This is a genomic window from Salinispora goodfellowii (assembly GCF_059570675.1).
Window position 1 is genome coordinate 115,344 of sequence record NZ_JCANTD010000007.1, and the last position, 111,351, is coordinate 226,694.

Sequence of the window (111,351 nt, forward strand, 5' to 3'; positions counted from 1 at the left end):
CAGAGGTCCAGCACGCCGCGGAGGGAACCGTCCTCGCCGGTGGCGCCGTGCAGCGCGATGACCACCGCGTCCGGCGGGTCAGCGACGAGCGCCGGCAGCAGGGCGACGTCCGCGTCGCGTAGCTCCGCCTCCACGCCCACCGCGCGTAGCGCGTCGAGGACCCGGCGGCCGGATCGTAGCGAGACGTCCCGTTCATAGGAGAGCCCGCCGCCGAGTACCAGCACGCGCAGGTCGGTCAGGACAGCGGGATCGGCAGCGGTCTTACCCATGCCAGAATCATGCCAAGTGTGGTCCGGGGGTGTCGGAACCGGCCCGCCCCCGACGAGAGCCGGGCGGGCCGACGGCGCCGAAGACCCGGCGCATGGCGATGTCCTGCTCCATCACCCCGGAGAGCCGCCGTACGCCCTCCCGGATCCGCTCGGGCGGCGGGAAGGAGAAGTTGAGGCGCATCGCGTCGTTGCCGGTGCCGTCGGCGTAGAAGCCGGTGCCGGGCACGTACGCCACCCGGGCGGCGATAGCGCGGGGCATCATCGCCTTCGAGTCCAGCCCGTCCGGCAAGGTGGCCCAGACGAAGAGGCCGCCTCCGGGCCGAGTCCACGCCGTGCCGGCCGGCATCAGGTCCGCCATGGCGGCGAGGAGCGCGTCCCGTCGTTCCCGGTAGACCTCCCGGTAGACCTTGAGCTGCTCCCGCCACGGCATGGTGCCGAGGTAGGTGGCCACGGCCGCCTGTGCGAAGCCGCTGGGGCAGAGGATCTGTGCCTCACTGGCGATGACGAGCTTGTCCCGCACCGCGTGCGGGGCGAGGATCCAGCCGACCCGCAACCCCGGCGCGAAGGTCTTCGAGAACGTGCTGAGGTAGAAGACGCCATCGCGGCGACGAGCGCGCAGTGGGGCCGGCGCGTCGCCCTCGAAGCCAAGCTGCCCGTACGGGTCGTCCTCGATCACCAGCAGGCCGGCGCGCTCGCAGATGTCGAGGATCCGTTCCCGCCGCTGCTCGGTCAGCGTCACGCCGGTCGGATTCTGGTATGTGGGGATGGTGTAGAGGAACTTGATCCGGCGGCCGGCGCGTGCCTGATCGGCGATGGCGGTCTCCAGCGCCTCCGGGATCAGCCCGTCGTTGTCCATCGGCACGTGCACGACCTGTGCCTGGGCGGCTTGGAAGACCCCGAGCGCCCCGACGTAGGTCGGGCCTTCGGCGAGTACGACATCGCCGGGGTCGAGGAAGAGGCGGGCGACCAGGTCCAGTGCCTGCTGGCCACCGACGGTGACGACGACATCGTCGGGAGAGGCGCCGCAGGCGGCGTCGATGCCGGAGAGCGACATCACCTCGCAGATCCGCTCCCGTAGCTCTGGGGTGCCCTGGCCGATGCCGTACTGGAGGGTGGTGGTGCCGTGGTCAGCGCCGAGCCGGCCCAGCATCTCGCCGACCGCGTCCAGGGGGAGAGCAGCGATGTACGGCGCACCTCCGGCGAGCGAGACCACCTCCGGCCGGTTGGCCACCGCGAATAGCGCCCGGATCTCCGAGGCGGTCATGCCTCGGACTCGTCGGGCGTAGCGGTCGGTGTAGTCGTCTAGCGTCGTGCCGGTCATGTTCCGCTCTCACCTGCTCGGTGGTCGTTTCGCGTAACCCTTCCCGTGGTGTCCGGATCCGGCGTACGATCGGTGGTCGGGGACACCGAAGGGCGGTCTACCTCCGAGCCTACTGTGGGGATGCGCCAATGTCGCGACGTCTGGTCAGTCTGACCTTGGACACCCTGGAGGATCTGCCCCGTTCGTGCCGGAAGTGTGTCTACTGGGAGCTGGATCCGGTCTCCGCCGACCGAGCCCGCGGGGCTGGGGATCCCGGTGTGGAGAAGGAAGCATGGGTCTCGCAAACCCTGCTGGAGTGGGGTGCCTGCGGCAAGCTGATCTATGTGGATGACATGCCCGCCGGGTTCGTGCTGTTTGCCCCGCCGGCATACGTGCCGCGATCAATGGCCTTTCCGACCTCACCGGTTTCCCCCGACGCGGCGCTGTTGATGACGGCGAAGGTGGTGCCGGCCTTTGCCGGTGGCGGGCTTGGCCGGATGCTCGTGCAGGGGGTCGCCCGGGACCTGACGAAGCGCGGCGTCAAAGCGATCGAGGCGTTCGGCGACGCGAAGTTCGGCGACGCCGGCGACTCGGCGGGGGCCTGTGTGGCCCCGGCCGAGTACTTCCTTTCCGTGGGTTTCAAGACGGTCCGCCCGCATCCGCGCTTCCCCCGCCTGCGCCTGGAGTTGCGCACCGCACTGAGCTGGAAGTCCGATGTCGAGTACGCGTTGGAGAAGCTGCTCGGCTCGATGAGCCCGGAGAGCCTGCTCCGGCCGGTCCGGCCCACTCCGGCAACCAGGTCTGGCGCCAACTGACCGCCGGACCTGGTCCAGCGCCGGGCTGACCGCCGGGGACCTGGTCCAGCGCCGGGCTGACCGCCGCGGGTGCTGCCTCGGTCAGTCGACCACTGTCCCGGCGGCCACGCTCTCCGCCGCCACCATCGCCCGCAGCTTGCTCACGTCGATCGACCCGGTGGGTACATCTTGATCGATCGGGTAGTACATCCGCTGGATGGCGGCGACGATCGCCTCCACCACGCGGTCCCGGAACCGTGGGTCGATCAGCCGGGATCGGTCCGCTGGCGAGGTCAGGTAGCCCACCTCGACCCGGACGGCGGGCATTCGGGTCAGCCGTAGCAGGTCCCATGCCTTGGCGTGGGACCGACAGTCGCGCAGCCCGGTTCGCGCCACGATCTCCCGCTGGACGAGGCCGGCGAGGCGCTCGCCGGTGGCGGAGGTGACGCCGTTGTCGGTGCCGTAGTGGTAGGTGGCCACTCCGTCGGCGGCTGGGTTGACATGACCGTCGAGGTGCAGGGAGATGAACACGTCCGCGCTGAGCGAGTTGGCCAGGGCGGCCCGGTCCGCGTCGGGCAGCTGGTCTCGCTGTGCCGGACCGCGGGTCAGCTGCACTCGTACCCCGGCCGCGGCGAGCCGCCCCTCGAGGCGACTGGCGAGGTCGTGCACCAGGTCGGCCTCGGTCCAGTGCCGCTGCCCCTCGGGCACGGTCAAGCCCGGATCGCTGCCGCCGTGCCCCGGGTCGATGACCACTGTCCGCCCGACCAGGGTGGGCCCGGACTGTCGAATGGCGTCAGATTCACGGAGCCACTGTGGGCGCCCGCCGACCACCTTACGGCCGAGGCGTCGGAGCGAGTTCACAGTGTGGGGGCCGCAGGTGCCGTCCGGTACCAGCCCCACTTCGCGTTGGAACTGGGCGAGCGCCCGGGCTGTCCGGACCCCGTAGATGGCATCTGCCCGGCCGACGTCGTAGCCCATCTCGAGGAGCCGTTCCTGCAGCGACCGGATGTCCTCACCGATGAGGGGCTCCGGTACGGAGTGGTAGAGGCTACGGGCACCCAGCCGCCAGCGGGCCGCGTCCAGGGCCTGCCACGTCTCGGTGCCGACTCGGCCGTCTACGCTGAGCCCACGGGACTGTTGGAAGGCTCGGACGGCACGTTCGGTGCGGGCGTCGAACTCGTCGCTGTCTGGTGCCGGGACGAGCAGGTCGAGGCCGGCCAGCACCTTACGGATCTCGGTGACCGCCGGTCCACGGTCGCCGGGTCGGATCGGACGCACGCTCGACCCCCTCTGCACGGACGCTGGCTGGCCGGATGGCCTTCGAGGCCGCCGATGGCCCTGTTTCAGTGGCCCCCGTAGACGACCTGCGGTGTTGTCTCTGGGGTTGAGGTTAGGCGCTCGCCGGGCCTGAGGTGTGGCGGCCGGAAAAAGACCTGCCCCCGCACCCGGTGGAGCGGATGCGGGGGCAGGTCTGCGTCGAGTGCTGGTCAGAGCGCGGACTGGATGAGCTTGACCAGCTCCCCCTTGGGCTTGGCGCCGGCGATCGACTGCACTGGCTTGCCGTCTTTGAACACGGTGAGCGTCGGCACCGACATGACCCGGTAGTTGCGGGCGGTCTCCGGGTTGTCGTCGATGTTGAGCTTGACGATGCTGACCTGATCGCCCATCTCACCGGCGATCTCTTCGAGCAGTGGCGACACCTTCCGGCACGGCCCGCACCACTCCGCCCAGAAGTCCACCAGAACCGGCTTGTCGGACTGCAGTACCTCGGTGGTGAAGCTGGCGTCAGTGACCGATTTGGTTGCTCCCACTACGTTCCCTCCTCGGGGGATGTGTTTCGGAATTTCAGCCCTGGATCGTGGCGATGAAGCGCTCGGCGTCCAGGGCGGCGGCGCAGCCTGTACCGGCGGCGGTGATGGCCTGCCGGTAGGTGTGGTCCACCAGATCACCGGCGGCGAATACCCCCGGGATGCTGGTCTTGGTGTTGGGCGCGTCCACCTTCACATACCCCTCGTCGTCCAGGTCCACCTGGCCGCGGAGGAGCTCGCTGCGGGGGTCGTGGCCGATCGCCACGAACACGCCGGTCACGTCAAGCACCCGGGAATCACCGGTGTGCACGTTGCGGAGTCGGACGCCGGAAACCTTGCCGTCGGCGCCGAGGATCTCCTCCACCACGGCGTTCCACTCGACCTTGATCTTGTCGTTGCTCAGCGCGCGATCGGCCATGATCTTGCTGGCCCGGAACGTGTCCCGGCGGTGGACGATCGTGACCGACTCGGCGAAGCGGGTCAGGAAGTTGGCCTCCTCCATCGCCGAGTCACCACCGCCCACCACGATGATGTGCTGGTTCCGGAAGAAGAAGCCGTCACAGGTGGCGCAGGACGACACGCCGTGACCGAGGTACTCCTGCTCGCCCGGTACGCCCAGCGGGCGCCAGGCGGAGCCGGTGGCGAGGATGACAGCCTTTGCCCGATAGCTGGTCTCCCCCACCCAGACGGTGCTGACCGCGTCTGAGCCGACCTCGCCGGTGTTGTTGAGCTCAACCCGGGTGACATCGTCGGTGAGGAACTCGGCACCGAAGCGCTCGGCCTGCTTGCGCATGCTGTCCATCAGCTCGGGACCGAGAATGCCGTCGGCGAACCCCGGGAAGTTCTCCACCTCGGTCGTCGTCATCAACGCACCGCCGGACTGCGCCCCCTCGATGACCAGCGGCGCGAGGTTCGCGCGCGCGGCGTAGACCGCCGCCGTGTAGCCGGCTGGCCCGGAGCCGATGATGATCAGGTTGCGGACGTCGTCCACTGCCGTCTCCCGATTCGTCTGTGTGTTCGCCGACGGCGCGCACCGACGGCGATTCGTTGCCGACACCCCTGAATCAGGTGTCGGCAGCTGATGTAGAGAACGCCATCGTACGAACCGGGAATTCCCGAGCCGGTCATCCGGTGGGTCAGCTCACGTCACGCAGTACACCCCGCGACGGTCGTGGGGTTCTACCCTACCCGCGTACGGTACCGAGTGTCCGCGCCAGACCCGGGCACACCGCACTCGGGCCCGCTGACCCAGGCCCAGCGGGCACCAGTCCCATCGGCGAACCGGACGACCAACGCCGGTTGGCCCTCGAAGCGGGCATAGTCCACCACCTCGACTGCCAGCCGGCCAGCATCGTGCTCGACGCCGATCTCGGCCAGGCAGGTTTCGAGGGCACCCGGATCGGTCAGCCGATCGAGCCCGATCGACCCAGCTGTCCGGTCGCCCTGGACCCCCGCGCCGGATGGCTCGGGATCGGCGGTGCCCTGGTCGGATGGCTCCGACTCGGCGGTGCCCTGGCCCGAGTACTGCTGCGGCGAGGAGGCCGGCGCCGCCAAGTTCTCCCGCTGGTAGTCCGTACCGGTCCGCATCGGCGGCGCGGTGGTGCGCACCGTCCCGGCGATGGCCTGCTCGGGGGCGCTGGTGCTCGACCCCGGAGCCTCCGTCCCCCGGCCGAGTCGGTCCAGGCCGAGCAGCCCGACCGCGGCCACCGCCACCGCGGCGAGCGCGACGGGAGCACCGACTCGCTGCCACCGCCGGCGCTGTCGGCCGGGGCCGGCCCCGGCCGGTTGCGGAACGCCACCGGGGCGCCGTGACCCAGCGTGCGGCTGAGCCGGCACGACCGAACGGCGCGCTGCCCTGCCGGCCGTCCCGCCCTCGGCTGGCGTGCCCTCGGCTGGCGTGCCCTCGGTCGTCGGCGCAGCGTCGGTCGCGGCCAGCGCGGCGCGAATCTGATCCGCCACGGTCGCGGGCATCTCCTCCGCCGTCCCGTAGGCGAGCAGGGCGGCGTGGACCTCCGCGACCGCCGGCGCGAGCCGGGCGTAGGCGTCCGCCCAGGCCTCGTCTCGCTCGACCAGGCGGGCGACGGTCATCTCGTCGGGAGTGCCCGCGAGTGCCCCACCGACGTAGTCAGCGAGTAGCTCGTGGTCGACCTCCCGGAACCCCCCAGTCGTCACAGCTCCTCCTGGTTGGCTTCGCGCCGGGGTCGCCCCGACACCGATCGGACGCCACCGCGCGGCTGCTGGTTCCGTCCCGTGACGGCTGGCATACCTCCGTCCAGGAGTGGCTGCTCCGGTGTCGTCCGGAGATAGCCGAGCGCCGCTGCCAGCCGGGCCCGGCCCCGCGCACACCGGCTCTTCACCGTCCCCTCAGCTACCTCAAGGATGCGGGCAACCTCGGCTATCGGGTAGCCCTGCACGTCAACCAGGATCAGCGCGGCACGCTGCTCAACCGGTAGCGCGGCCAGCGCCTCCCGGACCACCAGAGCAGTGTCGTGGTCGGGCATGGGAGCGGCCGGCTCCGTGCCACCGGTGGCATCAGCCACGTCGCGTACGCCGTCGGGCAGGGGCACCGTCGGATGCGCCTGGCGGCGGCGGATCCGGTCCAGGCAAGCGTTGACCACGATCCGGTGCAGCCAGGTGGTCACCGCCGAATCACCCCGGAACCGTCCGGCGGCCCGATGGGCAGAGAGCAGCGCGTCCTGCAGTGCGTCGGCCGCCTCCTCCCGGTCGCCGAGGGTGCGCACCGCCACCGCCCAGAGCCGGTCCCGGTGCCGACGCAGCAGCTCGGCAAAGGCGTCCCGATCGCCAGCGACGTGCGCGCGCAGCAGCTCGAGATCGGAGGAGGCAGCGGTTTCCGGCGGGCCGTCGTGACCCACCGGCCGCTCGGTTGACCCGTTCGGCCCCATCACCACGTCCGGCGGAGACAGTGCCGAGGACGCGGTGAGCGGATCACGAGACCTTGATCTCCTGAATGCCGACCTTGTAGCCGCCGTCACTCGGCGGCAGCTCGGTCAGCCAGACGAGCAGGTACTGGTATTCCGTGTCCGCATCGAACGCGTCGAAGGTCATCGTCGTGCCGGCGTCTTCCTTGGCCGGCCCGATCGGGTTCTGCTCGTACTCCTCGAAGAGCGCGTTGTCGCCCGCGCTTGAGGAGGGGTGCTCGTTGGTGCCCGTGTACAACCGGGCCGAGGCGCCCCGGGCCGAGAGTTGGACCTGCAGGGACTTGACGTTGCGGGGTTCACCGAGGTCGAGCCAGATGCCCATACCGCGCTTGATCTTGCCGAAATCCGGGTGCCCCCGGTAGGTCTGGGTCTCCCAGCCTTCATCCAGGCTCCCGTCGAACACCTTCTCGGCGTCGCGGACCTCGACGCGGTCCCCACTGTCCGGGTCAATGACCTTCGCAGCGCTGATTTTCGGCGGTTCGGCCGCTACGGAGTCGGGTGGATCCTCACCAGCCGTCGTGGTGGGAGAAGGGCTGGCAGCTGTCGTCGGGTTCCGGTCGCCGTCCCCGTCTCGGCTGAGCGCGTTGATGCCGATCAGGAGGCCGACGAGCGCGACGGCGAGGAGGCTGGCGATCCCGACGGCGAACTTGCGCCCGCCCGCCGCGGCCAGCGGTGACGGCTCGTCCCCGGTCTCGGCGGTGAACTGCAGTGGGCCGCTGTTTTCCAGCAGGTGCTCATCGACCGGGACGTCCAGCCGGGCCAACTCTGCGGCGAGGACATCCGACGGTGGGGGCGGGAGCGAGCCGTCCAGCAGATCCATGGTGAGGTCGTCCAGGTATGCCGGAACCCCGGCCCGGACCTGGCGCGGCGCGGCGAGCGCACCCGCCGGACCCCGGACCGCGTCCGGGGTCGCCGCCCGTCCGTGTCCGGCGGTGGCGCCGTGTAGCGGGACCTCGGCGTGTGGCCAGTGGCCGGTCAGTGCGAAGTAGAGGACGCCGCCGACCGCCCGAAGGTCGCTGGCCTGGCTGTCGGCCCCGTCGGTGCGCGCGTCCGCCAACACCACCCGGCCATCATCACTGATCATGATCGTGCCGGGGTGGACGTTGCCGTGCACCATTCCGGTGGCGTGCACGGCGGCCAGGGCGCTTGCGACGGCGTTGCCGACGGCGGTCGCCCGAGCTGGGTCCAGTACCCCCGCGGCCACGAGTTCCCGCAGTGACTGTCCGTCGACCCACTCGCGGACCACGTATGCCCGCTCACCCTCGTCGATCGCGTCGTAGACACCGACCAGGTTGGGGTGGATGACCCGGCTGGCGGCGACGGCGGCCTGGAGCATTTCGGTGGCGGAGTCGCCGCCCGGGTAGCGCAGCACCACTGCGACGGGACGGCGCAACACGACATCGACCCCACGCCAGAGCAGCCGGCCAGCGCTGTCGTTGTTGACGTGCTCGACGAGCTCGTACCGCTCGGCGAGCACGTCACCGGCGATCGGAGCACCGAAGGTCATGACCGGCGGAGCGTTCTCGTCCGCCTCCTGACCCCCGCCGACCTGGGTCACCCGTCCTCCCTCGGTGATCGTGTCGATCGATGGACCCGTGTTGCTGGGCATTGTGGCTTCCGCTCTGCCTTCCGCGAACCGGGCGGCTGTTGTCGGCGCCTGCGCCGAAACCGGCCGCACCCGTCGAGAGCGACCTTACCTGGCTTCCCCACCTTCCCCAGCATGTCATCTTCCCACCGCACCGCTAGCGGCTGTCGAGCTCGGGTGTCTTGTCCGGTTTTGGCGGTTGTTGGCGGTGCTACTGGCGCATGTATTAGCCAATCTAGAGGTTGACCGCTAGTAGTTGCCGTAGGGGCTGGGGTCCGGTGGCGGGGCACCCGGGCCAGATTCCCGGGCCAGCACCGGACATGCCTCCCCGCCCGGCTGGTTATCCACAGGATGACTCGGCGATGGCGCGGCAGGGCGGAAGTTATCCACAGCCGTGTCCCCAGATTGGTGATCCTCGTTCACGCAGAGTGCACTCCCGCCGGAGGGGCAGATCCGATCGTCCACGCCCCCGATAAACGGTCAGAACGGGACGCTCAGTGACCGAGCCGGCGGCGGACCATGGCGACCACCTCGGTGACCTCCCCGATCCGGAGCAGCATCGCGAGCCCGAGGTAGCTGAGACCGATCGCCGCCCCACCGATCAGCAGCTGGACCGCCGCCGCGAACCACCCGAGCTCCTCCGGCCGGCCCGGCAGCAGGCGGACCACCAGGAGACCGACCAGCGCGGCTCCGAGCGCGGCGACCAGCACCTTGCCCACCGTACGCATGATCCCGCCCAGCCCGATCCGGCCGATCCGGGGCCGCAGCAGCAGCGCGGACAGCACCACCGCTGCCAGGTACGAGATCGCGTTGCCGAGCATCATGCCGGCCGCCGCGAAGGTGGCGGGAAGGACGACGTAGAGCCCGACTTGGAGCAGCACCCGCAGCACCACCACCGGGATGTTGGCCAGCGCGGGCGTGCGGGTGTCCGGCAGTGCGTAGAACGCGAACGTGAGGAGCTGGCTGACCGCGAAGGGCACCAGGCCGATCGCGGCGACCAGCAGCACGGTGGCGGTGGCGGTGGCGTTCTCCCCGGTGAACGCGCCGTACCGGAACACCACCACGGAGATCGGCGCGGCCAGCACGGCGTAGCAGACCGCCACCGGGGCGAGTACGGCCGTGACCATCCGGGTGCCCCGGGACAGGTCGGCGGTGAGGTCGGTGAATCGGCCGTCCGCCGCGGCGGCGCTCATCCGGGGCATCAGCGCGGTGATGATCGAGACCGCGATGACGCCGTGCGCCATCATCAGCAGCAGGAAGACGTTGTTGTAGATCAGCAGGCCGGCGTCGTCCTCGCCGGCGACCCGGGTGAGCAGGTTGACCACCACGAAGAGCCCGAGCTGGTTGACCGCGACGTAGCAGAACATCCAGGCGCCGAGCCGGGCCAACTCCCGCAGCCCCAACGCGCGGAAGTCGAAGCGCAGCTTCCACCGGAAGTCGACCTTGCGCAGGGCGGGCAGCAGCCCCGCGGCCTGCACCGCCACCCCGAGCAGGGTGCCGCCGCCGACCAACAGGATCCGGTCCGCCCCGACCTGGCCCGGCTGGAGCGGCTGCGCGCCGTAGACCCAGATGTAGAGGCCGAAGGTGCCGATGGCCACCAGGTTGTTCAGGATCGGCGCCCACATCGGGGCGGCGAAGTGCCCGCGCGTGTTCAGCACGGCGGCGATCAGCGCACTGATGCCGGTGAAGAACAACATCGGCAGCATCAGGTACGACAGGTTGGTGACCAGGCCCCGGTAGTCCTCGTCCTTGCCGCCGGCGTAGATGCCGGTCAGCACCGGAGCCAGGAGCACCGCGATCAGGGCGGCGGCGGCGAGCGCCACCACCGCCAGGGTGAGCAGCCGCTGGGCGTACGCCTCGCCCCGGTCCGGGTCGGCCTTGCGCCGCCGGACCAGCACCGGCACCAGCACGCTGGTGAGCACCCCGCCGAGCAGGAACTCGTACACCTGGTTCGGAAGGAAGATCGCCGTGGTGTACGCGTTACCGACCAGGTTGCCCAGGGCCGCACCGATCATCAGGTTCCGGATGAAACCCGTACCCCGACTGACCAGGCTGCCCGCGGCCATCACCAGGCTGTTCGCCGCGGCGCTCCCCTCGGCCACCGCCTCGTCCGGTGGCGCGACCGCCTCGGCGGCCGGCTGGTTCAGCGGCTCAGCCGAGATGAAGATCGCGTCGTCACCCGTCGGTCGGCCACCGTCGCCCAGCGCGTTCGCGCTGCGGTAGAGCCGGCCGCTCATCGTTGTCGCCTCCAGGGTCTGGTCGGTGCCCGGTACCGACCATGGGTCCGCGGCGAGGGCCTGGACACAGACTAGTCGTCGGCCCGGCGTCATCCGCGCCCGGCGGACGCTGGGCCCGGTCGGACCGATAGGCTGGCCCTCCCATGTCCGACTCCGCACCGCACGCCGCTGACCGCCGCGAACTCACCGCCGCGCAGCGCACCGCCGTAGCCGAACTGCTCCGGGTGTCCCCGGTCGCCGACGAGTTGGGCCGCCGCTTCGCGAGCGCCGGTCACGAACTGCACCTGGTCGGCGGGTCGGTCCGCGACGCACTGCTCGGCCGCCTCGGCGACGACCTGGACTTCTGCACCGACGCGCAGCCGGACGAGACGCTGCGGATCGTGCGTGGTTGGGCCGAGGCGATCTGGGAGACCGGGCGGGAGTTCGGCACCATCGGGGTACAGCGCGACGGCCTGCGGCTGGAGATCACGACCTTCCGGGCGGAGGCGTACGACCAGGTCAGCCGCAACCCGGTGGTGCAGTACGGCACGAGCCTGGCCGAGGACCTGAAGCGGCGGGACTTCACCGTCAACGCGATGGCGGTCAGCCTCCCCGAGCATCGCTTCACCGACCCGCACGGCGGGTTGGCGGACCTCGCGGCCAAGGTGGTCCGTACTCCGGCCTCGCCGGAGGAGTCGTTCCGCGACGACCCGCTGCGGATGTTGCGGGCGGCCCGGTTCGCCGCCCAGCTGCGGTTCGCCGTACACCCGGACGTCCGGGCGGCGATGGTACGGATGGCCGCCGACCTGGATCGGATCACGGCGGAGCGGATCCGGGATGAGTTCACCAAGCTGCTCTGCGGCGCGGACCCGGTTGCCGGCCTGCGGCTGCTGGTAGACACCGGGCTGGCCGAGCGGTTCCTGCCCGAGCTGACCGGGCTCAAGCTGGAGATCGACGAGCACGCCCAGCACAAGGACGTCTACGAGCACACGCTGACCGTGGTGCGCAACGCCGTCTCGTACGAGGAGGACGGCTGCGACTTCATCCTCCGGATGGCCGCGCTCATGCACGATGTCGGCAAGCCGGCGACGAAGGCGGTCGGGTCGGACGGTCGGGTCAGCTTCCACCACCACGAGGTGGTCGGCGCCCGGCTGACCAAGGCCCGGATGAAGGCGCTGCGCTTCCCCAAGGAGACCACGACCAAGGTCACCGCCTTGGTCGCGCTGCACCTGCGCTTCTACGGGTACGGCCGGGGCGAGTGGACCGACTCGGCGGTGCGCCGGTACGTCACCGACGCCGGTGACCTGCTGGCGCGGCTGCACAAGCTGACCCGCTCCGACTGCACCACCCGCAACCGGCGCAAGGCCGCCGGACTCGCCGCCGACTACGACGCGCTGGAGGAGCGGATCGCCCGGCTCGCGGCCGAGGAGGACCTGGCCCGGGTCCGCCCCGACCTGGACGGCAACGCGATCATGGAGCTGCTCGGCGTACCGCCGGGTCCGGTCGTCGGGCAGGCCTGGAAGCACCTCAAGGAGGTACGGCTGGAGCGGGGCCCGCTGGGGCGGGACGAGGCCGAGGCCGAGCTGCTGCGCTGGTCCCGCGAGCAGGGAATCGTCGAGTAGGGATCGCCGAGCAGGGCGGAGCGCGACCGGTCCGGCGCCTCGGGGACCGGGGTGCCGGGAGTGTCTGCCGGCCGGTCAACGGGGTGCCACCAGAACAGTCAGGTCCTGCCCGACCTCTTCCGGAAGGGCCTGCCGGACGAGTTCCCGACCGTCCAGGTCGATCAGCACCATCTCCCCGGTCAGTCGGTCCTGGTACAGCAACTGGTTGTCGGGGCCCCACACCGCCTCCGCGCTCGCCGTCGGCCCGAGCACGCGTCCGGTGGCAACCTCGACGATCTCCGGCCCCTGCGGGCCCTTGACCACCACCCGCTGGCCGTCCGGCGACCAGGACCACGGTCCGGTGGGGTCCCCCTTGATCGGGAGGAACCGGGTCGGACGGCCGTCGTCGGGGGAGAAGAGCTGCACCCCCCGCCGGATGTGCGGCGCCGCCTCGGAGTTGGGCGCGGTGGGGTCGGTCTGCTGCAACACCACCTCCCGGCCGTCCCGGGTCCAGGTGAAGTAGCAGTAGTCGCTGCAGAGGTACCTCTCGGTGTCCACCGGGAACAGCTGCCATTCGCCGGTGGCACTCAGCACACCGAGGGCCGTGTGTCGTCCGGTGGTCAGGGCGATTCGGCTGCCGTCGGGTGACCACTGTGGCGTCATGGTGTGCTGACCGGTACGCACCCAGCGGACCGCGCCGCTGCCCAGGTCGAGTAACCCGAACTCGCCCGGCCGGTCGTAGTCCACCACCCCCGCGACCGTACCGCTGGGCGAGGTCCAGATCTCGTCGTACTCGTCGGTGCTGACGTACTGGTCCTGGGTACGGTCCAACGCGTACCCCTGCTGGATGATGCGCTCGCCGTCCGGCGTGTAGGACATGCCGGTTGGGGTGGCGCCGACCAGTAGCCACCCGCCGGGCAGCGGCAGGGGGCGCTGGGTCCAGTCTCCGGTGGGTGCCGGTATCCGGGATGGGCTCGGTGCCGCTGGGTTCGACGGCGGAACCCAGGCGGCCGGGCCCGGCTCGGGGGCGGTTGGCCGGAGCCAGACGAAGGGAGCGGCCAGGGCGACCAACGCCGCCAGCGCGCCACCGGTCACAGCCAGTCGCCGTCGGCGCCGCAGCCGTCGGCCCCGGATTCGCGCGGCGTCGGCGAGGTTGGTCGTCGCGCGGGCCTCGTCGGCCAGCTCCCGCAGTGCGATCCGTAGGTCCTGCTCGGTTGGTCCGTTCATCTCCACTCCTCGGTGCGGTGCCCGTCGAGTGCGGGAACCAGTTGCCGCAGTCGGGCCAGCGCCCGGGAGGTCTGACTGGCGACCGTGCCGGCCCGGCAGCCGAGCAACTCGGCGGTCTGTTCGACACTCAGGTCTTCCAGGTAGCGCAGGGTCAGTACCGCGCGTTGCCGCGGTGGCAGCGCCAGCAGCGCCTCGCGCAGCAGCAGCCGCAGGTCAACCTCGTGCCCGCGGTCGGGTCCGCCGACGCTGTCGGGCGGCACGGCGACCGGGAACTCCGGCCGGCGGGAACGGCGCCGCCAGCCGGACACCTGGTCCCGGTAGAGGATCTGGCGTACGTACGGCTCGGGCTCTCCCCGGATCCGTGACCAGCGGGCGTACGCCTTGGCCAGCGCGGTCTGTAGCAGGTCCTCGGCGCCGTGCTGGCTGCCGGCCAGGGCGTACGCGGCCCGCAGTAGAACACCACCCCGTTCGTTGACGAACGCGGTGAACTCCCCGTCGATGCGTTCGGACACCGGTCACCTCCGCTACTTCCGACGCCGGCGACCGCTGAGAGTTTGCCCGCCCAGGAAATCTAGATATTGACAAGATCCGGGCAGGGGGTTCATCTTTACAGTGACTAGTTGGAGGTGTCCGCATGTCCCCCTCGACCCTGAACACCGCCGGAATCCTGCTGATCACCGTGGCGACCATCGCGTTCGGCGGACTGGCCCTGCTCCGGCACCTCGCCGGCCGCCACACCGGCTACCTGGACAACCCGGTCCGCCGGGGCCTCTGGACCGCCGGGCACGCGCACGCCGGGGTGCTGGTCCTCTTCGCCCTCGTGGCCCTGCCCTACATCGAACAGGCCGATGTGGCGGACGGCACCCGTACGCTGATCCGGCTGCTCTTCGTCGCCGCCCCGATCCTGATGCCGCTCGGCTTCTTCCTCTCGGTGGTCCGGCCCCGGGACACCAAGCCCAACAAACTCATCTGGCTCACCGTCGCCGGCGGCGCCAGCCTCACCGCCGGCACCCTGCTGCTCGGGGTGAACCTCCTCTGAACCCGGTCAGGTGGTAACCGGGGGGTCTACCCCGTCGTTGTGGTGGCTTGTGGCCAGCCGGTTCGTGGCCAGTGCGGTGTCGATGAGGGTGGTGGCGGCGGCGCGGGCGTGGTGGGCGGCGTCGTTGGTGCCGGCGATGGCGGCGGTGGTCTGGGCTCCTTCGGCGAGGATGGCGAGTTGGTGGGCGAGTGCGGCGGGGGCGCCGGTTTGGGTGACCAGTTCGGCCAGGCGTGCCTGGAAGCTTGCCTTGTGGTCGCGGATGAGGGTGGCGATGTGGGGTGTGGTGCCGCCGAGCTCGCCGAAGGTGTTGATGAAGACGCAGCCGCGGAAGTCGTCTTCGTCGAACCAGTGGGCCAGCATGTCGTAGACGGCGAGTAGTCGATCTCGGGGTATGTCACTGCCGGTGGCGATGGCGGTTTCGACGAGGCTGTTCCAGATGCCGCGGCGGCGATGCAGGACGGCTTCGACAAGGTTCTCCTTGGAGGGGAACAGCTGGTAGAGGCGTTTGAGAGAGACGCCGGCCTCGTTGCGTAGGGCGTCCATGCCCACGGCGGTTATGCCGCGGCTGTAGTAGAGCCGGTCGGCGGTGATCAGGATGTGTTCGCGGATCTGCTCGGTCTGGGATGTGGTCCGGTTTCGGGTGGTGGGGGGCATGGCTTCCTCTTGTCCCGGTCAAGTGTGGTGACGGTCACGCTGCCCCGACTGGCACAGGGGAACGTTCGTTCTCTAACGTACTACCCAACGCAGATGAGAACGATCGTTCTCGCTTTTGGTTTGGGAGGCCTGTCATGCCGTACATCACTGTGGGAACCGAGAACAGCACCAACATCGACGTGTACTACGAGGACCACGGTCAGGGGCAGCCGGTGGTACTCATCCACGGCTACCCGCTGGACGGGCACTCGTGGGAGAAGCAGTCCGCGGCCCTGCTCAAGGCCGGCTACCGGGTGATCACCTACGACCGGCGGGGGTTCGGGCAGTCCAGCCAGCCCACCGTCGGCTACGACTACGACACCTTCGCCGCCGATTTGAACACCGTCCTGGAGACCCTGGACCTCACCGACGTGGTGCTGGTCGGCTTCAGCATGGGCAGCGGTGAGGTCGCCCGCTACCTCGGCCGCTACGGCTCCGCCCGCGTCGCCAAGGCCGGGTTCCTGGCCTCACTGCAGCCGTTCCTGCTGCAGACCGACGACAACCCCACCGGGGTGCCGCAGGAGGTCTTCGACGGCATCCTCGCCGCGGTCACCGCGGACCGCTACGCCTACTTCACCGACTTCTACCGCAACTTCTACAACACCGACGACACCCTCGGCACCCGCCTGTCCGAAGAAGCCCTGCGCAACAGCTGGAACATCGCCACCGGCGCGTCCTGGTACGCCTCCAGCGCCGCCGTGCCCACCTGGATCACCGACTTCCGCGCCGACATCCCCAAGATCGACGTACCCAGCCTGATCCTGCACGGCACCGCCGACAACATCCTGCCCATCGACGCCACCGCCCGCGAACTCCGCAAGCAGCTACCCAACGCCGACTACGTCGAGATCGACGGCGCACCCCACGGCCTGCTCTGGACCCACGCCGACGACGTCAACCAGGCCCTCCTGACCTTCCTCGCCAAGTAACGCCAACCCAGCACCCCTGCCCAGGACACATTCAGACAAGGAAACTCGACATGGACACCTTCGACACTTCTACCCGCGTGACCAGTCACCGCCGTCGTCCCGTGTGGGCCGCGCTGCTGGCCGGTGTGGCCGTGCTCAGTATCGCCGCCGGCGGCACCGCCATCGCCACCAACAGCAACAGCAACAGCCAGGCCCAAGCCGACCCCGCCGCCGCGGCCGGCAAGCACGCCGACCGCAACGAGGGTTTCGTCACCACCCGCGACGGCGTGGACATCTTCTACAAGGACTGGGGCCCCCGCGACGGACGACCCGTCGTCTTCAGCCACGGCTGGCCACTGAACTCCGACAGCTGGGAATCCCAGATGATGCACCTGGCCGACAACGGCTACCGCGTCATCGCCCACGACCGCCGAGGCCACGGCCGCTCCTCCCAGACCTGGGAGGGCAACGACATGAACCACTACGCCGATGACCTCGCCACCGTCATCAAAAGTTGAAGCTGCGGGACGCGACCCTGGTCGGATTCTCCACCGGCGGCGGAGAAGTCGCCCGCTATGTCGGCCGGCACGGCACCGACCGCATCGCCCAGGTCGCCCTCGTCGGCGCGGTCACCCCACTGATGCTCAAAACACCCGACAACCCCAACGGCGTACCCATCGACGTCTTCGACGGCCTCCGGGAAGGTTCCCGCGCCGACCGCTCCCAGCTCTACCGCGACCTCGCCAACGGACCCTTCTTCGGCGCCAACCGCCCCGACGCCCAGGTGTCGCAGGGCATGAAGGACACCTTCTGGCCGCAGAGCATGCAGGCCGGCCACAAGGCCGCCTACGACTCGATCAAAGCCTTCGCCGAAACCGACCTCACCGAGGCCTCAAGCGCTTCGACGTACCCACCCTCATCATCCACGGCGGCGACGACCAGGTCGTCCCGATCGAAAGCTCCGCCTAGGAAGCCCACGAAATCGTCGCCGACTCCACCCTCAAGGTCTACCCCGACGGCCCCCACGGCATAACCGACACCCACAAACAGCAGCTCAACAACGAGCTACTCACCTTCGTCAACAGCCTCTAACCCACCACACCACCCCAACCCGGGGGTGGGCCGACCACACCAGGCCGGGCCACCCCCGGGTTGTCGTACCGGCGAAGGAGAATAGGCGGATGCGTTGGACTGTGCTCGACTCGCCGATCGGTGAGTTCTCCCTGGCCACCGACGGCGAGGCCGTGTGCGGAGCGCAGTTCGCGCGGGTCGCCGACGCCGCCGACGAACCGGTCGACAGCCTCTCGGCCCGCGCCGTGGACGAGTTGCGGGCCTACTTCGCCGGCGAGCTGACCGCGTTCACCGTGCCGGTGCGGATCCCCCGAGGCTCGGAGTTCGAGCGGGCGGTGTGGCGGGAGATGACCGCCATTGACTACGGGGAGACGCTCACCTACGGCGAGGTGGCCCGGCGGCTCGGCGACGCCTCGGCGGCGCGGGCGGTCGGCGTGGCGTGCAACCGGAACCCGGTGCCGGTGATCGTGCCCTGCCACCGGATCGTCGGCTCCGGCGGCAAACTGGTCGGCTTCGGTGGCGGGCTCGACCGCAAGGTGAAGCTGTTGGAGCTGGAGGCCGGCGTGGCCCTTCGGCGCAGGTGGTCGGCGGCGGGCTAGTCGGTCAGAGTGCCGGACCGTAGGCCGGTGAGGAAGTCGATCCAGCTGGTGGCGGAGAAGCCGAGGACCGGGCCGGAGCGGTCCTTGCTGTCGCGTACGGCGACCCGCCTGCTTCCGTCGAGCACCGGCCCCGCCTCGACACAGTCACCGCCGCCACTGCCGCTGTGCGTGCTGACGTGCCAGGCGATCCTGCTTGGCTCGGTAGCGTCGGCCCAGGTCTTCGCCGTCATTGCTCACTCCAGACGTGCTTCCAGATCAAAGAGGATCCGCTGCGCGGCGCCATTGTGCAGGGCCGCGCAGCGTAGTCGATCGTAGCGCTGGAAAAGTGAGTGCGCCTTGTCTCCCTCGACCACGATGCTCCCGGCGGCAGTAGCGATGCAGCCGGTGGGCGGGTACGGCCGGCGCATCCGGAAGGCGTCAAAGGAACCGTTGGGGCTGGCATGCGCGCCTGCCTGACCAGACAAGATCGTGATCTCAACGTTTGGCCAGGTAGCCATAGACCGCAGGTGAGCGAGTTGCGCACGCATGATTTCCGGACTACCGACCAGTCGGCGAAGTGCACCCTCGTCTATGACGGTGGAGAACTGGACGGGTTCGGCATCAGTCAGTCTGCGTTGGCGGGCCATCCTGACCTCTACATAGCGGTCGATGTCGGCGGTGGAGGCGCTGTGGTCCCAGGCTCGGATCACAGCTTCGGCGTACTCGCGGGTCTGTAACAGGCCAGGCAGAACAGCGACCTCGAACGAGTAGATGTGTGTGGCCCTGCTCTCCAGCCAGACCCAGTCGATCAGCGCGCCAGCGAGGTTGGCGGTGAACCCGTCCCACCAGCCTTTCTGCCAGACATCTTGCGCCATCGTCTTGAGATCTTCCCGGCGCTTGGGGTCGTCGATGCCGCAGACATCGAGGTACGCCAGCACCTCGGGTAAGCGGGCGGCGACGAATCCAGACTCCATCCGGCTCAATGTGCCGGGGTTTCGGTTTACGTAGTCACCGACCTCTTTCAAGGTCAGCCCAGCCTTCTCCCGCATCACACGGAGCTGCTGGCCGATCCATTGCGCTCGCAGCGTCGCTGACTGCCCACCCGCCATCGGTGCTCCTCTCGACGTAGCCAGCATCCAGTAAATATACGGCCAGCACAATATTGTGGATTCCACGATGATGGTCCATGCTGGCGGTGCCGTACTGACTACCGAAAGTTGAAGTGCGGGTCGGGGTGGGTTCTGGTTTGGCGGCCGTCCCACCCCGACCCGGAAACGAGCCGTGGGAGCCATCGCGATAGATCGCGTCCCGAAGACGGACTCGGTGACTGTCTACCACGCCGTACCCCGTGCTGGCAGCCCGCCGGTCCCCGGGCCGACGCTTGCCTCCCCGGCTTCCGACCATCCGGTGTCCTGCGACGCCGGATCAGGCCGGGCGTGCATGCGGTCCTGTGCCGCCGCCTTCTCGCGGCTGCGACATCCGATGCGACCGTGCGCCCGCCCCGACGGAAGGGTGCCAATGGCATGGCTGTCCACCAGAGCAGGGCGCGAGCGGAAGCCCTGGCCGCGCACGAGATGCTAGCCGCGCACGTCCCCGACCCGGAGAGCCAACTCTGCCGGGTCTGTCTGGCTGTCGCACCGTGCTCGCCGGCCAACGCGGCGGCGAACCGTTTGGTTGAGCTGGGTCTCCCGGTGCTGGAACCAGTGCTGCCGCCGCAGCGCCGCGACGCGCTGCGGCGCTGGATCGCTCCACATCGGCGTGGTCGACCTCGTTCGGCACCGCTGCTCACCTGGGCCTGGCGTAGGCGGTTCGGGTTGGTGGTGGGCTGATGCGGCTCAGTTTCGATCCGGAGGACCCGCCGGAGGACCCGCCGGCCGAGTGCGTGTCACCGACCGTCTGGCGGCTGAGCTACTGGCTGCATCGCAGTGAATGCGTTGGTCGGTGGCGGACCATGCGAGGGCTAACCGGACAAAACGCGTTATTAGCGACCAGAATCGCTAACGGGGGTGAGAAACGCCCGGTGTTGGTCGAGTCGGAAGACGCCCCGCCTGACTGGGCCGAGACGGGCACGTGGGGGAGGCCGGATGTCTGGTTAAGGCGTGATTGGGGTGTGGTCGGGGTCATGGTGGGGGCGGAATCTCGGCGGGTGCCGGGGCGTTACACCAGGCGTACGACCGAGGAAGTGCCCCGCCGTAAGCGGGGACGGCCGCCGGGAATGGTGGTGGCCGGCCGGTCGTTACATCTGGACCCGGCCCCGTGCGTGTCCCGACGAGACCCGCGGACGCCGACCCTATCCCTCGGTTCTTTGAGCGCCGGACGGTGCTTGCACCCCGCTCCCGACCCCCCTTCGGGTGCGTGTGGGTGTCGACCCCCGAATGGAGCAACACTCATGAACACGATCATGTTGCGTAGTGCACTCGGTATCGCTGGTCTGGCCTTCGGTGCCGGTGTGGTCGCTGGCCCCCAGACCTTCGAGACCACCACCGCTTCCACCCCCACCCCGAGCACGTCGGCGGCCTCGACCACCTCGGCGGACTCGGAAACCGTGGCGGCTGCGGTGCCGGCGGAGAAGCCGGACCTGGGCAAGCCGGACATGGGCACGCTGATCCCGCACGGTACGCAGGGTGAGCAGTCGCGGATCGACCTGGGTGGCGAGCAGACCGGCAATGTAAAGGCCATCATCGAGGCCACGAAGAAGGCCGAGATGGATGAGCGGGCCGCTGTGGTGGCGATCGCTACCAGTTTGCAGGAGTCGAAGCTGGAGAACCTGGGTCACCTGGGTGCGCGTAACGACCACGACTCGCAGGGCCTGTTCCAGCAGCGTCCGTCCAGCGGTTGGGGCACGGTGGAGCAGATCACCGATCCCGAGTACTCCACCACCGCCTTCCTTGACGGTTTGAAGCAGGTCGAGGGCTGGCAGGAGTTGCCGTTGACCGAGGCCGCGCAGAAGGTGCAGGTGTCGGCGTACCCGTTCCACTACGCCCAGTGGGAGACCCAGGCCGCTGACCTGGTGGCCGAGCACTGGACCAGCTGACCCAAAAACCCATAGACCTAACCCACAAGGGGAACAAACTGTTGGCCGGCACCCGGTTCGGGTGTCGGCCAACAGTTGTCTCCGGGGCGCTCTGCCGGTTTCAGGAGGAGGTGACCAACACCCGATGACGATTCGTGACTTCCAGGAAGCCTTCGCGCTGGACTGGGCTCAACAGCGCGGGTACGCCGGCATGCAGTTCAACGCCGTTGCCGCGTCGAACCGGACCGCGGTGTCGGTGTACGAGCGGCTCGGCTTCCGTATCGTCGGTACGGTACCGGGTGCGTTCGCTCACCCCACCTTCGGTCGGGTCGGTCTGCATGTGACGTACCAGGAGCTCTGATCTGGGCGAAGCTCGCTGGTGGGCGTCAGTGGGAACTGTTGGTGGCGGTCTTCTCGCGGCGTCCGGCGCGAGTCAGGCCGACGGTCAGCAGCACGTACGCGGTCAATTCGATGGCGGCGGCCAGCGCGGGCAGCGGGGCCATAGTCAGTGACGGTGGCCCGATGGCGAACGAGATGACCGGGGCGGAGGGCGGACCGACGTATACCGGCAGGTCCACCTGGGCCAGCGCCAGGTCGAACTGTGGCAGGGCGGCGACGGCGAGAAACGCGGCACCCAAAGCGGCGATCACCCGACTCCGCCGGAACAGTACGGCGGTGAGGCAGATCGCGGCCAGCCCGAGTACGAGTGGCGCCAGCATCACCGAGCCGGCGCGGACCACGGCCGCCGAGACCGGATCGGTTGAAGCGGAAGTCGACCGCTCCCCTGCGGACAGGTCGAGCGCGATTTCACTGAGTCGGACGGCCGGATAGGCGGTGAGCAGCAGAACGGCGAGTACGGTGCCCGTGACGACCGGCCCGCGTGGCGGGACCGGCTGGTGGTACGGCGCCGGCCAGCGGCGTCCGGCCCAGAGCAGCAGTAGGGAAACGGCCAGGGCCGCCCAGGTCAGGTCGAGGCCGTCAGCGAGCATGACCGCCGGTGCGGAGTAGCCATCGGGTGCGACGGCCAAGAACTGGTAGCTGCCGTCGTCGATCTCGGCCGTAGCGGTGCGGTACGCCTCCATGACGAGCACGAGGAGCGCGGCCGGAACGACCCAGCGGGGCTTCGGCAGCTCACCGAGCAGTGCGTAGCCCCCGAGCGCCAGCAGGGTCAGGACCTCGGCGTGGCGCAGCGGAGGGTCGCCAAACAGGACGCCGAGGGCGTGGGTGGCGGCCAGTACGGCCGCCGTGCCGAGAAGCAGCGGTCGTAGGCGCACCGCAGTCATGCTGCCACGAGGGGTGGTGGTGCGCTGCCCGGCGCCGGTGGGACTCCGTTAACGGCGGCGAGGGGGTGGGCCAACCGGCCCCACCCCCTCGCCGTGTGTCAGAACGTCAGCGCGCGATCTCGCCGGCGATGAACTCCTCGACGGCGGCGTGCGCGTCGGAGTCGGCGTACTGCACCGGCGGGGACTTCATGAAGTACGACGACGCCGACAGGATCGGGCCACCGATCTTCCGGTCCAGGGCGATCTTCGCGGCCCGGACCGCGTCGATGATGACGCCGGCGGAGTTCGGCGAGTCCCACACCTCGAGCTTCAGCTCCGCGTTGAGCGGGGTGTCACCGAAGGAGCGGCCCTCCAGGCGGATGTAGGCCCACTTGCGGTCGTCCAGCCACGGCACGTGGTCCGAGGGGCCGATGTGCACGTCGCTCTTGGCCATCTCGTGCGGCACCTGGGAGGTGACCGACTGGGTCTTCGAGATCTTCTTGGAGACCAGGCGGTTGCGCTCCAGCATGTTCATGAAGTCCATGTTGCCGCCAAAGTTGAGCTGGTACGTGCGCAGCAGCTCGACGCCGCGGTCCTCGAACAGCTTCGCCAGGGCGCGGTGCACGATGGTGGCGCCGACCTGGCTCTTGATGTCGTCGCCGACGATCGGCAGGCCCGCGTCCTCGAACTTCTTCGCCCAGACGGGGTCGGAGGCGATGAAGACCGGGAGGGCGTTGACGAAGGCGCAGCCGGCCTCGATCGCGGCCTGGGCGTAGAACTTGCCGGCCTCCTCGGAGCCCACCGGCAGGTAGGCCACGACCACGTCGACCTTGGCCGCGCGCAGCGTCTCGGCCACGTCCACGGGCTGGGTGTCCGACTCCTCGATGATCTCGCGGTAGTACTGGCCGAGGCCGTCGAACGTCGGGCCGCGCTGCACGGTCACCCCGCTCGGCGGTACGTCGCACAGCTTGATGGTGTTGTTCTCGCTGGCGACGATCGCCTCGGCGAGGTCCATGCCCACCTTCTTGGCGTCCACATCGAACGCCGCGACGAACTCCACGTCCGAGACGTGGTAGTCGCCGAAGGTGACGTGCATGAGACCCGGGACGCGGTCGTTCGGGTCGGCGTTCCGGTAGTACTCCACGCCCTGTACGAGGGACGACGCGCAGTTACCCACACCGACGATGGCGACGCGGACGGAGCCCATAGCGTCTGCCTCCTTCTCCTTCATCACGGCCGCTCTTCCCTGGACTCTCCAGGTGGAGGCGGGCTGTTGTCTTCTGGTCGACCGCCGGCGGCCTCGGTGATCGGGGCTGTCGGGGCACGGCCGGAGCGCTCGTTGGCGATGAGCTCCTCCAACCAGCGAACCTCACGCTCACAGGCGTCCAGGCCGTGGCGTTGCAGTTCCAGGGTGTACGCGTCGAGCCGTTCTGCGGCGCGACCCAGCACGTCGCGGAGCCCCTCGCGGCGCTCCTCGATCTTGCGGCGGCGACCCTCCAGGATGCGAAGTCGGGTTGCCTGGTCGGTGCGGGCGAAGAACGCGAAGTGCACGCCGAAACCGGTGTCGTCATACGTCTCGGGCCCGGCTTGGGCGATGAGTTGGGCGAACCGTTCCTTGCCCTCCGCGGTGATCTCGTAGACCACGCGGCTTCGTCGGCTGGTCAGCGCGGGAACGTCCGAGGCGGTGGGTGTCTCGTTGGCCTCGGTGATCCACCCGGCCGCTTGCAGGCGGCGCAGGGTTGGGTAGAGGGTTCCGTAGCTGATGGCCGCCCGGATGGCGCCGAGTTTCGCGGTCAGCTCCTTACGCAGCTCGTAACCGTGCATCGGAGCCTCCTGTAGGAGGCCGAGGATGGCGAATTCGAGCACTGCCCTCCTCCTTACCCCTGGTCACCGAGCATTAACCACGACGATGTATCGGTCCGATACATCGCCACGCTAGCGGATCGCCGCAGGTGGGGCAAACCCGCACCGCCGTGTTTCGATTACCGGTAGTCACTCAGTCGCCGGGTGGAGTGGCACCGCGTACTCTCGTGCTCATGCGTACCCAGCGCCAGGTGGTCGACTACTCGCTCCGAAAGCGGGCGGCGCTGCGGGACCTCCTGGCCAACCGGGTCGGCCCGGATGACCTCTGTGATGCCTCGCCCTACCTGAAGAACGCGGCTCGGTTCCACGGCGAGCCGACCGACGAGCGGTGCCCGATCTGTCGGAGTGAGAACCTGACACGCGTGCACTACATTTACGGCGACGAACTTCGGCAGTCCGCGGGTCAGGCCCGGAGGCTGGTGGAGTTGCCCGCGCTGGCGATGACGCTGCGTGAGTTTCAGGTCTTCGTGGTAGAAGTGTGCCTCGGCTGCGACTGGAACCACCTCATCGAGCAGTATCTGCTCGGACGGGACGGGCTGGCGGAGAACGGGCCGGAGCGGGGCGCAGTGGGCAGGGTGCCCACCACGGACGCCCCGGGTGGGCAACGGAGGCGAGAGGCGCAACGGTGACGTCAGCACGATTGGTAGCTTCGGCCCGATGGGCCACCGCCCAACTCGATCGACGTTTTGATAGTCCGATTAGCCCGCTTGATTGGCATATAGGCACCTTTGCGCGATGGGATCGCGTCGTATCACTGGGTGCCGCAACTCACGGCAAACCGGTGGTGGCGCGGCAGCGCTCCACCGCGACCGGCAGGGTGTGAAGAATGAACTCGTACGGCGACCCCAGCTCCTCGCGTGGGCGGGCCCAGATACCGGGCCAGCACGGCGTCCCCGGGCGGGCCGACGACGCGTACCGTGCCCCTGATGGTGCGGCGCGCGGCCAGTCGGCCGCACCGGAAGGAACAGCGGGCCGCGCCTCGGTGACACCCCGGGGCGGCGCTTCCAGCGGCCGGGCCTCGGTTGGTGGCTCGGCTTCCGTCCCCACCCAGGGTGCCGCCGGCTCGGCCTCGGTTGGCCGGGCAGGTCGCGCTGCGGTGCCGAGCCCGGCGGGACCGGGCCGTGCTGCGGTGCCGAGCCCGGCGGGACCGGGCCGTGCCTCTGTGCCGGCGCCATCCGCGCCCGGACGCGCCTCCGTGCCGGTATCCCCCGCGCCGGGCGGCTCCGCCGGGCGCGCGAGCGTCGGTGCCGCGAGCGGCTCGGCCTCGGTTGGGTCGGCGTCCGTTGGGTCGGCGGCCGCGGGGCGGGCCCGAGCCGGTGCCGCGGCGGCCGGAGGCCGGGCCTCGGTGGCGCGGGCCAGCGTCGCGTCGGCCGCCGGTGGTCCCGGCGGCCCGGGTGGTCCCGGTGGATCGGGCCGATCCCGCAATGGTGGCCGTGACCCGAACGCCGCGCGGGGGAAGAAGCGGAAGCGGGTGAATATGTTGATCGCCTCATTCGCGGTCTTCATCATGCTCGCCGGCCTGGGCGTCGTCGGCTTCACCTACTTCTCCACCGGCGTCGTCCTGCCCGACCAGATTCCACTCCCGCAGTCGACGACGGTCTACACGAGTAACGGCAAGGGCCTGGTCGCGAAGCTCGGTAACGAGAACCGGACGCTGATCACCAAGAGCCAGATGCCGCAGCACGTGCGGGACGCGGTCGCCGCCGCCGAGGACCGGAACTTCTACCGGCACTCGGGCGTCGACTACAAGGGCATCGCCCGGGCCGCCTGGAACAATTTCACCGGCGGTAGCCGGCAGGGCGCGTCCACGATCACCCAGCAGTACGCGCGCAACGCCTACGAGAGCCTTGAGGACGACACCTACGCCCGAAAGGTGCGGGAGGCGATCTTCGCCTCCAAGCTGAACGACGATTTCAGCAAGGACGAGATCATGGAGAACTACCTCAACGTGATCTACTTCGGCCGCGGCGCCTACGGGGTCGAGGCCGCGGCGCAGACCTTCTTCGGCAAGCCCGCCAGCAAGTTGACCGTCGGCGAGGGCGCGGTGCTGGCCGGGCTCATCAAGCAGCCGGAGAAGACCGCCACCCACAACGGGTACGACCCGGCGGTCAGCCCGGAGGATGCGAAGTCGCGCTGGGACTACGTCCTTGACGGGATGGTGACCGAGGGTTGGCTCGACGCGGCGGAGCGGCCGACCGAGTTTCCGGAGGTGAAGCCGCCGGCCGAGGGGGGCAACGGCTTCGGTGTGGGCACCCCCCGCGGCAACGTCATCAACTACGTGCGGGCGGAGATGGAGCAGTGGGGGCTCTGCAGTAACACGGGGGCCGAGGATAAGCCCTCCTGCATGGACGAGCTGCGCACGGGTGGTTACAAGATCACCACGACGATCGACGACAAGATGCAGACCGCGATGGAGAATGCGGCCCGGGCAGAGGCGAAGGGCTCGCCCCTCAACGGCCAGCCGGATAACCTGCAGGCTGCCGGAGTCGCTGTGGACCCCAAGACCGGCCGGGTGCTCGCCTACTACGGTGGGGAGAGTGGCACCGATATCGACTGGGCCGGCAAGAACACCCTGGAGGGCGTGCTCACCGGTGGCCATCCGCCCGCCTCGTCCTTCAAGGTCTACACGCTGGCCGCCGCCATCGAGGCCGGCATCTCCGTCAACTCGCGGTGGGACGCCGAGTCCTTCCACCCCGAGGGCTACGATGCCCCGATCAGGAACTCGAGCCGTGTCGACTGTGAGAACAACTCCTGCACTCTCGACTATTCGACGGTCAGGTCGTACAATGTTCCGTTCTTCCACGTGGCGGAGCAGATCGGCTCGGACAAGGTGATCAGCATGGCCCGGCAGGCGGGTGTCACCACCATGTGGAACGAGAGCGAGGAGACGGTCCACAACCTGTTGGCGGAGAAGCCGGAGGACCTGAAGGGGACGTTCGACCGGGTGGTGGGCTTTGGTCAGTACCCGATCACCGTCCTGGACCACACCAACGGTCTCGCGACGCTGGCGAACGACGGCGTTTTCCACCAGGCGCACTTCGTGCTCAAGATCGAGCAGAAGGACGAGGACACCGGTGAGTGGAAGGTTGTCCGTGGGACCGGCGAGAAGCTGGATGGGCAGCAACGGATCCGCAAGGAGGTCACCGACGAGGTGACCGCGGTGCTCAAGCAGATCCCGACGGAGAACGGTGACGCCCTCTCCGGGGGGCGGCAGGCGGCCGGGAAGACCGGCACCTGGGAAAAGCAAGGGACCACCAATAACTCGAACGCCTGGATGGTCGGCTACGACGACAACCTGGCGACCGCGATCTGGATCGGCAGCCGGTACCCCGATAAGAGCCCCGTGATCAAGTACAAGAACGGCCAAGACATCGGCGGCAGCACCATGCCGGCGGATGTGTGGAAAAAGTTCATGAACGAGGCGCTGAAAGACGCGCCCAAGTCTGACCTGCCGAGCATCACCGGAGTCGGGGACGACCAGGCCGGTAACGGCGCGTTGCCGCCCCCGCCGGAGCCGGACTGCGGGCCGTTCGGGCTGTTCTGCTCCGATAACGGCGACAACGGCGGCGGCGACAACGGCGGCGGCGACAACGGCGGCGGCGACAACGGCGGCGGCGACAACAACGGCGGCGGCGACAACAACGGCGGCGGTGACAACAACGGCGGCGGTGACAACAACGGCGGCGGTGACAACGGTGGGGACATCGGATTCCCGCCGCCGCCGAACGGAGGCCCCCAACGACCTGGGCGGGACTAGCCGGGCTGGCCAGCGCCAAGGCCATCCAGGTACACGACGGCAACGCCGATCTAGTGCAGGATGCACGTCATGAGCACGCAGACGACGGGCGGCGCCGACAACTCCGCCGCACCGGACCACCCGTCCCGCTCCGACGGCTTCGTCCGTGGCGTCTCCGGCCTGATCGGCGGTCCGCTGGGTGACCACGCCACCGCGCTGGACCGGCCGGTCGGCGGGGAGCGTCGGTTCTGGACCGCGGTGCGGATCGTCCTGGCCCTGGTCTGCCTGACCATGGCCCTGCACTGGGTGCAGAAGTCACCCTGTCAGGACGGCGCGTGGACGAACAACGTCCAGTACACCCGCTTCTGCTACACCGACGTGCTCGCCCTCTACTACGCCGAAGGGCTCAACGAGGGCAAGGTTCCCTACCGGGACCACCCGGTGGAGTATCCGGTGCTCACCGGCTACTTCATGGGTGCCCTCGGCCTGCCGGTGCACGCGCTCGGCAGCGCGGACCCCGGCCTGAACCAGGCCATGTGGTTCTACAACCTGAACGTCCTGGTGCTCGGGGCGCTGGCGGTGGCCACTGTCGCCGTGATCCTGGCGCTGCGGCGTCGACGACCCTGGGACGCGGCTCTCTTTGCACTCGCCCCCGCGCTGCTGCTCACCGCCACCGTCAACTGGGACTTTCTCGCCATCGGACTGGCCGCCTTCGGCCTGTTCGCCTGGGCGCGCCGCAAACCCGCGCTGGCCGGCCTGCTCCTCGGCCTGGGCGGGGCGGCGAAACTCTGGCCGCTCTTCCTCTTCTGGCCGATCCTGCTGCTGGCCATTCGGAGTAGCCGGCTGCGGGCCGCGCTGACCGCGATCGGCGCGGGCGCGGTGGCGCTGGTCCTGGTGAACCTCCCCACCGCGCTGGCCTACCCCACCAACTGGGGACACTTCCTGGAGTTCAACACGGAGCGGGATATCGACTGGGGCACCCTCTGGTACATCGGCCGCTACCTCGAGGGCAAGATCGGCGAGCCCGGTGCCGGCCCGTTCGAGTGGCTGAGCAACAACATTCCGGTGCTGAACAACCTGGCGTACGCGCTGTTCTTCCTGGCCTGCACCGGTATCGCCGTGCTGGCCCTGCGAGCCCCGCGTAGGCCGCGCCTCGCCCAGCTCGCCTTCCTCGTGGTCGCCGCCTTCCTGATCTTCGGCAAGGTCTGGTCGCAGCAGTTCGTGCTCTGGCTCCTGCCCCTCGCCGTACTCGCCCGCCCCAAGTGGGGTGCCTTCCTGGCCTGGCAACTCGCCGAGGTCGGCTACTTCCTGGCCTTCTACGGTGAGCTGCTGGGCACCTCCACCGGCACCCCGGTCTTCCCCGAAGGCGTCTTCGTGCTGGCCGCCGCGTTCCGGCTGACCACCGTCGTCGTGCTCTGCGTGCTGATCATCCAGGAGATCCTCCGGCCGGAGCAGGACGCGGTACGGGCCAGCTACCCCGACGACCCGGACGGCGGGGTCATCGACGGCGCACCGGACGCCCCCTGGGTGGCCAGACAGCGAGCGGCCGTGCCGGCGGCGACCTGACCGGCGCGGGATCCGGTCACAGGCGGTAGACGACCACGTCGCCGATCTCCTCCCGGGTGATGCCGAGCAGGTCAACCGGCGCGTCGATGCTGAACTCCCACGGCGTGCCGGCCACCTGATTCCGAGGGATCAGGACGTTGCGAACGCCCAGGGTGCGCAGGTAGTCGACGCTGGCCTGGTCGGGGAACGTGATCGTCGCCTGACGTACGTCCTCGAGCAGGGTCGGGGTGAAGCCACTCCAACCGTTGACGATGTCCTGGAAGTGGGTGGTCGACCAGAGCATGACCGGCTGGTCGTGACTCTTGTCGCTCGGCAGCACCAGCAGCGGGCCGTCCACCGTGCGCATCGCCGCGGGCTGCACCGGGACGACCGGGTGCGGCGTGCGGTTCAGCCCTTCGACGGTCACCAGCAGCAGCGGCAACAGCGTGGCCAACCGCAGCCACGGGTTCGGCCAGGACGGGATCCGCGTGGCGGAGACCTTCCGGACCCGCCCGGCGAAGGCGCTCACCGCGCCGGCCGCGAGCAGCCCGAGTAACAGCGTCGCCCAGAGCATCAGCCGGCCCGGCGTACGGAGGCCGTTCCATCCGGGTAGGTGCTCGAAGAGCGGCACGAGGGTGTACTGCCCGTCGAAGAATTCGGCGCCCATCGCCAGCACCATGCTGACCACGACCCCCGCCAGCAGCAGGAGCCGGTGCCGGACCCGCCAGACCGAGAAGAAGAGGCCGCCCAGGGCGAGCGCGTAGAGCACGTACCCGGGCAGCAACGTCATCTCCGGTGGCCAGGGCAGCGTCGACCGAGCCCCCTCGTGCAGGTCACCCCAGATTCGCGACTCGGCCGGTGCGGTGAGGAAGCCCATCGCGGGTGGGGAGAACGAGGCGAGGTCGCCGACGGTCCGCTCCGCCTGCGGATGCAGCTCGACGACGGTGAAGTAGGGGAGTGCGAGCAACCCGCCAACCGCGGTGAAGATCAGCCCGCCGACCACGTTGGCGGCGACCAGCCGTCGACCGAAGGGGCGTCGCACCGGGCGGACGACCCAGCGTCGCAGGAACCAGGTCACCGTGGCGACCAGCCCGGTCCCGGCGAGGACGTACGCGAACGGCAGCCCGATGCCGAAGCCGAGGCTGAGCTGCCAGGCGGCGACCAGCCAGCCGGCGTACACCCAACCGACCCGGCGCTTCTCCGGTTGGTAGCCGCGCCGCAGCGACCAGCCGTGCCCCCGAGCGAGCATCGCCAGCGCCAGCGGGATACCACCGCTGGAGATGACGTTCAGGTGCCCGGCCTGGGCCAGCAACCAGGGTGCGTATGTGAAGGTAACTCCGGCGACCCCGGCGCCGATCCGGCCCGACCCCAACTGCCGGGCCAGCATGTACGCCCCGAACGTGGCCAGGGCGTGGGCCAGCACGAACATGATGTTGTATCGGAGCAGGGCGGCTTCGGGGCCGGTGCCGATCATCCCGGCGGGGGCGTACCCCAGCAGGGTGTCGGAGAAGACGAAGCTCCACCGTTCCGGGAAGAACGCGTTGGCGTGTAACAGCCGGCCCGGGTCGGTCAACAGCGCCTGCCCGGACCAGGCCATCTGCCATGCCTGCAGGCTCGGATCGAAGTGGTCCTGGGGCAGGGTGTAGCGCGGGTAGCGCAGCGTCGGCCAGGTCATCGCGACGGCCAGGGCCAGCGAGCCGAGCGCTGCGAGCGTCCACTCGTGGGTCAGGAACCGGCCAACGGAGCGGGTCGCCCGGCCGATGCGGGTCGGTACCGGGGTCGGAGCGGGGCCGAAGGAGGCGAACGGGTCCCGTTGATCCTGGTCGTCCTTATCGCCCTTGGCATCCTTTTCTATGGTGCTCTCGGCGGTGCCGTCAGCAGGAGTAGCGGTGCCGTCCGAAGCGGAGGCGTCACCGCGCCCGGCAGCGTTGTCGCCAGCAGCGGTGTCCGCGGTGGTGCTCTTGGTGGCGGTGGCGGTGGCGGTTTCACCCGCGGTGGTGCTCACGGCGGTGGCGGTGGCGGTGCTGGTGGTCTTGGCGGTGTCGGCGGACGTGGAGCCGTCCTTGGGTGATCCGGCGTTACCCGGGCCGGTTTCGAGCTTGTCCATGATGGTCTTGGGCTTTCGGTCACCGGCGGTGCTGGCCGCCTTGGGGTTCGGTGGCGGTGTGCCGCCAGGGCGTCCGACGGTCATCCGGTTGGACCCGGCACGCCGAGCTGCTCCCGGAGGAAGGTGATGTCGGCTGCTTGGCCGCCTGCCCCGCCGGGTGTCTCGACCACCACCGGGGCACCCGCCGCGCGGATCACCGCCACCACCTGCTCCGGGTCGATCGTGCCCCCGGTCAGGTTGTCGTGTCGGTCCTGGCCCGAGTTGAAGGCGCCCTTGGAATTGTTGGCGTGGATCAGGTCGATCCGCCCGGTGATCGCCTTGATCCGGTCGACCAGCCCGAGCAACTCCTCACCGCCCGCGTACGCGTGGCAGGTGTCCAGGCAGAAGCCCACCTCGTGATCGTCGATCGTGTCCCAGAGCCGGGCGAGCGCGTCCAGTCGGCGGGCGCAGGCGTTTGTCCCGCCGGCGGTGTTCTCGATCAGCACCGGTACGCCGAAGCCGCCGGATTCCGCCGCGTACGCGAAGGCCTTGCGCCAGTTGTCGAAACCGGTGGTGAGGTCGTCGCCGGCGTTGACGTGGCCCCCGTGCACGATCAGGCCACGGGCTCCGATGGCGGCGGCGGCTCGGGCGTGCGCGAGCAGGAGTTTCCGGCTGGGGATCCGGATGCGGTTGTTCAACGTGGCCAGGTTGATCACGTACGGTGCGTGCACGTAGAGGTCCACCTCGGCGCTGCGCAGCCGGTCGGCGTCCGCCCGCGGCTTTGGCGTTTTCCAACCCTGCGGGTCGGAGAGGAAGAACTGCGCGGTGTCGGCGGCTCGTGCGGTCGCCTCCGCCAGGGGGTCGGACGAATCGACGTGGGCTCCGATACGCATGCAGGGGAGCCTACGTCGAGTTCACCGTCCGACGGCGCCCGCAGTGCGGCGACGCGCGTAACCGGCGTGGTCGGAGGTGCGTCACCGCAGTGATCAGCGGTCGTTGAACGAGGTGGGATGGACGGTTCTGTGGGCTTGGACTAGTAGGTTGTCTGAGATTTACCGAATTTTTCCGACAAGTCCGGCACATTAAGGATATAGTCGGGAAACAACATGATGAAGCCCCGCGGGGTGTCGCCGGTCCAACCTCATCGGTGTGGTCGTTCCTCCCCAGGTCCCACCCAAGGAATGCGGACACGACACCCCGCGGTCTCTGGTTCCCGGGGGGCTCGCCTCGACATCGACGTCTTGGCCGGGCCCCCCGTGAACCATGTTCGGGGGCACGTCCACCACCCCGGGCATGATCGTTCGGGCCGGGTATCCTGGTTCGGTTGTCCACGTCCGGCCGGGTCCCCCCGGTTCCGGGTGGGCCACGACGCACGACCTCCTGCCACGGAAGGACCGTGGCCGTCCTAGCCCATAGGAGGTGAGCACGTCTTGCGTCATTACGAGATCATGGTGATCCTCGACTCCAGCCTTGAGGAGCGCACTGTCGCTCCGTCGCTCGACACGTACCTGAACGTGATTCGGACCGCGGGTGGCTCGGTCGAGAAGACCGATGTGTGGGGCCGCCGGCGCCTCGCGTACGAGATCAACAAGAAGACCGAGGGGATCTACGCCGTCATCGACCTGCAGGCGACGCCAGCAGCGGTGGCCGAGCTGGACCGTCAGCTGCGGCTCAACGAGTCGGTGCTGCGTACCAAGGTTATTCGGCCGGAAGTGCGCTGAGGCGCACCCCGACCCCCAACCCCGACACCCCCGGATCAGCCTCGTCGGCATTGTCGGACGGCTCTGTCAGCCTGTACGGCGAGACGATGAGTGCGCGAGGAGACGGTCATGGCAGGAGAAACCATCATCACGGTCATCGGCAATCTGACCGATGACCCCGAGTTGCGATTCACCCCCTCCGGTGCGGCGGTCGCCAAGTTCCGGGTCGCCTCGACGCCCCGGTTCTTCGACAAGTCGTCCAGCGAGTGGAAGGACGGCGAGCCGTTGTTCCTCTCGTGCACCGTGTGGCGGCAGGCCGCCGAGCACGTCGCGGAGTCGCTGCAGCGCGGCACCCGCGTGATCGTGTCCGGTCGGCTGCGGCAGCGGTCGTACGAGACCCGCGAGGGTGAGAAGCGCACGGTTATCGAGCTGGAGGTCGACGAGATCGGCCCGTCGCTGCGCTACGCCACGGCGAAGGTGCAGAAGATGTCCCGCTCGGGCGGTGGTGGTTTTGGCGGCGGTGGTGGCCAGGGCGGCGGAGGCAACTTCGACGACCCGTGGGCCTCGGCCGCTCCTGCTCCCGCGCCCTCGCGCGGCGGGTCCGGTGGTGGCAACTTCGACGAGGAGCCTCCGTTCTGATGGCGCCGAGCGCCCGCAATCGCAAACCAGGAGCAAGGTCAATGGCCAAGGCTGCGGCACTTCGCAAGCCGAAGAAGAAAGTGAACCCGCTTGATAAGGACGGGATCACCTATATCGATTACAAGGACACCGCGCTGCTGCGCAAGTTCATCTCCGACCGGGGCAAGATCCGTGCCCGGCGAGTGACTGGCGTGACCTCGCAGCAGCAGCGGCAGATCGCCCGTGCGGTCAAGAACGCCCGCGAGATGGCGCTCTTGCCGTACACGGCGACGGCTCGCTGAGAGGAGGCGCCGACATGAAGATCATCCTGACTCAGGAGGTATCCGGCCTCGGTGCCCCAGGGGACATCGTGGAGGTCAAGAACGGCTACGGCCGTAACTACCTGCTGCCCCAGGGCTTCGCGATCGCCTGGACCAAGGGCGCGGAGAAGCAGGTCACGCTGATCAAGCGGGCCCGGTCGGCCCGCGAGATTCGCGACCTCGGCCATGCCAACGAGGTCAAGGGCCAGCTCGAAGGGCTGAAGGTAGCCCTGAAGGCCCGCGCCGGCGAGGGCGGTCGGCTCTTCGGTTCGGTCACCGCGGCCGAGATCGTCGCGGCCGTCAAGGCCGCTGGCGGCCCGATGCTGGACCGTCGCCGGCTTGAGCTGCCCGGGCACATCAAGTCGCTCGGCTCCTACCCGGTGCGGATCAAGCTGCACCCCGAGGTGACCGCCGCGTTCGACCTGAGCGTCGTTCAGGGCTGACACCCACCCGCACCACCGATCGGGCCCGCGCCGAGTACGGCGCGGGCCCGATCTGTATCCCGTCCCAGCTCGATCGGTATCGCGCCTCGGGCCGATCTGGCGCCGGTGCTCGGCCCGGCGGCTAACCGACTTTTTTTTATCCACAGGGTGTGGATGCTGTTTTTCCAGCTCAGAACGGTGTTGAGGGAGACCCTTCCACAGTTGTCCACAGGCTGTGCACAAGCTGCACACATGCCTGCCCCCTGCTATCCACAGGTTGTCCCGAGACTCGTCCACCGCTGCTGTTGAGGCGTCCTCCCCGTCTTCCGTATGGTTGCCAACCGACCCGCCGCACGATGGCCCCCGATCGCCGTGCGGGTCGAGAAGGCCGTGCCTCCGCGGTGGAGCTAGGTCGATGAGCTGACGGTGTGAAGGGGGAGCCGTGTCGGTCGCCGAAGAGATGCCAGCCGAACCGCGTGCTGGCGGGCCGACATCGGTGCCGGTGCAGCGGGACGGCCAGTTCGAGAAGACCCCACCGCAGGACATCGCCGCCGAGCAGTGTGTGCTGGGCGGGATGCTCCTCTCCAAGGACGCGATCGCCGACGTGGTCGAGATTCTCAAAAGCAACGACTTCTACCGACCCGTCCACGCCACCGTCTTCGACACGATTCTCGAGATTTACGGCCGGGGCGAGCCCGCTGATTCGATCACGGTCGCGGCGGCCCTGGCTGACTCCGGTGACCTGGTCCGGATCGGGGGCGCACCGTACCTGCACACGCTGATCGCCAGCGTGCCCACCGCGGCCAACGCCGCCTACTACGCCCGGATCGTCAGCGAGCGGGCCGTGCTCCGGCGGCTGGTCGAGGCCGGCACCCGGATCGTGCAGCTCGGTTTCGGCACCGCCGCCAGCGGTAGCCGGGACGTGGATGACGTCGTTGACCTCGCCCAGCAGGCCGTCTACGACGTCACCGAGCGGCGGGTCAGCGAGGACTTTGCCATCCTCGCCGACATGCTCCAGCCCACGCTCGACGAGATCGAGGCGGTTGGCGCCCAGCACGGCATGATGACCGGCGTTCCCACCGGCTTCACCGACCTCGACCGACTCCTCAACGGTCTGCAGGCCGGCCAGCTCATCATCGTCGCCGGGCGGCCCGGCCTGGGGAAGTCCACGGCGAGCATGGACTTCGCGCGGAATGCCGCGATTCGCGCCAACCAGGCCTCGGCGATCTTCTCGCTGGAGATGAGCAAGGTCGAGATCGTCATGCGACTTCTCTCGGCCGAGGCCCGGGTGCCCCTGCACGTGCTGCGCAGTGGTCAGCTCTCCGACGACGACTGGACGAAGCTCGCCCGCTGCATGGGTGAGATCAGTGAGGCGCCGCTTTTCGTGGACGACACGCCGAGCATGAACCTGATGGAGATCCGGGCCAAGGCGCGACGTCTCAAACAGCGACACGATCTGAAGCTCATCGTCGTCGACTACCTCCAGCTGATGACCTCGCCGAAGCGTACGGAGAGCCGGCAGCAGGAGGTCGCCGACCTGTCCCGTGGCCTCAAGCTCCTCGCGAAGGAGGTCGAGTGCCCGGTCATCGCGGTCAGCCAGCTGAACCGTGGCCCCGAACAGCGGACCGACAAACGGCCCCAGCTCTCCGACCTGCGGGAGTCCGGCTCAATCGAGCAGGACGCCGATGTCGTCATCCTGTTGCACCGCGACGACTACTACGACAAGGAGTCGCCGCGGGCCGGGGAAGCGGACTTCGTGGTGGCCAAGCACCGGAACGGGCCGACCGACACGGTGACGGTGGCAGCGCAGCTCCACCTGTCGCGCTTCGTGGACATGGCGATCGTGTGAGTGGGTGACCGCGCAGCGTCCGGAACGACCGCGCAGCGTCCGGAAAGATTCTGGCCGCGCTGCCGCGGTGGTCCTTCCGGCCGCGCCGTACCGGGTGTTCAGCCGAGCAGGTCGCCCAGGAAGCCCTTGTGCCGCTTGCGCCGGTAGTGCCCGTGGTAACCGTAGTGCTGACCGTGGCTGCCGTAGGCCGGGGCCGGAGCCGGAGGGTAGCCGTGCGCGGGCGGCGGTGGGGGCGGCACGGCGCCGTAGCCGGGCTGCTGCGGCGGGGGCGGCGGGTACCCGCCGGGCTGGCTGGGCTGGGCCGGCGCCGGAGCGGCCTGCTGCCGGTTCCAGTTAGCCTCCGCCTCGAACAGCTTCTCCAACTCGCCGCGGTCGAGGAAGATCCCCCGGCACTCGCTGCACTGATCGATGACGACGCCACTGCGCTCGTACTGGCGCATCTCGCCGTGACACTTGGGACAGGTGAGGCTCATCCACCGACCGTACCTGGTTTACCTACGCGGTCGCGGTCAACGTGGCGGTGACGTCGTCGTCGGAGACCTCGTGGAAGTCGTCGTAGTAGGCGCTGACCGCGGTGAACTCGGCCGGATGCTGCGGACAGACAACCTGGTCGGCCTCGGCGGAGAGCAACTCGTACGCCTCCTGCGAGCCGACCGGGGCAGCCGCCACCACCCGTCGGGCACCGAGGTGGCGGGCGACCTGGACCGCAGCGCGGGCGGTGGCGCCGGTGGCGAGGCCGTCGTCAACGATCAGGGCGGTGCGGTCGGTGAGGTCCAGCGGCGGACGGTGGGCCCGGTAGAGCCGCTCCCGGCGATCCAGCTCGGTCCGCTCCTGGCGGTCGACCTCGGCGATCTCCGCCGGGCTGAGCCGGCTGGCGATCCGTTCGTTGAGCACCTGGGCCCCGCCGGGGCCGATCGCGCCGAACGCGACCTCGGGTGCACCGGGAAGGCCGAGCTTGCGGACGGTGATCACATCCAGTGGGGCCTCGAGTCGACGGGCGATCACCTCGGCCACCGGCACTCCGCCGCGGACCAGAGCAAGCACGATGACATCGGGTTCGCCGACGAGCGCGGTGAGCCGATCGGCGAGTGCCCGACCCGCGTCGCCGCGGTCACGAAAGGTGGTCACCTCTCAGGTGTACGCCGGGTTAGCCGGTTCCGTGGCGGGTTGCTGGATTCTGACAGGCGAGTGCGGGGGTCCAGATCAGGAAGGCCAGCGGGTAGAGCAGGTAGCCGAACCGGCTGGCGGGCATGAGCAGGAGCGCGACGAGAAGCCCGTACCCGCAGATGAGCGACGCGGCGGCGGCCGTACGCGGCGGGCGGCGGGTGAGCCGCAGGGCGAAGGCCAGCCCGACGGCGAGCAGCAGCCCGCCGGTGAGTAGCCGCCCGGCGGGCAGCCCGGTGGAGATCAGGTGACCCGGGAGCGGAGACTGGGCCGGGCTGGTGACCAGACCTTGGCCGAGCGGGAAGCGGAGCACGTTCTCGACCAACGCGTCGGGGTCGATCAGCAGGACGGGCAGCAGGGCGATGGCCGGCAGCCCCAGGGCGCCGGCGAGGACCCGCCGGCCGGACCGCCGGGTGGCACCCCAGACGGCCAGGACCACCGCGACCGGCCAGGCGAAGAGTTTCAGGGCAGCGGCCAACCCCACGGCCGCTCCGGCCCGGCCCGGTTTACCGGCGGCGGCGAGGGTGAGCGCGAGCAGGCAGAGCGCGAGAACGGGCAGGTCGTCACCGCCGGTGGCGAGGGTGAGCGCGCTGACCGGCAGGATCGTGGCGGCCTGTACGCCGCGCAGGATGCCGTCGCCGGGCCGGTGCGCCTCGCGGGCACCGGACCGCCAGAGCGTGCGCCCGGCGAGCGCGAGGATGGCGACGGTGGCGAGCGCGAACCACACCCGGGCGTCGGTCAACGCGGTGTCGACGATGGCGCGCGGCAGCCCGAACAGGGCCATCGCCGGTTGGTACGGGGTGTAGCCGAACAGCTGCTCACCGGTGGGAAGCGCGGCGATCGCCTCGCGGCTGAGGTAGGGGGTACCGGTCTCGATCAGCCGCCGCCCGGAGTCCTCAATGACGATGACCTCCTCCTGTGCCCGGTCGGTGCGTCCGAAGGCCCGTTCGGTGCTCTGCCAGAGCACCGGCAGCAGCACGGTGGTGGTGGCGGCGAGCCCGGCGACCACCCAGCGGGTGCGGAGCCCGGTCAGCGGGGAGCCGGGGCGGCGCCGCCAGCTCAGCAGCTGGGCGGTGGCGGCGACGGCGGCGACGAGGTAGCCGGCGGTGGCGACGCTGCCCCACGCGCGGTGCGGGGCGATGGTGGAGGTCAGGGTGGTGACTGCGGCGAATCCGGCCGAGGCGGCATAGAGAGCCAGGTCCACGGCGAGGCCACCGGCGGCGTTGTCAACGGCGGGCCACCCGCGGCGTACGCCCGGAACGGCGCTGGTCACGCGGTCAGTTTTCCAGATCGGCGGCGCCGGGTCAGGCGGGCTGGGAACGACCGCGGGCGGTAGCCGGCCGGAGCTTCTTACAACTCACGTTGACGGTATATACCGTCAACCGTAGTCTGGCGGTATGACATCAATGCAGGAGCCGACGTTCCTGATCCTCACCGCGTTGGCGACGGGGCCCAAACACGGCTACGGGGTGACCCAGGAGGTCGCCGATATCTCCGAGGGGACGGTGAAGCTGCGGGCCGGCACCCTCTACGGAGCCCTCGACCGCCTGGTGGAGCAGGAACTCATCGCGGTCGATCGCCAGGAGGTCGTTGACGGGCGGCTACGTCGCTACTACCGACTCACCGACGCGGGGGCCGGCCGGCTCGCCGAGCGGGCCCGGCGCCTGCGCAAGCACGCGGAGGTGGCGGAGACCCGGCTCCAGGCGCGACCGAACCTGGCCCTCGGACTCATGGCTGGCCCGCTCGGGGCTCCCGCGTGACCGCCCCCGGGGAGGTCGCGCGGGAGTTGCCGGCGCAGGTGCAGCTGGAACGCTGGTACCGGCGGCTGCTGTGGGCGTATCCGGTCGGTTATCGCCGTAGCCACGGCGAGGAGATCCTCACGATGCTGATGGACTCCGCCGAGCCGGGCCGTAGGGTGCCTGCCCGCGCCGACGTGGTGGATGTGCTGCGCGGGGCGGTGCGGCAGTGGTTCCGACTGCCGATCGGCCGCACGGCGGTGCTGTCGGCCGTGTTGTCGGCCGTGGTCCTCGGAGCCGTGGGAGCGGGCGTGGGTTCCTGGCTGGCTTGGCAGACGGGTGCGGCGCTGCCGTCGGACACCGAAGCCCTACAGACGGCGGAAACCGTAGCGGGTGTGCCCATGAACGCGCCGCAAGTGGCCCGCATGGCTGATCGGGGGGAACCTCACCCCAGCGTGTACGTCTTCGCCCCGGAACAAGCGCTGCCGAACTGGACTTTGGCGGCCGCGCAGGCGCGACTTCGGGCCGACGGCTGGACACTTGGAACCGTCCGGGAGTCCACCATCCAGGCGGTGGGGGACCGACCGGAAAGCCCCGTCTATTCGGTCCAGGCCACCCGGGGTGATCTGGAACTTCAGGTAGTCGGGGATACCGCCCCCTCGGGCGGCACCAGCACATACGTGAACGTGAGAATCAAACCGGTTTGGCCCGGCTGGGAACCAGCGGCGATCCTGGTGGCCGGGCTTGCCGGCGCGGTCACCGGCTGGCTCCTCACCGGCTTCGCCAGCTACCGCCTCCGAGGACGCACGCTGCCGCGCCGACTTACCGTGCTCGCGCTCGGCGTCACCGCGCTGGGGTTCGCCGCCGATCCCACCATCGGCCTGTACGAGACGTTGGCCGGCTACGCCTTCGGCGACCCGGAACTCGTCCGGGCGAGCTACCCAGCCTACTACTGGGTGGCGGCCCGACCTGCCACCGAACGTGTCGGCGGAGCGCTGGCCATCGGACTCATGATCCTTGTCCTAGCCGCCACGGGCCGCCGCCGGTCCGAGGAACGGCCCACCGCAACGGCGGCCTGACCGTACTCCAGCGGTCCGTCCCTGTCCGCGAGCGGAGGATCGAGTGCACGTAGCCGGGCCTGACCAGCCGGTGCGGCGTGGGTGATCGCACCCAACCGGCGGCTCGGGCCCGGCGCAGCGGTGACTAGAATCGCCGTCGTGACGGATTCCGCGCAGCTCACCCACGTTGACGCGGCAGGCGCAGCCCGCATGGTCGACGTCTCCGCCAAGGCGGTGACCGGGCGGCTGGCCGTCGCCGCCGGCCGGCTCCGCACCACCCGTGCGGTCGTCGACCTTCTGCGCCGCGACGGGCTACCCAAGGGGGATGCGCTCGCCGTCGGCCGGCTCGCCGGGATCATGGGCGCGAAGCGGACCCCGGACCTGATTCCGCTCTGCCACCCGATCGCCCTGCACGGGGTCGCCGTCGACCTGACCCTCACCGACGACACCGTCGAGATCACCGCGACCGCCCGGACGGCCGACCGCACCGGCGTCGAGATGGAGGCGCTCACCGCTGTCGCGGTCGCCGGCCTGGCCCTCGTCGACATGGTCAAGGCGGTCGATCCGGCGGCCACGGTGGACGCGGTCCGGGTCCTGCGTAAGGAGGGCGGAGCGACCGGTGAGTGGGTCCGCCCCGAGGATCGTTCGTGATCCGGGCGCGGGTGGTCGTCGCCTCCAACCGGGCCTTCGCCGGTGTCTACCGGGACACCAGCGGCCCGCTGCTCGCCGCCGGCCTGCGGCAGCTGGGCTGCGCGGTGGACGAGCCGGCCATCGTGGTCCCGGACGGTGACCCGGTCGGCGCGGCGCTGAGCGCCGCCGCCGCCGAGGGGGTGGATGTCGTGGTGACCAGTGGTGGCACCGGCATCAACCCGACGGACCGTACCCCGGAGGTGACCCGGGCGCTGCTCGACCACGAGATCCCGGGCATCGCGGAGGCCATCCGCGCGTACAGCCGGGAGCGCGTGCCCACCGCGGTGCTGTCCCGGGGAGTCGCCGGTGTGCTGGGGCGGACGCTGGTGGTGAACCTCCCCGGCTCGACCGGGGGCGCCCGGGACGGGCTGGCCGTGCTCGGGCCGATCCTCGCCCACGCCGTTGACCAGCTTCGTGGTGGGGACCACTGATCGGTTCACGGACCAACGGGCACGTGCATGCCCCGATACTCTCGTCGGGTGAGCATGGAAGCCGCCGCCGCCCCCGTCGCTCCGCCCCCACCCGCGGGCTGGGAGGAGGCGCGTTCCCGGGCGTACGCAGTGGGTCGAGCCGCCGCGCTGCCGGTGGTGAGTCGCCCGCTCGTTGACCTCGACGGGCATACCCTGGCCGAGCCGTTGGCCACCCGGACCCCCCTACCGGCGTTCCGCACGACCAGCGTGGACGGCTGGGCGGTGCGGGGCGCCGGCCCGTGGCGGATCGTGGGTCGGGTCCTGGCCGGCGGGGTTCCGGCGCCGCTGACCGAGGACGGCACCACCGTCGAGATCGCCACCGGTGCGATGGTTCCCGACGGCGCCGCCGCCGTGCTGCGGGTGGAGGAGTCGAGCCGTACCCCGGACGGGTTGGTGGCCGGCACCCCGCGTCCGTCGCCCGAGTGGCGGCTGCCGGGCGAGGAGGCCGCCGCCGGAGAGGAGCTGTGCCCGGTCGGCACGCCCGTGGACCCGGCGGTGATCGGGTTGGCCGCCTCCTGCGGACACGACACCCTGCGCGTACGGCGGCAGCCCCGCGCGGCGCTGCTGGTCTTCGGGGACGAACTGTTGACGGCCGGGCCGCCCGGGGCGGGGCGGGTCCGGGACGCGCTCGGTCCGGCCGTGCCGGCGTGGCTGCGCCGGTACGGGTGTGCGGTGCGCCCCGCCGACGTGGTCGGGCCGGTGGCGGACACCCTCTCGGCGCACGTGGCGGCGCTCAGCGATGCGCTCACCCACGCCGACCTGGTCTGCACGACCGGCGGCACCATGCACGGCCCGGTGGACCACCTGCATCCCGCGCTCGAGGCGTTGGGGGCGGAGTACGTGGTCAACACCGTCGCCGTTCGGCCCGGCTTCCCGATGCTGCTGGCCCGGGTGGTCGGCACCGACGGCCGGGTACGCTTCGTCGCCGGGCTGCCCGGTAACCCGCAGTCCGCGATCCTCGCCCTGGCGTCGCTGGTCGCGCCGCTGCTGGCTGGTCTCGCCGGCCGGCCGATGCCGGAGCTGCCGCAGGCGGTGCTCGCCGAGCCGATCCCGGGGCGGGGTGCCTTCACCCACCTTGCATTGGTGCGGCTGGATCGCGTCACCGGCACCGCCCACCCGCTCCGGCATGTCGGCTCGGCCATGCTGCGTGGCCTGGCCGGAGCCGACGGGTTCGCGGTGATCCGCCCCGGCGCGTCCGGCGAGCCGGGCGACCGGGTGTCGGTTGTGCCGCTGCCGTTGCTGCCCGGGGAGCGCGGGTCGTGACCGCCCCGACCGTGGCGTTCGGCGAGGTTACCGAGCGACCACTGGATCTCGCCGCCCACGAGGGCGCGGTGGCGGACCGGGCCGCTGGCGCGGTGGTGTCGTTTCAGGGCGTCGTCCGGGATCATGACCACGGCCGGGCGGTGGTCGCGCTGACCTACGAGGGGCACCCGAGCGCCGAGCGGGTGCTGCGCGAGGTCGCTGCCGAGCTCGCCGCCGACCCCGAGGTGTACGCGGTGGCCGTCTCGCACCGGGTCGGGCCTTTGGAGATCGGCGATGCGGCGCTGGTGGCGGCGGTCAGCACCGCCCACCGGGCCGCCGCGTTCGCCGCCTGTGCCCGATTGGTTGACGAGGTGAAGGCGCGGCTGCCGATCTGGAAGCGGCAGGTGTTCGCGGACGGCACCGAGGAGTGGGTGAACTGCCCCTGACGCCGGCCGTGCGGTCGCCGGCCGTGCGGTCGCCGCTCAGCGGTGGCTGAGCAGCGGGACGGGCCGGCCTGGACGCTCGCCGTAGAAGGCCGGCTCGGCCCCGGGGCGCCAGGGCAGCGCGGCGACCAGCACGATCAGCGCCAGGGCCAGCGAATTCTCCATCAGGGCACCGAAGAGACCGTCCTGATAGTGCGACACCTCGGGCAGTTGGTGCTCGAACGGCCAGATCGGCGAGACGAGGAAGAGGAGATAGAGGGCCAGGGCGGCGACCCCGTGCCGGAGCCCGGTCAGTGTCGGGTACCAGATCGGGGGGCGCAGGCCGTTCACCCCGGGTAGGCCCTCCAGGCCGGCCCGGGTGGCGAGCGCCCGGCTGGCGTCCCGGCGGCGGACGGCGGCGTCGGCGAGCACGATGATCGCGGGGATCACCCAGACGAGGTGGTGGGTCCAGGAGATCGGGCTGATCACACTGGTGGTGAGCCCGACCAGGGTGAATGCCGTCAGCTCGTCGCCATCTGCCCGGGCGTTGGCGGCCCGGGACAGGCCGAGTGCGAGCAGCAGGATCGCGAAGGTGAACCAGAGCAGCCCCGGGGTCTCGATCGAGTCGTGGAGGCGGGCGAGCAGGCCGGCGAGCGACTGGTTGGGGGTCATGTCGGCGGCACCGACCCGCTCGGTCTGCCAGAGCACCCCACCGAAGTAGGCCCGGGACTCGGGGCCGACGACGGCGAACGACCCGATCGTCACGGTCAGTACCGTGCCCACGGCGGTGGTCGCCACCCGCCACTGGCGGGTGATCATGAGGTAGGCGATGAAGAGTGCGGGGGTCAGCTTCACCGCGGTGGCGAGGCCGATCCCGACGCCCGCCCAGGCGCCGCTGTAGACGAAGCGCAGCAGCGGCCCGTCGGTGGGCGCGACGTGGGTGCCTCGACGGGACCGCCAGCGCAGACCGACCAGGTCGGCCATGACCAGTGCGAACAGCAGCAGATTGACCTGCCCGTAGCCGAGGGTCTCCCGGGACGGCTCAAGGGCGGTGGCGAGCACCGTCGCGAGCGCCACCGCGTACCACAGGGGATAGTTGAGCCGGTCGGCGATCGGGCGGAGCAGCGCGGTGAGGACCACGGCCAGCGCGGCGATGCTCGCCACCGCGTTTACCAGCCCGGCCAGCCCGACCGGAAGATGCGCCATCGGGAGCATGGCGAGCCCGGCGAAGGGCGGGTAGGTGAACCCGAGGGTGGTGTCGGGCGCGATGAACTCGTACAACTCGTGGCCGTTCGCCCACCACACCGCCGCACCGTGGTAGATCTTCATGTCGAAGAAGTTGTACGGTCGCCCGAACGCGTCGACCGCGAGCCAGGCGGCGTACGCGACGACGGCCACGATTCCGATCCGGATGGCGGTCCTACGGTCGAGCCCTCGCCGGACCTGGCGAACCGGGGTGAGGCGGCGTACTCGCCGACGGAGGGTCGTCGGCATTGAGTGGCCACCCCCGTACCAATATCGTCCTAGCCGTCCTGGTCCGGTACGGAGCCTAGAACGGTCCCTCACGTTTTGCCTCCTGCGTGCTATGACCGTGTCCGATCCCACACTGGCTTTTGACATTTCCGCCGGGTTAACACCGGGCGGTCGGTACGCCGGACTCACTGTTTGGTCCGACGGAGTGCGACGGGAGGAGAATCGACGCAGGTCAACCAGGGAAGCGTCGAGCCGTCGCTGCCGATCGTACGGCGGTCCGAGCCTGCCGGCGGGCGGTACGAGCAGCTCGCGTCGCCCAACGCTGGGAGTGGCCGAGCCGCTGACCGGCCCGCCAGCGTAGCCCCGGCTTCCCGGCGGTGTCCGCGGCGGCCAGCAAGAGCCCACCGAATAGGCCAAGGTTTTTCAGGAAATGGAGTTGGTTGTTGACCCGCTGCCCCGGATCCGCGTCAGTCCAGAACGGATGCCCGGCGATAGTACCCGGCACCAGAGTGCCGGCCAGAACCAAGGCCGCCGGTCGGGTGAGTCGTCCGGTGGCGAGCAGTAGGCCAGCCCCGAACTGTACCGCGCCATTGGCGCGGATCAGGGTCTCGGTATCGGTGGGGACGCCGGGAACAGCTCGTCGCAACAGGGGCGCGACCCGGTTGGCCATCGGCGTGGCGGCGGGGGCGAGCCGACCCGGGACGGCGAGGCTGCGGGCCCCCTCGACCACGAGGATGCCACTGAGCATTACTCGGGCGAGGGAGCGCACGGGTGTCATGGGTAAGTCATACCCTGTCGGATCCGCCGCCACCCCGGCAACCGACCGATCTGGATCGGTCGACGCGGCCTGCCACGCCGAATCGCGGGACTGTCCCGGACGGGCCGGCGCCGGCGGGGTAACGTCCCCGGCGTGACCACCATGCGACTACGGCCTGAGGAGCCGGCAGATACCGGTGCGGTGCGGCGGGTCCTCGCCGGCGCGTTCGCCCGTCCCGACGTAACCACCCCGCCGGAGGTCGGCCTCGTCGACGAGCTGCGGGGCAGCGCGGAGTGGCTGCCGGCGCTGGCCATGGTGGCCGAGTATGGGGGTGAGGTCGTCGGCTACGCGCTGCTCACCCGGGTGCGGGTTCGTTCCGACCGCGACGACGTGGCCGCGCTCGTCCTCGGGCCGGTGGCGGTCGCCCCGCACCGGCAGCGCATCGGGCTGGGCAGCGCGGTGGTGCAGGCGGCCCTGGACGCCGCCGCCGAGCTGGGTGAGCGCCTCGTGGTGGTGTTGGGTGATCCGGCCTTCTACCGGCGCTTCGGGTTCGGTCGGGCCGACCGGCTCGGCCTCACCAGCCCTTGGTCCGGGCTCGGCGAGCCCTGGCAGGCCCGGGTGTTGCCCTCGGTCGGCGGTGGCACCGGACCGTCCGCTCCCGGCGAGGTGATCTTTCCGCCGCCGTGGTCGAAGGTGTGAGTCGACCGAGCTACGGCTGGCTCGACCAGCTACGCCGGCTCGCTCGACCAGCTACGCCGGCTGGGTGCGGAGGTAGCGGCCGAAGTGGGGCACGGTGAACGCCACCGTGCCGCGTTCGCCAGAGTAGATGAGACCCTTTTTGATCAGCGCGTCCCGAGCCGGGGAGAGGCTTGCGGGCTTGCGCCCCAGCGCGCGGGCGATCTCGGCGGTCGGCACGGCGGCGTCCATGTCATCCGGGGCGCCGGCGTCCGTATCGTCAACCAGGGAGAGGGTCGCCATCGCCCGCATGTATTCGCGTTCGGCCGGAGTGGCTCGCTCGAACCGGGAGCCGAAGAAGCCCACCGCCAGCTCGGCCTCGGCGTCCGGCGCCGCCACCCGGACATCGGCGGCGGTGATCGGTGAGCGGGGAGCGTGGTCCCAGGTCGTCTTCCCGTACGCCTGGACGAAGTAGGGATAGCCGCCGGACTTCTCGTAGAGCAGGTCGAGCGCCTTCTGCTCGTACTCGATCTCCTCGCGCGCGGCGGGCGCACAGAGCGCCTGGTCGGCGGCGATCCGGTCCAGTCGATCGATGCGCTGGTAGCGAAAGAGCCGTTCGGAGTACGACTTCGCCGCGCTGAGCACCGCCGGAAGGTGCGGCAGGCCGGCACCGACCACGATCAGCGGCGCGCCGAGTTGGGACAGCTCATGGCAGGCGGCACAGAGCGCGGAGACCTCCTCCGGGGCGAGGTCCTGCATCTCGTCGATGAAGACGGCGATGCCGGTGCCGACGTCGGCGGCCACCGCGGCGGCGTCGGTCAGCAGCTCCACCAGGTCGATCTCGATGTCGCCGGAGTCGGCCCGTCCGCTCGCGGCGGGGACATCGATGCCGGGTTGCCACCGGTCCCGTAGCCGGGGGGAGGTCCCGCCCCGACCGCTCGGGGCGGACCGTTGCGCGAATGCCTTCAGGACACCGAGGAAGGCGTCGATCCGGTCTGGAGCGCGGTGCCGGGGGGCCAGTTCGCGTACGGCCATGTGGAGGGCGGCCGAGATCGGTCGGCGCAGCGACTGGTCTGGCCGGATTTCGATCTTGCCGCTGCCCCAGAGTCGGTTGATGGCCTGCGACCGGAGCGTGTTGAGCAGCACCGTCTTGCCCACGCCGCGTAGCCCGGTGAGCATCAGGCTGCGCTCTGGTCGGCCGCGCGCGATCCGCTCCAGCACGATGTCGAAGACGTCCAGCTCCCGCCCGCGCCCGGCCAGCTCGGGCGGGCGTTGCCCGGCTCCCGGAGCGTAGGGATTGCGGATCGGATCCACGCATCGGAGAGTATCGGGCTGTCTAGCAGCGGGGCTAGACCTCGGTAGATGGAGCTACCGGCGTGTCGTGAACTCCGGTCTCGACTCAAATCTAGGTCTATCTAGCCACCACGCTAGACAGCCCTAGGTATGGGGATAGTGCGTGGTCCGGGGTTTCGTTGGTCGCCGTCCCCCGAGCGGCGGTGCTCAGCGTTTTTTCAGGCAGAGCACGAAGTCGAGAGTGTCCAGGTCGCTGTCGAAGAAGAACCAGTTGGTGTAGCCGCCGACAGAGGCGCATTTCGCCGCCGCGTCCTTCTCGCCCGTGGTCGGGCCGTCCACGCGGCGCAGCACCTCGTACGTCTGCGGGCCGCACTCGGTGATCAGCAGTTCGGGTGTGCCGTCGGCCGGCCCGTCGTTGCGGACGCACTGGCCGACCTCGACGAAGCGGGAGTTGGCTGAAGAGTCCGGGGCGGCGAGACCGGGCCTCGCCGATGTGGCTGGCCCGGCTGAGGAGACCGAGGCCGTGCCGGTGGGAGTCGGGTCGGACGCCGCCGGTGTCTCGTCGCCCCCGGCGCGGAACCAGAGGGCACCCGCCCCGACCCCGAGGGTCAGGAACACGACGATGCCGAGTACCGCGACCAGCGGTCCGCGGCGCCGAGTGGGAAGCGGCTCGGCACCGGGGCTGGCTGGTGGCTCGTAGTCCGGCATGCGCGTCCTCCTGCGGGAGTGTGAGCGGCTGGACACCCGGGTATCGCCGCCTTCGCCACCGTAGTGGGTGGCGGCCGCGATTCAGACCAGGCGGAGCTGGCGGTCCTTGGGGCGGCGGGACTCCGGTTCCCCGAGGCGTTCGAAGAGCCCCGGATCTATCGCGGACAAGAATGGTGAGGGTCGACAGTCGTACTCGGTGCCGTGCCGGAATCGGCGGGCGGCGTGGCTGAGGTAGAGCCGATCCTGCGCGCGAGTCACCCCCACGAAGAAGAGCCGGCGCTCCTCGGCGACCGCGTCGTCGTCCGGCTCGCTGCCGGGCCAGCGCAGCGGCAACAGCCCGTCCTCGGCGCCGACCAGGAAGACCACCGGGAACTCCAGCCCCTTGGCGGCGTGCAGAGTGAGCAGGGTGACCGCCTGCGCGCGTGGATCGAGCGCGTCCACCTCCGCCCCCGTCGCCAGCTGGGACAGGAACAGGTCGAGGTCATCGCCGCAGCGCCGGGCCAGTGGGGTGAGCAGGTCGACCGCCACCCGTACGTCGGTCGGCCCGGCGGTGCCCGAGCCGTCGAGGGTGGGGGTGGCGAACCGTTGCGCGACGACCTGCCCGGCGAGCCGAACCCGGGCCGGCAGGCCGCCGTCAACACCGCCGGTGTGCCGCAGCTCTCGGGCGATCTCGGCGACGCCGGGGCGGTCCCGGAGCCGGTCATGAGAACGTTTCTGCACCGGGATGTTCGCCCGGGACAGCGCGTCCACGATCGGCGCGGCCTGCGCGTCGGTGCGGTAGAGCACCGCGATGTCGGAGAACGAGAGCGTGGTCGTGCCGCCGTCGATCCGCCCCGAATCCAGCGAGCGGTGCGACAGCCCGCCGACCAACTCGTCCACCGTACGGGCGACGAAGGTGGCCTCGTCGGCGACGGAGGTGGCCGCGTACCGGCCGAGCAGTGGGGCCTCCGGGTCGAGTCGGGCCGGGTCCAGCCGGCGGCCCCGGACCAGCGACGTGGGGGCGATCGCCTGTACCGCGGCGGCCAGGATCGGTGCCGACGAACGGTAGTTGCGGTTCAGCCGGACCAGCCGGGCATCGGTGAAGTCCTGCGAGAAGCGCAGGAAGTAGCGGACATCGGCTCCCCGGAAGGAGTAGATCGCCTGGTCCGGGTCGCCGATCGCGCAGAGGTTCCCGTCGGCGGGGCTGAGCAGCCGGAGGAGCTCGTACTGCACCTCGTCAACGTCCTGGTACTCGTCAACGAAGATCCACTGCCACCGTTCGCGACAGGAGTCGGCCAACCGCCGATCGGCTCGCAGCAGGGTCAGCGGCAGGGTGAGCAGCTCGTCGAGGTCGACCAGGTCCTGCTTGCGGAGCAGCGCCAGGTAGGTGCCGTCGTCGTCGCCGGCCTCGGCCCGGGCGGCGGCACGGTCCGCGTCGTCGGCGATCCGGAAGTTCGCCGGCAGGCCGGCGGCCGCGTGGTTCTCCCGCAGGAGCTGCAGGCCGACGGAGTGGAACGTGCCGACGGTGACGTCCTCGGCGACCGGCCCGAGTAGCCCGTCGAGTCGGTGCCGCAGCTCCTCGGCGGCGCGCCGGGTGAAGGTGATCGCCAGGCAGCGCTCCGGAAAGACGTTCAGCTCCGCGCAGAGGTACGCGATCCGGTGCGTCAGCGTACGGGTCTTGCCGGTGCCCGGACCGGCCACGATCAGCAGCGGCCCACCCGGCGCGGACGCGGCCACCCGCTGCATCGCGTCCAACCGATCGAGCAGACCGGTGCCGACCTCCTCCATCCCGGAGAGCATCGGCTCGAAGGGCTCGTGCGGCGAGGGGGGTGGTGCGATCGGCGGCGCGGGTTGGCTGGCCCGCCTCGGCTCCGGCTTCGTCGCCGGACGACGGGCCTTCGGGTTCGGGGTCGGTTCCGCGGGACGGCGCGGCGCCGGCACGGCGGGTACGTCGAAGAGCGTCTCCTGCGCCGCCGTGCCCCCGCCGGGGCGGAGTTCGGTCGGGTCGAAGAGGGTGATGACGCCGTACTCGCCATCGAAACCTGGCACCCGGCGGACCTCGCCCCGGCGAAGCCGGCGGATGCCCTCGGCGAGGAACTCGCCGCCGACCCGGTCGATCTCCGCGAGTGGGGTCCGGGTGAGGATCTCCAGCTCCGGGCCGAGCGCGGCGATCAGGTCGTTGAGCTTGCCCGCGACCTTCTTGGATCGCGGGCCCACCGTGTTGATCTCACCGAGGAGCTCGGCCAGCGGCACCAGGTGGGTGACGTCCCGGGCGTGCGCCGGCCGGTGCCCCGCGGGGCGGTCGGCCAACTCCTCCACCCGGTTGAGGACCCCGACGGTCAGCGGCTTGCCGCACTCCGGGCAGCGGCCGCCGGCCGCCCGGGTCTGCTCCGGTGCCCAGTTGACGCCGCAGAGTCGGTGGCCGTCCGCGTGGTACTTCCCCTCTTCCGGGAAGAACTCGATCGTCCCGGCCAGGCCGTCGCCGGTCCGCAGCGCCTCCCGGATGGCGAAGTAGTCGCGGGCGGAGCTGAAGACCGTCGCCTCTCGGGCCAGCGCGGGCGGCGAGTGGGCGTCGGAGTTCGACACCAACTGGTAGCGGTCGAGGCTGCCGACCCGCCAGTTCATCTCCGGGTCGGAGGAGAGGCCGGTCTCCACCGCGAAGATGTGCTCGGCCAGGTCGGCGTAGCAGTCGGCGATCGCGTCGAAGCCGGACTTGGAGCCAAGGGCGGAGAACCACGGCGTCCAGATGTGCGCCGGTACGAGGTAGCCGTCCGGGCTCGCCGTAAGGGTGATCTCCAGCAGGTCGCGGGAGTCCAGACCGAGGATCGGCCGTCCGTCCGAGCCGAGGTTGCCGATCCGCCCGAGCGCCGTGTTGAACCGGGCCACCGCCGCCAGGTCCGGAAGGTAGACCAGGTGGTGCACCTTGCGCGTCCGGTCGTCGCGTTTGTAGATCGTGGAGATCTCGACGCTGAGCATGAACCGTACCGGGGTGTGCTCCGCCGCGTCGGCGAGGCGTGGCGGTAGCTGGCGCGCGATCTCCCGCTCGGCCTCCGGAGCGAGCCGGTACAGGCCCGGCTCCGCCGGCTGCAGGGTCTCCCGGAGGTGGTCATACCAGGCGGGGTGGGTGAAGTCGCCGGTGCCGAGGACCGCGACGCCCTTACGCCGAGCCCACCAGGCGAGGTTCGGCAGGGTGAGATCACGGCTGCACGCCCGCGAGTATTTCGAGTGGATGTGCAGGTCCGCGACGAAGGATGGGAGGCCACCGGGGGGCGCGGAGTTGATCGGAGGCACGAGGCATCCTGCCACAAAGCCCGCGTCCTACGCTCGCCGCCACGCGCTCACGTGAGCTGCACTATGCCGAACGCAGCTCGACGAGGGTGACCTGTGGCTCGGCGCCGACTCGGACCGGGGGCCCCCAGAAGCCGGCGCCGTTGGTCACGTACACCTGGGTGCCATCGACCTCGCCGAGGCCGGAGACCACCGGCTGTTCGAGCCCGACCAGGTAGTTGAAGGGCATCATCTGCCCACCGTGGGTGTGCCCGGAGAGCTGCAGGTCAACACCGTGTTTGGCGGCCTCGAAGGCCGCGACCGGCTGGTGGGCGAGGAGTACCACCGGCCGGTTCGGGTCCCGATCGCCGAGGGCGGCGGCGTAGTCCGGCGGCCCGGCCACCCCGGTGCCGGCGGCATCGGCGTCGTTGACCCCGGCCAGGTCGAGTGCCCCGCCCCGGGCCTTGATCTCCACCCGATGGTTCTGCAGGACCCGCAGGCCCAGGCGGTCCACCTCCTGCACCCACTCCTCCACGCCGGAGTAGTACTCGTGGTTGCCGGTGACGAAGTAGCTGCCGTGTCGGGATCGCAGGTCGCGCAGCGGTGCCGCCGCCTCGCCCAGCTCGGCGACGGAGCCGTCCACCAGGTCGCCGACGACCGCGACGAGGTCGGCGTCCAGCCGGTTGATCGTGGCCACGATCCGTTCGGTGTGCGCGCGCCCGAGCAGCGGGCCGATGTGGATGTCGGAGACGGTGGCGATGCGGAGGCCGTCCATGCTCCGGGGTAGCCGGGCCAGCTGGACCTGTACCCGGTCCAGCTGGGGTGGGCCGAGGGCGGTGCGCACGCCGTAGCCGGTCAGGCCGGTGGCGGTGAGCCCGGCGAAGATCGCCGCCCCGCGCGCGAGGAGCAACCGGCGGGACGGATCGTGGTCCGGCCCGTCGGCGGGCGGGGCGGTGGCCGGCGGTTCGGCCGACCCGCCGGCCGCCACCAGGGCGGGTTCTGGCGCCGGAGCGGTGGGCGCGGCGGCGGCCTCCCGGCGGCGCAGTACCAGCCGGGCGACCACCATCGGCAGCTCCAGGGCCACCAGCAGGACCAGCAGGTAGAACAGGACCGCGAGCCAGAGGTACCCCGGCCAGGCGAACCAGTGCACCCCGGCTTGGGTGCCGACCAGCGTGGCCGGGACGAGCACCGCGAGCACCAGCATGGTGACACCGCCGATGCGTCGCGGGAGCCCCGGCCGAGTGGTGTCGCGTACCAGCCGCTTCCAGAGGTAGAAGTGGACCAGGCCCGTGAACAGGGCCAGAGCGGCGACGAACCCCAGTACCGCGAACAAGGTTGTGCCTCCCTCAGCCACCCGCGAAGGGTGGCAGAACGTCGATCGTGGCGCCCGCGGGCAGCGGTGCCCGCCGATCGTGCCAGTTCACCCCGTCAACCAGGAAACTGGCAGCGCCCAGTACCGCGCCGAGCCGCTCGCCGTGCCGGTCGGCGATGTCGGTCAGGACCGCGTCCAGCGACCGGCCGGCGGGCAGGTACTCCTCGGCGCATCCGGCCGCCGCCCGGGCCCCGGCGAAGTAGCGGATCGTGAGGGTCGCGGTCATCCGGTCGGGTCGGGCGTCGTTCGCTGGCCCCCGCAGGTCGGACACGTCAGCCTCCTATCGCGGACATCGAGCGGTCGGGTTGCAGGAACCCCGGGTCGTCGATGCCGTGGCCAGCCCGTTTACCCCACATCGCGGCCTGCCAGCGGCGGGCGAGCTCGTCGTCGTCGGCCCCCGCGCGGAGCGCTCCGCGCAGGTCGGACTCGGTGGTGGCGAAGAGGCAGTCCCGGACCTGACCGTCGGTGGTGAGCCGGGTACGGTCGCACTCTCCGCAGAAGGGGCGGGTGACGCTGGCGATCACGCCGACCCGGGCCGGGCCGCCGTTGACCAGCCAGGTCTCGGCCGGCGCCGCGCCCCGGTGGGCGGGATCCGGTACCAGGGTGTGTTCGGCCCGGAGCAGGGTGAGGATCTCGTCGGCGGTGACCATGGTTGACCGGTCCCAGCCGTGCTGGGCATCCAGCGGCATCTGCTCGATGAAGCGCAGTTCGTAGTGGTTGTCGAGGGCGAAGCGCAGCAGCGCGGGCGCCTCGTCCTCGTTGATGCCGCGGATCAGGACTGTATTGATCTTGACTGGGGTCAGCCCGGCCTGGGCCGCGCCGGTCAACCCGCCGAGCACGGCAGCCAGTCGGTCCCGTCGGGTCAGCCGGACAAACCGCTCCCGGTCGAGGGTGTCCAGCGAGACGTTCACCCGGTCCAGGCCAGCGGTGCGCAGGGCCGGCGCCAGCCGGTCCAGCCCGATGCCGTTGGTGGTCAGCGAGATGCGCGGCCGGGGGGCCAGCGCCGCGACCGCCGCGACGATGCCGACCAGGCCGGGCCGGATCAGCGGCTCACCACCGGTGAACCGCACCTCGGTCACCCCGAGCCGCTGCACCGCGATCCGGATCAACCGGACCACCTCGTCGTCGTCGAGGAGCTGCGGCCCGGCGAGCCAGGGCAGCCCCTCGGCCGGCATGCAGTAGGTGCAACGCAGGTTGCACTTGTCGGTCAGGGAGACGCGCAGGCTTCGGGCGACGCGGCTATGCCGGTCAACGAGGACGCCAGCGGTCGGTCGGGCGGCGCTCACCTCACGACGGTAGCGCGCCGGAGCCGAGTAGGGCGTTCCGGGCGGTGTGACCTACCGCTTCGCGGTAGGACGCACCGAAGAGCGCGGTGTGCACCAGCAGCAGGTGAAGCTGGTGCAGTGGGATCCGCTCCGGCCAGCCATCGGCTAGCGGCCACGCCTCGTCGTAGGCGGCGCGGATCCGGTCCAGGTGCGGTGCGCCACCGAAGAGCGCGAGCTGCGCGAGGTCGGTCTCCCGGTGGCCACCGTGTGCTGCCGGATCCACCAGCCAGGCCCGGTCGTCACGGCCCCACAGCAGGTTGCCCGGCCAGAGGTCACCGTGCAGCCGGGCCGGCGGTTCGTCGCCGCCGAGGGTGGCGGCCCGGTCGGCGACCTGCTCGACCAGCTTCCGCTCCGCCGGGCCGAGCGCGCCGTTGTCGACCGACATCCGCAGGTACGGCAGGAGCCGGCGCTCGACGAACCACCGCGACCACGGGCCGTCGTCCCGGGTGTTGTCCGCCGGTAGCGTGCCGATGAAGCCCGGCCAGTCGGCGCCGAAGGCCGGGGCGCCGGCCCGGTGCAGGGCCGCCATTTCCCGGCCGAACCGCTCGGCCGCCCCCGGGTCGGGCTCGCCGGGCTCGACCCATTCCAGCGCCAGCAGGTTGGGCAGTGCCACGATCACCTCCGGTACGGCGACCGCGTCCGCCTCCCGTAGCCAGCGCAGCCCGGCCGCCTCGCTGGCGAAGAAGTGCCCCGGCTGGTCTCCGGTGGCCGTCTCGGGCCAGGTCTTGGCGAGGATCGAATGCCCGTCGTCGAGGGTGAGCCGGGCGACGGTGCAGCTACTGCCGCCAGCGACCGGCGTCTCCCGGATCCGCTGGTGGGTCCGGAAGGTCGGCAGGTGCTCCGGGTGGGCCCGCAGGTACGCCAGATCCATGGGTCGGACGGTAGTGGGTCGGGGCGGGCCGAGGGCAGCAGAGGCCGAGAAGTCGCCGTGACCAGCGCAACTACCCAACGTAGCTGTGGATAGACCGCGTGTCGTCCACAGGGGCGGACGGCGGTCGGGAACGGCGTACAGGCTTCCGGAATGGCCCCGCCTGACCTCCCCCGGTTCTCCGTACGCTCCGGCGCGGACCTGATCGCCGCCGTGCCCTATCTGCTTGGGTTCCATCCGGCGGACAGCCTGGTCGTGGTGGGGATGCGTGGTCCACGGGTCACCTTCGCCGCGCGGGCAGACCTTGCGGGCCTGGCCGGCTCCACCGCGGCGGCCCGGCACCTGGCGGCAGTGGTCGCACAGCAGTCCACCGACCGGGCGATGGTGCTCGGCTACGGGCCCGCGTCCCGGGTCACCCCCGCGGTTGACGCGCTCCGGCAGGCCCTGGCCGAGGTGGGGATCGGGGTGCTCGACGCGCTTCGAGTCACCGATGGCCGCTACTGGTCGTACCTCTGCCCGGAGCCGGAGTGCTGTCCGCCCGACGGCACCGCGTACGACTTGGGCGCGAGTCAGGTGGCCGCCGCCGCGGTCCTCGCCGGTCAGGTCGCTCTGCCTGATCGGGCGGCGCTCGTCGCCCAGGTGGCGTCGGTCGAGGGCGACGAGCGCGCTCGGCTGCGGCGGGCCACGCAGCGGGCGGGGCGGCGTTTCGCCGACCTGGTGGCCCGGGCACCCGGGGCTGACCGGTCCGGCGGGCGGTCGGCCGACTGGCCGGGCGGGCGGTCGGTGCGGTCGGTGCGGTCGGTGCGGGCGGCGGGGAATGTCGCGATTCGGGCCGCTCAGCGTCGGCGCCGACGGGGCGAACGGCTCGACGACGACGAGGTGGCCTGGCTGAGTTGGTTGCTGACCGACCAGACGGTGCGCGACCTGGCCTGGGAGTGCACCGATGGGCGGGAGACCGACATCGCGCTCTGGGCCGACCTGCTCCGCCGGGCCGAGCCGGAACTCATCGCCGCCCCCGGTTCCCTGCTGGCCTTCGCGGCCTGGCGGGCCGGGGAGGGGGCGCTGGCGGCGGTGGCGGTGGAACGGGTGCTCGCCCGGCACCCCGACTATTCGCTCGCACTGCTGGTGGACGACCTGCTTCGGCGTGGGGTACCCCCGACCCGGCTGGCCGGGTGGCCAGTCATCGCGTTGCCCGGCGTGGTTCGTCCCCGCCCCCGGCGGGGTGGGCGGGGTGCCCGCTGACCGGCCGGCAGGGTCCCGGCCGGCCGCTGTTCGCGCAGGTGGGCGCGGGGCCCAGTGGGCTCGGCCGGTACCGTAGCCGGGTGCGCAGGTACGCGGCGGTGGTGCTGGCCGGGGGTGCGGCCCGGCGGATGGACGGCGTGGACAAGCCAGCCCGGCCGGTCGGTGGCCGCCCGATGCGGGACCGGGTGCTGGCCGCGGTCGCCGACGCCGCACCGCGAATCCTGGTGGGCCCAGCGGCCGGTGTGCCGGCCGACGTGCTGATCACCCGAGAGTCGCCGCCGGGCGGAGGGCCGGTCGCCGCTGCCGCGGCCGGGCTGGCCCGGCTACCCGCCGAGGTGGACCTTCTCGCCCTCCTCGCCGCCGACCTGCCGCTGCTCACGCGGGACGCGGTCCAGGAGTTGCTGGGCCAGCTCGACGGCGAGCGGGGCGGGGGCCAACCGGCGGTGGGTCCCGGCGGGATTGACGGGGTGTGTTTCGTAGACGACGCCGGGCGGCGGCAGCCGCTCTGCGGGGTGTGGCGGGTCGCCCCGCTGCGGGCCGCGTTCACCCGGCTGGTCACCCAGCGCCCCCTGGCCGGCGCGTCACTGCGGGCTCTGCTGCATGGGTTGGCCGTACGCGAGGTGCCGTGGCATGGGGATGGCCCCCCACCATGGTTCGACTGTGACACTGACGAGGATCTACGCCGGGCAGAGGAGTGGGTGCGATGACAACTATGGACGACTGGGTGACGGCGGTCTGCACAGAGCTTGGCCTCGACCCGGCTCGGGTGCCGGTGCCAGCGGTGCTCGACCTGACGCGGGAGGTGGCGCATCAGGTGTTGCGCCCCGGCGCGCCGGTCGCCGCCTACCTGGTGGGGGTTGCGGTTGGCGGGGGCGCGGAGCCGACCGCCGCCGCCGCCCGGATCCATCAGTTGGTCGCCGACTGGCCGGTCGAGCTGGGTGCGGTGGGTGAGCCCGGAACTCCGACCGACCGGGCCCACCCACCGGGCCAGAGCTGATCAGCTGTTCGGTAGCCAGGCCATGCTCTGACCGGTTGTCGGGTCGGAGGCCCGCAGGCCCGCGTCCGACACCGTCCAGAGGGTGTCGCCGACGAGTAGCGAACGGGTGATGTGCCCACCAGGCGGGTGGGTCACCTCGCCTTGGTCGGTGAAGGTGTCTCCGGCGACCCGCAACAGACGCAGGCCGGCGTTGACCGGGACAGCGAGTAGCCCGGTGGCCGGGTCGTACCGGAAGGCGTGCGGGTCGTGCTCGGCGGCGGACCAGGCGTCCGGGCGGTGCCAGCGGTCCAACCGGAGCGGTTGGGCCGGGTCCCGGACATCGAAGAGCGAGACCTGGACCCCCTGTGCGCGTCCGTCGAGGTCGGCCTCCTGCCCGATGCCGAGCAGCCGGCCGTCCGCGACCGGGTGTAGGTACGCCGAGTAGCCGGTGATCTTCAGCTCCCCGGTGACCCGGGGGGCGGCGTGGTCGCTCAGGTCGAGCGCGTAGAGCGGGTCGGTCTGCCGGAACGTCACCACGTACGCGGTGGCACCGAGGTAGCGCACCGAATAGATCCGCTCCCCCGGGCCCAGTCCGGTGACCGCGCCGGTCAGGGTCAGCACCTCGCCCTGTCGACGTAGCACGTGGACACCGGATTCCGAGCTACGCACGCCCTGGCTCGCGGTGGCGTCGGGCTGGCCCGCGGTGGCGTCGGGCTGGCCCGCGGTGGCGCTCTGGCCGGTGGTGGTGGCGACGCGTAGGTGACCCTGCCACTGGGACAGGGCGTACTGGTTGATCAGCCGGCCGGGCACGGTGCCGGCGGCGACGTATCGAGGGCGGTCGGTGGCGGTGTCGAACTGGTAGATGTCGGTGACCGTCGCGCCGAACTGGTCGGGCCACCGGCCCGGAGTGGACGGTTCCTCCAACTGCCGCTGGCTCGCCAGGTAGAGGCTGTCGCCGCTGCTGTAGACAGTGTCCGCGTCGGCGGCCACGCTGACCGGGTCGCCGTCAGTGAGCCGGTCGGCGGTGAGGTCGAAGCTGAGCACCGTCAGCACGGCGGAGCCGGTGCCGGTCTGCGGGCGGCTGAGTCGATCGCAGTCAACCTGACCGCTGCCGTGCTCCGCGCCGGCTGTCCACTCGTAGGCCGGCAGCCACGCCTCGATGCCTGCGGCGGCCACCGCGGCCCGGTTCGCCTCCTGGCGGGTCGCCTCGTCGGCGGTGGCGGGCAGTTCCGGGAAGGTCACCTGGGGATGGGACTGGACCACCACCCGGACCGTGCTCCCGGTCTGTCGGGCGTCCAGGGTGCGACCGTGGATTTCGTAGCTGCTGAGCACCCGGGGTGGGCCGCTCAGGTCGACCAGGTGGAGCCGGGTCGCGGTGGGCAGATTCGATCCGGGTGGCTGCACGGCGATGTCTTCGGGACCGAGGCCGTCCGCGGGGAGGAACACCATCGGTGCCGCGTCGGTGAGGACCATCGCGTGATCGCCGGACAGGAGTAGGTCGTGCTGGGCCCAGTGGTGCTGGTCGGGGCGATCATTGAGGTCTAGCCGCCCGATGAGTCGCTTGGTGGTGGGGTCAACGACCCGGAGTACACCCTGGCTGATGGTGACGATTCGCCGCCCGTCGGTCTTGACCAGGTCCGGCTCGTCAACGCCGGGCTCGTACCCATTGGTGAGCGAGTGGTCCCCGGCCGGCTCCGACTCGGCGGCGTAGCTGGTGGCGTCCTGCGCTGCCGAAATGGCCCGTTGCTGGGGCGCGCCGCTGGCGAGCTCCCACGGGCCGATCTTGGCTGCGGTCGCGGCGCGCAGTTCGGCCAGCGCATCGGCGCAGGAGTCGAAGGAGACCAGCTGTAGTGGTGACTGGGGCCCGGCCGGTGGTGTCTTCGGCGTCGCTGGCCGGGTCGCGGCGATGCTGCCCGCGAGCAGGAGGACCGCGAGCATTGCACCCGCGAAAAGAGTGGTACGGCGCGATGTCATGCCCCCTCCGACGCCGCCGGCCGGCCCGCGGTTCCCGTACGGCTCGCTGTCGTGGTTCCCGTGCGGCTCACTGTCGGGTGGCTCGGCGACGGCGGGGCGCACCTCCATCGATGTGGGCGGCGGCGGGCTCCGGGACGGCCCGAAGTCGCAGCGACGGTGATCAGTCGGGGGCTGGGCCGACGCCGGGGGACTCGACGAGCCGGGAGAGCACGATGGTGCTGCGGGTGGAGGTCACAAAGGACTCCGCTCGCAGGCGTTCCAATGCGGCCTCGAGATGGGCGATGTCGGCGGCGCGCAGGTGGACGAGGGCGTCCGCCTCGCCCGAGACGGTGTAGGCCCCGACGACCTCGGGGTGTCGGCGGGCGGCGACACCGATCTGCGGTGGCGTGGTTCGACCGGCGCAGAACAACTCGACGAATGCCTCGGTGGTCCAGCCGACCGCGGCCGGGTCAACGACGGCGGTAAATCCGCGGATAACTCCGGTCGCGCGCAGCCGATCGACGCGCCGCTTCACGGCCGGGGCGGAGAGGGAAACCCGCTGTCCGATGTCGGCGTACGACGCACGGGCGTCGGCGACCAGCAGCGCAATGATTCGCTGATCTACTGCGTCGATCTGCAATGTTCTGCCTCCTGGAAGCAATATTTTTGGCTGTTACCGTTGTTCGACGATACCTACCTTGGTAATCGTGAACCAGCAGCGAGTGCCGCGAAAGCGGATATATCTCATGTGCTCGCCGAAGCACTTCGCGGTTGAGTACGCGATCAACCCGTGGATGGACGTCACCGCCGCGGTTGACGTGGAGTTGGCGGTCAAGCAGTGGGACCGGCTGCGCGAGACGCTGGTCGGGCTCGGCCACGATGTGCACCTGCTCACCCCCGAGCCGGGGCTACCCGACATGGTCTACGCGGCGAATGGCGCCCTCGTCGTCGATGGCACCGTCTACGGCGCGCGGTTCAAGCATGCGCAGCGCAGCGCCGAGGCCGCGGCCCACCGCGCCTTCTACCAGTCACACGGTTGGCGCTTCATCGCCCCGACCGCCACCAATGAGGGTGAGGGTGACTTCGCGTACCTGCCGGCGGCGCACGGTGGCCTCGTCCTGGCTGGCTACGGCTTTCGGACCGAGCCCGCCGCCCACGCCGAGGCCCAGGAGGCGCTGGGCCGACCGGTGGTCTCGGTGCGGTTGGTCGACCCCCGCTTCTACCACCTGGACGTGGCACTGGCCTCGATCGATGACAGTAACATCGCCTACTATCCGGGTGCCTTCTCCACCGCCAGCCAGAAGGTGCTGGCGCAGCTCTTTCCCGCGGCTGTGCTCGCCGATGACGCCGATGCCCTCGCGTTCGGTCTGAACCTGGTCAGCGACGGACGCAACGTCGTCCTGAACAGCGAGGCGACCGGCCTCGCCGACAAGCTGGCAGCCGCCGGCTACCAGCCGGTGCCGGTGGCGCTGGCCGAGTTACGCAAGGGCGGCGGCAGCGTGAAGTGTTGCATCGCTGAACTGCGCCCCTAGCGCTCGCTGCCGACCGGCGCAGCGCCGGCAGGTGGCCGGGGGCGGGTCGGCGCCGCCCCCGCTCAGCCGAGCGTGGCCAACTCGGTCAGGAGCACGTTGGAGAGGAGCTGGCCGTCGAGCTGGACCTCCCGGAGGTACCACCGCTGCTGCGGGGTGCGCGACTGGTTGAACTGCCACACGCCGCGGGGGCTGTCAATTCGGCCGATCTTGCCGAGCGCGAGGTTCACCTCCGACGGGGTGGGTGACCCGCCAACACGCCGGATCGCCTGGTTGAGGACGTGCGCCGCATCGTACGACGCCGCCGCGTACGCCGTCGGAGAGGTGCCGTGCTTCTTGCGGTACGCGGAGGCGAACAGCCGGTTGGCCGCGTTGTTGACGTCGGGCGAGTAGTTCAGGGTGGTCTGGATGCCGAGAACATCCGCCTCGTTCTTGAAGCTCGCCAGGACGTTGCCCTCGGTCAGGAAGCCCGGGGCGTAGATGGGGCCGGTGTACCCCTCCGCGCGGAGCTGTTTGAGGAACTCCACGGCAGCGGCGCCGGCGAAGAAGCAGAAGACGCCGTCCGGAGTGCGCGTGAGCGCCGTGGCGATATCCCGCTGGTAGGCGTTCTTGCCCGGGACGCCGGAGATATCCTCCGTCCAGGTAACAGGAGCTCCGATCCGGGGATCGGACTGCCCGAATTCCTCCTGGAAGCCCCGGAGTACGTCCTTGCTGGCTGGGGAGTCCGGCATGATGACCGCCAGCCGTGCCGATGGGTCGAGCGTCTCCTTCAGGTAGCGGCCGAGGGCCCGACCGGCCTCGTCCAGCACGTATGACGTGCGCCAGATGTAGACGACGCTCTGCAGGCTGCTGGGGGAGGCGTTGGAACCGACCAGCGGCACCTGGGCCTGCTCCACGGTGTCCCGGATGCCGAGCATGACGGTCGAGCTGACCACGCCGGTGAGGGCCAGCACTCCCTGCTTGAGCAACTTCTCCACCGCGGCCTGGCCGGATTTCGCGTCGTTGCCCTCATCGACGGCGACCAGCTCGGTCGGGTGCCCGCCGAGCTGGTCCGCGTTGAGATCCAGGAAGAGTTGGAAGCCGTTGGCCACCTCGACTCCGACATCGGTGAGGTCACCGGTTTGCGGAATGAGCATGCCGATCTTGATGGGGCTCAGCGGAGCGTCGGACGCACTGCGGCCGGCACATCCTGCCCCGAGTCCGGCCGTGCCCAGCGCTGCCAACAGCTGTAGGGCACGCCTGCGGTTCACCTGTGTCACCGGTCCCTCTCCAGAAATCTTGGCCGGGCGTATCCGGCCCATCCGGCGTTTTACCCCGATCGGACACGCTGCGTCAACTCGCTGCTAGATTTTGGTGAGGGAACGTAATGCGAGGACGACCTCTGGCCAAGCCGCTGATTCTGGGTCGATGAGGCCGAAATGTTCGCACTTGGCTAGCTCCAGTAGCTGGACGTTGCCGCCAGCGGCGTGCCCGGCGGTAACGAACTCTCTGCTCATCGTTACCGGCACCTGTTCGTCGAGGGCGCCATGCATAACTACTGTCCGTGATTTTGGTGGCGGCAGTGAACGCGGATCGCAGGCCGCATAGCGGTCCGGCACCTCGGTCGGTCCGCCGCCGAGCAGTGCGGCCACCGCACCCGTGTCCAGGTCCAGCCGGTTGGCCTCGGCCAGGTTCGCCACCGGGGCCAGAGCGAGGATCCCGCCGACGACGGTGGGCCGGGTGGCGGCGGCGTAGAGTGCCAGTTGCCCGCCGGCCGAGTGACCGATGAGGATCGGCGGGCCGGCCGCCACCGCGCCGGGGAACGCCTCGGCCGTCAGCCGGGGCAACTCGGACACCCCGGTCAGGACATCGGCCATGGTTCCTGGCCAGCCACCGCCGGGCTGCCCGGTCCGGCGGTACTCGACCTGCGCCACCGGATAGCCGAGCTCGGCCAGCGCGGTCGCCAGCGGCGCGGTGTGCCGGCGGTCGTACTCAGCTCGCCAGAAGCCGCCGTGCACGACGATCACCAGCCGCTCGGGCGGCCCGGCACCGGCTGGTCGGCGCAGATCCGCGACCTGGTCCGGATGGGGGCCGTAGGCGACGGTGACGTCCGGGGCCGGCGCGGGACGGGTGAGCACGGCACGCGGGTCACTGGACATGCCGGTGACGGTAGCGGGTTGCCCCGATCGGCGCTGATCGTTGCTCCCGGAGGGCGCCGCCGGCGGCGGCTGGGGAAAGATGGGTGCCATGACCGAAGCGCAGTCCGCAGGACAGAACGACGTGCAGGACCAGGCTGACGAGCAGGGCCAGGACGATGCTGCCCGGTCCGGCACCGTGGTGGTGGTGGGACCGGATGGCCGTCCGGTGGGCACGGTGCAGACCGACGATAGCCAGGAGGACCCGGCCCGACTGGTCGAGCAGCCGGCCAAGGTGATGCGGATTGGCAGCATGATCAAGCAGCTGTTGGAGGAGGTCAAGGCCGCTCCGCTCGACGACGCCAGCCGGCACCGGATGCGGGAGATCCACGAGCGGTCCATCGTCGAGCTCAAGGAGGGGCTCGCCGTCGAGCTGCGGGAGGAACTGGAGCGTCTCGCCCTGCCCTTCACCGAGGAGAAGGCACCCAGCGAGAGCGAGTTGCGGATCGCCCACGCGCAGCTCGTTGGCTGGCTGGAAGGGCTCTTCCACGGCATCCAGGCAGCCTTGGTCGCCCAACAGATGGCGGCCCGGGTGCAGCTGGAGCAGATGCGCTCCGGTCGGCAGGCCCTCCCCAGCGGGCCGGGCGGAATCGCACCCGGCATGCCCGGGATGGGGCAGCCGGCGGGCGGTGAGGGGCACAGCACCGGTCAGTACCTCTGATCGGTGCGGCCCGGGCCGCTGTCAGCGGGTCAGCAGCCGGTCAAGGTAGACGGCGACTCCGTCGTCGTCGTTTCGGAGGGTGGCTTCGTCGGCGGCGGCGTGCACCGCCGGGTGCGCGTTCGCCACCGCCACCCGGGCCCACCCCGCCCAGGAGAACATCGGCAGGTCGTTCGGCTGGTCGCCGAAGACCAGAACCTCCGCCGGGTCCACGCCGAGCCGTTCGGCGACCACCTGGAGCCCGGTCGCCTTGTCCACACCGGGCGGGCAGATTTCGATGAAGCCCAGGCCAGCCTGGGTGAGCGTGGCGGTGTGTGGTGGGATGACTCGCTGGGCCGCCCCCAACAGCTCGTCAGTGTGGTGGTCGGCGGTCCGGGCGAATGCCTTGATCACGTTGCCGGAGAGGCACTCGGCGCGGCTGCGCGCCTCAAACAGCTCCGGGTACGGCCAACTCGCGTGGTAGTCCCCCCAGAGCGGTGCGTTGGGTTCGTCGGACGACTCCACCATGACGGTCAGCGGGCCGACCGCTGTCTCCAGCTCGGTCAGCAACTCTGCCAGCACCGCGCCGGAGAGCCACTCGTCGCGGAGCACCAACGGCCCGTCCGGGTCGCTCTGGTCCACCACCCGGCCGCCGTTGGCCATCACCAGGAAGTCGGCGGCGCGGATGTCGTTGCGGGTCAGCTCGGTCAGCCGCGGTCCGCGACCGGTCGCGCCGACCATCGGGATGCCGGCGGCGCGCATCCGGTCGAGCACCTCGTGCGTGTACGCGGAGACGGTGTTGTCGCTGCGGACCAGCGTCCCGTCCAGATCGGTGGCGATCAACTTGGGTAATCCCGGGCGGACCATGGCTCCTCCTTCGCCCGCCACCGTCACGGCCAGTCGTCACGGTTGTGTGACCCGGGGTTACGGCGGGCAGCAACCGTACCTCGCGGAGGCGGCCCCAACCATGGCCAACCGGCGAATCCGGTGCCAATGGGTGGCAGGGCGGCAGGGCCGGGACCAGTGGTCGGGTCGGCCCGTGGCGCGGGTGGTGCCCGGTGGCGCAGCTCGATCAATCCGGGTGGATGAACGGGGCCGTCGGGCGGACGGTGAGGTCGGCGGGAGGCGGCAGGTCGTCAGCTGCGGCGCGGCGGGGAGCACGCGTTCGTCGGGCCGGCGTTGCCGCACCCTCCGCCGGCGCTGCCGCATCGTCCTCCGGCGTTGCCGCACCATCCTCCGGCGTTGCCGCACCGGCCCCCGGCTCGGACCTGCCGCCGGCCGGTGCGAGCAGCACGGCAGCCCCGAGTAGTGCGCAGGTCAGTAAGGCGGCGACCATCCCCCGCCCGTACTTGGTGTCGGAACCAGTCCCCTGGTCGCCGATCGTGGTCATCCCGGCGACCAGCACCGCGAGCAGAGCAGCTGCCAGGGCCAGGCCGGCGACGCGGGCGTTCGACCGGGTGGCTCCGGTGCCGTACAGGGCGAGGGCGACCGTCACCGCCATACCGAGGATGCCGACCAGGTAGAGGAGGCCGAGACGATCCGTCCCGACGACCGTCTCCTGGAACGTATCGCCGCCGGGACTAAACGGGGACAGGTGCACTACCACCCACGTTTGCGTCAGCGAGGCCAGCCCGGCGACGGCCCCGAGTCCGGCGAGAACGAGTGGCATGCTTCGGTTACGGAGGAGCTGGGTGACAGAGCGTCGGTGGCCCGATGGTCGAGGACCGTCCCCGCCCCACTGCCCGCCGACGATGTCATCGGAGCGGTCTTCCTGCCGGGGGATGGGTTGTTTCGGAGCCATCGGAGGCCTTTCTCATCGATGAGATTGTCCGCATCATGGCACAACCAGCCAGGCGCGGGCCGGGCTGAATCGTCTCTCCCCGCCGGCTGTCCGCTCCCCGCCTTCCCCGCCGGGGCGGGGCTTCCCGGCAGGACCTCGGGTACCGGCAGAATGGGGCAGTGGCCATGGAGATGAACCGGGAGCGGTTCGAGGAGTTGGTCGGCGACGCGCTCGACGAGGTACCCGAGGAGTTGCTCAGCCTGATGAGCAACGTGGTCATCCTGGTCGAGGACGCCCCACCCCCCGGCGAGGAGCTACTCGGCCTGTACGAGGGGCACGCCCTGACCGACCGCGGCTGGGACTACTCGGGCGTGCTGCCCGACCGCATCCTGATCTACCGCAACCCGATCCTGCGGATCTGCGACACCGAGGAGGATGTGGTGGAGGAGGTGGCGGTCACCGTCGTGCACGAGATCGCCCACCACTTCGGCATCGACGACGAGCGCCTGCACGAGTTGGGCTGGGGTTGAGCCGTCCGGCCGCCCGGAACAGGGTCGGCCACGGCCCGGCGCCGGGCGGGGGTGGCCAGGAACTGTGCGACCGGTCTCAGCTGAGATCCCCGCTACGCAGCCGGGCGAGCCAGCCGGCGGCGTCGACATAGTCGGCGTCAACGGGCCCCGCCGGGGCTGGCCGTTCACCGCCTCCGGTCCAGCGGTGCCGGGGGTACGACCCGAGGAAGCGCACCTGGGAGCAGACCCGCCGTAGTCCCTGTAATGCCTCGCCGAGCCGGGCATCGGCCAGATGACCGGTGCAGTCCAGGAAGAACACGTACCGGCCGAGTGCCTCGCCGGTCGGCCGGGACTCGATCCGGGTCAGGTTGACTCCGCGCACGGCCAGCTCCATCAGCACGGAGAGCAGCGCGCCCACCCGGTCGTGGGCGATGTAGACGGCCAGCGACGTCACGTCGTCCCCGGTGGGCGGCGGGGGCGGCCCCGGCCGCGAGAAGAGCGCGAATCGGGTCACCGCGTCCGGGTGGTCGGCGATCTTGTCGGCCAGTACCGCGAGCCGGTGTCGGGCCGCGCCGATCGGAGCGCAGATCGCCGCGTCGAAGTCGCCAGCGGCGGCCCCAACCGCAGCCGCACCGTTGGAGAGCACGTCAACCACCGCCGCGTCGGGCAGGTGAGCGTGCAGCCATGCCCGGCACTGGGTTGATGCCTGGGGATGGGCGGCCACGCTGCGCACCGCACCGAGGTGCCCGCCGGCGCGGGTGGCGAGTACGAACTGCACCGGCAGGATCACCTCCCGCGTGATCACCAACGGCTCGCCCTCGGCCAACTCGTCCAGCGTCACCCCGACCGCGCCGCCGATGGAGTTCTCCAGCGGCACCAGCGCCGCATCCGCGGCACCGACACGTACGTGCTCCAGCGCCTCGCCGACGCTGCGGGCGGGCGTCCGGTTGGCCCGTTCGGCAGCGGGGATGGTCCGCAGCGCCTGCTCGGCGAAGGTGCCCTCGGGCCCGAGGTAGACAAAGCGGGTCGGCGGTGTTCCCGGCATGGCGACAGCCTACGTACTCGAGCTGGCGTCGCAGGCCAGGGTCCGGATGCCGGTCGGGGAGGTGACGCGTACCTCCGCTGTGCAGACATCGGTGCCGGCGGTGACCAGGCGTGGTGCGGTGCCGGAACCCCGGCTGACGACCTGGAGCGGTTCGTAGCCGGTGACGGCGAGGACGGTGTAGTGCCAGTCGTCGGCGCAGAGCGGCCCGGTCAGCACCCGTACCTGGGCGTCGGCGGGAAGCAGGTCCTGCCCGCGTACCAGTTCGGTCACCTGCTGACTGGACGGGCCGGCGGGGCATCGGACGGCGACCGGCGTGCTGCTGGCGGTCGGGGTGGACGCTCCGGTCGGCGGCGGTGCCGCAGTGGTGGTCGCGGTGTCGGTCGGGCTGGGCGAGGCGGACCGGGCCGACTGGCTCGGCTGGGGGTCCCGCAGCTCGGGCGGGGTGCCGCAGCCCGAGGTGAGCAGTACCGCCAGGAGCGCCACCAGCCCGGCCACGGTCGCGGCCGGGATCTGCGACTGGCCACGCCGGGTCGGTGGTCCGGTCCGGGACCGGTCGGTGGGCGGAGCGGGAGCAGCGGGGCGGGGTCCGGACGGCACGGACGGTCCTCAAATCGACATGAATAAGTGCAGCGGATGGGAGACCCATCGTAGGAGGGTCCGCTGGTCCGGTGAAGCCTTGGCCGGGCCGCTTCTCGACCGAGGCCAACGCGACACCGTCCTGGCTAGGTGCGGACCCGGTGCCCGGCCCGGTCGAGCGCGGTGACGGCCTGATCGAGGCGGACCGCCGGGACCAGCAGGTAGTCGGTGTCGTGGGTAGAGAAGGCAACCACGGAGACGCGGGCCTCGGCCAGCGGGTCGATGAGAGCGGCCAAGCCGGTGGAGAGCGCGAGGTCAGAGGGGCCGACCAGGCGTAGGCAGCGCCAGGTGGTCTCGGTCTGTGCCGGTGCGCGCGCTGCGGGGCAGATCACCGACACGCCTTCGGTGGTCCAGCTCACCGTGACCACGTCATCGTCGCTCAGCCCGCCCGACAGGCCGGGCGGCAGGGCAGAGCCGGCCGCCAGACGGCAGACAGCGTAGTCACCCGGCAGCAGAGCGAGATCCAGCATGAGGGCACCTTACGGCCTCGGGCGGTTCCTACCCAGCAACCCGCATGCGGCGCACGCCACATGCGGTGCTCCGGGTTAGACCTCGGAGAAGAACGTGAGGGAGCCGACCACTGCACCGGCGTGGTGAACCGGGGTGGAGATGGCGTCGACGGTGGCGTCCGGTGCGTCCGCCGACACCCCTTTGATCCGGAGCAGCCCGCGGGCCAGGCGGCCGGAGGTGATGGCGAGGAGCGGTGGGATCTTGTCGAGTTCCGGCTCGGTCAGCTCGCCCCGGTTGGCGGTGAAATCGAGCAACCGCAGGCCGCCGTCGAGTAGTGGTTGCCCGATCACGTTCAGACAGTCACCGAGAAAGAGCAGTTGAGACCCGGCGGCGGAGACGGCGACCACCCGAGTGTCGGCAGCGAGGAGCAGGCAGGGCTCGTCTGCCTGGGAGACGGCTACCGACCAGGAGGTGACGTTGTCGTACTCCTGCCCTGTCGGTGGCGCCACCGTCGGCACGCGGACTTCTGAGAGCGAGAGTTCGACGTGGGCCACCGCACCTCCTACCTAAACCCAGACGGCCTGCCCACGCTAGCGTGACCCAACGTATTTTCGCTGACCGTGCCGGCAACCGTCAGCTCACTGGTGGTGATGTGGACCGTGACCTACCGACGGTACCGTCGGTGGCCCGGCTTGTCAGCTGCCGTCGTCATACCACCGGTAGTCGGCCGCCGGGCGGTAGCTGCCGTTGCGCCAGGTGCCCGGGTGCTGCGCGACCCGGGACAGCTTGGCGGCGGTGTGCGGGCTGATTCGGTTCCCGGCGGCGACGAGGAGCCGGTCCAGTTCCCGGTGGGTGGCCATCAGGCAGTCCTTCGGGAGGCCGTACACGCTGATGACGCCGGAGCCGACGAACGTCAGCACCGGCGTCACCGGGATGGGTAGCCCGACTGCGCTGCTGAGGGCCTTGCTCGCCCGCTTGGCATCCTTGCGGGCCTCGGCCACGTAGGCCGGGCGCTTGCCGTTGATCTGCACGACCTCCCCGGCCACCAACACCCGGGTCCGACCATGATCAACGATGGTGACCGCGTAGAGCCCGCTCGGGCCGATCACGAGAAAGCCGGCGCGTTCGTCCTCGGCGGAGTCGCGGACCAGATCGAGCGAGTCGGTACGCGGCCATTCGATCACGTGCCAGGCCGGACCGAGTTGGTCGAGTCGACCCAGCGCCCGTGCTCCGGCTGCCTCCAGCCGCCGTGCTCCCCGCTCGGCCCGTCGACGGCGGGCCCAGTCGAGGGGGGAGGAGCGGGGTGGGGCGAGCGTGCCCGGGCTGTCCACCCGGGGATGCGGCACCGCCATGGGCGGCAACGCCTGGGCGGAGGGTGCGGCTCGGCGGGCAGGGTAGACAGTCATCGCGACCTCCGGCAAAAGGTCCCTCGAAGTTATGTCCCCGCTACCCTACGTCGCTACTCCCCGGAGGGGGCAAGTTGGAGCGCCGGAGTGAGTGCGGATGAATGCCGTGTTCATCCATCGTTGTTTTGCCGGATACCGAGAACTCAGGCTCTAGGCTGCGATGGTGAGCCACTACGTGGACAGTGAGGTTGGCCGCCTGGGTACGGTCCTGCTGCACCGCCCCGGGCCCGAGCTCGCCCGGCTCACCCCCCGCAACAGTGGTTCGCTGCTCTTCGACGCCATCCCCTGGGTCAGCCGCGCGCAGGAGGAGCACGACGCGTTCGCCACCGCGCTGCGCGAGCGCGGCGTGGAGGTGCTGCACCTGGCAGAGCTGCTCACCGAGACCCTCGCCGGCGACGATGCGCGGGCCGAGCTGACCGAGCAGGTGCTGCGCTCGCCCCGGCTCGGCGACCAGCTACGCGCCCGGGTCGCCGCCCATCTCGCCTACCTCGACCCGGCCATGTTGGCCAGTGTCCTCATCGCCGGTCTGGCCCACGAGGAACTGCGGATCAGCCGGGAGCGCCCCGGCGGCCTGGTCTACCAGCTGATGGACCGGCACGACTTCGTCATCGACCCGCTGCCAAACCTGCTCTTCACCCGCGACTCCTCGGTCTGGATCGGCGGTCGGGCCGCCGTCACCAGCCTGGCCATGCCCGCCCGTCGGCGGGAGAGCACGCTGACTCGCATCATCTACCGCCACCATCCACGTTTCGCCGGCACCGAGTTCGCGTACCACCCGGGGATGGAGCATCTGGAGGGCGGGGACGTGCTGCTGCTCGCCCCCGGAGTGCTGGCGGTCGGGGTAGGCGAGCGGACCACGCCAGCGGGTGCCGAGCGTCTTTCCCGCCAGGTCTTCGCCGCGGAACTGGCGCACACCATCCTGGTCGTACCGATCGCCCAGGAGCGGGCCACCATGCATCTCGACACCGTCTGCACGATGGTGGACACCGATGCGGTGCTGATGTATCCGAACATCGCCAGCACGCTCGTCGCGTACACGGTTATCGCCGGGACCGGCGGCGGCGATCCGCGGGTGGAAGGACCGGCGCCGTTCCTCCGGGCCGCAGCGGACGCGATGAACCTGGACCAGCTTCGGGTGATCGACACTGGCCTGGATCCGGTGACCGCCGAGCGGGAACAGTGGGACGACGGCAACAACACCCTCGCCCTGGCGCCCCGGCTCTGCGTCAGTTACGAGCGGAACACAGAGACCAACGCGCAGCTTGAACGATCCGGTATCGAGGTCGTCCCGATCGCCGGCTCGGAGCTGGGCTCCGGGCGGGGCGGCCCCCGGTGCATGTCCTGCCCGCTACTCCGCGCCCCCCTCGGCCGGGGAGACTGAGCCGGCCGCTCACCTCCGCCGGCCGCTCACCTCCGCCGGCCGCTCACCTCCGCCGGCCTGGTGGACTCAGCGGAGGGCGAGCTGGCGGCCGAGGAGCCCGTGCCGCGCCCGCCGGGCCGCCGCATCCAGGGGGGCGGCGGCTGCCAAGGCCGCAGCGTAGCGTCCGGCGAACTCGGCCACCGGCTGCTCCCAGTACCCGGCCGGGGTCTCCTCCGGAAGGTCCCAGACCGGCACGAGGCGGCCGTGCACGCGGAATATTCCGGCGAACTTCGTCTCCTCGCCCAGGGTCAGGGTGCCGGCCACGCTGAGGTGAGCCAGCGCGTCCAGGGCGGCGTCCTCGTCGTCGGGGAGCACCCACCGGACGTGTGCCTTCTCCGGGACCTGGCACCAGTAGGCGGCGCGGGCCGCGGTGAGCCGCACAGTCGGGTAGATCGCGGCATCGGCCCGCTCCAGCGACGCCTGCACGGTCGGATCGCCGGCCGAGTCCCGGTCGAGCCAGAACTGGAAGCCCTCGTGCAGGGTGATCTCCAGTGGAGCATCAACCAGCACGTCCGGCAGTCGGGGCCCCGGGCCGGGTAGCGGCGGTACGCCGACCTGGCGGCCCGGCTCGGTACGCAGCGCGCAGAGCAACGCCTCGGCCAGGTCCCGGGATACGTCTCCGGACTGCTGATGCCGCTGGAGGCCGAGCAGGACCCGGCCGGTTGGCTGCACCATCGCCGGCGCCGCCATCGGCAGGACGGTGGCGAGCAGGACCTCCCGCTCGCCGAACTCGGTCACCAGGTCGGGGGCGAGGCGCAGTGGTGCGGTGGCGGCCGGCACAAGCTCGCGTAGGGCGATCCACTCCGGCTCGTCGGTCAGGCCCTCGAAGGGGCGGGGCACGAAGACGTCCCGCACCTTCTCCCGTTTCCCGGCGCTGTCCGCGGCCCGCTGGCTCTTTCGACGCTTGCTCACGGTCGGACAGCCTAGAGGGCCGGGTGGGCTGATGGGGATCGGACCCACCCGGCCTCGCCGGTCAGGCGACCACCAGATCCGGTCCGTCGAAGGCGTTGCCGCCGACCGGGTCGGCCTGCGGCCCGACCGGCTCGAACTCAGCCCAGACGCTCTGCCCGAGGCCATCCCGGTCGACGCCCCAGCGGCTGGACAATCCGGCGACGATGTGCAGGCCACGGCCATCGGGCGCGTCGGGATCGACGGCCCGAATCCGCGGCTCGACGGGGGCGCCACCGTCAGTCACCCGCAACCAGATCCGTGGGCCGATCGGGGTGGGGCGCAGCCGCCAACCCACCCGGATCACCCCGCCCGGCAGCGGGTCGGCGTGCCGTACGGCGTTGCCCACCAGCTCCGCGAGGACCGCCACGAGATCCGCGAGCAGCGCTGGCGGTACGGCGGTGCCCAGCTCGCCGGCGAGCCAGTGCCGCGCCTGCCGGGCTCCCACCCCGTCGTGGGGAACCACCACGCACCACGTCCGTTCGGGACTCTCCGTCAACACCGTCGCCCTTCACCCCCACCCCCTTGGTCACCCGTGGGGTAGTCGTACCTCTGCGACCGTACCGCCACCGGCCTTCGGCCGGAGACATACCCGTCCATTCTGTTGCTCCACGATGCGGCGGACGAGAAAGAGGCCGAGCCCGGCTCCGGGGCGGCGCTGGCGATCGCCGGAATCGCCCTGCCAGTACTGGTCGAACGCTCGCTCCACGTGCTCCGGACGGATGCCGATGCCCTGGTCGGTGACGCGGACGGAGACGGTCTGTCCGTCGGTACCGGCGGTGACCGTGATCGGACTGGTAGGGGGTGAGTACTTGCCGGCGTTCGTACACAGTTCAGTGAGGACCGTCGCCAGACTGGTCCGGTGACCGAGCGCCCAGGGCAGGCCGACCGGCGCAGTGAGGGTGATCCGGCGCCGCAGCTCGGCGGGGAGTTCGGTCACCGCCGCCCGCAGGGCGTCGCCCAGGTCGTACGGGGCGGGCGGCATTCCGCCGGAACCCGCCTCGGCGGTGGAGGAGAGGAGCCGGTCGACGAGGCGGGCCAGTTCGTTGGCGCGCTGCCCGATCTTCTGGGCGGCCAGCTGCCGGTCGGCGTCACTCAGCGCCTCCCAGTGATCGGTGAGGGTGTCCGCGTACCCCTTGATGACAGTCACCGGGGTGCGCAGCTCGTGGCTGGTCACCGCGACGAAGAGGTCGTGGTCGGCGATGCTCTGCTGCTGGTCGGTGACATCGCGGAAGGTGACGACGCGGAGCGTTCCGGGCCCCGGCAGCTCCTCCGAGGTGACCCGCAGCCAGCGGCCGTCCGGCAGCCGGTGGTCGAGTGCCTGCCCCGGCGGGGGAAGGGGGAACGGCACGGGCCGGCTGAGTACGTCGCCGACCGCGTGGCCGGTGAGCTGGGCGGCGGCGGGGTTCCAGAGTCGGACGTGGGCCTCGCGGTCCACCACCGCCAAGCCATCGGCGAGCGCGGCCACGATCGGTCCGTCAACGTGCACCGGCAGGCCGCGCTGGTCGCCGTAGAGGTGGGCGATGCAGGAGGCGACGTAGGCGATGACGCACTGGTGGTCCGAGTCCGGTTGGTCCTCGCCAGCGGGGTAGAGGGCGTGCAGGCTGCCCACGGTGTGCCCGCTGATCTCGGCGCGGGACACCACCATCTGGGACCTGGCCGGGCCGGTGAGTCTCGTCCCGAGCCGGCCGCGGAGGCGGTCCGTGTCGAGCTGGTGGACTCGGGGTCCGGAGAGCAGACAGCGGGCGTCCGGATCGTCCGCCGGCAGGGGGTGGCCGAGGGTCCATTCGGCGGTGCCGGTGGCGGCGATCACCCGTCCACCGGTGGAGGTGAACTCGAGGAAGGCCATCCCGACGGCCCCCAGCGCTTGCTGGGCCACCCGGAGGAGCTGGTTGAGTGCCGGCACACCGGCCTCGCCGGCGTTGATCATTTCGATCACCGCGGTGTGGCCGCTGATCAGAGCAGAGAAGTCCGTGCGTCTCGGCATGCCCCGAGTGTGCACCGCCGAGGCGGATCCGGGACAGGCCCGGTGGTCCCAGGCTCAGCTGCGGAGCCGGGTGAGCGTGGGGGCCGGCCGATCGGTGATGATGCCGTCCACCCCGGCGTCCAGCACCAGCTCCAGGTCGCGGGGTTTGTTGACGGTCCAGACGTACACCTGGTTGCCGGCTGCCTGCAGCGTGGGGATCAGGGTGGGGTGGGAACGTATCAGCGCGAGGCCGGGACCGGCGATCTGGATGCCGAACGGCAACCGACCCAGCCGAAACCCGCGCGGCAACCGGTCCAACAGCAGCACGGCGGGCAGCGCGGGGGCCAGCGCACGGAGTCGCCGCGCCGCCAGCAGGGAGAACGACATGACGGTGACCTGGAGCGGGTGGTCGGGCCTCGGCGCGGTCAGCCCGTGCCGTTCGAGCAGTGTGACCAGCCGGCGCTCGACGTGTCGCCCGTACCGGGACGGGTGTTTGGTCTCGATGAGCAGCCGGACCGGCCGGCCGGCGGCGCGGGTAGCTTCCAGGAGCCGGTCCAGGGTGAGCAGCCGCAGGTACGACTCGTCCAGCACCTCGTCGCCGTCGGCTCGTGCGGGTCCGGGATGCCAGGACCCGAAGTCGAGCCCCTCCAACTCGGCGAGCGTGCGGGTGCTGACCGGGCCGTGCCCGTTGCTGGTGCGGTCCAGGCGACGGTCGTGTACGCAGACGAGGTGCCCGTCGCGGGTCAGCCGAACATCGCACTCCAACCCGTCGGCGCCTTCGTCGAGGGCGCGCAGGTACGCGGCCAGCGTGTGTTCCGGTAGGTCGTACGACGAGCCGCGGTGGGCGAAGACCAGGGGGTGGGCCATGACGTGCGCCTACAGGACTCGGCCTGGCTGTCCGTCGCCGCCGACCACCGGCCGGCCGGTGGCGGCCCACTCACCCATCCCGCCCTCGACGTTGCGCACCTGCTCCCAGCCGTTGCCCAGGAGGTAGGTGACGACCTGCGCGGAGCGCCCGCCGGATCGGCAGATGACAGCCACCTCGCGGTTGTCGGGCACTTCGGACAGCCGGGTGGGGAGCTGGGTCATCGGTAGGTGATGGGCGCCGGGTGCGTGGCCGGCGAGCCACTCGTCGTCCTCGCGGACATCGAGCAGGTACGCATCGTCGTTGATCTCGGTTACGGTCACGGTGGGTACGCGGGGTCCGAACACGGCCTCCAGCTTAGGGGCGGGGCGCTTCGGGTGGGTGTTGCCGGTTGTTCAGAGCTGGGTGACCCACCGGGGGTTGGCCCGGGCCCACTGCGGCACCCGCTGGTTCTGGATCGCGGTGAAGATCCCGGCGCCGCCCTCTTCCAGGACGACGTAGGAGACCTCGTCGATGGTCAGCGGGTAGGACGGCAGCCGGATCCCACGTAGGGAGTCCGCCGGCAGGTCCCGCAGCGCGAGAACCAGATCCGCCAGGGGTACGCCGTTGGTGTCCACCGTCAGCGAGTTGCCGACTGCCCGGATCACCTGGTCCAGGCGGACCGGGTTGGTTCGGATGGAGGTCTCGGAGGTGCGTTGCAGTATCGCCCGGATGAGCTGCTGCTGGTGGGTCTGCCGGTCGTAGTCGCCGTTGGGCAGGTCGTAACGCTGGCGAGCGAAGTCCAGCGCGGTGCCGCCGTCCATCTCCTGGCAGCCGGGGGTGAACACCCGGTCGGTGTGGATCGAGCGGAATTGGGTGTCGACGCAGATGCGTACGCCGCCGAGGTGGTCGATGACGTCGCGGAAGCCGGAGAAGTCGACCTTGACTGCGCCGTCGAAGCGGATACCGGTGAGCTGGGCGAGAGTCGCGGAGAGGAGTTGGGTGCCGGACTCCCCGCCACCGCCGTGTTGGTACGCGGCATTGATCTTGTCTTCCCCGCCGCTGAAGCCGGGAGTGGCGGGGATGATGACCCGAAGGTCCCGGGGCACCGACATCAGGAACGCCTCCCGCCCGCCGGCCGGCACGTGCACGATGAGGATGGTGTCCGACCTTCGGTCGGCGGTGGCGCTGCTGCTCCGCCAGCGGTCGGTCCCGATGAGCAGGAAGTTCAGCGGACCGTCCAGGTCCGTCCGGCTCTGCCGGGCGTCCGGGTCGAGCAGTTCCTCCCGGGTCACTGTCTGGTCGTACCGATGGGCGAGCCGGTAGAGGCCGAGCGCGGCGAGGCTGGCCAGCACCACCAGCGTGAGGCCGACGGCGAGTAGGAGGCGGGGCCAACGTGGCTGTCCGCGCCGGACGCCCGCGTCGGCCCGCTCCCGTCCGCCCTTCGACCTGGACGTGGTTCCTCCCCGCCACCGAATGTGAGTAGTCCTCGCATCAGGCTACGGTTCGGGACGCCACCGGCGCGTCCGTTCGCTGGATCCCAACCCGGTCGGCTCGACCTGGCGGGCCGACGGTGGCCCGCCAGTGCCCGCGTCGACGCTGGCGGCGCTGGCGGCGCTGCCCCGGCGTGCGGGATCGCCGTGCTGCCATCGGCTTCGGCCGCCAGGGCAGCGGCGGTCAGCTGTCGGCGTCGCTCTCGTTCGCCGCAACCCAGTCGGCCATGCTGTCGGCGGAGATGGCCTGGTACATCGCGAGCGCCTGCTCCCGGTCGGAGACCACGACTGATTCGCCGTTGATGGTCTGGCTGCCGTTGTGCGGGCTGGTCATGAAGGTCAGATTCTCCCCCCGCAGGCTGCGGAACTGGAGGGCTATGTCGATCAGGGAGAAGCCCTCGTCAACGGTGACCGCGGCGGTCACGGCCTTGAGGAAGTCGTTCATCTTGATCGGGTTGGTGAGCGTGCCGGTGCTGGCCGCCTTGTTCATCAGCGCGCGCAGGAACTCCTGCTGGTGTCGCATCCGGTCGAAGTCGCCCCGGGGGAACTGCTTGCGCTGCCGGACCCAGTCCAGCGCCTCGGCGCCGTCCATCTGGTTGACGCCCTCGGTGAAGGTCCGGTAGGGCTTGTGGATCGAGGTGATCGTCTTCTCCACGGTGAGATCAACGCCACCGAGTGCGTCCGTGACCTCTTCGAACCCGCCGAAGTCGATCGCCATGACATGGTCGAGGCGGACATCGGTGAAGCACTCCACGGTGCGGACCGCCAGGGGGAGGCCGCCGAACGCGAAAGCGGCGTTGATCTTCCTGCGCTGCCCCGAGCCGCAGTCGGCGCTCGCGCTCTCCGGGATCGGCACGTACAGGTCACGGGGGATCGACACCAGGAATGCCTCCTGGTGGTTGCTGGGAATGTGCATCACCATGATCGTGTCGGCGCGCCATTCGCCGCGTTGGTCCATCGGCGCGTCCGGATCCCGGGAGTCCGTGCCGACGAGGAGGATGTTCAGCGCGCCATCAACCGTCTTGACCGGTCGGTCCTCGGTATCCCCCGGCGGGAACGGATTCGTCCGGGCGAGGTCGTTGTCGAGGCCGCGGGCGTAGAACCAGGCCCCGGTGCCGGCGAGTAGCGCGCACACCAGCACCGCGACTCCGGCCACCAGCGCGATCCGACCCCAGCGAGGACGCGGGCCACGCCGGCCCGGCCCGGGGCGACCACCCGGCCGCCCCGGACCGCCGGGACCGCCAGGGCCGCCAGGACCGAGGGGTCCGCCGCCGGTCGGTCCGGTCGGGCCGGTCGGCGCGGGGTGCCAGCCTGTCGGCGCGGGGCGGGCACGTCCGGTGGTGGGGCCGGCCACCCGTGCCCGCCCGGAGCTGCGGCTCAGATGCGGGAACGGGTAGGCGGCGGCGGTGGTCGCTGACATGCGAGTCAGGGTACGTCGGGATGCTGTAAGCCGGTGGCACCCCCGACTCGGCGACGGGTGCCCGGGTGCGGCTACCCGAGCCGGTCGCGGAAGTACGCAATCGTGCGGCGTAGGCCCTCCTCGGGCGTAACCTCCGGCTCGAAGTCGAGGAGTTCCCGGGCCCGGGTGAGATCCGGTCGACGCATCTTCGGATCATCCGCGGCCCGGGTGACATAGGTCACCTCGGAGTTGCTCCCGCAGAGTGACACGATCAACTCCGCCAGTCGACGCATGCTCAGCTCGTGCTCGGTCCCGCAGTTGACCGGCCCGGTCTCGGTCGAGTCCAGTAGCAACAGGATGCCCCGCACCAGATCATCGACGTAGCAGATGGAGCGGGTCTGGTCCCCGGTGCCGTGCACGGTGATCGGCTCGCCGCGCAGCGCCTGGGCGATGAACGTCGGGATCGCCCGGCCGTCGTCTGGCCGCATCCGTGGACCATAGGTGTTGAAGATCCGGACGATGGCGACATCGGCTCCCCGGCTCCGGTGGTACGCCATCGTCGCCGCCTCGCCGAACCGCTTCGACTCGTCGTAGACGCTCCGGATCCCGATCGGGTTGACGTTGCCCCAGTACGTCTCCCGCTGGGGGTGCTCCAACGGGTCCCCGTACGCCTCGGAGGTGGAGGCCAGCAGGAACCGGGCACCGTCGGCGACCGCCCGGTCCAGCAGGTGCAGGGTGGCGACCGAGCCGACCCGGAGGATCTCCACCGGCAGCTTCTCGAAGTCGGTGGGGCTGGCCGGCGACGCCATGTGCAGGATCGCGTCGAACCGTTCGGCGAGGGCGGGGTGGTGCTCGGGAAGCCCGTCGGAGATATCCGCCTCGACGAGCGTGAAGGTTGCCGTCTCCGCCAGGTGGGCGACGTTCTCCTTGGACCCGGTCACGAAGTTGTCCACCGCCACGACCGTGCAGCCACGGGCGAGGAGGGCGTCAACCAGGTGGGAGGGGACGAAACCCGCCCCGCCGGTGACGAGGATGCGATGACCGGGGCCGAAGCGTTGCACAACCTTCATGGCGGCCACCCTACCGAGCAGTCGGTTCCCGCCCGGCGCGGAAGGGCCGGGCCGGGGCATCGTCGCCCCGCCCGGCCCGCCCGGGGTGTCGCCGCTCCGGCCCCCCGATGGCGCCGTCCCGGCCCCCGATGGCGCCGTCCCGGCCCCCGATGTCGTCGTCCCGGGACGGTCAGTGCGCGCCCGCACCGGTGAGCGAGCGAACCTCCAACTCGGCGTAGCGCTGATCGTCGCGCTCCTTGGAGATCACCGTCCCGAACCAGCCGCAGAGGAAACCGAACGGGATGGAGAGCAGGCCCGGGTTGGACAGGGGGAACCACTGCCAGTCCTGGTCGGGGAACATCGCGGTCGGTGAACCGGAGACGACCGGGGAGAAGAAGACCAGGAAGACCGCGGCGAAGAGGCCACCGTAGATGGCCCAGACCGCGCCGCTGGTGTTGAACCGCCGCCAGAAGAGGCTGTAGAGGATCGCCGGTAGGTTGCCCGACGCGGCCACCGCGAAGGCGAGGGCGACCAGGAAGGCGACGTTCAGGTTCTGCGCGAAGATGGAGAGAACGATCGAGATCGCGCCGATCACCAGGGCGGAGATCCGCGCCACGGCCACCTCCTGCCGCTCGGAGGCGGTGCCGTTCTTGATCACGTTGGCGTAGAAGTCGTGCGCCAGGCTGGACGAGGAGGCCAGGGTCAGGCCGGCGACGACCGCCAGGATCGTCGCGAAGGCGACCGCCGCGATGACCGCCAGCAGGGTCGCCCCGCCCAACTCCCCGCCGAGGAAGTCCACCCCCAACGCCTCGGCCAGCTGCGGCGCGGCGGTGTTCCCGGCCCGGTCCTGCGCGGTGATCGCCTCGCTTCCCACCAGCGCCGCGGCACCGAAGCCGAGAGCGAGCGTGAGCAGGTAGAAGGTGCCGATGATGCCGATCGCCCAGAGGACGCTCTTCCGGGCGGCCCTCGCCGTCGGCACGGTGTAGAAGCGGATGAGGATGTGTGGCAGGCCGGCCGTGCCCAGCACCAGCGCGACGCCGAGGGAGAGCAGATCCAGCTTGCTGTAGAAGGTTTTCAGGGCGTCGCCGGGGGTTTCGACGCCGTACCGCAGCCCCGGTTCGAGGAAGGCGGCGCCCTTGCCGGAGGCGTCCGCCGCGTCCCCGAGCAGGTCGGAGAGGTTGAACTTGTACTTCGCCAACACCAGCAGGGTCATCACGACGGCGCCGCCCATCAGCAGGAACGCCTTCACGATCTGCACGTAGGTGGTGCCCTTCATGCCGCCCACCGTCACGTAGGTGACCATCAGCGCGCCGACCATGATGATCGTGGCGATCTTGGCGGCGTCCGGGTCCAGGCCGAGGAAGGTCGTACCCGGCTTGATGCCGAGCAGCAGCGCCACCAGCGCCCCCGCACCCACCATCTGGGCGAGCAGATAGAAGATCGAGACCGTGATGGTGGAGGCCGCGGCGGCCGTCCGTACCGGACGCTGCCGCATCCGGAAGGCGAGCACGTCGGCCATCGTGTAGCGGCCGGAGTTACGCAGCAGCTCGGCGACGAGCAGCAGTGCCACCAGCCAGGCGACCAGGAAGCCGATCGAGTAGAGGAAGCCGTCGTAGCCGTAGAGGGCGATCAGGCCGGCGATGCCGAGGAACGACGCCGCCGACATGTAGTCGCCGCCGATCGCCATGCCGTTCTGGAAGCCGGAGAAGGAGCGGCCACCCGCGTAGAAGTCGGTGGCGGTCTTGGTCTGCCGGCTGGCCCACACCGTGATCGCCAGCGTCACCGCCACGAAGACGAGAAAGAGCGTGAGGGTCAGGTTCCGGGCGGTGCTGTCACCCGCCTCAGCCGCGAGGACCGTGGTCATGGGTCACCTCCCCGATCTCCCCGATCTCCGCGCGGATCCGGTCCGCCACCGGATCGATCCGGCGGGCGGCGTACCGGGAGTAGAGCCAGGCGATCAGGAAGGTGGAGGCGAACTGGAGCAGACCGAAGACCAGCGCCACATTGATGTTGCCGACGATCTTCGTGCCCATGAGGTCCCGCGCGTACGCGGACAGGATCACGTAGAGCGCGTACCAGAGGAAGAACGCGACGGTCATCGGGAAGACGAAGCCGCGCAACGCGCGCCGCAACCCGGCGAACTCGGCCGACCGTTGTACGGCCAGATAGCGTTCCGCCGCCGACTCGGCCGGGGCGGACGAGGGTGTGTCTGTGGACATCCGTGGCTCACCACCTTCACAGGTATCCGGGGTTTCGCGCACGGTAGGGAATCCGCTACCGGCCCCGGAAGGCGGCGATCGTCGCCGGTCGTCAGCTGCGCCGAACGGCACCGTGGCTGCGCCCAGTGACCTGGCTCACTCCGGTGACCGGCGACCACCTCCGGCGATCTCGCGGTACCGGCCCCGGTAGTGCAGCAGCGGCTCCGCCTCCTCGACCAGCTCGACGGCGACGATCGTGGCCTCCACCAGCAGCGCCCAGCCGTACTCCCGGGCGGTGTCGAGGCGGCAGCCGGTCCAGCCGCCGGCGTCCGACGGCACCGGGCCGTACTCGGTGTCGGTCCAGTCGCCGGTGGCGAAGAGGCCGCCCGGCGACGGGAAGAGCCCGGCGAAGCGGTCGGCGAGCTGCCGGTGTGCCGGGCCGAGTGGCGCCACCGCGAAGCGCCCCGCCGCCTCGGCCGCCGCCCACAGCTCCGACTCCGGGTCAACCAACCCGAGTAGCCGGTCCGGCTCACCCTCCGCCACCAGCGTTGACGACACCGTCAGCCCGGCCGGTCCGGGCGCCGTCCAGAGCGTCACCGGTGTCGCCAGCCGACCCCGCAGCCGGCGTACGGGGGACCGCTGGCCGGCGGGAACGGCGAACGGGTCGGTGTGGTGGATGTCAGCGCCCGGCTCATGATTCACGTGGAACATTCTGCCGTCCCCGGCCCGCGCCCAGCCGACGAAGCGTTCCCGCAGCCCGTCCGACAGCTCATTCCGGTGCAGCGGCGCCAGCTGCGTCGCCGCCTCCGCGAGCAGCGTTCCCAGGTAGACGAGGAGCGCCGGCCGATCGTGCCGGTACTCCACCAACAACGCGAGCCGCGCCGGCTGGCAGGGCCAGGGGGCGCCACACGCCCGACACCGCCAGAGCGGGCGCATCGGTACGTGCGACACCCCTCGGCGGCCTGCTGGCGGTCGCACTCCGCTCACCAGCGGCCACCGTTGGCCCGCCAGGTCTGCGCCGGGGTCAGCCAGCCGGCTCGGCCCGGTCGGGGCGTCGCCACCGTCGGCCAGCTGGCCCACGCCGGCTGCTGCTGCGGCGGGGCCGTCGCCCGCCCCACCGCCGTCGCCCCCCCACGTGCTGGCCGCCGCCGGCCGGCCCCCACGCCGGTACCACCGCAACGCGCCGTTTCGTCGGAACAGTCTGAGCATCGCTGCCTCCTCCGGCTGGTGGGTCGCCCCGAGCGGGAGTGCTCGGGGCGACCGACGCAGGACCAGCTGCCGGGCGTCGCCTCCACCAGCCGGGCCGCGCAGCTTCCACCCTGGACTCGGTGGCCCGGGCAGGGGAGGATGCCAGTGCTTACTACAGAACGCGGTCACGTACTTACCAGGAAGGTAAGGATGAACGTCGAGATGTGGATCCGAGCGCTCAAGGCTGCTCGGGCGGGCGCAGAAATGTCACAGGAGGCGTTGGCTGCCTCGATCAAATGGAGCCCGTCCACGGTGGCCGCGATTGAGACTGGCCGACGTCGCCCGACGATGGAGTTTGCTGTTGCTGCAGATCAAGCACTTGGAACTGGAGGAATCCTCGCCAGCCTGCTCAAGGAAGATGAGGGCAGGGGTGGGCCGTCCTGGTTTGAGTCTTGGCCCGGGCACGAAGAACGAGCCATCCGACTGTGTTACTTCGAACCCTGTCTGATCCCCGGCCCACTGCAAACCGAGGAGTATGCGCGGGCGGTGGTTTCGGCGGGCAGGTTGTACCGAACCGAGCGGGTGGAGGAGCTTGTCAGCCTCCGGATGAGGCGGCAGCTTGTCCTCCACCGGAACGAGTCGTCCGAATGCGTGTTTGTGATCGACGAAAGTGCCCTGCACCGACCTGTCGGAGGGCACGCTGCCATGGATCGGCAGCTCAGTCGACTACTCGAAGCGGTCGAGCTGCCTCAGGTGCGTTTACACATCCTGCCGCTTGAGGTTGGTGCCCACGCCTCGATGGGCGGCGGCTTCGTGATCGCGGAACTTCCCGGAAGCGACAACCTGCTTTGCCTCGACAACGCGGCACGGGGACAAATCGCTGACTACCCGGAGTGGATGCGCTTGGTGCAGCGCAAGTGGGAGCATCTACTCGGCGAGGCCCTGAGCGAGCGGGCCTCCATCGATGTGATCAACAAGCTGAAGGTGATGCCATGATGAGTGCCGGGCCGCGATGGCGGAAGTCAACCAGATCAGCCAATGAAGGCAACTGTGTTGAGGTGGCGGACAATCTGACCGGGGTGGTGTTGGTGCGGGACAGCAAGGACCGGCTCGGCCCGGTGTTGACGTTCGGTCCCGAGTCCTGGCGCAGGTTCGTCGCCGCTACCCGCCTCCGCTGACCAGTTGCTGGAGCAGGCCGAGCTACCGTAACTCCGGCTGCATGTTGTGCCACTCAGCGTCGGCGGGCGCGTCGGCCCATCTGGGGCCTTGTGCTGGCCGAGGCGTTGTCCACAAGCACTTCGCTGGACATGATTCGAAAGCTGAAGGTGACGTCATGACTGCTGTTGAACCGCGCTGGCGCACGTCAACCCGCTCTGGGGACACCGGGGGTAACTGTGTTGAGGTGGCGGACAATCTGGCCGGGGTGGTGTTGGTGCGGGACAGCAAGGACCGGCTCGGCCCGGTGTTGACGTTCGGTCCCGAGTCCTGGCGCACGTTCGTCGCCGCTACCCGCCTCCGCTGACCGGCATCGGGCCCGCCTGGCTGCGCCCCGCGTGACGGCGGCCGGCGGACGCGCCGCCCGCCCAGCGACCGAGGTGACGATCGCTGGGCGGCTCCGTGCGTTGATTACGGGGCTGGCAGCAGGTTTCCCTTCGCTGAGTTGTCGGCCTCGGCGCCGTCGGGCTCGGGGTAGGGCCAGCCTTTGCCGTCTCCGGTTTCTGTTCCGGTGAAACCCCAGACGATGTCGGCGTCCCACTGGCTGGGCTGCGCCCCTCCGAGTACGGACTGCGACGCGGACAGCGGAAGGTTGACAACGGAGTCGGCACCCGCCGCCAGCGCCGGCAGCCAGCACCGATAGCGCGTACCGCTCGGGGTTTTCGATGTCTCGCACTTCGCGGGTAGCGAGGTGATCGTGACCTTCGCCGGCAGATCCACCCTCAGATAGGGGTCGGTGGCTCGCTGCGGCCCCTGGTTGCCGATGGTCAGGCGCAGCGTCCCAGTCGCCGTGTCCGCGCCGTCCGGGACGAACTGAACGTCACCCCCGCTGATCGAGAGGTCGGTGACCCGTGGGTTCGGCGGGAAGGCACTCGGCCCGCCCGACTGGACGAAGCCCTTGCCCGACCAGGAGTAGGCCCGCCACTGCGACTGTGGGAACCCGTCCACGACTCCTTCGCCGGCCGCGTCCAGAACCTCCACCTCGACGGCGGTGCCTTTCGCGCGGATCCCCTTGATCCAGGCGATGTCGCCGGTGTGCCCGGTCACCAGACCCATCGTCACGATGGTGTCGGAGGCGTTCCGGTCAAAGGCGAGGACCCGCGACTCGCCCATCTCGATCCCGCTGCAGTTGATCAGCGCGGCCGTCTCCTTCGCCCCGTCTTGATCGAGGTCAGCGTGGACGACCTCGGAGATGGTGATCCGGAGTTCCGAGTTGGACGCCAGTTGTGCGGTGCCGTCGGAGAACTTCACCCGTCCTGCTGGGCAGTGTTCCTTCAGGTACTCGGGCCAGGCGGGGAGTTCCAGCGTGGCGTTACCGAGCTCCGTCTTCCCGATCTGGCCGTCCGGCGGTGGTGTGTTGGTCGTAACCGATGGGCTGGGTGTGGCGGTTGGGGTGGTGGGGTTCGACGGGGCTGGCGTGGTTGGTGTCGTTGTGTCTGCGGGTAGGGCGGGTGGGTCCTGGGGGATCCAGGTTGCGGCGATTGCTGGGGTTGCGGCGAGTACGGCTATGGCTAGGACGCCGGTGGCGACGATGCGGGTGGTGCGGCGGCGGCGGGCGACGTGTTGTGCGGCGGCGGCGCCGGCTGGGGCTGCCAGTGGTCCGCCGGAGGTGTATGCGGTGAAGATGTCGTCGAGGTGTGGGGTGTTGTCGTTGTCAGGCATTGGTTTCCTCCGTCCCCGGGTCGGAGAGTGCGGTGGCGAGTGCGGCGCGGCCTCGGTGTAGCCAGGACTTCACGGTGCCGGTAGCGGTTCTCTCTTGTTCGGCGATCTCGGTGATGCTGAGGTCGGCTATGTGGAAGAGCACGATTGCTCGCCGTTGTTTTTCGGGCAGGGTGGCGAGTGCGTGGGCTAGTGCTACCCGGTCTGGGTTTGGTCCTTCGGCGGTGTCGTCGCGGCGGAACCGGGCGTGGGCGCGGGCGGCGCGGAGTCGGCGCCAGCGGCTGCGGGCGACGTTCATGGCGACGGTGCGGATCCAGGCTGCCGGGTGGTCGTAGTGGACGAGTTTGTTCCAGCGGGGCCAGGCTCGGCTGAATGCCTCCTGGACTGCGTCGCGGGCGTGGTCGATGTCTGCTGTGTAGGCGTAGAGCTGGAGCAGCAACGGTTGGAAGGAGGCGGTGTAGAACTCCTCGAAACTGTCGACCATGCCGGCCGTGTCCTCGGCGACTGTGGGCGGTGGTTCCGCCTGGGTATCCCCTGGGCTGTGTATGTTTACCATCACGTTGGCGTCCCCCTGCTGGCTGGCCGTTGGTCGCGGCTCTACTCAGCAGACCCCTTGCCCCGACCGATGGTTGCGGACAGCCGGGGCCGAGTTCTCAACGGCGAGCAGTGATGGTCGCCAGTAGTTCGGGCTGACGCCGGTCCAGCACGTCGCCGCCCAGGTAGGCGCCGAGCAGCGCCGCCCCCAGCCCGTACGCCGCGCCGACCGGCAGGGCCAGCCAGAGCCAGACGTCGCCGAGGAGCGCGGCGGCTGCCACCATCGGGATCACCGCGACCGCCGAGGCGAGCATGGACAGGATGGCCAGGAAGCTGCGGGCCGCCCCGGCGCCGCTGTTCATCGCGAACGGGTTGCTCGTCTCCGGCAACGAGTACGCCCCGAGTACCGACAGCAGGGTGTTGACCGCGAGCCCGGCGCCGAAGGTGGCGAGCAGGCTCCCCGCCGTCAGGCCGATCCACCCCGGCTGCCCCAGCACCAGAAGGGCGAGTACCCCGGAGATGACCAGAACCAGCGGCAGCAGGTAGAGCGAGAACGCCGCAATCCGGGCCCGCAGCTCCACCGCGCCCGGCACCCCCACCACCACGTGCGCCGCGTACGCGCTGCCGTCGAAGCCGAACTGGTTGGCCAGGGTCGTGGCGGCGAGCACCCCGACGAAGACCATGGAGAGAGTGGCCAGGACCGGGGACGGGCTGTCCGTGGCGCCGCCGCCCCCGGTGAGGCCGGTGCTGCCGAGGTTGAGTATGACCGGGACGAAGAGGCCGACCACGGCCAGCGTGATCAGGTTCGCCCGTCGGCGGGCGTCCCGCCACCAGTACCGCGCCTCCCGCGCCACCAACGCGCCGAAGCGGCCCCGGGGGAGCCAGCCCAGCGGTCGGGGGAAGAGCTGCGTGACAGCGGTGCCGGTCGCCGGTGACCGGGTTGACGTCCGGCCGCTGCTCGCGGCGCCGATCATCGCCGACTCCAGCGAGCGAGACCACCAGAGCAGCAGCGCCACCACGGTGAATGCCGTGATCAGCAGCTTCACCGGTGCGGCCCAGACCCGCCCCTGCGCGACCTCGATGCCGATCGTCCACGGCGCGCCGAACGGTGTCCAGCCGACCACGGCCGCCACCGCGGCCAGCCGGTCCCAGTCCGCGTCCTGCAGTGCGGCGGCGGCGGCCAGCTGCACCGGCGCGATAAGGGCGGCAGCACCGGCCAGCAGGACCGCGGCCAGGTCGCGGACCCGACGAGAACGCAGCATCGTGGCGAAGGCGCTGGTGACGGCGCGGGCAGCGGCGACGCAGAGCAGTAGGCCGGCCAGCACCCCTACCGCCTGCGTGAGGGCGGCCGCCCAGCCGCCGAAGACCCCCGCGGTGATGATCAAACCGCTGGCGGCCAGCAGTACGGCGACCGCCGGAACGCTGACCAGCGCCGCCGCGAAGAGACCGGTGACCAGGGTCCGGCGGGGCAGCGGAAGCAGCGCGAAGCGGGCCGGGTCCAGCGTCTCGTCGACCCCGAAGAAGATCAGCGGCAGCAGGAGCCAGCCCAGCACCAGCAGCCCGCCGCCCATGGCCGCCAGCAGCATCGCGTACTGGTCGTTGCCGGCGAGGCCCGGGGCGGCGAAGATGAAGAAGCCGAAGGCAGCGAGCCAGAGCCCAAGGAACGCGCCGAGCGCGAAGAGGCCGACCCGCCAATCCTGGCCCCGGAAGTTGTTGACCAGCACCCGCAGCTTGAGCCGGACGAAGTGCCGGGCCGAGACCCGCCGGGCCGCCCCCACATCGGACACGGCGTCGGTCACCGCGACAGCCACGCCAGCTCCTCACCGGTCGCGGTGCGTCCGCCGACGACCGTCACGAAGACCTGCTCCAGTGTCTGCTCTCCGCGGACCTCGTCCAGGGTGCCGACCCGCTTGATGGCGCCGTCGGCGAGGATCGCCACGTGCGAGCAGAGCCGCTCCACGACCTCCATCACATGACTGGAGAAGACGACCGTGCCGCCACCGGTCACGTACCGCGCGAGGATGTCTCGGATCAGCGCCGCCGACACCGGGTCGACCGCCTCGAACGGCTCGTCCAGCACCAGCAGCCGGGGGCCGTGCAGCAGCGCGCAGGCCAGGCCGATCTTCTTTTTCATCCCGGCCGAGTAGTCCACCACCAGGGTCCGGCCGGCGTCGGCGAGCGCGAGCACGTCCAGCAGCTCCGCCGCGCGCTGGTCGACCACCGCCGGGTCCATGCCACGCAGCAGACCGTGGTACGCGAGCAGCTCGGCGCCGCTGAGCCGGTCGAAGAGGCGTACGCCGTCGGGCATGACGCCGAGGAGTTGCTTCGCCCGTACCGGGTCGGCCCAGACGTCGTGGCCGAGCACCCAGGCGCCGCCGGCATCTGGCCGGAGCAGCCCCACGGCCATCGACAACGTGGTCGTCTTGCCGGCGCCGTTGGGCCCGAGGAGCCCGTAGAACGAGCCGGCCGGCACGGTCAGGTCGACGCCGGCCACGGCCGTCTTCGCGTCGAAGCGCTTCACCAGACCGCGCAGCGCGAGGGCGGGGTGCTCTGCTGTCATGCGTACGACCGTAGTCGGCCGGGACCGGACCCGTCGATGAAATACTTGCAGGGTAAGACGCTATCAGCGGTGAGGACAGAGCGGGCATGACTGGATTCGAATCAGTCATTGTGGTGTAGGAACCTTGATGACTTTCCGAGTCAGCCATGCCCGTCTTGCTGCCACCAACACTGGCGCCGCTACTTCAGAATCCTAAAATCGGACAGCGTCACGACTTTGCCAGGGCCCTGGGCCGTAGCGAGGCGGCTCAGCCGTCGGAAGCATCCTCTGCAGCATCGCGGAGCTCCCGAACTTTAGTGTCGAAATACACCCCCTTCAGGTTAAAACTGGTATCCTGGCTCCTAGCGACGCCGGTGATGTACCCCCAGTTTGAGCCGGCATCAAAATTGAGCAGGTAGGGCCCGCCAGGTGCGATCGTTACAATTGGGCAACCAAATGAGATGAGGCCTTCGTCAAGGATTGGGAGTTCTGTCTCGCAGGTACGCTGCTGCCAGTTGCCCCCCCAGTATTGATAGCCGATGTAGGTAGTTTTCTCCACCGGCCAGTTGGTGGCAAGCCCGTGAGCTCCAACCTTGTCGACGACCGTCGAGCCATTTACGGTAGCCGTTTCGGCAAACCCGACATCATATGCAAATATTCCGCTGTGCGTCCACCCCACGAAGGAGTGCTTACGTACAATCGGCCATTTCCCGTAGGGTTCATCTCCAATGTGGTGGGCTGGCACAAAGACAACATTACTGTGCCAGGGGGCGTCTTTATCCCCCCCCGGGTGTAAACATTTCCCAGCGGTGGAGATCAAGCGGCGCTTGTCGCTGTTTACCGTACTCGCCGAACACCAAAGATCCTGGCCGTTTTTCACGAAAAAGAGTAGCCCAACAGCTATCGAGCGGGTGTTGATTGCGTTGTTGCGGTTGCGGGTGGTGCTTGGTGGTACTGGTGAGCTGACGATCGTCGGCGGCCCGTCCGGCTGGGGTGCCTGCCGCGTCGCCGTGGGTGCCCACTCCACCTCGAGAGGGACGGCGTTGTTCATCCGTTCAGGTGTCCAGTATTCGATGACCTCGTTGATGGTCTCGTCGCTGGCGACCACCTGATTACTGGTGGTGAGGGCGACGCTACTCGCGATGCTGTCAGGGTCAGTCGTGGTTGGTGCTGGGTTGGCGTTCACGGGTCCGGTCGCGATCAGCGCGAGCGTTATGCCGGCTGCGGCAGACCAGCGGAGGGGCGGTTTCATCCTCATTCCCTTCGTTCATCACTTTTAGGGCGGTTACATGCTAAGTGCAAAAGATCACTGTGGCTAGTATTACTTTGTAACGTTTGGCACAACGTCGTGGACTGTTGGTGTGGCGAGTCGGTGGCGGCCCCGGCGACCTCGGGCACCGGTGTCCGGCGGCGAAGGTCTGCTCGTCGCCGGGGCGTACCTGCGGTTTACGGCGCTCTATCGCAGGGCTTCGGGGGTGTGCAGGCGGAGCATCGTGGCGCCGACATCGGTCGGGACGCGGCGGCGGGTGGCCGTCGACACCGCCACCATGACGGTGAAGGCGAGCGGGACCGTCCAGGCGGCCGGTTGCGCGAGGAGCGTGGCCGGCCACCCGGTCAGCGGGGGGCCGAGCACGGTCACCAGTACCGCCCCGGCCGCGGCGCCCCCACCGACGAGCACGCCGACGGCGGCGCCGCGGGCGGTCAGCCCCCGCCACCAGATGCCCAGCACCAGCAGCGGGCAGAAGCTCGACGCGGCCACCGCGAACGCCAACCCCACCACCTGGGACACCTCCAACCCGGAGACGTTGAGCGCGAACACCGTGGGCACGCTGCCGGCGAGCACGGTGGCGAGTCGGAACCCGCGTACCGAGCCGCGGCCCAGCACATCCGTGGAGATCACTCCGGCGACGCTGGTGAGCAGGCCGGAGGAGGTGGAGAGGAACGCCGCGAACGCGCCGGCGGCGACCAGCGCGGCGAGGAGCCGGCCGGTGGTCCCCGTACCCAGGGCCGCGCCGGGCAGAAGCAGCACCACCGCGTCGGTCTCCCCGGTGAGCAGCAGGTGCGGGGTGTAGATCCGGCCGAGTGCCCCGTAGACGGTCGGCAGCAGGTAGAAGGCGCCGACCAGGGCCAGCACCACCAGGGTGGTGCGGCGGGCGGCGGCGCCGTCCGGGTTGGTGTAGAAGCGCGCCAGCACGTGCGGTAGGCCCATGGTGCCGAGGAAGGTGGCGAGGATCAGCGAGTAGGTGGTGAACAGGCCCTGGTCGTCGGCTTCGGTGCTGGGCAGCAACCAGTCGGCCGGGTCGGTGGCGATGCCGGTCACCTCGGGCACCGGTTGCCCGGCGGCGAAGGTCAGCTCGTCGCCGGGGCGTACCTGCCGCAGCTGGCCGTCGGGGAGGGTGAGGGTGGCGGGATGTTCGACCACGACGGTGGTCGCAGTGCGGAAGGTCGGACCCTCCGGTGGGGTCACCGCCGGGCGGGCGTCGGCCTGCCACTGCAACACCAGGAAGATCGCTGGTACGGCGAGGGCGGTCAGCTTGAGCCAGTACTGGAACGCCTGGACGAAGGTGATCGCACGCATGCCGCCGAGCGCCACGTTCGCGGTGACCACCGCCGCGACCAGGAGGGCGCCCAGCGGGTAGGGCGAGCCGGTCAACGTGGCCAGGGTCAGCCCGGCGCCCTGCAACTGGGGGACGAGGTAGAGCCAACCAATGAAGATCACGAAGGCGGTGGCGAGGGTGCGCAGCCGCCGGGAGCCCAGCCGGAGCTCACAGAAGTCGGGCAGGGTGAACGCCCCGGAGCGGCGCAGCGGCGCGGCGACGAAGAGCAGCAGCGCCAGGTATCCGGCGGCGAAGCCGACCGGATACCAGAGCACGTCCACGCCGTGCTTGAGGATCAGACCGGCGACGCCGAGGAAGCTCGCCGCCGACAGGTACTCCCCGCCGATCGCGGCGGCGTTCCAGGTCGGGCTGACCGCCCGGGAAGCGACCAGGAAGTCTGAGGTGGTGCGGGCGAGGCGGAGACCGTAGAAGCCGATGCCGACGGTGATCAGGGTGACCGCGACGATCGCCGGGGTGACGTAGCCGTTGCCCACACTCAGCGCTCTGGCCGCTGGATCAGGTCGGTGAAGTCCTGCTCGTTGCGTTCGGCCAGGCGCACGTACGCCCAGCCGACCAGGACCAGGAACGGGAAGGAGAGCACTCCGAGCAGCACCCACGGCAGGTGCACCCCGAGCACGGTGATCCGGCTGACCGACGGCGCGATGGCGAACAGCCACGGCAGGCCGCCGAGCCCGACGGCCACCACCAGCCAGAGCCGCAACGCCAGGGAGAGTTGCGCCCGGACCAGGCCGCGGACCAGAGCCTCGCCGACCCGGGTCTGCTCGGCGAGCTCGGTGCGGGGGTGCTCGGTGCGGGGGTGCTCGGTGCGGGGGTGCTCGCTGTCGGACTCGCGCCGGACCACATCGGCCAGCACGATGCGGGTCCGCGCGGAAACGCGGTCATCGGCGACCACCCCGGCAGTCTCGCTCGATTCCGGGGAAAGTCAAGCGCTGCCCTGCTGGCCGGTGGAGCAGCACACCGCCCTGTGGATAACTTGTGGACAAGGGGTCCTTGTTGTGGATAACTGCGATCCGCCACCGCTCTGACCTGCGGCGGGACCTATGGACCGGCGCCGGCGAAGACACCGGGGTGGGGCGGGCGAAGACGCTGGGGCGAGGCGGGCGGACGCTACGCTCCCGCCGTGCTGCTCCCCCTCGTTGCCGCCGTCGCCGGTGCCGGCTGGGGGCTGCTGCTGCCCGGGCTGATCGACCGGTACGCGGTCGACTGGCCCACCGGTCTGCCCCGACCCGCCTGGCGGGGCACCTGCCCGGACTGCGCCGGCACGCGGCCACCCTGGTGGCGGGCACCCCGGCGGTGCCCGGACTGTCGTCGTCCACTGACTCCGGGATGGGCGGTCACCGTGCCCCTCACCGCCGCCGTCACCGGCATCGTGGCGGCCGGCGTCGGAGCCACCTGGGCGCTGCCAGCGTTTCTGCTGCTCGCTGCCCTCGGGGTGCCACTGGCCGCGGTCGACCTGCGGGTGCTGCGGCTACCCGACCCGTTGGTGGGGGCCGCCGCTGGCGGTGGGCTGGCGCTACTGCTGCTCGCCGCGGTCGCCGACCGGGCGTTCCCGGCGCTGGGCCGGGCCCTGCTCGCCGCCGCACTCTGCGGGGTCGGCTACCTGACGCTCACGCTGCTGCCCCGGTCCCCACTCGGCTTCGGCGACGTGAAGCTCGGTGCGGCGCTCGGGCTCTACCTCGGCTGGCTGGGGTGGCCGACCGTGGTCACCGGGGTTCTGCTCGCTCCGCTGGTCAACCTTCCGCTGGTCGGTGTCCTGCTGGTGACCGGTCGTGCCGGCCGGCGAACCCCCATCCCGTACGGGCCGGCGATGCTCGGGGCGGCGGTCGTCGCCGTGGTGCGCTAGCCGGGTCAGCGGGCCCAGTCCTGCTTGGCCGCCCGGATCAGCTTCTCCTTCAGCTCGCGGGTGTGCCGCCGACTGACCGGCAACTCGGCCGCGTCGACCACCACCACATAGCCGGAGTTCACCAGCCGCAGCTCGGCGATGAGCCGTAACTGGACCAGGTAGGAGCGGTGGATTCGGACGAAGCCGGCGTCCGCCCACCGCTCGGCGAGGGTCGCCAAGGAGACCCGGACCAGGTGGGAGCCGTCGGTGGTGTGCAGTCGCACGTAGTCACCCTGCGCCTCCACCCAGCGCACCGCCGACCGGGGCAGCATCCGGGTCGTCCCGGCCAGCTCGATCGGGATCGTCGGGTCCTCCTCCCGCGCCGGCGCTGCCGGCTGCGGGGGCACCCGTCGCGCTCCGACGACCCGGCGCAGCGACTCGGCCAGCCGTTGTGCCCGGACCGGTTTGCGGACGTAGTCCGTCGCACCCAGGTCGAACGCGTCCACCGCGCCGTCGTCGTAGGCGGTGACGAAGACGATGGCCGGCGGCCGGGCGAAGCGGCGGAGCACCCGGGCCAGCTCCATCCCGTCCAGCCCGGGCATCCGGATGTCCAGGAAGACCACGTCCACATCGCCGTCGCGAAGTACCCGTAGCGCCTCGGTGGCGTCACCGGCGGTGTGTAGCCGGGCGACCCGTGGGTCGCCCCGCAGGTGGTACGCCAGCTCGTCGAGGGCCGGTGGTTCGTCGTCAACCGCCAGGACCCGGAGGAACCCGGTCACGACCCCGCCCGTACGCCGGGATGGAACTTCGGCACCCGCATGCTCACCCGCGTGCCCAAGCCGAGGCCGGTCTCCACCACCAGGCCGAACTCGTCGCCGAAAACCGCCCGGAGTCGTTCATCAACATTGGACAGGCCCACCTGCCCGCCCGGCGCACCCGCCGGGGCGCTTCCGGCGGCGGCCAGCTCGGCGATGCCGGCGGTCAGCGTGGCCGGATCCATCCCCACCCCGTCGTCCTCCACCGTGATGTGGCACTCGGTGCCCGCGTCCCGGGCCTCAATGCTCACCATGCCCGGCCCGGGCTTGCCGGACAACCCGTGCCGTACCGCGTTCTCGACCAGTGGTTGCAGGCAGAGGAAGGGCAGGGTCACCGGCAGTACCTCGGGGGCGACCTGGAGCCGCACCTGGAGCCGCTCGCCGAACCGGGCCCGTTCGATGGTCAGGTAGTGATTGATCGACCGGAGTTCCTCGGCCAGGGTGGTGAAGTCGCCGTGCGCCCGGAACGAGTAGCGGGTGAACTCGGCGAACTCGAGGATCAACTCCCGGGCCCGGTCCGGGTCGGTGCGGACGAAGGACCCGATCGCCGTCAGCGCGTTGTAGATGAAGTGTGGGCTGATCTGTGCCCGCAGCGCGCGGACCTCGGCGCGGGCCAGCCGCTCTCGGGAGGAGTCCAGCTCGGCGAGGGCGAGCTGGCTACCGGCCCAGTGCGCGGTCTCCAGCGTCGCCTGCACCAGGCCGGGCGCGGGTGCCCCGTCCGCGATGGCCAACAGTGCGCCGACAATCCGCCGGTCCGCGCCGGTCAACGGGGCGACCACGGCACCCCGGACCGGGCAGTCCACCCGGTCACAGGGCAACTCCGCCTCCCCGAGCACGGTCGATCGGCCGGCCGCCGCGACCCGGCGGGCCACCGCGACGAGCTGGGCCTGGTGGTGTGCGCCGCGTCCGTCGAGGGCGAGCAACGCCGCGGTGTCGGTCAGCGCCAGCCCGGCCGCCCCAACCAGGGCCCGGAGGTGGCGTACGGCCTTGGCGGCGTTCGCGGCGGTCAGCCCGGCGCGGAGCGGTTCGGCGGCGAGGCCGGCGGTGTGCAGCACCTCGTAGGTGGCCCGCTGGGTGGCGGTGGCGATGGTGCGGTGGCCGCGCGGGCGCAGCACCGCGACGAGGGTCGCCGTCAGCGCGGTCGCCAGTGCGACGACACCGAAGACGGCGGAGAGGCTGCCACTCACGGAGTGCATCCTGGCCGGTGCCGGCCGGAGGTGCCAAGGGGCTCTGGCGTTGACCGTGCGGGTGGTGGAGCGGGGGTGGGGCCGGTGGCGCCGGGCTAGTACGCGCCCTTGCGGGCCAACACCACTCCGACCGTGCGCCACAGGATGCTCAGGTCGTACGCCAGCGACCAGTTGTCGACGTAGTAGAGGTCAAGGCGGACCGCCTCGTCCCAGGAGAGGTCGGAGCGGCCGGAGACCTGCCAGAGGCCGGTGATGCCTGGTTTGACCAGCTGCCGCCGGCGCACGTCGCCGAGGAAGTCACCATCGTCGGCGGGCAGCGGGCGGGGCCCGACCAACGACATCTCCCCCTTCAACACGTTGATCAGCTGGGGCAGTTCGTCCAGGGACGAGGCGCGCAAGAAGCGGCCCACCGGGAAGACCCGCGGGTCCCGCTTCATCTTGAACAGCATGCCGTCGGTCTCGTTCTGGTCAACGAGGCTGGCCAGCCGCTCCTCGGCGTCCACGTACATGGTGCGGAACTTCCAGACCCGGAAGGTTCGCCCCTCGTGGCCCACCCGGGGCTGTCGGAAGAAGACCGGGCCCGGGTCGGAGATCCGGATCGCGATCGCGATCGCGAGGAAGACCGGTAGCAGGACCAACAGGCCGAGGCCGGCCGCCACCCGGTCGAGCATGTTCTTCGCCAGCAGCGCCGGACCGGAGAGGGTCGGCTCCTCCACGTGCAGCAGCGGCAGGCCCTCGATCGGGCGGATGTGCACCCGCGGCCCGGCGATGTCGGTCAGCTGCGGCACCACCGCCAGGTCGACCCCGGAGCCTTCGAGCTGCCAGGCCATCCGGCGCAGCTCACCGGGCTCGGCGCTGGCCGACCCGCAGACCGCGATCGTGTCGCCGCCGACCTCGCGAATCAGGGCGAGGAGGTCCCGCCCCGCGTAGACCGGGACCGGGGTCTCCACGCCGCGGGCAGCCGCGTAGCCGTCGGTGAGGTGGATGGCGACCGGCACCAGTCCGGCGGCGGGGCTCCGCGTCACCTGGCGGTGGACCTCCAGGCACTCGGGCAGCGTGCCCACCAGGACCATCCGGTGCGCGGCCCGGCCGGCGTTGCGCCGGAGCACGTGCAGCACGAATCGGGCCAGGATCCGGACCAGCAGAATCAGCAGCAGGGCGAGGAGTAGCGCGGTGCCGACCGAATATCGGGACAGGTGTGTCTTGGTGGCGAACGCCAGGAAGGAGACCGTCGCGCAGACCGCCACGCCGGCCCGGAGCACCCGCTTGAACTCGTCCGGGCCGAGGCCCAGGTAGCGCCGGTCGTAGGACCCGTTGAACCAGAGGATCGCCACCCAGCCGAGCGGTAGCAACAGGCACGCCACGGTGTAGAACCAGGTCGGGTCGTCGTTGTAGAACCCGGACCGCGCCTGGTCGAAGGCGCGGATGGCGGTGAAACTCGCGAAGGCGGCGGCGGCGAAGTCCAGTAGCACCAGGGCCACGGTGTAGGGGCGGTGCCAACGGGAGACCCGCCGATGGCTACGGGCCCAGGCCGACCGAGGTACGCCGTTGTGAGACGGCGGTGTCGGCGGCTGGATCTCGAAGCTGTCGACGTGCCGCACCGTTCTGCTTTGGCCTCCGTTGGTTACCGGGCGCTGGAGGCTTGTCGTCACCTCATTCATGTCCTCCCGCAGGACGCGGACCACTCACTCGGAGTGAGGGACCGTGTCGCCCACCACTTCAGTCTCCCATGCGTCACCCGGGCTCGAGCGCGGACCGGTAGGACCTCGCTTCTGGGGGTGGCGATTGACAGCTGGCCGGCTCCGGACCTTTACGGAAGCCGGGACCGGGCCACTATACCGATGGATGGCCGTTCGAGTAGAACCCCAATCCCGACCTTCGTCGCAGCCGGGCGGAATACTCGTGGTCAGAGGTGAGTGTCCTCACTCACCGTACAATTCGCGACAACCGTCGGTCCGCGAGGGGCTTCCCGCCGGTCTGGCAACCCGGGCAGTACTGGAGGCTGGAGTCAGCGAACGAGACCTCCCGTACGGTGTCGCCGCAGACGGGGCAGGGCAACCCGGTGCGGGCGTGTACCCGCAGACCGGAGCGCTTCTCGCTCTTGAGCTCGGCGGCCCGTTGCCCCACCGACCGGGACACCGCGTCGCCGAGCACCTCCCGGGTCGCCGCGTGCAGGGTGGCGAGCTGGTCGTCGGTCAGCCGGGTGGTCAGCGCGAACGGGGACAGTCGCGCCGTGTGCAGGATCTCATCGGAGTACGCGTTACCCACCCCGGCAAGCACCGTCTGATCGGTGAGTACCCCCTTGACCTGGCCTTTTCGGCTGCGGAGCCGCTCGGCGAAGGCGGCCGGGTCCACGTCGAGCGCGTCCGGACCAAGCCGGGCCACCCCGGGCACCACCGTCGGGTCGGTGACCAGATAGACGGCGAGGCTCTTCTGCGTGCCCGCCTCGGTCAGGTCGAACCCGGAGCCGTCGTCGAGACGGGCCCGCAGCGCCACCGGGCCCTTGCCCGGGCGCAGCGGGACGCGGGTGGAGAACTCCTCCCGGAAGTGCAGCCAACCCGCGCGGGCCAGGTGAACGACCAGGTGCAGGTCGGCCCCGAGCACCAGGTCGAGGAACTTGCCGTGGCGCCGGGCGCCGGTGACCGGCCGGCCGGCCGCGGCCGTGAGCGCCGGGTCGTACGTCTTCAGGGCGTTGATCGCGGAGATCTCCAGCCGGTCAACCCGCCGGCCGACGGCGCGTTGGCGCAGGTAGTCGGCGAGCGCCTCCACCTCTGGTAGCTCGGGCACCCACCAACGGTAACCTCAAGTTCCATGAAAATCGTGGTGGCGCACAACCGGTACCGGGAGGCTCAGCCGTCCGGCGAGAACACCATCGTCGACGCGGAGATCGCCCAGCTGACCGCGGCCGGGGTCGAGGTGTTGCCGTTCCTGCGGAGCTCCGACGAGATCGCGTCGATGTCCCGGCCGGCGAAGGCGCTGCTGCCGATCTCCCCGATCTACGCCCCACGAGCCCAGCGGGAGCTGGGTCGCCTGCTCGCCGAGCACCGGCCGGACGTGCTGCACCTGCACAACCCGTACCCCCTGCTCTCGCCCTGGGTGGTGCGGACCGCGCACCAGTACGGCGTGCCGGTGGTGCAGACGGTGCACAACTACCGGCAGGTCTGCGCGTCCGGGCTGTACTTCCGGGACGGGGCGATCTGCCAGGACTGCCGGGGGCGGGTGTTGGGCGTACCGGCGATCGTGCACCGCTGCTACCGGGGGTCGCGAGCGCAGAGCGCGTTGATGGCGACGACGCTCGCCGCGCACCGGAGTACCTGGCGCTCGGTGGACCGGTTCATCGCGCTGACCACCTCGATCGCGGAGCACCTCCGGGACTACGGCATCCCGGAGCAACGGATCGTGGTGAAGCCGAACGCGATCCCCGACCCGGGGGCCCCGGCGCCGCTGGGCACCGGCTTCCTCTTCCTCGGCCGGCTCAGCCCGGAGAAAGGGCTGGACCTGCTGCTGGATGCCTGGCGTCGGCATCCGGACGGTGCGCTCGGCCCGCTCCGCGTCGCCGGTGACGGTGAGCTGCGACCCCTGGTGGAGGCGGCGGCGGCCCAGCGGGCAGATGTGACCTTCCTCGGTCCGCTGGACCGGGACGGGGTGCATGCCGCCCTGGCGGCGAGCGCGGTGGTGCTGGCCACCTCCACCTGGCACGACGTGCTGCCAACCGTGATCATCGAGGCGCTGGCCGCCGGTCGGCCGGTGCTCGGCACCGCCCTCGGCGGTATCCCGTTCCTGGTCGGCGCCGACACTCCGGAACCCGCCGGCTGGGTGGTGCCGCCGGATCCGACCGCGCTGGCCGCCGCGCTGCCAGCGGCAGCCGCCGGCGCCGCCAGCCGGGCACCGGCCGCGCGGGCCCGCTACGAGCGCACCTTCCACCCGGACGTGGTCACCCGGCGGCTGCTCGACATCTACGCCGACACCGCCCGTACGGCCGGGTCGGGCCGCCGGTCAGCGCAGTGAGGCCCGAGCGGCGAAGGCGATGCTGGCGAGCAGGAAACCGCCGTTGATCGCGGTGAAGGCGACGATCACCCAGCTGGTCAGGCCGGGCGCGAAGAGCAGCACCAGGGCGGCAACGAAGATCACCGCGCCGTAGTCGCGGATCAGCTTCACCAGCCGCACCGGCAGCGAGGTCGAGGTGACCATGCTGGTCGCGTTCGGCCCGGCCTGCAGCACCGAGGTGACCAGGTTCACCATCCAGGTGCCGGCGAAGGCCGCGATCAGCCAGGCGGGGATCGACGGTGACTGTGCGACCGCGGTCGCACCGAGTGCGGCGACCAGGGCGATCTGGGCCGCCACGTCGCTGAGCACATCCACCCGCGCCCCGGCCGCGCTGCCCTGACCGGTGACCCGGGCGAGTTGCCCGTCCGCGCAGTCCAGCGCGTACGCCACCTGCCAGCCGACCAGCGCCACCAGCCCGACCAGCCCGACCGGTACCCGGCCCGCGGCGACCGGCTCGGCCAGCGCCGCCACGGTCGCCGAGGTGATCAGGCCGAGGGCCAGGTTGGTGATGCTCAGGGTGGTGGGCCGCAGCCCGAACCGGTGCGCGCCGCTGGCGAGGGCGGCCCCGATCCGCTGGCTGATCGCCTCGCTGAACAGTCCGCCGCCCCGGTTGGTCCGATAGAAGTCGGCCCGGGTCGGCCGGGACGGTTCAGCCAAGGTGCTCACCGAGGGCGTCAAGACAGTCTCCCAACCGAGCCCGGAGCTCGTCGGTGGACAGGGCGAGGTGTTCGAGGATCGTGTGTCGGTCCGGCCGGGTCCGGGGCGCGAAGTGCACCGCCTCGACGAACTGCTCGTCGGTGAGGCCCAGTTCGGCCGGGCGGGTGGCCAGGCCGTGCCGGTGCAGGCAGCGGGCGAGCTGGCCGAACCGGTCCCGGTCGCCGTGCAGCCAGGTGCAGAAGAGGGCTCCGAGCCCGACCTGCTCGCCGTGGGCGCTGGTGCCGGGCCAGAGGTGGTCGATGGCGTGTGAGATCTCGTGGTCGCCGCCGCTGGCCGGCCGGCTCGAACCGGAGATCGACATGGCGATGCCACCGAGGATCAACGCCTCCGCCAGCGTGGTGAGGAAGGCGTCGTCGGTGATCTTGCCGGGGTGGTTCAGCAGCGCCTCGGCGCCGGTCCGGGCCAGCGTCACGGCGAGTCCGTCGATCGGCTCGCCGCGCAGCTCGTGGGCGAGCTCCCAGTCGGCGCAGGCGTTGAGGTTGCTCACCGCGTCACCGATCCCGGCCTGGGTCTGCCGGTCCGGGCCGTTCTCCACGAAGTCGAGGTCGACCAGGACGGCGATCGGGATATGGACCCCGTACGAGCCCTTGCCGCCGTCGTGGGTCAGCGACGCCACCGGGGAGGCGATGCCGTCGTTGGCGAGGCTGGTGGCGACCGTGACCATCGGGATGCCGTAGCGGGTGGCGGCGTACTTCGCGGTGTCGATCGTCCGGCCGCCGCCGATCCCGACCACCGCGTCGTAGTGCCGGCGGCGGAGCCGGTCGCCCAACTCGGTGGCGGCGTCAACGCTGCCACCGGCCACCGTGAAGACGTCGGCCGAGCCCAGCGTCGGCCGGCACAGCTCGACGATCTTCTCCCCCTGCCCGGGCCCCACCACCACGGCCACGTCGCCACCGGCGGAGATCCGCCGGTCGGCGAGGAGTTCGCCGAGGTTGGCGACCGCACCGCGGCGGACCTCGATGGCCAGCGGCGTGGCGACGGTACGGGCTAGTAGCGGCACGCGATCTCCCGAGCCCGCGCCAGATCGTCGTGGTTGTCGACCTCGACCCAGGCGACATCGCCGATCGGCGCCCCGCGCACCTCGCCACCTCGGTCGGCGAACTCCTGGTAGCCGTCCTCGTAGTAACGGTTCGGGTCGTGTCGCCAGGTCGCCTCCAGCGCGTCGGCGAGCGACTCGGCGACGTGCGGCTCGATCAGCGTCGCACCGATGTACTCCCCGCGGGCCTCGTGCGGGTCCATCAGCTTGGTGATCCGGGTGAGCTGGCCGTCGGCGTCGAAGGTGGTCTTCATCTCCTCCTCGGCCAGCGTCTTGATCGTGTCGATCGCCAGCAGGATCCCCGGCCCGCGCTCGGCGAGCAGGGTCTTCTCCACGCTCACCGGATGGACGGTGTCTCCGTTGACCAGCAGGACCCCGCGGGCGAACCAGCTGCGGGCCAGCCAGAGCGAGTACGCGTTGTTCCACTCCTCGGCCCGGTCGTTGGGTACCAGGGTGAGCGTGACGCCGTACTTCTGCTCCAGGTCCGCCTGGCGTTCCCGAACCGCGTCGGCGGCGTAGCCGACCACGACGACGATCTCGGTGAGCCCAACTTCGGCCAGGTTGCGCAGCGCAATATCAAGGATGGTGGTCGCGCCATCAACCGGTACCAGCGCCTTCGGCAGCGTGTCGGTTTGTGGGCGCAGGCGGCGTCCGGCGCCAGCTGCCAGCACCATCCCGACCATTCCGGCATCGTTCTGCGTTCGTTCGGCTGTCACCGGAGGAGGATAGCGCCGTCGAATGGTGCTCCTGGGGGCAACCGGACCGGCTGGTGGGTGGGTGGCGCGGGCTGCCGGCGCCGCTCGACTGAAACGGGCTGGTCAGATCGCATGCGGCAGCCTTGTCCCAGTAACACACTAGGTGCACCATGTTTTTACCGAGTGCCACCATTTCGCAGGGGTTGATGTGTGATGCAGGTTCGGGAAGTGATGTCCAGTCAGGTTTTGGTAGTCGGCCCGGAGCACACGCTCCGGCAGGCGGCGCGAATGATGATGGAGCGGGGCATCGGGTCGGCCGTCGTGATCGATCCGGATTCCGAAGGGGTCGGGATCATGACCGAGCGGGACCTGCTCAACGCGATCGGGCGCGGGCTGGACTGCGACAACGAGCCGACCGGAGCCCACCTGACCTGGGATGTGGTGTACGCGGGGCCGGAGTGGACGGTCGAGGAAGCGGCGACCGCGATGGCCCGAGGCGGGTTTCGGCACCTGGTGGTGCTCGACGGGCGGGAGGTGGCCGGGGTGATCTCGCTCCGCGACGTCGTCCGGGTCTGGGCGACCGAACGGGTCGTCCCCGGGTGAGACCGGTCACCCATCCGGTGGCTCCACGACGGCACTCGTCGTGCCGTCGGCGGATCCGTTGCCGCCTTCCGTACGCTGAACAGCCATGACCGCCGAGCAGTTGATCTCCTTCGCCCGTGGCGCTCCCTCGTTGGACATCGTCGATGTCGAGGGGCTGAAGGCCGCCGCCATCCGTGCGTTCGACGCCGATCCCATCGGTGTGACGGCGTACGGCCCCTCCGCCGGGTACCTTCCGTTGCGTGAGTGGATCGCGCAGAAGCACGGAGTGAGGGCGGACCAGGTCCTGGTGACCAACGGTTCGTTGCAGGCTGACGCGTTCCTCTTCGACCACCTCGTCCGACCCGGCGACGCGGTGGTGGTGGAGCGTCCGACCTACGACCGGACCCTGCTGAACCTGCGGCGGATGGGCAGCGAGCTGCACGGGATCACCATCCAGCCGGACGGTCTGGACACCTCCGAGCTGCGTAAGCTGCTGGAGTCCGGGGTGCGGCCCCGGCTGGCGCACATCATTCCGAACTACCAGAACCCGGCCGGGGTGACGCTGAGCCTCGCCAAGCGGCGGGAACTACTCGACCTCGCCGTCGAGTTCGGTTTCACGATCTTTGAGGACGACCCGTACGCCGATGTCCGGTTCCGCGGCGAGGCGTTGCCCTCGATGCTCTCGTTGGACACCCACAACCGGGTGGTGCACGCCTCCAGCTTCACCAAGACGGTCTGCCCGGGCGTCCGGGTCGGTTACCTGGTCGGGCCGGCGGACCTGATCGCCGACATCGCGAAGAAGGCGACCAGCCTCTACATTTCGCCGGGCATGGTCTCCGAGGCGATCGTGCACCAGTTCTGCGTCTCCGGGGACATCGACCGCTCGATCGCCGCGGTGTGCCGGGCCCTCGGCGAGCGGGCCCAGGCGCTGGCCGAGGCGCTGCGGCGGCACCTCCCGGAAGCCCGGTTCGTCGAGCCGGACGGCGGCTACTTCCTCTGGGTGGAGTTGCCGGCGGACGTCGAGGTGGACCGGCTGGCTCCGGCGGCGGCGGAGCGCGGGGTCGCCGTCGTGAAGGGCAGTGACTTCGTGCTCGACGGCGGGCAGCACGCGCTGCGGCTGGCGTACTCGGCGGTGACCGTGGACCAGATCGACGAGGGTGCGCGTCGACTCGCGGCGGCGATGGCGGCCGTACGCGGCTGACCTTCGCCACCGGCGCCGGGCGGCGTACGCTGCAACGCGTCGTCGAGCGGGGAGGGTGCGATGGCGGACCGGTTGCGGCGCGGACGCAGGGTCGCCCGGTCGGACGGCCGGGTGATCCGACCGCGGGACTGGGCAGCCCCGGTGCGGGCGATGACCCGCCGGCTCAGCTCCGACAGCGCGGCCGGACCACCGGCGCCGGCCGTGCCCCACGATGCGGTCGTTGACTGCGCGCTCTACCTGGACGGGGAGCGGCAACCCGGCCACCGGCACCACGCCGAGGCGTTGGTGGCGGCGCGCGAGGCGGGCGACGGCTTCGTCTGGCTCGGCCTGCACGAGCCCGACCTGGCCCAGATGACCGAGATCGCGGTCACCTACGGCCTGCACGAACTGGCCGTCGAGGATGCGGTCAAAGCCCAGCAGCGGCCCAAGCTGGAGCAGTTCGGTGCGGTGAGCTTCCTGGTGCTGCGAACCGCCCACTACCGCGACCAGGCCGAGTTGACCGAGCACTCCGAGGTCGTCGAGACCGGCCAGGTACTGCTCTTCATCGGCCCGAATTTCCTGGTCAGTGTCCGGCACGGGGACGCCTGCCGGCTGGCGCCGGTGCGCGCCGACCTGGAGGCGAAGGGGGAGCTGCTGCCGCACGGCCCGTGGGCGGTGGCGTACGCGGTGACCGACCGGGTGGTTGACCAGTACCTGGAGGTCGTCGACCGGCTGGAGGACGACCTGGACACGCTGGAGGCCGATGTTTTCGACCGTCGGCCGGGCGGCGATCGGATCCAGCGGATCTATCAGGTGAAGCGGGAGCTGGTCGAGTTCAAGCGGGCGGTGATGCCGCTCCAGCGTCCGCTCCTGCGGATCACCGCTGAGCGCAACCGCGAGGTGCCGATGGAGGTCCGGCGGTACTTCGGGGACGTGCAGGACCACCTCAGCCGTACCGTTGAGCAGGTCAACTCCGCCGATGACCTGCTCAACTCAATCCTCCAGGTGCGGTTGGCCCAGGTCACCGTGGACCAGAACGACGACATGCGCCGGATCGCGGCCTGGGCGGCCATCGCGGCGGTCTGGACGGCCATCGCCGGCATCTACGGCATGAACTTCGAGTTCATGCCGGAACTGGGGTGGGCCTACAGCTATCCCACCGTGCTGGCCCTGATGCTCGGGGTCAGCTTGGCGCTGTACCGCTGGTTCCGCCGGCACGGCTGGCTCTGACCCGGGTCAGCGGCGACCGTTCTTCATGGCCTTGGGGAGGTCGTTGGGGGTCCGGCCGGTGGAGCTCTTGCCCTCGGTCGTCGCGGGGGCCGTCTTGGTTGGTGTCGCGGGGGCCTTCTCGGTCGGTGCCGCGGGGGCCTTGTCGGTGGTCGTTGCGCGGACCTTCTCGGTCGGGGTCGCGGACGCCTTGTCGGCGACCGGTGGCGGCACCTTCCCGGTCGGCGCCGGGGTGGTCTGTTCGGCCGGGGTCCGGGTGGTGACCTCGATCATGTCCACCTCGGCCTGCATCGGGTCCAGGCTGGGAACCGGGTCGTACTCGACCCACTCCCGCCGCTCGTAGCGGCGTCGCAACGCCATCGCGCCGACCAGCCCCACCACGACGCTGGCCGCCAGCAGGCCGGTCATCCTGCCCCGACCGGACCGATTCTTCGCGCGGTTCGCCCGCATCCTCTTCTCCTGCACCTTCTTGCTGGTGGCGGCCGAATTGCCCGCGCCGGCCCGCTGGCCGGCGGCGGCCCGGCTGGCCGCCTCGGCCTGGGCCTCGCGGAGGGCGATGGCCAGTGGCGCGAGGGCCGCCACGGTCGACACGTAGCCGCTCGCCGCCCGGTCTCGCATGACCAGCGCGGTCGGGGCAACAGCGCTGCGGGCCGCCCGCACCCGTGGGCCGACCGTGGCGCCGGTGCCGTTGGTTGCGTGCCCCGCCGCCCGCTTCAGATGACCGAGGCTTCGCCCAAGCTCGATCTTGGCAAGCTGGCTCCGGGTCTTACGCCGCCCGTTTCCAAACACGGTCCCACCTCCTCGGAGTTGTCCCTTCGTCATCCTCCACCTTCGGATGCCTCCGCATGGCCAGATCGGGCACATGGGAGGATCCGCGTGGAACTGAACAACTAGTGAGGAGTACCTGTGGCCGAGGATCTCTACGCCACCCTGCACACCAACGCCGGCCCGATTCGGCTGCAGCTCTTTCCGAATCACGCGCCGAAGACCGTTCGCAACTTCGTGGAGTTGGCCGACGGCACCAAGCAGTACACCGACCCGCGGACCGGCCAGCCGGGCAGCGGCCCGTACTTCGACGGCACCATCTCACACCGCGTGATCAGCGGTTTCATGATCCAGATGGGTGACCCGACCGGCACCGGCCGGGGCGGTCCGGGCTACACCTTCGCCGACGAGTTCCACCCCGAGCTGCGGTTCGACCGGCCGTACCTGCTGGCGATGGCGAACGCCGGGCCGGGCACCAACGGTTCGCAGTTCTTCATCACGGTGGCCCCGACCCCGCACCTGACCAACCGGCACACCATCTTCGGGCAGGTCGCCGACGAGGAGTCGGTGAAGGTCGTCGACGCCATCGCCAACACCCCGACGAACCCCGCCGACCGCCCGCTGCGCGACGTCGTTATCGAGCGGGTCGAGATCGAGCGCACCGGCTCCTGAAAGCGGACAGGGTACCTTTGCTCGCATGACTGAGCGCTCGGGTACCTGGGCTGTCCGGTGAGTGAATCACCACCGACCACCCCGGTCTGCTACCGCCACCCCGGTCGGGAGGCACACATTCGGTGCAACCGCTGCGACCGGGTCATCTGCCCGGACTGCATGCGCGAGGCATCGGTGGGCTTCCAGTGCCCGGAGTGCGTCAACGAAGGGCGCCGCAGTGTGCGGCCGGCGCGTACCGCCTTCGGTGGTGGTCTCGCCGGCCAACACGGCTACGTCACCAAGGCGTTGATCGCGTTCAACGCCCTGGTGATGCTGCTCTCCATCGGCACCGACCGGGGTGGCGACGCGGTGGTGGGGGGCTCCGGCTTCGGCGGCCTGCTCGGCGGCAGCACCCCGCTGACCGAGTGGGGAGCCGTGATCGGGCTCGCGGTCTTTCCCAACGGCACCGTGGGTGGCGTCGCCGACGGCGAGTGGTACCGCCTGGTCACCGCGATGTTTCTGCACTACGGCGTGATCCACCTGTTGCTGAACATGTACGCGTTGTGGATCCTCGGCCGAACCCTGGAGGCGAGTCTCGGTCCGGCCCGGTTTTTGGCCCTCTATCTGATCGCCGGCCTCGGCGGGAACGTCGCGGCCTACCTGTTCAGCGCGTCGAATGCGGCCACCGCGGGCGCGTCCACGGCCGTCTTCGGGCTCTTCGCGGCCCTGTTCGTCGTCGGCCGGCGGTTGGGGCGGGACGTCTCCCAGGTGCTCCCGATCCTGGTGATCAACCTGGTCTTCACGGTAACTGTGCCGGGGATCTCGATCCCGGGTCACCTGGGCGGTCTCGTGGTCGGCGGCCTGATGGCCTTCGTCCTCGCCCACGCCCCACCGTCGCGGCGCACGTTGGTGCAGGTGGGCGGCGGGACGGTGCTCGTGGTGGCCCTGCTCGGCCTGGCCCTGATCCGGACCGCGGCCCTGCTCGCCTGACGATCACGCCGGGCGGGCCGCCCGTAGCTGCACCGCGACATCGGCCGGGTCGGCGTCCAGGTCGAACCGGCCGAACAGGTGCAGCGTCTCCCCGGCATCCACCTCCAGGGCGGCGTTCGGCCGGCCGAGCCGGGCCCGCTGGTCCACCCGGATCTCCGTCACCTGCGACCATGGCAGCCGCCGCCGGCCGGCGAATCCGCTGACCACCGTCAGTCCTTCCGGATCGACCGCGAGGCGGACCGGTGCCAGCAGGTCCCGCGTGGCCCAGACCAGGAGCGCGGCGGCGGCCAGCACGGCCAACGCGAGCCGGACCGGGTCGCCGTCGGCGAGCAGGAGCCCGAGCGCGACCAGCGCCCCGGCCCCGCCGGCCTTGACCGCTGGTATGGCGGCCGGGACCCGCCACTGCCGGGTCTCGGACGAAGTCGTATCCATATTGCCCAGCATGCCAGGGCAGCGGGTTGCCGGGCGGGCCGCGTAGCATCGACGCCAAGCCAAGTTACCGGGGAGTAGTCATGAGTGACGCAGTCATCGTCGGCGCGGTACGCACCCCCGTCGGGCGGCGCAAGGGAAGCCTCGCCGACGTACACCCGGTCGACTTGTCGGCGCACGTGCTGCGCGCCCTCGCCGAACGGACCGGCATCGATCCGGGCCAGGTGGATGACGTCTTCTGGGGCTGCGTCTCCCAGGTCGGTGAGCAGTCGTGGAACGTCGCCCGCAACGCCGTCCTCGCGGCCGGCTGGCCCGAGACGGTTCCCGGCACCACCCTCGACCGGCAGTGCGGGTCCAGCCAGCAGGCGCTGCACTTCGCCGCCGCGACGGTGCTCTCCGGGCAGGCCGACCTGGTGGTGGCGGGCGGGGTTGAGTCGATGACCCGGGTGCCGATGGGCTCCAGCGTGGCCGGTGGCGTGCCGTTCAGCGCGGCGATCCTGGACCGCTACCGGGGCGTGGAGGGGGTGGCGGAGGACGACCCGCTCCCGTTCAGCCAGGGCGTCGGCGCGGAGCTGATCGCCCGCCGGTGGCGACTGACCCGCGGCCAGCTGGACGAGTTCGCCCTCGCCAGCCACGAGAAGGCGGGCGCGGCGCAGGACGCCGGCGCATTCGACGCCGAGCTGGCACCGGTCCCCCTCGCCGACGGGGGAACGGTCTCCGCCGACGAGGGCATCCGTCGGGACACGTCCCTGGCGAAGCTGGCCGAGCTCGCCACCCCGTTCCGGGCCGATGGCGTGGTAACCGCCGGATCCGCGTCCCAGATCTCCGACGGCGCGGCGGCGCTCGCGGTCACCACCGCCGAGTGGGCCGGCCGGCACGGCCTGCGCCCGCTCGCCCGCATCCACACCGCGGTGGTCTGCGCCGACGACCCGGTCGCCATGTTGACCGCGCCCATCCCGGCCACCGCCAAGGCGCTGCGCCGGGCGGGGCTGGGCATTGAGGAGATCGGGGTGTACGAGGTCAACGAGGCGTTCGCCCCGGTGCCGCTGGCCTGGCTCGTGGAGACCGAGGCCGACCCGCACCGGCTCAACCCGCGCGGCGGCGCCATCGCCCTCGGGCATCCGCTCGGCGGGTCCGGGGCCCGGATCATGACCACCATGTTGGCGCACATGCGAGACGAGAACCTCCGGTACGGACTGCAGACCATGTGCGAGGGCGGCGGCATGGCCAACGCGACCATCGTCGAGCTGCTCTGAACCACCCCGCCTGGGTGGTTGTGACCCGTTCGGTGGTCAGGACCGCCCGGGGCGTGGAAGATGCAAGGTTCGGCCGTCCCGCCCATATCACCCCGGACCGGGGCGTCGTTGGGTAGGGCATGGACGTCTTCTCCCGAACGTTCCTTCCCGCTGCGGCCGAGGCTGGTATCGCGACCCAGACCGCCAGCCGACACATGCCCGTCTTCCGGCGCTGCGTCGGCTCGGGTGACGCCCCCATCCTGGTCACCCGGTGCCGCCGCCCGAACCGGTCGGCCACCGCCGGCGAGTACCTCCTGCTGTTGACCCACCGACGGTTGGTCGTCACCCGGCAGACCCGGGTGCTGCACCGGCTCCGCCTGCACCTCAACACAGAGCTGCGCGAGCTGAGCGACGTCACCTGGGGACCGGACCCGCGGCTGCACTGCCTGGAGTTGGCCGCCACCGCCATCGACGGCGTCCGGGAGCGGTTCGTCATCCGGACGCGGCACCCGAAGCAGGTGTGGCAGCTCGACGAGCTGCTCAACCATGCTTTCCGCACCCGCGTCCGGACCGCGCGCGAGCGGCTCGTCGCCACGATCGGCGACCCCGGTCCGGCCCCGGCCCGGCCAACCGCCTTCCGACCCGCCACCGTCCGCTGACCGTCTCCTTACCGAACCCGAACATGTCCCGAGCAGTGCCGCGCCATCCCCGTCGGCCATCATGAGCCGGTGATCGTTGACGCGCCGCATCGCGGGCTCGTCCTCCTCGTCGAGGACGAACCGGCCATCGCCGACCTGGTCCGGCTATATCTGGCCCGGGACGGGTTCGGCGTACATCTGGAGCGGGACGGCGACGCCGGCCTCGCCGCCGCCCGCCGGCTCCGGCCGGTGGCCTGCGTTCTCGACATCGCACTGCCGGGTCTGCCCGGCACCGAGGTCTGCCGCCGGTTACGCGAGTCCGGGGACTGGACGCCGGTCATTTTTCTCACCGCGCGCGACGACGAGGTGGACCGCATCGTCGGGCTTGAACTCGGCGCCGACGACTACGTCACCAAGCCGTTCAGCCCGCGGGAACTGGTGGCCCGGGTGCGGGCGGTGCTGCGCCGGGTCGCCGGGCCGCCGCCGGGCCAGCCGCGGATCGTCGGCGCGGTCACGCTGGACCTCGGCCGCCGTACGGTGACCGCCGCGGGGGATCCGGTGCAGTTGACCTCCACCGAGTTTGACCTGCTCGCCCACCTGATGGCCCGCCCCGGCCGGGTGTTCACCCGGGAGGAACTGCTCGCCGGGGTGTGGGGGTACGCCGTTCCCGCGGGTACCCGAACCGTCGACGTGCACGTGGCGCAGGTCCGGGCGAAGCTCGGCTCGGCGAGTGTGATCCGTACCCATCGGGGGGTGGGGTACGCCGCCGATGCGTGAGCACCGGGTCGACCCTTCGACCGTGCCGACGTCCGGCGCCCGACGGCCCGCCCGCACCCGCCGTGGGCCGACCCTGACCGTCCGGGCGGTGCTGGTCACCTGCGCGGTCGCCCTGGTCTCGGTCCTGGTCACCGCGATCGTCGCGGTGCCGCTGGCGGTCCGTGGAGTGGAACACCGCGAGCAGCAGGCGCTGGCCGCCCAGTCCCGACTCGCCGCCGAGGCGCTACGCAGTCGGTTGGACACCCCGCGCGCCGTGGACGAGGACCGGTTGCTACGCCAACTGCGGGCGCAGGGCATCGAGGCGTACCTGGTGCGAAACGGGGTGGTGGACCGGCCGGGACTGCCGGCCCAGGTGGTGGAGCGGATCGCCGAGGGCCGGCACGTGGCCGGCCGGCGTTCGGTCGCCGGCCGGCCGGCGTTGGTGCAGGGGCGAGCCCTGCCCGGCGGCGACGGGGTGGTGCTCGCGCGGGCCGGCTCCCTCGGCGGCATGTGGCGGCAGGTCGCCCAGAGCCTCTGGTTGCCGCTGCTGGCCGGGCTGGCGGCCGGGGTGGTCGCCGGTCTGCTGCTCGCCCGTCGCCTGGCCCGGCCGATCCGGCGGGCGGCCGACGCTGCCGCGCGGCTGCGGGCGGGCGAGCGGGCGGTTCGCGTACCGGTGGAGCCCCCACACGAGGTGGCGGACCTGGCGGAGGCCCTCAACGGCCTGGCTGCCGCGCTCACCACCAGTGAGGGACGGCAGCGAGAGTTCCTGCTCTCTGTCTCGCATGAGCTGCGGACCCCGCTGACCGCCATTCGCGGGTACGCGGAGGCGTTGGCGGACGGGGTGATCGACTCGGCGGAGGTGGCCGGAACCGGGCGCACGGTGCTGGCCGAGGCGGAGCACCTGGATCGGCTGGTACGGGATCTGCTGGCCCTGGCCCGGCTGGAGGCCGTGGACTTCCCGCTGGAGCCGGTACGGGTCGACCTGGTTCGGCTGGCCGCGGAGGCGGAGCGGACGTGGGCGGCGCGGTGCGCGGCCGTCTCGGTGGCGTTCCGGGTCGAGGCGCCGGAGCAGGCGGTGCCGGTGCACACCGATCCGGGGCGGATCCGGCAGGTGGTGGATGGGCTGCTGGAGAACGCGCTGCGGGTGGTGCCGCCGGGGGCGCCGGTGGTGCTGGCGACCCGGTGGGCCGGCCCGGACCCGGCGGCCGGTGGGGTGATCGAGGTCCGGGACGGCGGCCCTGGCCTGACCGACGACGACCTGGCGGTGGTCTTCCAGCGGGGTGCGCTGCACCAGCGGTACCGGGGGGTGCGCAAGGTCGGTAGTGGGCTGGGCCTGGCCCTCGCCGCCGGCCTGGTCCGGCGGCTCGGTGGAGAGATCAGCGCGGGGCACGCGGCCGAGGGCGGGGCCGCGTTTGTCGTCTCGCTGCCGCCGGATCCTTACCAGACCCGAACATCGGCCTGACCTGGCGCTCGTCGAGACCGACCAGGCTGGACTCCCACCCACAGGGACGAGAGGGAGAGACATGGCACGTTGGGGAGTCGCCGCCACCACGCTGTTCGCGGCGGTCACGCTCGGGCTCACCGGCTGCGGCGCGGCCCAGGTGGCCGGGCCGGCCGGAGAGCAGGCCGTCGAGGTCGCTGCGGCGTTCGGTGCGGAGGGTCAGGCGCTGGCCGCGCTGGGCCTGGACCCGGTCGAACTGGACGTGGTGCCCGCCGCTGCGTCGGATTCACCGTCTTCGGACGCGGAGCCGGGCCGGAAGGAACGGGCCGAAGAGTGGCGCAAGCGGCGGCCGGCCCGGGTGCTGCTGCGAAAGAACACCATGCACGGCGAGGTCGTGGTGCAGACGAAAGAGGACGGTCCGAGGACGGTGGCGGTCCAACGTGGCGAGGTGGTAGCCGTCGATGGGCAGGAGATGACCGTCCGGTCGTCCGACGGCTTCGAGATGACCTGGACCTTCGGGTCGGAGCTGCGGGTGGTGGAGCGCCGCCAGACGGTTCAGCCGGAGGCGGTTGAGGTTGGCCGGGTGCTCGGCGTGGCCGGCACGAAGGACGGGGAGAACGGTGCGGCCCGACTGATCGTGCTGCCCAAGAGCGAGTAGTTCACCCGCCCGGTTGGCCGCCGAGACGGAAGGTCAGCGCAGCGCTGGTGAGACGAAGTCCAGCACCGATCGCCGCAGCCCCGACGCGTCCAGGCCGTGCCAGTGGGTGTGGTCGTCGACCGACCCGTACCG

The 111,351-nt window shown here is 70.7% G+C and carries 115 protein-coding genes and 2 pseudogenes (2 of these 117 running past the window's edge); 46 read left to right on the forward strand and 71 right to left on the reverse strand.

Annotated features, from left to right (window positions below):
- A protein-coding gene (locus T398_RS10420; protein ID WP_496446170.1) for a D-alanine--D-alanine ligase family protein crosses the window boundary here: on the reverse strand, window positions 1-269 show its 5' end (the start). Its footprint begins 712 nt before the window's first position; 269 of the gene's 981 nt are visible here — the first part of the coding sequence; its start codon is at window positions 267-269; the stop codon falls past the left edge of the window.
- A 7-nt stretch (window positions 270-276) separates the two neighbouring features.
- The gene (locus T398_RS10425) at window positions 277-1,590 is read right to left on the reverse strand and encodes an aminotransferase-like domain-containing protein (protein ID WP_496446172.1); all 1,314 of its coding nucleotides are present in this window, start codon (window positions 1,588-1,590) and stop codon (window positions 277-279) included.
- A 128-nt stretch (window positions 1,591-1,718) separates the two neighbouring features.
- On the opposite strand from T398_RS10425, the gene T398_RS10430 reads away from it, so the two are divergent.
- The gene (locus tag T398_RS10430) at window positions 1,719-2,384 is read left to right on the forward strand and encodes a GNAT family N-acetyltransferase (protein ID WP_496446173.1); all 666 of its coding nucleotides are present in this window, start codon (window positions 1,719-1,721) and stop codon (window positions 2,382-2,384) included.
- A gap of 81 nt (window positions 2,385-2,465) precedes the next feature.
- Here the strand turns inward: T398_RS10430 and T398_RS10435 are convergent, their stop codons facing one another.
- The 7 genes from T398_RS10435 to murJ form a co-directional block, all read right to left on the reverse strand.
- Window positions 2,466-3,641, reverse strand: coding sequence for an N-acetylmuramoyl-L-alanine amidase (locus T398_RS10435; RefSeq protein WP_496446174.1), 1,176 nt, complete (start codon window positions 3,639-3,641; stop codon window positions 2,466-2,468).
- Window positions 3,642-3,850: 209 nt separating this feature from the next.
- Window positions 3,851-4,174, reverse strand: a complete 324-nt coding sequence (trxA, locus tag T398_RS10440; protein ID WP_018221895.1) for a thioredoxin — start codon at window positions 4,172-4,174, stop codon at window positions 3,851-3,853.
- Window positions 4,175-4,208: 34 nt separating this feature from the next.
- Window positions 4,209-5,162 carry a thioredoxin-disulfide reductase gene (trxB, locus tag T398_RS10445; RefSeq protein WP_496446176.1) on the reverse strand — a complete coding sequence of 318 codons (954 nt, stop codon included), beginning with the start codon at window positions 5,160-5,162 and terminating at the stop codon, window positions 4,209-4,211.
- Window positions 5,163-5,350: 188 nt separating this feature from the next.
- A complete protein-coding gene (locus tag T398_RS10450; protein WP_496446178.1) occupies window positions 5,351-6,343 on the reverse strand; it encodes an RsmA family anti-sigma factor in 993 nt (330 codons plus the stop codon).
- Window positions 6,340-7,074: an RNA polymerase sigma factor SigM gene (gene sigM / locus T398_RS10455; RefSeq protein WP_496446367.1), complete on the reverse strand. Its 735-nt coding sequence runs from the start codon at window positions 7,072-7,074 to the stop codon at window positions 6,340-6,342. Before sigM ends, T398_RS10450 begins: the two co-directional genes overlap by 4 nt.
- Window positions 7,075-7,117: 43 nt before the next feature.
- Window positions 7,118-8,719: a protein kinase family protein gene (locus T398_RS10460; protein ID WP_496446179.1), complete on the reverse strand. Its 1,602-nt coding sequence runs from the start codon at window positions 8,717-8,719 to the stop codon at window positions 7,118-7,120.
- Window positions 8,720-9,189: 470 nt separating this feature from the next.
- Window positions 9,190-10,932, reverse strand: coding sequence for a murein biosynthesis integral membrane protein MurJ (murJ, locus tag T398_RS10465; protein ID WP_496446369.1), 1,743 nt, complete (start codon window positions 10,930-10,932; stop codon window positions 9,190-9,192).
- Window positions 10,933-11,075: 143 nt separating this feature from the next.
- Here murJ and T398_RS10470 point away from each other — a divergent pair, with 143 nt between their 5' ends.
- A complete protein-coding gene (locus T398_RS10470; RefSeq protein WP_496446181.1) occupies window positions 11,076-12,533 on the forward strand; it encodes a CCA tRNA nucleotidyltransferase in 1,458 nt (485 codons plus the stop codon).
- A 75-nt stretch (window positions 12,534-12,608) separates the two neighbouring features.
- Here the strand turns inward: T398_RS10470 and T398_RS10475 are convergent, their stop codons facing one another.
- Window positions 12,609-13,739 (reverse strand): hypothetical protein, encoded by a 1,131-nt coding sequence (locus T398_RS10475; RefSeq protein WP_496446183.1) that lies wholly within the window; start codon window positions 13,737-13,739, stop codon window positions 12,609-12,611.
- Window positions 13,736-14,251 carry a SigE family RNA polymerase sigma factor gene (locus T398_RS10480; protein ID WP_496446185.1) on the reverse strand — a complete coding sequence of 172 codons (516 nt, stop codon included), beginning with the start codon at window positions 14,249-14,251 and terminating at the stop codon, window positions 13,736-13,738. The genes T398_RS10475 and T398_RS10480 overlap by 4 nt, the downstream gene beginning before the upstream one ends.
- A 122-nt stretch (window positions 14,252-14,373) precedes the next feature.
- Between T398_RS10480 and T398_RS10485 the strand changes: the two genes are divergently transcribed.
- The gene (locus T398_RS10485) at window positions 14,374-14,778 is read left to right on the forward strand and encodes a hypothetical protein (protein WP_496446186.1); all 405 of its coding nucleotides are present in this window, start codon (window positions 14,374-14,376) and stop codon (window positions 14,776-14,778) included.
- A gap of 6 nt (window positions 14,779-14,784) precedes the next feature.
- Here T398_RS10485 and T398_RS10490 read toward each other — a convergent pair whose 3' ends face one another.
- Complete coding sequence (locus tag T398_RS10490; RefSeq protein ID WP_496446188.1) at window positions 14,785-15,432, reverse strand: TetR/AcrR family transcriptional regulator; 648 nt, start codon at window positions 15,430-15,432, stop codon at window positions 14,785-14,787.
- Between the two features lie 134 nt (window positions 15,433-15,566).
- Between T398_RS10490 and T398_RS10495 the strand changes: the two genes are divergently transcribed.
- The 3 genes and pseudogenes from T398_RS10495 to T398_RS10505 all read left to right on the forward strand — a co-directional run bounded on the left by T398_RS10495 (window position 15,567) and on the right by T398_RS10505 (window position 18,049).
- Window positions 15,567-16,400 (forward strand): alpha/beta fold hydrolase, encoded by an 834-nt coding sequence (locus T398_RS10495; protein WP_496446189.1) that lies wholly within the window; start codon window positions 15,567-15,569, stop codon window positions 16,398-16,400.
- Between the two features lie 50 nt (window positions 16,401-16,450).
- Window positions 16,451-17,471, forward strand: a pseudogene (locus T398_RS10500) (alpha/beta fold hydrolase).
- An 89-nt stretch (window positions 17,472-17,560) separates the two neighbouring features.
- Window positions 17,561-18,049 (forward strand): methylated-DNA--[protein]-cysteine S-methyltransferase, encoded by a 489-nt coding sequence (locus tag T398_RS10505; protein ID WP_496446190.1) that lies wholly within the window; start codon window positions 17,561-17,563, stop codon window positions 18,047-18,049.
- Here the strand turns inward: T398_RS10505 and T398_RS10510 are convergent.
- Window positions 18,046-18,279 (reverse strand): DUF397 domain-containing protein, encoded by a 234-nt coding sequence (locus T398_RS10510; protein ID WP_496446192.1) that lies wholly within the window; start codon window positions 18,277-18,279, stop codon window positions 18,046-18,048. The genes T398_RS10505 and T398_RS10510 overlap by 4 nt on opposite strands.
- A gap of 3 nt (window positions 18,280-18,282) precedes the next feature.
- Window positions 18,283-19,137: a Scr1 family TA system antitoxin-like transcriptional regulator gene (locus T398_RS10515; protein WP_491638515.1), complete on the reverse strand. Its 855-nt coding sequence runs from the start codon at window positions 19,135-19,137 to the stop codon at window positions 18,283-18,285.
- A gap of 414 nt (window positions 19,138-19,551) precedes the next feature.
- Between T398_RS10515 and T398_RS10520 the strand changes: the two genes are divergently transcribed.
- The 3 genes and pseudogenes from T398_RS10520 to T398_RS10530 form a co-directional block, all read left to right on the forward strand.
- On the forward strand, window positions 19,552-19,857 hold the full coding sequence (locus T398_RS10520; RefSeq protein WP_496446195.1) for a hypothetical protein: 306 nt from the start codon (window positions 19,552-19,554) through the stop codon (window positions 19,855-19,857).
- Window positions 19,858-20,417: 560 nt separating this feature from the next.
- A complete protein-coding gene (locus T398_RS10525; protein ID WP_496446197.1) occupies window positions 20,418-21,062 on the forward strand; it encodes a hypothetical protein in 645 nt (214 codons plus the stop codon).
- A 151-nt stretch (window positions 21,063-21,213) separates the two neighbouring features.
- A pseudogene (locus T398_RS10530) lies at window positions 21,214-21,402 on the forward strand (GNAT family N-acetyltransferase); the annotation flags it as partial.
- Window positions 21,403-21,427: 25 nt separating this feature from the next.
- On the opposite strand, the gene T398_RS10535 reads toward T398_RS10530, so the two are convergent.
- From T398_RS10535 to T398_RS10545, 3 genes are all read right to left on the reverse strand, one after another.
- Entirely contained in the window at window positions 21,428-22,324 is an 897-nt protein-coding gene (locus T398_RS10535) for a hypothetical protein (RefSeq protein ID WP_496446199.1), read from the reverse strand.
- 106 nt (window positions 22,325-22,430) lie between these two features.
- Entirely contained in the window at window positions 22,431-23,510 is a 1,080-nt protein-coding gene (locus T398_RS10540) for an inositol-3-phosphate synthase (RefSeq protein ID WP_496446201.1), read from the reverse strand.
- Between the two features lie 23 nt (window positions 23,511-23,533).
- Complete coding sequence (locus T398_RS10545) at window positions 23,534-24,169, reverse strand: PadR family transcriptional regulator (RefSeq protein ID WP_496446202.1); 636 nt, start codon at window positions 24,167-24,169, stop codon at window positions 23,534-23,536.
- 170 nt (window positions 24,170-24,339) lie between these two features.
- On the opposite strand from T398_RS10545, the gene T398_RS10550 reads away from it, so the two are divergent.
- Entirely contained in the window at window positions 24,340-24,795 is a 456-nt protein-coding gene (locus T398_RS10550; RefSeq protein WP_496446203.1) for a DUF5318 domain-containing protein, read from the forward strand.
- A gap of 139 nt (window positions 24,796-24,934) precedes the next feature.
- Here T398_RS10550 and T398_RS10555 read toward each other — a convergent pair whose 3' ends face one another.
- On the reverse strand, window positions 24,935-25,675 hold the full coding sequence (locus T398_RS10555; protein ID WP_496446204.1) for a hypothetical protein: 741 nt from the start codon (window positions 25,673-25,675) through the stop codon (window positions 24,935-24,937).
- Here T398_RS10555 and T398_RS10560 point away from each other — a divergent pair.
- Window positions 25,644-27,923, forward strand: coding sequence for a transglycosylase domain-containing protein (locus T398_RS10560; RefSeq protein WP_496446371.1), 2,280 nt, complete (start codon window positions 25,644-25,646; stop codon window positions 27,921-27,923). The genes T398_RS10555 and T398_RS10560 overlap by 32 nt on opposite strands.
- A 69-nt stretch (window positions 27,924-27,992) precedes the next feature.
- Window positions 27,993-29,468, forward strand: coding sequence for a glycosyltransferase family 87 protein (locus T398_RS10565; RefSeq protein WP_496446205.1), 1,476 nt, complete (start codon window positions 27,993-27,995; stop codon window positions 29,466-29,468).
- Between the two features lie 16 nt (window positions 29,469-29,484).
- Here the strand turns inward: T398_RS10565 and T398_RS10570 are convergent, their stop codons facing one another.
- Both T398_RS10570 and T398_RS10575 read right to left on the reverse strand, forming a co-directional pair.
- Window positions 29,485-31,638 (reverse strand): putative glycosyltransferase family protein, encoded by a 2,154-nt coding sequence (locus tag T398_RS10570; RefSeq protein ID WP_496446207.1) that lies wholly within the window; start codon window positions 31,636-31,638, stop codon window positions 29,485-29,487.
- Complete coding sequence (locus T398_RS10575) at window positions 31,635-32,426, reverse strand: deoxyribonuclease IV (RefSeq protein ID WP_496446208.1); 792 nt, start codon at window positions 32,424-32,426, stop codon at window positions 31,635-31,637. The genes T398_RS10570 and T398_RS10575 overlap by 4 nt, the downstream gene beginning before the upstream one ends.
- A 537-nt stretch (window positions 32,427-32,963) precedes the next feature.
- Between T398_RS10575 and rpsF the strand changes: the two genes are divergently transcribed.
- The 5 genes from rpsF to dnaB all read left to right on the forward strand — a co-directional run bounded on the left by rpsF (window position 32,964) and on the right by dnaB (window position 36,442).
- A complete protein-coding gene (gene rpsF / locus T398_RS10580; RefSeq protein ID WP_025618049.1) occupies window positions 32,964-33,254 on the forward strand; it encodes a 30S ribosomal protein S6 in 291 nt (96 codons plus the stop codon).
- A gap of 90 nt (window positions 33,255-33,344) precedes the next feature.
- Complete coding sequence (locus tag T398_RS10585; RefSeq protein ID WP_019870164.1) at window positions 33,345-33,872, forward strand: single-stranded DNA-binding protein; 528 nt, start codon at window positions 33,345-33,347, stop codon at window positions 33,870-33,872.
- A 41-nt stretch (window positions 33,873-33,913) separates the two neighbouring features.
- Entirely contained in the window at window positions 33,914-34,153 is a 240-nt protein-coding gene (rpsR, locus tag T398_RS10590) for a 30S ribosomal protein S18 (protein WP_007073789.1), read from the forward strand.
- 14 nt (window positions 34,154-34,167) lie between these two features.
- Window positions 34,168-34,614 (forward strand): 50S ribosomal protein L9, encoded by a 447-nt coding sequence (gene rplI, locus T398_RS10595; protein WP_496446210.1) that lies wholly within the window; start codon window positions 34,168-34,170, stop codon window positions 34,612-34,614.
- Between the two features lie 421 nt (window positions 34,615-35,035).
- The gene (gene dnaB / locus T398_RS10600; RefSeq protein WP_496446211.1) at window positions 35,036-36,442 is read left to right on the forward strand and encodes a replicative DNA helicase; all 1,407 of its coding nucleotides are present in this window, start codon (window positions 35,036-35,038) and stop codon (window positions 36,440-36,442) included.
- Window positions 36,443-36,540: 98 nt separating this feature from the next.
- Here the strand turns inward: dnaB and T398_RS10605 are convergent, their stop codons facing one another.
- From T398_RS10605 to T398_RS10615, 3 genes are read right to left on the reverse strand one after another with little or no spacing between them, the layout of a single operon-like run.
- Window positions 36,541-36,915 carry a TFIIB-type zinc ribbon-containing protein gene (locus tag T398_RS10605; RefSeq protein ID WP_496446213.1) on the reverse strand — a complete coding sequence of 125 codons (375 nt, stop codon included), beginning with the start codon at window positions 36,913-36,915 and terminating at the stop codon, window positions 36,541-36,543.
- Window positions 36,916-36,937: 22 nt separating this feature from the next.
- Window positions 36,938-37,570 (reverse strand): phosphoribosyltransferase, encoded by a 633-nt coding sequence (locus T398_RS10610; protein ID WP_496446214.1) that lies wholly within the window; start codon window positions 37,568-37,570, stop codon window positions 36,938-36,940.
- A gap of 19 nt (window positions 37,571-37,589) precedes the next feature.
- Entirely contained in the window at window positions 37,590-38,879 is a 1,290-nt protein-coding gene (locus T398_RS10615) for a glycosyltransferase 87 family protein (protein ID WP_496446216.1), read from the reverse strand.
- Between the two features lie 133 nt (window positions 38,880-39,012).
- On the opposite strand from T398_RS10615, the gene T398_RS10620 reads away from it, so the two are divergent.
- The 6 genes from T398_RS10620 to T398_RS10645 all read left to right on the forward strand — a co-directional run bounded on the left by T398_RS10620 (window position 39,013) and on the right by T398_RS10645 (window position 43,248).
- Window positions 39,013-39,366, forward strand: coding sequence for a PadR family transcriptional regulator (locus tag T398_RS10620; RefSeq protein ID WP_018217740.1), 354 nt, complete (start codon window positions 39,013-39,015; stop codon window positions 39,364-39,366).
- Window positions 39,363-40,421, forward strand: coding sequence for a hypothetical protein (locus tag T398_RS10625; protein ID WP_496446218.1), 1,059 nt, complete (start codon window positions 39,363-39,365; stop codon window positions 40,419-40,421). Before T398_RS10620 ends, T398_RS10625 begins: the two co-directional genes overlap by 4 nt.
- A gap of 138 nt (window positions 40,422-40,559) precedes the next feature.
- Window positions 40,560-41,051 carry a cyclic pyranopterin monophosphate synthase MoaC gene (gene moaC, locus T398_RS10630; RefSeq protein WP_496446220.1) on the forward strand — a complete coding sequence of 164 codons (492 nt, stop codon included), beginning with the start codon at window positions 40,560-40,562 and terminating at the stop codon, window positions 41,049-41,051.
- The gene (locus T398_RS10635; RefSeq protein WP_496446221.1) at window positions 41,048-41,521 is read left to right on the forward strand and encodes a MogA/MoaB family molybdenum cofactor biosynthesis protein; all 474 of its coding nucleotides are present in this window, start codon (window positions 41,048-41,050) and stop codon (window positions 41,519-41,521) included. The genes moaC and T398_RS10635 overlap by 4 nt, the downstream gene beginning before the upstream one ends.
- Before the next feature lie 54 nt (window positions 41,522-41,575).
- Entirely contained in the window at window positions 41,576-42,823 is a 1,248-nt protein-coding gene (locus tag T398_RS10640; RefSeq protein ID WP_496446373.1) for a molybdopterin molybdotransferase MoeA, read from the forward strand.
- Window positions 42,820-43,248, forward strand: a complete 429-nt coding sequence (locus T398_RS10645; protein WP_496446222.1) for a molybdenum cofactor biosynthesis protein MoaE — start codon at window positions 42,820-42,822, stop codon at window positions 43,246-43,248. The genes T398_RS10640 and T398_RS10645 overlap by 4 nt, the downstream gene beginning before the upstream one ends.
- Window positions 43,249-43,284: 36 nt before the next feature.
- On the opposite strand, the gene T398_RS10650 is transcribed toward T398_RS10645, so the two are convergent.
- The gene (locus T398_RS10650) at window positions 43,285-44,718 is read right to left on the reverse strand and encodes a glycosyltransferase 87 family protein (protein ID WP_496446223.1); all 1,434 of its coding nucleotides are present in this window, start codon (window positions 44,716-44,718) and stop codon (window positions 43,285-43,287) included.
- A gap of 211 nt (window positions 44,719-44,929) precedes the next feature.
- Window positions 44,930-45,475: a DoxX family protein gene (locus tag T398_RS10655; RefSeq protein WP_496446225.1), complete on the reverse strand. Its 546-nt coding sequence runs from the start codon at window positions 45,473-45,475 to the stop codon at window positions 44,930-44,932.
- Window positions 45,476-45,616: 141 nt separating this feature from the next.
- Between T398_RS10655 and T398_RS10660 the strand changes: the two genes are divergently transcribed.
- Entirely contained in the window at window positions 45,617-46,153 is a 537-nt protein-coding gene (locus tag T398_RS10660; protein ID WP_496446375.1) for a GNAT family N-acetyltransferase, read from the forward strand.
- 51 nt (window positions 46,154-46,204) lie between these two features.
- On the opposite strand, the gene T398_RS10665 is transcribed toward T398_RS10660, so the two are convergent.
- The 7 genes from T398_RS10665 to T398_RS10695 all read right to left on the reverse strand — a co-directional run bounded on the left by T398_RS10665 (window position 46,205) and on the right by T398_RS10695 (window position 54,944).
- Complete coding sequence (locus T398_RS10665) at window positions 46,205-47,443, reverse strand: ATP-binding protein (protein WP_496446226.1); 1,239 nt, start codon at window positions 47,441-47,443, stop codon at window positions 46,205-46,207.
- A gap of 186 nt (window positions 47,444-47,629) precedes the next feature.
- Window positions 47,630-48,130 carry an LppU/SCO3897 family protein gene (locus tag T398_RS10670; RefSeq protein WP_496446228.1) on the reverse strand — a complete coding sequence of 167 codons (501 nt, stop codon included), beginning with the start codon at window positions 48,128-48,130 and terminating at the stop codon, window positions 47,630-47,632.
- An 81-nt stretch (window positions 48,131-48,211) separates the two neighbouring features.
- The gene (locus T398_RS10675) at window positions 48,212-51,400 is read right to left on the reverse strand and encodes a UvrD-helicase domain-containing protein (RefSeq protein WP_496446229.1); all 3,189 of its coding nucleotides are present in this window, start codon (window positions 51,398-51,400) and stop codon (window positions 48,212-48,214) included.
- Window positions 51,401-51,461: 61 nt separating this feature from the next.
- Window positions 51,462-52,709 carry a metallophosphoesterase gene (locus T398_RS10680; protein ID WP_496446231.1) on the reverse strand — a complete coding sequence of 416 codons (1,248 nt, stop codon included), beginning with the start codon at window positions 52,707-52,709 and terminating at the stop codon, window positions 51,462-51,464.
- 13 nt (window positions 52,710-52,722) lie between these two features.
- The gene (locus tag T398_RS10685; protein WP_496446233.1) at window positions 52,723-53,019 is read right to left on the reverse strand and encodes a MoaD/ThiS family protein; all 297 of its coding nucleotides are present in this window, start codon (window positions 53,017-53,019) and stop codon (window positions 52,723-52,725) included.
- A 1-nt stretch (window position 53,020) separates the two neighbouring features.
- Complete coding sequence (gene moaA / locus T398_RS10690) at window positions 53,021-54,034, reverse strand: GTP 3',8-cyclase MoaA (RefSeq protein ID WP_496446235.1); 1,014 nt, start codon at window positions 54,032-54,034, stop codon at window positions 53,021-53,023.
- Window position 54,035: 1 nt separating this feature from the next.
- Window positions 54,036-54,944 (reverse strand): fructosamine kinase family protein, encoded by a 909-nt coding sequence (locus T398_RS10695; protein WP_496446237.1) that lies wholly within the window; start codon window positions 54,942-54,944, stop codon window positions 54,036-54,038.
- A gap of 150 nt (window positions 54,945-55,094) precedes the next feature.
- Here T398_RS10695 and T398_RS10700 point away from each other — a divergent pair, with 150 nt between their 5' ends.
- The 3 genes from T398_RS10700 to T398_RS10710 are packed head-to-tail and all read left to right on the forward strand — an operon-like array spanning window position 55,095 to window position 57,180.
- Window positions 55,095-56,183, forward strand: a complete 1,089-nt coding sequence (locus tag T398_RS10700; protein WP_496446238.1) for a DUF4192 domain-containing protein — start codon at window positions 55,095-55,097, stop codon at window positions 56,181-56,183.
- Window positions 56,114-56,890, forward strand: a complete 777-nt coding sequence (mobA, locus tag T398_RS10705) for a molybdenum cofactor guanylyltransferase (protein ID WP_496446240.1) — start codon at window positions 56,114-56,116, stop codon at window positions 56,888-56,890. Before T398_RS10700 ends, mobA begins: the two co-directional genes overlap by 70 nt.
- Window positions 56,887-57,180 carry a DUF6457 domain-containing protein gene (locus tag T398_RS10710; protein ID WP_496446242.1) on the forward strand — a complete coding sequence of 98 codons (294 nt, stop codon included), beginning with the start codon at window positions 56,887-56,889 and terminating at the stop codon, window positions 57,178-57,180. Before mobA ends, T398_RS10710 begins: the two co-directional genes overlap by 4 nt.
- On the opposite strand, the gene T398_RS10715 is transcribed toward T398_RS10710, so the two are convergent.
- Together T398_RS10715 and T398_RS10720 are read right to left on the reverse strand one after the other, a co-directional pair.
- Window positions 57,181-59,133 carry a beta-propeller domain-containing protein gene (locus T398_RS10715; RefSeq protein ID WP_496446244.1) on the reverse strand — a complete coding sequence of 651 codons (1,953 nt, stop codon included), beginning with the start codon at window positions 59,131-59,133 and terminating at the stop codon, window positions 57,181-57,183.
- A 160-nt stretch (window positions 59,134-59,293) separates the two neighbouring features.
- The gene (locus tag T398_RS10720; RefSeq protein ID WP_496446246.1) at window positions 59,294-59,752 is read right to left on the reverse strand and encodes an Lrp/AsnC family transcriptional regulator; all 459 of its coding nucleotides are present in this window, start codon (window positions 59,750-59,752) and stop codon (window positions 59,294-59,296) included.
- Between the two features lie 106 nt (window positions 59,753-59,858).
- On the opposite strand from T398_RS10720, the gene ddaH reads away from it, so the two are divergent.
- Window positions 59,859-60,644, forward strand: coding sequence for a dimethylargininase (gene ddaH / locus T398_RS10725; RefSeq protein ID WP_496446377.1), 786 nt, complete (start codon window positions 59,859-59,861; stop codon window positions 60,642-60,644).
- Window positions 60,645-60,706: 62 nt separating this feature from the next.
- On the opposite strand, the gene T398_RS10730 is transcribed toward ddaH, so the two are convergent.
- The gene (locus T398_RS10730) at window positions 60,707-61,900 is read right to left on the reverse strand and encodes an ABC transporter substrate-binding protein (RefSeq protein WP_496446248.1); all 1,194 of its coding nucleotides are present in this window, start codon (window positions 61,898-61,900) and stop codon (window positions 60,707-60,709) included.
- Window positions 61,901-61,984: 84 nt separating this feature from the next.
- Window positions 61,985-62,779 carry an alpha/beta hydrolase family protein gene (locus tag T398_RS10735; RefSeq protein ID WP_496446249.1) on the reverse strand — a complete coding sequence of 265 codons (795 nt, stop codon included), beginning with the start codon at window positions 62,777-62,779 and terminating at the stop codon, window positions 61,985-61,987.
- Between the two features lie 79 nt (window positions 62,780-62,858).
- Here T398_RS10735 and T398_RS10740 point away from each other — a divergent pair, with 79 nt between their 5' ends.
- Window positions 62,859-63,476, forward strand: a complete 618-nt coding sequence (locus T398_RS10740; RefSeq protein WP_026185572.1) for a bacterial proteasome activator family protein — start codon at window positions 62,859-62,861, stop codon at window positions 63,474-63,476.
- Window positions 63,477-63,497: 21 nt separating this feature from the next.
- Here the strand turns inward: T398_RS10740 and T398_RS10745 are convergent, their stop codons facing one another.
- Both T398_RS10745 and T398_RS10750 read right to left on the reverse strand, forming a co-directional pair.
- Window positions 63,498-64,319, reverse strand: a complete 822-nt coding sequence (locus T398_RS10745; RefSeq protein WP_496446250.1) for an HAD hydrolase family protein — start codon at window positions 64,317-64,319, stop codon at window positions 63,498-63,500.
- Window positions 64,320-64,524: 205 nt separating this feature from the next.
- Window positions 64,525-65,253, reverse strand: coding sequence for a hypothetical protein (locus tag T398_RS10750; RefSeq protein WP_496446252.1), 729 nt, complete (start codon window positions 65,251-65,253; stop codon window positions 64,525-64,527).
- A 164-nt stretch (window positions 65,254-65,417) separates the two neighbouring features.
- On the opposite strand from T398_RS10750, the gene T398_RS10755 reads away from it, so the two are divergent.
- On the forward strand, window positions 65,418-65,762 hold the full coding sequence (locus tag T398_RS10755; RefSeq protein ID WP_018727698.1) for a metallopeptidase family protein: 345 nt from the start codon (window positions 65,418-65,420) through the stop codon (window positions 65,760-65,762).
- A 76-nt stretch (window positions 65,763-65,838) separates the two neighbouring features.
- Here the strand turns inward: T398_RS10755 and pheA are convergent, their stop codons facing one another.
- From pheA to T398_RS10780, 5 genes are all read right to left on the reverse strand, one after another.
- A complete protein-coding gene (gene pheA / locus T398_RS10760; RefSeq protein WP_496446254.1) occupies window positions 65,839-66,786 on the reverse strand; it encodes a prephenate dehydratase in 948 nt (315 codons plus the stop codon).
- 9 nt (window positions 66,787-66,795) lie between these two features.
- Window positions 66,796-67,281, reverse strand: a complete 486-nt coding sequence (locus T398_RS10765) for a hypothetical protein (RefSeq protein WP_496446378.1) — start codon at window positions 67,279-67,281, stop codon at window positions 66,796-66,798.
- Window positions 67,282-67,508: 227 nt separating this feature from the next.
- Window positions 67,509-67,892 carry an ACT domain-containing protein gene (locus tag T398_RS10770; RefSeq protein ID WP_496446255.1) on the reverse strand — a complete coding sequence of 128 codons (384 nt, stop codon included), beginning with the start codon at window positions 67,890-67,892 and terminating at the stop codon, window positions 67,509-67,511.
- 75 nt (window positions 67,893-67,967) lie between these two features.
- The gene (locus tag T398_RS10775) at window positions 67,968-68,426 is read right to left on the reverse strand and encodes a hypothetical protein (RefSeq protein ID WP_496446257.1); all 459 of its coding nucleotides are present in this window, start codon (window positions 68,424-68,426) and stop codon (window positions 67,968-67,970) included.
- Between the two features lie 141 nt (window positions 68,427-68,567).
- Window positions 68,568-69,278 carry a hypothetical protein gene (locus tag T398_RS10780; RefSeq protein ID WP_496446259.1) on the reverse strand — a complete coding sequence of 237 codons (711 nt, stop codon included), beginning with the start codon at window positions 69,276-69,278 and terminating at the stop codon, window positions 68,568-68,570.
- A gap of 160 nt (window positions 69,279-69,438) precedes the next feature.
- On the opposite strand from T398_RS10780, the gene T398_RS10785 reads away from it, so the two are divergent.
- A complete protein-coding gene (locus tag T398_RS10785) occupies window positions 69,439-70,659 on the forward strand; it encodes an arginine deiminase (RefSeq protein WP_496446260.1) in 1,221 nt (406 codons plus the stop codon).
- Window positions 70,660-70,725: 66 nt separating this feature from the next.
- On the opposite strand, the gene T398_RS10790 is transcribed toward T398_RS10785, so the two are convergent.
- The 11 genes from T398_RS10790 to T398_RS10840 all read right to left on the reverse strand — a co-directional run bounded on the left by T398_RS10790 (window position 70,726) and on the right by T398_RS10840 (window position 81,459).
- Window positions 70,726-71,610 carry a DUF5926 family protein gene (locus T398_RS10790; protein WP_496446261.1) on the reverse strand — a complete coding sequence of 295 codons (885 nt, stop codon included), beginning with the start codon at window positions 71,608-71,610 and terminating at the stop codon, window positions 70,726-70,728.
- Between the two features lie 61 nt (window positions 71,611-71,671).
- Window positions 71,672-72,115: an ATP-binding protein gene (locus T398_RS10795; RefSeq protein WP_496446263.1), complete on the reverse strand. Its 444-nt coding sequence runs from the start codon at window positions 72,113-72,115 to the stop codon at window positions 71,672-71,674.
- Window positions 72,116-72,175: 60 nt separating this feature from the next.
- Window positions 72,176-73,633: a sensor histidine kinase gene (locus T398_RS10800; RefSeq protein ID WP_496446265.1), complete on the reverse strand. Its 1,458-nt coding sequence runs from the start codon at window positions 73,631-73,633 to the stop codon at window positions 72,176-72,178.
- Window positions 73,634-73,687: 54 nt separating this feature from the next.
- The gene (locus T398_RS10805; protein WP_496446267.1) at window positions 73,688-74,479 is read right to left on the reverse strand and encodes a glycerophosphodiester phosphodiesterase; all 792 of its coding nucleotides are present in this window, start codon (window positions 74,477-74,479) and stop codon (window positions 73,688-73,690) included.
- Window positions 74,480-74,488: 9 nt separating this feature from the next.
- Window positions 74,489-74,824 carry a rhodanese-like domain-containing protein gene (locus T398_RS10810; protein ID WP_496446269.1) on the reverse strand — a complete coding sequence of 112 codons (336 nt, stop codon included), beginning with the start codon at window positions 74,822-74,824 and terminating at the stop codon, window positions 74,489-74,491.
- A 48-nt stretch (window positions 74,825-74,872) separates the two neighbouring features.
- Window positions 74,873-75,814 carry an LCP family protein gene (locus tag T398_RS10815; protein WP_496446271.1) on the reverse strand — a complete coding sequence of 314 codons (942 nt, stop codon included), beginning with the start codon at window positions 75,812-75,814 and terminating at the stop codon, window positions 74,873-74,875.
- Window positions 75,815-76,133: 319 nt separating this feature from the next.
- Window positions 76,134-77,369, reverse strand: a complete 1,236-nt coding sequence (locus T398_RS10820; protein ID WP_496446272.1) for an LCP family protein — start codon at window positions 77,367-77,369, stop codon at window positions 76,134-76,136.
- 71 nt (window positions 77,370-77,440) lie between these two features.
- Window positions 77,441-78,418, reverse strand: coding sequence for an NAD-dependent epimerase/dehydratase family protein (locus tag T398_RS10825; protein ID WP_496446274.1), 978 nt, complete (start codon window positions 78,416-78,418; stop codon window positions 77,441-77,443).
- A gap of 169 nt (window positions 78,419-78,587) precedes the next feature.
- Window positions 78,588-80,261 carry a monocarboxylic acid transporter gene (locus tag T398_RS10830; RefSeq protein ID WP_496446276.1) on the reverse strand — a complete coding sequence of 558 codons (1,674 nt, stop codon included), beginning with the start codon at window positions 80,259-80,261 and terminating at the stop codon, window positions 78,588-78,590.
- Complete coding sequence (locus tag T398_RS10835; RefSeq protein ID WP_180197916.1) at window positions 80,239-80,616, reverse strand: DUF485 domain-containing protein; 378 nt, start codon at window positions 80,614-80,616, stop codon at window positions 80,239-80,241. Before T398_RS10835 ends, T398_RS10830 begins: the two co-directional genes overlap by 23 nt.
- Window positions 80,617-80,751: 135 nt before the next feature.
- Window positions 80,752-81,459 carry a flavin reductase family protein gene (locus T398_RS10840; protein ID WP_496446380.1) on the reverse strand — a complete coding sequence of 236 codons (708 nt, stop codon included), beginning with the start codon at window positions 81,457-81,459 and terminating at the stop codon, window positions 80,752-80,754.
- Between the two features lie 534 nt (window positions 81,460-81,993).
- Here T398_RS10840 and T398_RS10845 point away from each other — a divergent pair.
- The 3 genes from T398_RS10845 to T398_RS10855 all read left to right on the forward strand — a co-directional run bounded on the left by T398_RS10845 (window position 81,994) and on the right by T398_RS10855 (window position 83,305).
- Window positions 81,994-82,779, forward strand: a complete 786-nt coding sequence (locus T398_RS10845) for a helix-turn-helix domain-containing protein (protein ID WP_496446279.1) — start codon at window positions 81,994-81,996, stop codon at window positions 82,777-82,779.
- Window positions 82,776-82,961, forward strand: a complete 186-nt coding sequence (locus T398_RS10850; protein WP_496446290.1) for a DUF397 domain-containing protein — start codon at window positions 82,776-82,778, stop codon at window positions 82,959-82,961. The genes T398_RS10845 and T398_RS10850 overlap by 4 nt, the downstream gene beginning before the upstream one ends.
- A gap of 155 nt (window positions 82,962-83,116) precedes the next feature.
- Window positions 83,117-83,305 carry a DUF397 domain-containing protein gene (locus T398_RS10855; RefSeq protein WP_496446292.1) on the forward strand — a complete coding sequence of 63 codons (189 nt, stop codon included), beginning with the start codon at window positions 83,117-83,119 and terminating at the stop codon, window positions 83,303-83,305.
- Window positions 83,306-83,409: 104 nt separating this feature from the next.
- Here the strand turns inward: T398_RS10855 and T398_RS10860 are convergent, their stop codons facing one another.
- The 7 genes from T398_RS10860 to T398_RS10890 all read right to left on the reverse strand — a co-directional run bounded on the left by T398_RS10860 (window position 83,410) and on the right by T398_RS10890 (window position 91,240).
- Window positions 83,410-84,660: a hypothetical protein gene (locus T398_RS10860; protein WP_496446294.1), complete on the reverse strand. Its 1,251-nt coding sequence runs from the start codon at window positions 84,658-84,660 to the stop codon at window positions 83,410-83,412.
- Window positions 84,653-85,213, reverse strand: coding sequence for an RNA polymerase sigma factor (locus T398_RS10865; RefSeq protein ID WP_496446296.1), 561 nt, complete (start codon window positions 85,211-85,213; stop codon window positions 84,653-84,655). The genes T398_RS10860 and T398_RS10865 overlap by 8 nt, the downstream gene beginning before the upstream one ends.
- Window positions 85,214-85,310: 97 nt before the next feature.
- Entirely contained in the window at window positions 85,311-87,002 is a 1,692-nt protein-coding gene (locus T398_RS10870; protein ID WP_496446298.1) for an ABC transporter permease, read from the reverse strand.
- Entirely contained in the window at window positions 86,987-87,751 is a 765-nt protein-coding gene (locus tag T398_RS10875; protein ID WP_496446299.1) for an ABC transporter ATP-binding protein, read from the reverse strand. Before T398_RS10875 ends, T398_RS10870 begins: the two co-directional genes overlap by 16 nt.
- Before the next feature lie 247 nt (window positions 87,752-87,998).
- Window positions 87,999-88,982 (reverse strand): trypsin-like serine peptidase, encoded by a 984-nt coding sequence (locus tag T398_RS10880; protein WP_496446301.1) that lies wholly within the window; start codon window positions 88,980-88,982, stop codon window positions 87,999-88,001.
- A gap of 204 nt (window positions 88,983-89,186) precedes the next feature.
- Window positions 89,187-90,821 carry a sodium/solute symporter gene (locus T398_RS10885; protein WP_496446303.1) on the reverse strand — a complete coding sequence of 545 codons (1,635 nt, stop codon included), beginning with the start codon at window positions 90,819-90,821 and terminating at the stop codon, window positions 89,187-89,189.
- A 2-nt stretch (window positions 90,822-90,823) separates the two neighbouring features.
- Entirely contained in the window at window positions 90,824-91,240 is a 417-nt protein-coding gene (locus T398_RS10890; RefSeq protein WP_496446304.1) for a DUF485 domain-containing protein, read from the reverse strand.
- A gap of 228 nt (window positions 91,241-91,468) precedes the next feature.
- Here T398_RS10890 and T398_RS10895 point away from each other — a divergent pair, with 228 nt between their 5' ends.
- Window positions 91,469-92,191, forward strand: a complete 723-nt coding sequence (locus T398_RS10895) for a prepilin peptidase (protein WP_496446306.1) — start codon at window positions 91,469-91,471, stop codon at window positions 92,189-92,191.
- A gap of 5 nt (window positions 92,192-92,196) precedes the next feature.
- On the opposite strand, the gene T398_RS10900 is transcribed toward T398_RS10895, so the two are convergent.
- From T398_RS10900 to T398_RS10915, 4 genes are all read right to left on the reverse strand, one after another.
- Window positions 92,197-92,949 (reverse strand): LytR/AlgR family response regulator transcription factor, encoded by a 753-nt coding sequence (locus T398_RS10900; RefSeq protein WP_496446308.1) that lies wholly within the window; start codon window positions 92,947-92,949, stop codon window positions 92,197-92,199.
- Window positions 92,946-94,172 (reverse strand): sensor histidine kinase, encoded by a 1,227-nt coding sequence (locus tag T398_RS10905; RefSeq protein ID WP_496446310.1) that lies wholly within the window; start codon window positions 94,170-94,172, stop codon window positions 92,946-92,948. Before T398_RS10905 ends, T398_RS10900 begins: the two co-directional genes overlap by 4 nt.
- A gap of 95 nt (window positions 94,173-94,267) precedes the next feature.
- Window positions 94,268-95,833 carry a sugar transferase gene (locus tag T398_RS10910; RefSeq protein WP_496446311.1) on the reverse strand — a complete coding sequence of 522 codons (1,566 nt, stop codon included), beginning with the start codon at window positions 95,831-95,833 and terminating at the stop codon, window positions 94,268-94,270.
- 265 nt (window positions 95,834-96,098) lie between these two features.
- Window positions 96,099-96,959 carry an Fpg/Nei family DNA glycosylase gene (locus tag T398_RS10915; protein ID WP_496446313.1) on the reverse strand — a complete coding sequence of 287 codons (861 nt, stop codon included), beginning with the start codon at window positions 96,957-96,959 and terminating at the stop codon, window positions 96,099-96,101.
- Window positions 96,960-96,983: 24 nt separating this feature from the next.
- Between T398_RS10915 and T398_RS10920 the strand changes: the two genes are divergently transcribed.
- Window positions 96,984-98,180 (forward strand): glycosyltransferase, encoded by a 1,197-nt coding sequence (locus T398_RS10920; RefSeq protein WP_496446315.1) that lies wholly within the window; start codon window positions 96,984-96,986, stop codon window positions 98,178-98,180.
- Here the strand turns inward: T398_RS10920 and T398_RS10925 are convergent.
- From T398_RS10925 to T398_RS10935, 3 genes are read right to left on the reverse strand one after another with little or no spacing between them, the layout of a single operon-like run.
- On the reverse strand, window positions 98,169-98,885 hold the full coding sequence (locus tag T398_RS10925) for a CDP-alcohol phosphatidyltransferase family protein (RefSeq protein ID WP_496446382.1): 717 nt from the start codon (window positions 98,883-98,885) through the stop codon (window positions 98,169-98,171). The genes T398_RS10920 and T398_RS10925 overlap by 12 nt on opposite strands.
- Entirely contained in the window at window positions 98,869-99,936 is a 1,068-nt protein-coding gene (locus T398_RS10930) for an iron-containing alcohol dehydrogenase family protein (protein ID WP_496446316.1), read from the reverse strand. The genes T398_RS10925 and T398_RS10930 overlap by 17 nt, the downstream gene beginning before the upstream one ends.
- On the reverse strand, window positions 99,924-100,655 hold the full coding sequence (locus tag T398_RS10935) for a phosphocholine cytidylyltransferase family protein (RefSeq protein ID WP_496446383.1): 732 nt from the start codon (window positions 100,653-100,655) through the stop codon (window positions 99,924-99,926). Before T398_RS10935 ends, T398_RS10930 begins: the two co-directional genes overlap by 13 nt.
- A gap of 225 nt (window positions 100,656-100,880) precedes the next feature.
- Here T398_RS10935 and T398_RS10940 point away from each other — a divergent pair, with 225 nt between their 5' ends.
- From T398_RS10940 to T398_RS10950, 3 genes are all read left to right on the forward strand, one after another.
- Entirely contained in the window at window positions 100,881-101,270 is a 390-nt protein-coding gene (locus T398_RS10940) for a CBS domain-containing protein (RefSeq protein ID WP_018727734.1), read from the forward strand.
- Window positions 101,271-101,355: 85 nt separating this feature from the next.
- Window positions 101,356-102,450 carry an aminotransferase-like domain-containing protein gene (locus T398_RS10945; RefSeq protein ID WP_496446318.1) on the forward strand — a complete coding sequence of 365 codons (1,095 nt, stop codon included), beginning with the start codon at window positions 101,356-101,358 and terminating at the stop codon, window positions 102,448-102,450.
- 60 nt (window positions 102,451-102,510) lie between these two features.
- A complete protein-coding gene (locus T398_RS10950; RefSeq protein WP_496446319.1) occupies window positions 102,511-103,659 on the forward strand; it encodes a magnesium and cobalt transport protein CorA in 1,149 nt (382 codons plus the stop codon).
- Between the two features lie 6 nt (window positions 103,660-103,665).
- On the opposite strand, the gene T398_RS10955 is transcribed toward T398_RS10950, so the two are convergent.
- Window positions 103,666-104,445, reverse strand: coding sequence for a hypothetical protein (locus tag T398_RS10955; protein WP_496446321.1), 780 nt, complete (start codon window positions 104,443-104,445; stop codon window positions 103,666-103,668).
- Window positions 104,446-104,562: 117 nt separating this feature from the next.
- Between T398_RS10955 and T398_RS10960 the strand changes: the two genes are divergently transcribed.
- Window positions 104,563-105,093, forward strand: coding sequence for a peptidylprolyl isomerase (locus tag T398_RS10960; protein WP_018733003.1), 531 nt, complete (start codon window positions 104,563-104,565; stop codon window positions 105,091-105,093).
- A 57-nt stretch (window positions 105,094-105,150) separates the two neighbouring features.
- On the forward strand, window positions 105,151-106,062 hold the full coding sequence (locus T398_RS10965; protein WP_496446322.1) for a rhomboid family intramembrane serine protease: 912 nt from the start codon (window positions 105,151-105,153) through the stop codon (window positions 106,060-106,062).
- A gap of 3 nt (window positions 106,063-106,065) precedes the next feature.
- On the opposite strand, the gene T398_RS10970 is transcribed toward T398_RS10965, so the two are convergent.
- On the reverse strand, window positions 106,066-106,506 hold the full coding sequence (locus tag T398_RS10970) for a PH domain-containing protein (protein WP_496446323.1): 441 nt from the start codon (window positions 106,504-106,506) through the stop codon (window positions 106,066-106,068).
- Window positions 106,507-106,574: 68 nt separating this feature from the next.
- On the opposite strand from T398_RS10970, the gene T398_RS10975 reads away from it, so the two are divergent.
- From T398_RS10975 to T398_RS10995, 5 genes are all read left to right on the forward strand, one after another.
- Window positions 106,575-107,747 (forward strand): thiolase family protein, encoded by a 1,173-nt coding sequence (locus T398_RS10975; RefSeq protein WP_496446325.1) that lies wholly within the window; start codon window positions 106,575-106,577, stop codon window positions 107,745-107,747.
- Between the two features lie 119 nt (window positions 107,748-107,866).
- Window positions 107,867-108,385, forward strand: coding sequence for a hypothetical protein (locus T398_RS10980; protein WP_496446326.1), 519 nt, complete (start codon window positions 107,867-107,869; stop codon window positions 108,383-108,385).
- 69 nt (window positions 108,386-108,454) lie between these two features.
- Entirely contained in the window at window positions 108,455-109,141 is a 687-nt protein-coding gene (locus T398_RS10985) for a response regulator transcription factor (protein WP_496446328.1), read from the forward strand.
- Window positions 109,134-110,582 carry a histidine kinase dimerization/phospho-acceptor domain-containing protein gene (locus T398_RS10990; RefSeq protein ID WP_496446330.1) on the forward strand — a complete coding sequence of 483 codons (1,449 nt, stop codon included), beginning with the start codon at window positions 109,134-109,136 and terminating at the stop codon, window positions 110,580-110,582. The genes T398_RS10985 and T398_RS10990 overlap by 8 nt, the downstream gene beginning before the upstream one ends.
- Window positions 110,583-110,643: 61 nt before the next feature.
- On the forward strand, window positions 110,644-111,219 hold the full coding sequence (locus T398_RS10995; RefSeq protein ID WP_496446332.1) for a hypothetical protein: 576 nt from the start codon (window positions 110,644-110,646) through the stop codon (window positions 111,217-111,219).
- Between the two features lie 33 nt (window positions 111,220-111,252).
- Here T398_RS10995 and T398_RS11000 read toward each other — a convergent pair whose 3' ends face one another.
- Window positions 111,253-111,351: the 3' portion of a transketolase family protein gene (locus T398_RS11000; RefSeq protein ID WP_496446333.1), read on the reverse strand. The gene runs 792 nt beyond the window's last position; only the last 99 of its 891 coding nucleotides appear in the window; its start codon lies beyond the right edge, outside the window — the gene reads right to left on this strand; its stop codon occupies window positions 111,253-111,255.

Bases quoted from the DNA above. Each gene is read 5' to 3' on its own strand.
- T398_RS10425 (WP_496446172.1), bottom strand. From the start codon at position 1,590: ATGACCGGCACGACGCTAGACGACTACACCGACCGCTACGCCCGACGA.
- T398_RS10430 (WP_496446173.1), top strand. From the start codon at position 1,719: ATGTCGCGACGTCTGGTCAGTCTGACCTTGGACACCCTGGAGGATCTG.
- sigM (WP_496446367.1), bottom strand. From the start codon at position 7,074: ATGGGGCCGAACGGGTCAACCGAGCGGCCGGTGGGTCACGACGGCCCG.
- T398_RS10460 (WP_496446179.1), bottom strand. From the start codon at position 8,719: ATGCCCAGCAACACGGGTCCATCGATCGACACGATCACCGAGGGAGGA.
- murJ (WP_496446369.1), bottom strand. From the start codon at position 10,932: ATGAGCGGCCGGCTCTACCGCAGCGCGAACGCGCTGGGCGACGGTGGC.
- T398_RS10470 (WP_496446181.1), top strand. From the start codon at position 11,076: ATGTCCGACTCCGCACCGCACGCCGCTGACCGCCGCGAACTCACCGCC.
- T398_RS10475 (WP_496446183.1), bottom strand. From the start codon at position 13,739: ATGAACGGACCAACCGAGCAGGACCTACGGATCGCACTGCGGGAGCTG.
- T398_RS10485 (WP_496446186.1), top strand. From the start codon at position 14,374: ATGTCCCCCTCGACCCTGAACACCGCCGGAATCCTGCTGATCACCGTG.
- T398_RS10490 (WP_496446188.1), bottom strand. From the start codon at position 15,432: ATGCCCCCCACCACCCGAAACCGGACCACATCCCAGACCGAGCAGATC.
- T398_RS10495 (WP_496446189.1), top strand. From the start codon at position 15,567: ATGCCGTACATCACTGTGGGAACCGAGAACAGCACCAACATCGACGTG.
- T398_RS10505 (WP_496446190.1), top strand. From the start codon at position 17,561: ATGCGTTGGACTGTGCTCGACTCGCCGATCGGTGAGTTCTCCCTGGCC.
- T398_RS10510 (WP_496446192.1), bottom strand. From the start codon at position 18,279: ATGACGGCGAAGACCTGGGCCGACGCTACCGAGCCAAGCAGGATCGCC.
- T398_RS10515 (WP_491638515.1), bottom strand. From the start codon at position 19,137: ATGGCGGGTGGGCAGTCAGCGACGCTGCGAGCGCAATGGATCGGCCAG.
- T398_RS10520 (WP_496446195.1), top strand. From the start codon at position 19,552: ATGGCTGTCCACCAGAGCAGGGCGCGAGCGGAAGCCCTGGCCGCGCAC.
- T398_RS10525 (WP_496446197.1), top strand. From the start codon at position 20,418: ATGAACACGATCATGTTGCGTAGTGCACTCGGTATCGCTGGTCTGGCC.
- T398_RS10535 (WP_496446199.1), bottom strand. From the start codon at position 22,324: ATGACTGCGGTGCGCCTACGACCGCTGCTTCTCGGCACGGCGGCCGTA.
- T398_RS10540 (WP_496446201.1), bottom strand. From the start codon at position 23,510: ATGGGCTCCGTCCGCGTCGCCATCGTCGGTGTGGGTAACTGCGCGTCG.
- T398_RS10550 (WP_496446203.1), top strand. From the start codon at position 24,340: ATGCGTACCCAGCGCCAGGTGGTCGACTACTCGCTCCGAAAGCGGGCG.
- T398_RS10560 (WP_496446371.1), top strand. From the start codon at position 25,644: ATGTTGATCGCCTCATTCGCGGTCTTCATCATGCTCGCCGGCCTGGGC.
- T398_RS10555 (WP_496446204.1), bottom strand. From the start codon at position 25,675: ATGATGAAGACCGCGAATGAGGCGATCAACATATTCACCCGCTTCCGC.
- T398_RS10565 (WP_496446205.1), top strand. From the start codon at position 27,993: ATGAGCACGCAGACGACGGGCGGCGCCGACAACTCCGCCGCACCGGAC.
- T398_RS10570 (WP_496446207.1), bottom strand. From the start codon at position 31,638: ATGACCGTCGGACGCCCTGGCGGCACACCGCCACCGAACCCCAAGGCG.
- T398_RS10575 (WP_496446208.1), bottom strand. From the start codon at position 32,426: ATGCGTATCGGAGCCCACGTCGATTCGTCCGACCCCCTGGCGGAGGCG.
- rpsR (WP_007073789.1), top strand. From the start codon at position 33,914: ATGGCCAAGGCTGCGGCACTTCGCAAGCCGAAGAAGAAAGTGAACCCG.
- rplI (WP_496446210.1), top strand. From the start codon at position 34,168: ATGAAGATCATCCTGACTCAGGAGGTATCCGGCCTCGGTGCCCCAGGG.
- T398_RS10605 (WP_496446213.1), bottom strand. From the start codon at position 36,915: ATGAGCCTCACCTGTCCCAAGTGTCACGGCGAGATGCGCCAGTACGAG.
- T398_RS10620 (WP_018217740.1), top strand. From the start codon at position 39,013: ATGCAGGAGCCGACGTTCCTGATCCTCACCGCGTTGGCGACGGGGCCC.
- T398_RS10640 (WP_496446373.1), top strand. From the start codon at position 41,576: ATGGAAGCCGCCGCCGCCCCCGTCGCTCCGCCCCCACCCGCGGGCTGG.
- T398_RS10650 (WP_496446223.1), bottom strand. From the start codon at position 44,718: ATGCCGACGACCCTCCGTCGGCGAGTACGCCGCCTCACCCCGGTTCGC.
- T398_RS10655 (WP_496446225.1), bottom strand. From the start codon at position 45,475: ATGACACCCGTGCGCTCCCTCGCCCGAGTAATGCTCAGTGGCATCCTC.
- T398_RS10660 (WP_496446375.1), top strand. From the start codon at position 45,617: ATGCGACTACGGCCTGAGGAGCCGGCAGATACCGGTGCGGTGCGGCGG.
- T398_RS10670 (WP_496446228.1), bottom strand. From the start codon at position 48,130: ATGCCGGACTACGAGCCACCAGCCAGCCCCGGTGCCGAGCCGCTTCCC.
- T398_RS10695 (WP_496446237.1), bottom strand. From the start codon at position 54,944: ATGGATCTGGCGTACCTGCGGGCCCACCCGGAGCACCTGCCGACCTTC.
- T398_RS10700 (WP_496446238.1), top strand. From the start codon at position 55,095: ATGGCCCCGCCTGACCTCCCCCGGTTCTCCGTACGCTCCGGCGCGGAC.
- T398_RS10710 (WP_496446242.1), top strand. From the start codon at position 56,887: ATGACAACTATGGACGACTGGGTGACGGCGGTCTGCACAGAGCTTGGC.
- T398_RS10715 (WP_496446244.1), bottom strand. From the start codon at position 59,133: ATGACATCGCGCCGTACCACTCTTTTCGCGGGTGCAATGCTCGCGGTC.
- ddaH (WP_496446377.1), top strand. From the start codon at position 59,859: ATGTGCTCGCCGAAGCACTTCGCGGTTGAGTACGCGATCAACCCGTGG.
- T398_RS10735 (WP_496446249.1), bottom strand. From the start codon at position 62,779: ATGTCCAGTGACCCGCGTGCCGTGCTCACCCGTCCCGCGCCGGCCCCG.
- T398_RS10740 (WP_026185572.1), top strand. From the start codon at position 62,859: ATGGGTGCCATGACCGAAGCGCAGTCCGCAGGACAGAACGACGTGCAG.
- T398_RS10745 (WP_496446250.1), bottom strand. From the start codon at position 64,319: ATGGTCCGCCCGGGATTACCCAAGTTGATCGCCACCGATCTGGACGGG.
- T398_RS10750 (WP_496446252.1), bottom strand. From the start codon at position 65,253: ATGGCTCCGAAACAACCCATCCCCCGGCAGGAAGACCGCTCCGATGAC.
- T398_RS10755 (WP_018727698.1), top strand. From the start codon at position 65,418: ATGGAGATGAACCGGGAGCGGTTCGAGGAGTTGGTCGGCGACGCGCTC.
- pheA (WP_496446254.1), bottom strand. From the start codon at position 66,786: ATGCCGGGAACACCGCCGACCCGCTTTGTCTACCTCGGGCCCGAGGGC.
- T398_RS10770 (WP_496446255.1), bottom strand. From the start codon at position 67,892: ATGCTGGATCTCGCTCTGCTGCCGGGTGACTACGCTGTCTGCCGTCTG.
- T398_RS10780 (WP_496446259.1), bottom strand. From the start codon at position 69,278: ATGACTGTCTACCCTGCCCGCCGAGCCGCACCCTCCGCCCAGGCGTTG.
- T398_RS10785 (WP_496446260.1), top strand. From the start codon at position 69,439: ATGGTGAGCCACTACGTGGACAGTGAGGTTGGCCGCCTGGGTACGGTC.
- T398_RS10800 (WP_496446265.1), bottom strand. From the start codon at position 73,633: ATGCCGAGACGCACGGACTTCTCTGCTCTGATCAGCGGCCACACCGCG.
- T398_RS10805 (WP_496446267.1), bottom strand. From the start codon at position 74,479: ATGGCCCACCCCCTGGTCTTCGCCCACCGCGGCTCGTCGTACGACCTA.
- T398_RS10820 (WP_496446272.1), bottom strand. From the start codon at position 77,369: ATGTCAGCGACCACCGCCGCCGCCTACCCGTTCCCGCATCTGAGCCGC.
- T398_RS10825 (WP_496446274.1), bottom strand. From the start codon at position 78,418: ATGAAGGTTGTGCAACGCTTCGGCCCCGGTCATCGCATCCTCGTCACC.
- T398_RS10830 (WP_496446276.1), bottom strand. From the start codon at position 80,261: ATGACCACGGTCCTCGCGGCTGAGGCGGGTGACAGCACCGCCCGGAAC.
- T398_RS10835 (WP_180197916.1), bottom strand. From the start codon at position 80,616: ATGTCCACAGACACACCCTCGTCCGCCCCGGCCGAGTCGGCGGCGGAA.
- T398_RS10845 (WP_496446279.1), top strand. From the start codon at position 81,994: ATGAACGTCGAGATGTGGATCCGAGCGCTCAAGGCTGCTCGGGCGGGC.
- T398_RS10850 (WP_496446290.1), top strand. From the start codon at position 82,776: ATGATGAGTGCCGGGCCGCGATGGCGGAAGTCAACCAGATCAGCCAAT.
- T398_RS10855 (WP_496446292.1), top strand. From the start codon at position 83,117: ATGACTGCTGTTGAACCGCGCTGGCGCACGTCAACCCGCTCTGGGGAC.
- T398_RS10860 (WP_496446294.1), bottom strand. From the start codon at position 84,660: ATGCCTGACAACGACAACACCCCACACCTCGACGACATCTTCACCGCA.
- T398_RS10865 (WP_496446296.1), bottom strand. From the start codon at position 85,213: ATGGTAAACATACACAGCCCAGGGGATACCCAGGCGGAACCACCGCCC.
- T398_RS10875 (WP_496446299.1), bottom strand. From the start codon at position 87,751: ATGACAGCAGAGCACCCCGCCCTCGCGCTGCGCGGTCTGGTGAAGCGC.
- T398_RS10880 (WP_496446301.1), bottom strand. From the start codon at position 88,982: ATGAAACCGCCCCTCCGCTGGTCTGCCGCAGCCGGCATAACGCTCGCG.
- T398_RS10910 (WP_496446311.1), bottom strand. From the start codon at position 95,833: ATGAATGAGGTGACGACAAGCCTCCAGCGCCCGGTAACCAACGGAGGC.
- T398_RS10920 (WP_496446315.1), top strand. From the start codon at position 96,984: ATGAAAATCGTGGTGGCGCACAACCGGTACCGGGAGGCTCAGCCGTCC.
- T398_RS10935 (WP_496446383.1), bottom strand. From the start codon at position 100,655: ATGGTCGGGATGGTGCTGGCAGCTGGCGCCGGACGCCGCCTGCGCCCA.
- T398_RS10940 (WP_018727734.1), top strand. From the start codon at position 100,881: ATGCAGGTTCGGGAAGTGATGTCCAGTCAGGTTTTGGTAGTCGGCCCG.
- T398_RS10945 (WP_496446318.1), top strand. From the start codon at position 101,356: ATGACCGCCGAGCAGTTGATCTCCTTCGCCCGTGGCGCTCCCTCGTTG.
- T398_RS10950 (WP_496446319.1), top strand. From the start codon at position 102,511: ATGGCGGACCGGTTGCGGCGCGGACGCAGGGTCGCCCGGTCGGACGGC.
- T398_RS10970 (WP_496446323.1), bottom strand. From the start codon at position 106,506: ATGCTGGGCAATATGGATACGACTTCGTCCGAGACCCGGCAGTGGCGG.
- T398_RS10975 (WP_496446325.1), top strand. From the start codon at position 106,575: ATGAGTGACGCAGTCATCGTCGGCGCGGTACGCACCCCCGTCGGGCGG.
- T398_RS10980 (WP_496446326.1), top strand. From the start codon at position 107,867: ATGGACGTCTTCTCCCGAACGTTCCTTCCCGCTGCGGCCGAGGCTGGT.
- T398_RS10990 (WP_496446330.1), top strand. From the start codon at position 109,134: ATGCGTGAGCACCGGGTCGACCCTTCGACCGTGCCGACGTCCGGCGCC.
- T398_RS10995 (WP_496446332.1), top strand. From the start codon at position 110,644: ATGGCACGTTGGGGAGTCGCCGCCACCACGCTGTTCGCGGCGGTCACG.